Annotated in this window: 88 protein-coding genes, 1 other RNA gene and 5 pseudogenes (2 of these 94 cut by a window edge); 39 read left to right on the top strand and 55 right to left on the bottom strand. The window is 42.1% G+C overall.

The features are described from left to right. The 4 genes from V7K84_RS16160 to V7K84_RS16145 all read left to right on the top strand — a co-directional run. A protein-coding gene (locus V7K84_RS16160; RefSeq protein ID WP_334839449.1) for a Gfo/Idh/MocA family protein crosses the window boundary here: on the top strand, nucleotides 1–931 show its 3' portion. It extends 86 nt beyond the left edge of the window; only the last 931 of its 1,017 coding nucleotides appear in the window; the start codon falls outside the window, past its left edge; it ends in the stop codon at nucleotides 929–931. After that, nucleotides 931–1,731: a type I methionyl aminopeptidase gene (gene map, locus V7K84_RS16155; RefSeq protein ID WP_334839448.1), complete on the top strand. Its 801-nt coding sequence runs from the start codon at nucleotides 931–933 to the stop codon at nucleotides 1,729–1,731. Before V7K84_RS16160 ends, map begins: the two co-directional genes overlap by 1 nt. Nucleotides 1,732–1,892: 161 nt before the next feature. Continuing rightward, nucleotides 1,893–2,069, top strand: coding sequence for a hypothetical protein (locus tag V7K84_RS16150; protein ID WP_334839447.1), 177 nt, complete (start codon nucleotides 1,893–1,895; stop codon nucleotides 2,067–2,069). A gap of 4 nt (nucleotides 2,070–2,073) precedes the next feature. Next, nucleotides 2,074–2,688 carry a Uma2 family endonuclease gene (locus V7K84_RS16145; RefSeq protein ID WP_334839445.1) on the top strand — a complete coding sequence of 205 codons (615 nt, stop codon included), beginning with the start codon at nucleotides 2,074–2,076 and terminating at the stop codon, nucleotides 2,686–2,688. A gap of 20 nt (nucleotides 2,689–2,708) precedes the next feature. Here V7K84_RS16145 and V7K84_RS16140 read toward each other — a convergent pair whose 3' ends face one another. The 3 genes from V7K84_RS16140 to chlP all read right to left on the bottom strand — a co-directional run bounded on the left by V7K84_RS16140 (nucleotide 2,709) and on the right by chlP (nucleotide 7,802). After that, complete coding sequence (locus V7K84_RS16140; protein ID WP_334839444.1) at nucleotides 2,709–4,061, bottom strand: pentapeptide repeat-containing protein; 1,353 nt, start codon at nucleotides 4,059–4,061, stop codon at nucleotides 2,709–2,711. An 811-nt stretch (nucleotides 4,062–4,872) separates the two neighbouring features. After that, nucleotides 4,873–6,234: a DUF3370 domain-containing protein gene (locus V7K84_RS16135; protein ID WP_334839443.1), complete on the bottom strand. Its 1,362-nt coding sequence runs from the start codon at nucleotides 6,232–6,234 to the stop codon at nucleotides 4,873–4,875. A gap of 347 nt (nucleotides 6,235–6,581) precedes the next feature. Beyond that, nucleotides 6,582–7,802, bottom strand: a complete 1,221-nt coding sequence (gene chlP / locus V7K84_RS16130) for a geranylgeranyl reductase (protein ID WP_099102845.1) — start codon at nucleotides 7,800–7,802, stop codon at nucleotides 6,582–6,584. Nucleotides 7,803–7,995: 193 nt separating this feature from the next. On the opposite strand from chlP, the gene yidD reads away from it, so the two are divergent. Continuing rightward, nucleotides 7,996–8,502, top strand: coding sequence for a membrane protein insertion efficiency factor YidD (gene yidD, locus V7K84_RS16125; protein WP_334839442.1), 507 nt, complete (start codon nucleotides 7,996–7,998; stop codon nucleotides 8,500–8,502). 94 nt (nucleotides 8,503–8,596) lie between these two features. Then, on the top strand, nucleotides 8,597–9,613 hold the full coding sequence (locus V7K84_RS16120; RefSeq protein ID WP_334839441.1) for a sulfate/molybdate ABC transporter ATP-binding protein: 1,017 nt from the start codon (nucleotides 8,597–8,599) through the stop codon (nucleotides 9,611–9,613). A 196-nt stretch (nucleotides 9,614–9,809) separates the two neighbouring features. Here the strand turns inward: V7K84_RS16120 and V7K84_RS16115 are convergent, their stop codons facing one another. Continuing rightward, nucleotides 9,810–12,617 (bottom strand): M16 family metallopeptidase, encoded by a 2,808-nt coding sequence (locus tag V7K84_RS16115; protein WP_334839440.1) that lies wholly within the window; start codon nucleotides 12,615–12,617, stop codon nucleotides 9,810–9,812. A 384-nt stretch (nucleotides 12,618–13,001) separates the two neighbouring features. Here V7K84_RS16115 and V7K84_RS16110 point away from each other — a divergent pair, with 384 nt between their 5' ends. Then, nucleotides 13,002–13,469, top strand: coding sequence for a hypothetical protein (locus V7K84_RS16110; RefSeq protein WP_334839439.1), 468 nt, complete (start codon nucleotides 13,002–13,004; stop codon nucleotides 13,467–13,469). Nucleotides 13,470–13,861: 392 nt separating this feature from the next. Here the strand turns inward: V7K84_RS16110 and V7K84_RS16105 are convergent, their stop codons facing one another. Then, nucleotides 13,862–14,338: a Uma2 family endonuclease gene (locus tag V7K84_RS16105; protein WP_334839438.1), complete on the bottom strand. Its 477-nt coding sequence runs from the start codon at nucleotides 14,336–14,338 to the stop codon at nucleotides 13,862–13,864. A 161-nt stretch (nucleotides 14,339–14,499) separates the two neighbouring features. Here V7K84_RS16105 and V7K84_RS16100 point away from each other — a divergent pair, with 161 nt between their 5' ends. After that, nucleotides 14,500–17,868 (top strand): YlcI/YnfO family protein, encoded by a 3,369-nt coding sequence (locus tag V7K84_RS16100; RefSeq protein ID WP_334839437.1) that lies wholly within the window; start codon nucleotides 14,500–14,502, stop codon nucleotides 17,866–17,868. 28 nt (nucleotides 17,869–17,896) lie between these two features. Here the strand turns inward: V7K84_RS16100 and V7K84_RS16095 are convergent, their stop codons facing one another. The 6 genes from V7K84_RS16095 to V7K84_RS16070 form a co-directional block, all read right to left on the bottom strand. Beyond that, nucleotides 17,897–19,966 (bottom strand): prolyl oligopeptidase family serine peptidase, encoded by a 2,070-nt coding sequence (locus V7K84_RS16095; RefSeq protein ID WP_334839435.1) that lies wholly within the window; start codon nucleotides 19,964–19,966, stop codon nucleotides 17,897–17,899. Between the two features lie 217 nt (nucleotides 19,967–20,183). Further along, entirely contained in the window at nucleotides 20,184–26,105 is a 5,922-nt protein-coding gene (locus V7K84_RS16090) for a hybrid sensor histidine kinase/response regulator (protein ID WP_334839434.1), read from the bottom strand. 110 nt (nucleotides 26,106–26,215) lie between these two features. Continuing rightward, nucleotides 26,216–29,155 (bottom strand): methyl-accepting chemotaxis protein, encoded by a 2,940-nt coding sequence (locus V7K84_RS16085; RefSeq protein ID WP_334839670.1) that lies wholly within the window; start codon nucleotides 29,153–29,155, stop codon nucleotides 26,216–26,218. Between the two features lie 14 nt (nucleotides 29,156–29,169). Continuing rightward, nucleotides 29,170–29,700: a chemotaxis protein CheW gene (locus tag V7K84_RS16080; RefSeq protein WP_334839433.1), complete on the bottom strand. Its 531-nt coding sequence runs from the start codon at nucleotides 29,698–29,700 to the stop codon at nucleotides 29,170–29,172. A gap of 13 nt (nucleotides 29,701–29,713) precedes the next feature. After that, a complete protein-coding gene (locus tag V7K84_RS16075; protein WP_069073698.1) occupies nucleotides 29,714–30,079 on the bottom strand; it encodes a response regulator transcription factor in 366 nt (121 codons plus the stop codon). 252 nt (nucleotides 30,080–30,331) lie between these two features. Then, nucleotides 30,332–31,510, bottom strand: a complete 1,179-nt coding sequence (locus tag V7K84_RS16070; RefSeq protein ID WP_334839431.1) for a response regulator — start codon at nucleotides 31,508–31,510, stop codon at nucleotides 30,332–30,334. Between the two features lie 384 nt (nucleotides 31,511–31,894). On the opposite strand from V7K84_RS16070, the gene hmpF reads away from it, so the two are divergent. Beyond that, the gene (gene hmpF, locus V7K84_RS16065; RefSeq protein WP_334839430.1) at nucleotides 31,895–33,658 is read left to right on the top strand and encodes a pilus motility taxis protein HmpF; all 1,764 of its coding nucleotides are present in this window, start codon (nucleotides 31,895–31,897) and stop codon (nucleotides 33,656–33,658) included. 193 nt (nucleotides 33,659–33,851) lie between these two features. Here hmpF and tilS read toward each other — a convergent pair whose 3' ends face one another. Both tilS and V7K84_RS16055 read right to left on the bottom strand, forming a co-directional pair. After that, complete coding sequence (tilS, locus tag V7K84_RS16060) at nucleotides 33,852–34,847, bottom strand: tRNA lysidine(34) synthetase TilS (RefSeq protein ID WP_334839428.1); 996 nt, start codon at nucleotides 34,845–34,847, stop codon at nucleotides 33,852–33,854. Nucleotides 34,848–34,908: 61 nt separating this feature from the next. Further along, nucleotides 34,909–35,250 (bottom strand): KGK domain-containing protein, encoded by a 342-nt coding sequence (locus tag V7K84_RS16055; RefSeq protein WP_334839426.1) that lies wholly within the window; start codon nucleotides 35,248–35,250, stop codon nucleotides 34,909–34,911. A gap of 398 nt (nucleotides 35,251–35,648) precedes the next feature. Here V7K84_RS16055 and V7K84_RS16050 point away from each other — a divergent pair. Beyond that, nucleotides 35,649–36,047: pseudogene (locus V7K84_RS16050) on the top strand (ribonucleoside-triphosphate reductase, adenosylcobalamin-dependent); the annotation flags it as partial. Between the two features lie 124 nt (nucleotides 36,048–36,171). After that, nucleotides 36,172–36,396, top strand: coding sequence for a hypothetical protein (locus V7K84_RS16045; protein ID WP_334839425.1), 225 nt, complete (start codon nucleotides 36,172–36,174; stop codon nucleotides 36,394–36,396). A gap of 145 nt (nucleotides 36,397–36,541) precedes the next feature. Here V7K84_RS16045 and V7K84_RS16040 read toward each other — a convergent pair whose 3' ends face one another. Continuing rightward, nucleotides 36,542–36,679, bottom strand: coding sequence for a hypothetical protein (locus V7K84_RS16040; protein WP_334839423.1), 138 nt, complete (start codon nucleotides 36,677–36,679; stop codon nucleotides 36,542–36,544). Between the two features lie 40 nt (nucleotides 36,680–36,719). Here V7K84_RS16040 and nrdJ (V7K84_RS16035) point away from each other — a divergent pair. From nrdJ (V7K84_RS16035) to V7K84_RS16025, 3 genes and pseudogenes are all read left to right on the top strand, one after another. After that, nucleotides 36,720–37,949, top strand: a pseudogene (nrdJ, locus tag V7K84_RS16035) (ribonucleoside-triphosphate reductase, adenosylcobalamin-dependent); the annotation flags it as partial. 285 nt (nucleotides 37,950–38,234) lie between these two features. Further along, nucleotides 38,235–39,308: pseudogene (gene nrdJ / locus V7K84_RS16030) on the top strand (ribonucleoside-triphosphate reductase, adenosylcobalamin-dependent); the annotation flags it as partial. 183 nt (nucleotides 39,309–39,491) lie between these two features. Continuing rightward, nucleotides 39,492–39,710: a hypothetical protein gene (locus V7K84_RS16025; RefSeq protein ID WP_334839421.1), complete on the top strand. Its 219-nt coding sequence runs from the start codon at nucleotides 39,492–39,494 to the stop codon at nucleotides 39,708–39,710. Nucleotides 39,711–39,849: 139 nt separating this feature from the next. Here V7K84_RS16025 and V7K84_RS16020 read toward each other — a convergent pair whose 3' ends face one another. The 9 genes from V7K84_RS16020 to V7K84_RS15980 all read right to left on the bottom strand — a co-directional run bounded on the left by V7K84_RS16020 (nucleotide 39,850) and on the right by V7K84_RS15980 (nucleotide 54,741). Beyond that, on the bottom strand, nucleotides 39,850–45,273 hold the full coding sequence (locus tag V7K84_RS16020) for an NHLP family bacteriocin export ABC transporter peptidase/permease/ATPase subunit (RefSeq protein WP_334839419.1): 5,424 nt from the start codon (nucleotides 45,271–45,273) through the stop codon (nucleotides 39,850–39,852). A gap of 554 nt (nucleotides 45,274–45,827) precedes the next feature. Continuing rightward, a complete protein-coding gene (locus V7K84_RS16015) occupies nucleotides 45,828–47,267 on the bottom strand; it encodes an NHLP bacteriocin system secretion protein (RefSeq protein ID WP_334839417.1) in 1,440 nt (479 codons plus the stop codon). 666 nt (nucleotides 47,268–47,933) lie between these two features. Next, complete coding sequence (locus V7K84_RS16010) at nucleotides 47,934–48,191, bottom strand: hypothetical protein (RefSeq protein ID WP_334839416.1); 258 nt, start codon at nucleotides 48,189–48,191, stop codon at nucleotides 47,934–47,936. Between the two features lie 98 nt (nucleotides 48,192–48,289). After that, nucleotides 48,290–48,547, bottom strand: a complete 258-nt coding sequence (locus tag V7K84_RS16005; protein ID WP_334839414.1) for a hypothetical protein — start codon at nucleotides 48,545–48,547, stop codon at nucleotides 48,290–48,292. A gap of 98 nt (nucleotides 48,548–48,645) precedes the next feature. Continuing rightward, nucleotides 48,646–48,903 carry a hypothetical protein gene (locus V7K84_RS16000; protein WP_334839412.1) on the bottom strand — a complete coding sequence of 86 codons (258 nt, stop codon included), beginning with the start codon at nucleotides 48,901–48,903 and terminating at the stop codon, nucleotides 48,646–48,648. A 713-nt stretch (nucleotides 48,904–49,616) separates the two neighbouring features. After that, complete coding sequence (locus V7K84_RS15995; RefSeq protein ID WP_334839411.1) at nucleotides 49,617–49,904, bottom strand: hypothetical protein; 288 nt, start codon at nucleotides 49,902–49,904, stop codon at nucleotides 49,617–49,619. Between the two features lie 799 nt (nucleotides 49,905–50,703). Next, nucleotides 50,704–50,865 (bottom strand): class IIb bacteriocin, lactobin A/cerein 7B family, encoded by a 162-nt coding sequence (locus tag V7K84_RS15990; RefSeq protein WP_334839410.1) that lies wholly within the window; start codon nucleotides 50,863–50,865, stop codon nucleotides 50,704–50,706. A 1,305-nt stretch (nucleotides 50,866–52,170) separates the two neighbouring features. Next, nucleotides 52,171–53,940: a WD40 repeat domain-containing protein gene (locus tag V7K84_RS15985; RefSeq protein ID WP_334839408.1), complete on the bottom strand. Its 1,770-nt coding sequence runs from the start codon at nucleotides 53,938–53,940 to the stop codon at nucleotides 52,171–52,173. 405 nt (nucleotides 53,941–54,345) lie between these two features. Next, nucleotides 54,346–54,741: a hypothetical protein gene (locus tag V7K84_RS15980; protein WP_334839406.1), complete on the bottom strand. Its 396-nt coding sequence runs from the start codon at nucleotides 54,739–54,741 to the stop codon at nucleotides 54,346–54,348. Nucleotides 54,742–55,228: 487 nt separating this feature from the next. Between V7K84_RS15980 and V7K84_RS15975 the strand changes: the two genes are divergently transcribed. After that, nucleotides 55,229–55,906, top strand: coding sequence for an SDR family oxidoreductase (locus tag V7K84_RS15975; protein WP_334839404.1), 678 nt, complete (start codon nucleotides 55,229–55,231; stop codon nucleotides 55,904–55,906). Nucleotide 55,907: 1 nt separating this feature from the next. Here the strand turns inward: V7K84_RS15975 and V7K84_RS15970 are convergent, their stop codons facing one another. The 3 genes from V7K84_RS15970 to V7K84_RS15960 all read right to left on the bottom strand — a co-directional run bounded on the left by V7K84_RS15970 (nucleotide 55,908) and on the right by V7K84_RS15960 (nucleotide 58,837). Next, nucleotides 55,908–56,960, bottom strand: a complete 1,053-nt coding sequence (locus V7K84_RS15970; RefSeq protein ID WP_334839402.1) for an aromatic ring-hydroxylating dioxygenase subunit alpha — start codon at nucleotides 56,958–56,960, stop codon at nucleotides 55,908–55,910. Between the two features lie 183 nt (nucleotides 56,961–57,143). Continuing rightward, on the bottom strand, nucleotides 57,144–57,581 hold the full coding sequence (locus V7K84_RS15965) for a secondary thiamine-phosphate synthase enzyme YjbQ (RefSeq protein ID WP_334839400.1): 438 nt from the start codon (nucleotides 57,579–57,581) through the stop codon (nucleotides 57,144–57,146). Between the two features lie 86 nt (nucleotides 57,582–57,667). Further along, nucleotides 57,668–58,837, bottom strand: a complete 1,170-nt coding sequence (locus V7K84_RS15960) for a pyridoxal phosphate-dependent aminotransferase (protein ID WP_334839398.1) — start codon at nucleotides 58,835–58,837, stop codon at nucleotides 57,668–57,670. 820 nt (nucleotides 58,838–59,657) lie between these two features. On the opposite strand from V7K84_RS15960, the gene V7K84_RS15955 reads away from it, so the two are divergent. From V7K84_RS15955 to V7K84_RS15945, 3 genes are all read left to right on the top strand, one after another. Beyond that, a complete protein-coding gene (locus V7K84_RS15955; protein WP_334839396.1) occupies nucleotides 59,658–60,650 on the top strand; it encodes a hypothetical protein in 993 nt (330 codons plus the stop codon). A 284-nt stretch (nucleotides 60,651–60,934) separates the two neighbouring features. Beyond that, nucleotides 60,935–61,126, top strand: coding sequence for a hypothetical protein (locus V7K84_RS15950; RefSeq protein WP_289800122.1), 192 nt, complete (start codon nucleotides 60,935–60,937; stop codon nucleotides 61,124–61,126). Between the two features lie 90 nt (nucleotides 61,127–61,216). After that, entirely contained in the window at nucleotides 61,217–62,362 is a 1,146-nt protein-coding gene (locus V7K84_RS15945) for an AI-2E family transporter (protein WP_334839394.1), read from the top strand. 480 nt (nucleotides 62,363–62,842) lie between these two features. Here the strand turns inward: V7K84_RS15945 and V7K84_RS15940 are convergent, their stop codons facing one another. Next, nucleotides 62,843–63,733, bottom strand: coding sequence for a DUF4231 domain-containing protein (locus V7K84_RS15940; protein ID WP_334839392.1), 891 nt, complete (start codon nucleotides 63,731–63,733; stop codon nucleotides 62,843–62,845). A gap of 611 nt (nucleotides 63,734–64,344) precedes the next feature. Here V7K84_RS15940 and V7K84_RS15935 point away from each other — a divergent pair. Then, a complete protein-coding gene (locus V7K84_RS15935) occupies nucleotides 64,345–65,514 on the top strand; it encodes a homocysteine biosynthesis protein (protein WP_334839390.1) in 1,170 nt (389 codons plus the stop codon). Nucleotides 65,515–65,693: 179 nt separating this feature from the next. Here V7K84_RS15935 and V7K84_RS15930 read toward each other — a convergent pair whose 3' ends face one another. Continuing rightward, nucleotides 65,694–66,719, bottom strand: coding sequence for a hypothetical protein (locus V7K84_RS15930; protein WP_334839389.1), 1,026 nt, complete (start codon nucleotides 66,717–66,719; stop codon nucleotides 65,694–65,696). Nucleotides 66,720–67,097: 378 nt separating this feature from the next. Here V7K84_RS15930 and V7K84_RS15925 point away from each other — a divergent pair, with 378 nt between their 5' ends. Further along, complete coding sequence (locus V7K84_RS15925) at nucleotides 67,098–67,991, top strand: tetratricopeptide repeat protein (RefSeq protein WP_334839387.1); 894 nt, start codon at nucleotides 67,098–67,100, stop codon at nucleotides 67,989–67,991. Nucleotides 67,992–68,061: 70 nt separating this feature from the next. Here V7K84_RS15925 and V7K84_RS15920 read toward each other — a convergent pair whose 3' ends face one another. Together V7K84_RS15920 and V7K84_RS15915 are read right to left on the bottom strand one after the other, a co-directional pair. Then, nucleotides 68,062–68,682 (bottom strand): TMEM165/GDT1 family protein, encoded by a 621-nt coding sequence (locus V7K84_RS15920; protein WP_334839385.1) that lies wholly within the window; start codon nucleotides 68,680–68,682, stop codon nucleotides 68,062–68,064. A gap of 620 nt (nucleotides 68,683–69,302) precedes the next feature. Beyond that, nucleotides 69,303–70,262 (bottom strand): protochlorophyllide reductase, encoded by a 960-nt coding sequence (locus tag V7K84_RS15915; RefSeq protein ID WP_334839384.1) that lies wholly within the window; start codon nucleotides 70,260–70,262, stop codon nucleotides 69,303–69,305. Nucleotides 70,263–71,122: 860 nt separating this feature from the next. Here V7K84_RS15915 and V7K84_RS15910 point away from each other — a divergent pair. From V7K84_RS15910 to V7K84_RS15885, 6 genes are all read left to right on the top strand, one after another. After that, nucleotides 71,123–72,487 (top strand): AAA-like domain-containing protein, encoded by a 1,365-nt coding sequence (locus V7K84_RS15910; protein WP_334839382.1) that lies wholly within the window; start codon nucleotides 71,123–71,125, stop codon nucleotides 72,485–72,487. Nucleotides 72,488–72,651: 164 nt separating this feature from the next. After that, nucleotides 72,652–74,235 (top strand): AAA-like domain-containing protein, encoded by a 1,584-nt coding sequence (locus V7K84_RS15905; RefSeq protein ID WP_334839381.1) that lies wholly within the window; start codon nucleotides 72,652–72,654, stop codon nucleotides 74,233–74,235. A 325-nt stretch (nucleotides 74,236–74,560) separates the two neighbouring features. After that, nucleotides 74,561–74,797 (top strand): hypothetical protein, encoded by a 237-nt coding sequence (locus V7K84_RS15900; protein WP_194047619.1) that lies wholly within the window; start codon nucleotides 74,561–74,563, stop codon nucleotides 74,795–74,797. After that, nucleotides 74,790–75,074, top strand: a complete 285-nt coding sequence (locus tag V7K84_RS15895; RefSeq protein WP_334839377.1) for a type II toxin-antitoxin system RelE/ParE family toxin — start codon at nucleotides 74,790–74,792, stop codon at nucleotides 75,072–75,074. The genes V7K84_RS15900 and V7K84_RS15895 overlap by 8 nt, the downstream gene beginning before the upstream one ends. 235 nt (nucleotides 75,075–75,309) lie before the next feature. Next, nucleotides 75,310–77,469, top strand: coding sequence for a DNA helicase RecQ (gene recQ, locus V7K84_RS15890; protein WP_334839669.1), 2,160 nt, complete (start codon nucleotides 75,310–75,312; stop codon nucleotides 77,467–77,469). Nucleotides 77,470–77,515: 46 nt separating this feature from the next. After that, complete coding sequence (locus V7K84_RS15885) at nucleotides 77,516–78,088, top strand: Uma2 family endonuclease (RefSeq protein ID WP_334839375.1); 573 nt, start codon at nucleotides 77,516–77,518, stop codon at nucleotides 78,086–78,088. A 138-nt stretch (nucleotides 78,089–78,226) separates the two neighbouring features. Here the strand turns inward: V7K84_RS15885 and V7K84_RS15880 are convergent, their stop codons facing one another. After that, nucleotides 78,227–78,394, bottom strand: a complete 168-nt coding sequence (locus V7K84_RS15880) for a hypothetical protein (RefSeq protein ID WP_334839374.1) — start codon at nucleotides 78,392–78,394, stop codon at nucleotides 78,227–78,229. A gap of 656 nt (nucleotides 78,395–79,050) precedes the next feature. Between V7K84_RS15880 and V7K84_RS15875 the strand changes: the two are divergent. Beyond that, nucleotides 79,051–80,286: pseudogene (locus V7K84_RS15875) on the top strand (glycosyltransferase family 4 protein); the annotation flags it as partial. 470 nt (nucleotides 80,287–80,756) lie between these two features. Next, the gene (locus V7K84_RS15870; RefSeq protein ID WP_334839370.1) at nucleotides 80,757–82,484 is read left to right on the top strand and encodes an Rqc2 family fibronectin-binding protein; all 1,728 of its coding nucleotides are present in this window, start codon (nucleotides 80,757–80,759) and stop codon (nucleotides 82,482–82,484) included. A gap of 100 nt (nucleotides 82,485–82,584) precedes the next feature. Here the strand turns inward: V7K84_RS15870 and V7K84_RS15865 are convergent, their stop codons facing one another. The 3 genes from V7K84_RS15865 to V7K84_RS15855 form a co-directional block, all read right to left on the bottom strand. Beyond that, nucleotides 82,585–82,911, bottom strand: a complete 327-nt coding sequence (locus tag V7K84_RS15865; protein ID WP_334839368.1) for a helix-turn-helix domain-containing protein — start codon at nucleotides 82,909–82,911, stop codon at nucleotides 82,585–82,587. Beyond that, nucleotides 82,908–83,282 (bottom strand): type II toxin-antitoxin system RelE/ParE family toxin, encoded by a 375-nt coding sequence (locus tag V7K84_RS15860; RefSeq protein ID WP_334839366.1) that lies wholly within the window; start codon nucleotides 83,280–83,282, stop codon nucleotides 82,908–82,910. The genes V7K84_RS15865 and V7K84_RS15860 overlap by 4 nt, the downstream gene beginning before the upstream one ends. A gap of 63 nt (nucleotides 83,283–83,345) precedes the next feature. After that, a complete protein-coding gene (locus V7K84_RS15855) occupies nucleotides 83,346–85,976 on the bottom strand; it encodes a DNA polymerase III subunit alpha (protein WP_334839364.1) in 2,631 nt (876 codons plus the stop codon). A gap of 193 nt (nucleotides 85,977–86,169) precedes the next feature. Between V7K84_RS15855 and V7K84_RS15850 the strand changes: the two genes are divergently transcribed. After that, nucleotides 86,170–87,462, top strand: a complete 1,293-nt coding sequence (locus tag V7K84_RS15850; protein ID WP_334839363.1) for a dicarboxylate/amino acid:cation symporter — start codon at nucleotides 86,170–86,172, stop codon at nucleotides 87,460–87,462. 20 nt (nucleotides 87,463–87,482) lie between these two features. Here the strand turns inward: V7K84_RS15850 and V7K84_RS15845 are convergent, their stop codons facing one another. Together V7K84_RS15845 and V7K84_RS15840 are read right to left on the bottom strand one after the other, a co-directional pair. Further along, on the bottom strand, nucleotides 87,483–87,662 hold the full coding sequence (locus V7K84_RS15845) for a hypothetical protein (protein ID WP_334839362.1): 180 nt from the start codon (nucleotides 87,660–87,662) through the stop codon (nucleotides 87,483–87,485). 253 nt (nucleotides 87,663–87,915) lie between these two features. After that, nucleotides 87,916–88,044, bottom strand: a complete 129-nt coding sequence (locus V7K84_RS15840) for a hypothetical protein (protein WP_334839360.1) — start codon at nucleotides 88,042–88,044, stop codon at nucleotides 87,916–87,918. Between the two features lie 654 nt (nucleotides 88,045–88,698). On the opposite strand from V7K84_RS15840, the gene V7K84_RS15835 reads away from it, so the two are divergent. Further along, nucleotides 88,699–89,535, top strand: coding sequence for a M10 family metallopeptidase C-terminal domain-containing protein (locus V7K84_RS15835; RefSeq protein ID WP_334839358.1), 837 nt, complete (start codon nucleotides 88,699–88,701; stop codon nucleotides 89,533–89,535). A 144-nt stretch (nucleotides 89,536–89,679) separates the two neighbouring features. On the opposite strand, the gene V7K84_RS15830 is transcribed toward V7K84_RS15835, so the two are convergent. Beyond that, nucleotides 89,680–91,392, bottom strand: a complete 1,713-nt coding sequence (locus V7K84_RS15830) for a diflavin flavoprotein (RefSeq protein WP_334839356.1) — start codon at nucleotides 91,390–91,392, stop codon at nucleotides 89,680–89,682. A 119-nt stretch (nucleotides 91,393–91,511) separates the two neighbouring features. Further along, complete coding sequence (locus V7K84_RS15825) at nucleotides 91,512–93,251, bottom strand: diflavin flavoprotein (RefSeq protein WP_334839354.1); 1,740 nt, start codon at nucleotides 93,249–93,251, stop codon at nucleotides 91,512–91,514. A 1,138-nt stretch (nucleotides 93,252–94,389) separates the two neighbouring features. On the opposite strand from V7K84_RS15825, the gene V7K84_RS15820 reads away from it, so the two are divergent. Further along, on the top strand, nucleotides 94,390–94,845 hold the full coding sequence (locus V7K84_RS15820; RefSeq protein ID WP_334839353.1) for a helix-turn-helix domain-containing protein: 456 nt from the start codon (nucleotides 94,390–94,392) through the stop codon (nucleotides 94,843–94,845). Nucleotides 94,846–95,274: 429 nt separating this feature from the next. Here V7K84_RS15820 and ssrA read toward each other — a convergent pair. The 10 genes from ssrA to petL form a co-directional block, all read right to left on the bottom strand. Beyond that, nucleotides 95,275–95,665: a transfer-messenger RNA gene (gene ssrA, locus V7K84_RS15810) on the bottom strand. 157 nt (nucleotides 95,666–95,822) lie between these two features. Continuing rightward, nucleotides 95,823–96,770, bottom strand: a complete 948-nt coding sequence (locus V7K84_RS15805; RefSeq protein WP_334839352.1) for a F0F1 ATP synthase subunit gamma — start codon at nucleotides 96,768–96,770, stop codon at nucleotides 95,823–95,825. Between the two features lie 95 nt (nucleotides 96,771–96,865). Continuing rightward, nucleotides 96,866–98,386, bottom strand: a complete 1,521-nt coding sequence (atpA, locus tag V7K84_RS15800) for a F0F1 ATP synthase subunit alpha (protein ID WP_334839350.1) — start codon at nucleotides 98,384–98,386, stop codon at nucleotides 96,866–96,868. A gap of 197 nt (nucleotides 98,387–98,583) precedes the next feature. Beyond that, nucleotides 98,584–99,138 (bottom strand): ATP synthase F1 subunit delta, encoded by a 555-nt coding sequence (gene atpH / locus V7K84_RS15795; protein ID WP_334839349.1) that lies wholly within the window; start codon nucleotides 99,136–99,138, stop codon nucleotides 98,584–98,586. After that, nucleotides 99,135–99,707 carry a F0F1 ATP synthase subunit B gene (locus V7K84_RS15790; RefSeq protein WP_334839348.1) on the bottom strand — a complete coding sequence of 191 codons (573 nt, stop codon included), beginning with the start codon at nucleotides 99,705–99,707 and terminating at the stop codon, nucleotides 99,135–99,137. Before V7K84_RS15790 ends, atpH begins: the two co-directional genes overlap by 4 nt. A 188-nt stretch (nucleotides 99,708–99,895) precedes the next feature. Beyond that, nucleotides 99,896–100,327 (bottom strand): F0F1 ATP synthase subunit B', encoded by a 432-nt coding sequence (locus V7K84_RS15785; RefSeq protein ID WP_094351161.1) that lies wholly within the window; start codon nucleotides 100,325–100,327, stop codon nucleotides 99,896–99,898. Between the two features lie 182 nt (nucleotides 100,328–100,509). Next, the gene (gene atpE / locus V7K84_RS15780) at nucleotides 100,510–100,755 is read right to left on the bottom strand and encodes an ATP synthase F0 subunit C (RefSeq protein WP_013192016.1); all 246 of its coding nucleotides are present in this window, start codon (nucleotides 100,753–100,755) and stop codon (nucleotides 100,510–100,512) included. A 148-nt stretch (nucleotides 100,756–100,903) separates the two neighbouring features. After that, entirely contained in the window at nucleotides 100,904–101,665 is a 762-nt protein-coding gene (gene atpB / locus V7K84_RS15775; RefSeq protein WP_322674305.1) for a F0F1 ATP synthase subunit A, read from the bottom strand. Between the two features lie 60 nt (nucleotides 101,666–101,725). Next, entirely contained in the window at nucleotides 101,726–102,166 is a 441-nt protein-coding gene (locus V7K84_RS15770) for an ATP synthase subunit I (RefSeq protein ID WP_334839346.1), read from the bottom strand. 269 nt (nucleotides 102,167–102,435) lie between these two features. Then, the gene (petL, locus tag V7K84_RS15765) at nucleotides 102,436–102,531 is read right to left on the bottom strand and encodes a cytochrome b6-f complex subunit PetL (protein WP_084227316.1); all 96 of its coding nucleotides are present in this window, start codon (nucleotides 102,529–102,531) and stop codon (nucleotides 102,436–102,438) included. A gap of 212 nt (nucleotides 102,532–102,743) precedes the next feature. Between petL and aroB the strand changes: the two genes are divergently transcribed. From aroB to V7K84_RS15750, 3 genes and pseudogenes are all read left to right on the top strand, one after another. Next, nucleotides 102,744–103,844, top strand: a complete 1,101-nt coding sequence (gene aroB / locus V7K84_RS15760) for a 3-dehydroquinate synthase (RefSeq protein WP_334839667.1) — start codon at nucleotides 102,744–102,746, stop codon at nucleotides 103,842–103,844. 78 nt (nucleotides 103,845–103,922) lie between these two features. Next, nucleotides 103,923–104,588: pseudogene (locus tag V7K84_RS15755) on the top strand (Uma2 family endonuclease). A gap of 252 nt (nucleotides 104,589–104,840) precedes the next feature. Next, nucleotides 104,841–105,161: a hypothetical protein gene (locus tag V7K84_RS15750; protein WP_334839345.1), complete on the top strand. Its 321-nt coding sequence runs from the start codon at nucleotides 104,841–104,843 to the stop codon at nucleotides 105,159–105,161. Between the two features lie 169 nt (nucleotides 105,162–105,330). Here the strand turns inward: V7K84_RS15750 and V7K84_RS15745 are convergent, their stop codons facing one another. Continuing rightward, nucleotides 105,331–105,546 (bottom strand): hypothetical protein, encoded by a 216-nt coding sequence (locus V7K84_RS15745; RefSeq protein ID WP_334839344.1) that lies wholly within the window; start codon nucleotides 105,544–105,546, stop codon nucleotides 105,331–105,333. 207 nt (nucleotides 105,547–105,753) lie between these two features. Between V7K84_RS15745 and V7K84_RS15740 the strand changes: the two genes are divergently transcribed. Next, complete coding sequence (locus V7K84_RS15740; RefSeq protein WP_334839666.1) at nucleotides 105,754–106,065, top strand: hypothetical protein; 312 nt, start codon at nucleotides 105,754–105,756, stop codon at nucleotides 106,063–106,065. A gap of 224 nt (nucleotides 106,066–106,289) precedes the next feature. Then, entirely contained in the window at nucleotides 106,290–106,628 is a 339-nt protein-coding gene (gene trxA, locus V7K84_RS15735) for a thioredoxin (protein WP_289795041.1), read from the top strand. A 93-nt stretch (nucleotides 106,629–106,721) separates the two neighbouring features. Here trxA and V7K84_RS15730 read toward each other — a convergent pair whose 3' ends face one another. The 4 genes from V7K84_RS15730 to V7K84_RS15715 form a co-directional block, all read right to left on the bottom strand. Beyond that, nucleotides 106,722–107,267 carry a dihydrofolate reductase family protein gene (locus V7K84_RS15730; RefSeq protein ID WP_334839343.1) on the bottom strand — a complete coding sequence of 182 codons (546 nt, stop codon included), beginning with the start codon at nucleotides 107,265–107,267 and terminating at the stop codon, nucleotides 106,722–106,724. Nucleotides 107,268–107,412: 145 nt separating this feature from the next. Further along, nucleotides 107,413–107,667, bottom strand: a complete 255-nt coding sequence (locus V7K84_RS15725; protein ID WP_334839342.1) for a TIGR03643 family protein — start codon at nucleotides 107,665–107,667, stop codon at nucleotides 107,413–107,415. A gap of 46 nt (nucleotides 107,668–107,713) precedes the next feature. Continuing rightward, nucleotides 107,714–109,513, bottom strand: coding sequence for an ABC transporter ATP-binding protein (locus tag V7K84_RS15720; RefSeq protein WP_334839340.1), 1,800 nt, complete (start codon nucleotides 109,511–109,513; stop codon nucleotides 107,714–107,716). 79 nt (nucleotides 109,514–109,592) lie between these two features. After that, nucleotides 109,593–111,371 (bottom strand): ABC transporter ATP-binding protein, encoded by a 1,779-nt coding sequence (locus V7K84_RS15715; protein WP_334839339.1) that lies wholly within the window; start codon nucleotides 111,369–111,371, stop codon nucleotides 109,593–109,595. A gap of 214 nt (nucleotides 111,372–111,585) precedes the next feature. Here V7K84_RS15715 and V7K84_RS15710 point away from each other — a divergent pair, with 214 nt between their 5' ends. Then, entirely contained in the window at nucleotides 111,586–112,647 is a 1,062-nt protein-coding gene (locus V7K84_RS15710; protein ID WP_334839337.1) for an L-histidine N(alpha)-methyltransferase, read from the top strand. Between the two features lie 440 nt (nucleotides 112,648–113,087). Here the strand turns inward: V7K84_RS15710 and V7K84_RS15705 are convergent, their stop codons facing one another. Both V7K84_RS15705 and V7K84_RS15700 read right to left on the bottom strand, forming a co-directional pair. Beyond that, the gene (locus V7K84_RS15705) at nucleotides 113,088–113,300 is read right to left on the bottom strand and encodes a type II toxin-antitoxin system HicB family antitoxin (protein WP_099103575.1); all 213 of its coding nucleotides are present in this window, start codon (nucleotides 113,298–113,300) and stop codon (nucleotides 113,088–113,090) included. Beyond that, nucleotides 113,284–113,550: a toxin HicA gene (locus tag V7K84_RS15700; protein WP_099103576.1), complete on the bottom strand. Its 267-nt coding sequence runs from the start codon at nucleotides 113,548–113,550 to the stop codon at nucleotides 113,284–113,286. Before V7K84_RS15700 ends, V7K84_RS15705 begins: the two co-directional genes overlap by 17 nt. Before the next feature lie 530 nt (nucleotides 113,551–114,080). Between V7K84_RS15700 and V7K84_RS15695 the strand changes: the two genes are divergently transcribed. After that, entirely contained in the window at nucleotides 114,081–114,851 is a 771-nt protein-coding gene (locus tag V7K84_RS15695) for a pentapeptide repeat-containing protein (RefSeq protein ID WP_334839335.1), read from the top strand. 92 nt (nucleotides 114,852–114,943) lie between these two features. Continuing rightward, nucleotides 114,944–115,343, top strand: partial view of a TenA family protein gene (locus V7K84_RS15690; protein WP_334839333.1) — the 5' portion only. 224 nt of this gene lie beyond the right edge of the window; the window shows 400 of its 624 coding nt (coding positions 1–400); it begins with the start codon at nucleotides 114,944–114,946; its stop codon lies beyond the right edge, outside the window.

The following is a 115,343-nucleotide window of genomic DNA, read 5'->3' as shown; positions in this document are numbered from 1 at the left end:
AGCATTGCTCCACGATGAGCGATCGCATATAGTCGCAGTTGTTGGTCATACAAGAGAAAAAACCGAAACCTTTGCCAGAGAGTACCAGATTGAAGTCTTGAATACTTGGCAAGAGCTAGTAGAGCGTGAAGATATAGACCTAGTAGCGATCTCCACTATTAATCGAGATCATGGTGCGATCGCTCGTGCAGCACTTACCAACGGCAAACATGTGATTGTAGAGTATCCTCTTTCGTTGGATGTATTTGAAGCTGAGGAACTGATTGCCTTAGCCAAAGCACAACAAAAACTCCTACACGTCGAACATCTGGAACTTTTGGGTGGTTTGCATCAAGCTTTGAAGCAAAACTTAGACAAAATTGGTGAGGTGTTTTATGTTCGCTACAGCACCATCAATCCTCAAAATCCTGCACCCCGTAAATGGACTTATAACCACGAGTTTTTTGGCTTTCCCTTAATTGGGGCCCTGTCTCGCCTACATCGCCTCATCGATTTATTTGGTACAGTATTTACTGTTAACTGTCACCAGCGATATTGGGAAATAGAACCGGAATACTACCGAACTTGTTTCTGCACTAGTGAACTGTCCTTTAACAGTGGACTTTTAGCCCAAGTAGTGTACGGCAAAGGCGAAAGTATTTGGCAATCAGAACGCAAGTTTGAAGTTCACGGTGAAAAAGGTGGTTTAATTTTTGATGGTGACACCGGAATATTCGTCCAGCCAGGGGAAACAACACCTATAGAGGTTGGGCCTCGCCGGGGTTTGTTCGCCAAAGATACGAGTATGGTGTTAGACCATCTTTTTGACGGGACTCCTTTGTACGTTACCCCAGAGGAAAGCTTGTATACCCTCAAGGTTGCTGATACTGCACAAAGAGCTGCACAGACAGGGTTAACTATGTTTATGAAAGATACTTTAGATAAAAGTTAATGAAAACTGAACTAATTGTTATTTTATCCCAACGAGAAATAGAGAAAATGCGTCAAGCTGGGCGTTTAGCTGCTAAACTCCTTCAGCATCTAGAACCCTTTGTGAAACCAGGGGTTAGCACTCTCGAACTAAATGATGAAGCCGAACGCTGGACGCAAGCGCATGGCGCAAAAAGCGCACCCCTTGGCTATAAGGGTTATCCTAAATCGATTTGCACTAGTGTAAATGAGGTAATTTGTCACGGCATTCCCAACGCCAAGCAAATCCTGAAAGAAGGTGACATCATTAATATTGATGTAACGCCCATTGTTGAAGGTTATCACGGCGATACATCCAAGACATTTTTTGTTGGTACTCCTTCTCCAAAAACGAGAAAGCTGGTAGAGGTGACAGAAGAGTGTCTCCGTCTAGGTATTGCTGAAGTTAAACCTGGGGCACGCATTGGCGACATTGGTGCAGCCATTCAAGAGTATGCTGAAGGACAAGGCTTTTCTGTGGTGCGAGATTTCGTTGGCCACGGCATCAGTAATATTTTCCATACTGCGCCAGATGTTCCCCACTATGGCACTCGTGGTAAGGGCAAGCGCCTCAGATCGGGGATGGTTTTTACCATTGAACCAATGATTAATGAAGGTACTTACGAAGTCGAAGTTCTCAGCGATAAATGGACTGCGGTAACGCGCGATCGCAAGCTTTCTGCTCAATGCGAGCATACCTTAGCTGTAACTGAAGACGGCGTTGAAATCCTTACCCTTCCTGAAGGTGTGAATTACTGGAACCTAGATAAAACAGCTAGTTAGAATAATTAAGAGCAAGTATTGCTGCTCTAGTTCTGAACCTGGAAGGACAAATCTTGATGGTTTCAGCCACTATTAATATAAGCAATCTTAGCTCTGAGGCATTCGTTGCTGGCTATCTGGATGATGTACGCTACGAGTTAATTGATGGATAACTAATCGACTTGGAACCCACTGGACTTCATGAACAGGTAGCTGGGTTAATTAATCGTAAGCTCAACATCGCAATTTATCTGCTCAACTTGCTTTGGTTTATTCCCATGAAATGCCTGATTAAACCATTAGGTGAAAATTCAGCCTTTAGACCTGATTTTGTGATTCTCGATCGGATATGGAGGTAAGATTATGACTCAAGCGTTGCCCAAATTACTCGCCTTCAATGAATTTATCGAATGGTATCCCAACGATGGAAAACGCTATGAGTTGCACAAAGGAGTAATTGTTGAAATGCCGCCTCCAACCGGTTCGCATGAAAAAGTTGTAGGATTTATAGCCCGTAAGCTAACTGTCGAGTTTGATCGCCTGAATCTTCCCTACACTATACCCAAAACTGTATTGGTCAAAACTCCTTCTGCCGAATCCACTTACTCGCCTGATGTGTTGCTGCTAAATCTTGATAATCTCGACAATGAACCGCTTTTTAAAAAACAGTCAACAGTAAGCCAAGCAGCATCGGTTCCAATAGTTATTGAAGTTGTTTCAACCAACTGGCGAGATGATTACTACAATAAACTTAGGGATTATGAAGAAATGGGCATTCCCGAATATTGGATTGCTGATTATGCTGCATTGGGTGCAAGAAAGTTCATCGGCAATCCCAAACAACCCACTATTTTTGTATGTGAATTAGTTGATGGTGAATATCAAATGACCGCGTTTCAAGGTAACACCGCGATTTCATCACCTATTTTTCCCCAATTAAATTTAACTGCACAGCAGATTTTTAATGCGGCTAACTAATTTTTTATCTAGTCTTATAATTATCTTCCCAACTTATTGGGAATGCCTTCACAACCACCAGGAATAGTACCTCTGGTTTTTTCGCTACCCCAAGCGCAACAGTAGCAACGCGCAGACTCAGACATCCGCTGCACATTCGTAAAATCTGCATTTTCCACTACAGCGCCAGTGTGTTCGCCGATTTCATAATCTGGTCGTTCAGTCCGACTGCGGGGTGATGCTTTTTCCAGTAAACCGTAGAATAGGCGAATCCCGTTCAGGTCAGCACCACTGAGATTAGCATTATATAAAATTGTACGAGAAAGGTTAGCTTTTACTAAGTCACAACCGACCAGATTAGCGCGGACAAGATTAGCTTCGCTCAAATCAGTCCAACGCAAATCAGTGCCAGAAAGGTCTGCGGCGGCTAGCATTACGCCTAAATCGATGACGCGCACACCTTCAAGGCGGTCTTCTGCATATCCGCCACTCCCATCAAGAATGGCTCGACCTAATCGGCCATCGCGTTGTAGGGGTGAGAGCAACTTGGAACGTGACAAAAAACGGAGAATTTTCGCTTTCCCACTACCATCGACACTACTTAAAATTGCCGCAGTGCGTCCTTCTGCGATCGCTCTTTCTTGGGGCCAATCTTCTAATAATCCTTCTTCATCTAATACTAAGTCGGAAACGCCTTGGAAATAGGAATCAATCGTCTGTTGCTGGGTGATAATATTTTGCTGAACTGTTAGCAGGTTTTGCTGAATTGTCAAGTCTTTGGAAATGACATATTGTCGCCATGCTACGTAAACGGCAATGATAGCGATGAGAATTTGCCCCAAAGCGCCAAACCAATCTGCTAGGGTTCCAGCAATGTCCCAGTTAATTTGGCGTCCCAAAACAAGCAAGCGATCGCCTACACCTGTGAACCTGATTGTGCCGATGATGGCTACTAATAATCCCAAAAAGGCTACAAATAGCGTGCGTTCTTGGGGTGAAAACCACTCGTCTAAAACTTCTTGGAACCAAGGCAATAATATCGCCAGGGATAACAGCAAGCTTATCAGTGTTCCGATAATACCAACGATCCAGTTATTGAGGATAATTCCAATAAAGGTGATGGCGATCGCGATTAAAATAATCAGCAATGCCCTCGGCTTAACTGTGAATTGGTTGGTAATAGGTTGCTTGACTTCAGAACGAGCTTGTTGTAATGCAGTTGTATATTGGGGAGATTTTAAAGACGCGATCGCCGCTAGTGCTTGTTGTGACGCTAGTACTTCTGAATTCAGGTTCTTCTCAGTTGCATTACCGTCAAAGTCATTTGGTTGCGAATCGTTTTCGGGGTCTGGTTCTGGGGTTGGTAGATTAGAGGAATTGGATTCAATCGTCATGTTTTCTATTTTGCCCCACCAGATTCAGTTCAACATCTGTTTTATCAGAAATTGCACTAAACCAAAAACCTATATTCCATAAGACTGAGAACGCAAAGCTTTACTAAGTACAGCATTTCATTAATTCGTAGCAAATTAAATTTGGTAATACCCGACAACAATGTTAATGCGTCGGCTTAGATTGTTAATGCGTCGGCTTGGATTGTTAATGCGTCGGCTTGGATTGTTAATGCGTTGGCTTGGATTGCTAATGCGTTGGCTTGGATTGCTAATGCGTTGGCTTGGATTGTTAATGCGTTGGCTTGGATTAAAAACGCTTTTACGCAAAGCTTTACTAAGTTAAGAATAGACCTCTTGCATAAATCAAAAATAAGAAAGAACCCCACCCCGCCAAAGCTACGCTTTGTCTCCCCTCCCCGCAGGCGGGGAGGGGCTGGGGGTGGGGTATTAAGGGACTTTTGCAAGAGGTCTAATATAGCTCTTGCCCTAACTGGTTTCCAAAAGGCTGCCGCCTCCGCTGAGTTTCAGTCGGGGTTTAAATCCCCTTATGTAATGTCTTTTGTTAGCGCAACGCTAGCCCCGGATTTCTCACCACACCTCGAATGGAGGAGTAATGAGTAGTGAGTAAGGAGTAATGAGTAAGAATCTACAAGTTCTTGCACTGGTATTGCACCTGTTGCAATATGCTTATTACTCATTATTCATTACTCATTACTCATCATCAAACGCCTGAAACTTGTGAGAAATGCAGGTAGCGAGTCCGCGTAATACTAGGGAGAAGCAAGCTACGCACAGCGTCTCGTAGAGAGCGTCATTTTGAATTTTGAATTGTCAACATTTGCGGGGGCGTAGCATCAGGTGGGTAGAGAAAATCCACTTCTACCAGTCGGCGTTGGCCAGGAGATATTTTTAATTGAGCCAGCGGTTCTCCCATCTGTCCCCGTTGTTGAACTAAATGCCAATATTGGGTTCTGGGTAAGCCATTATCGTCATTGTATCGAATACGAACTGTGCCTCGGAAAAAGACAGATGGTGCGGGTGGTGAAAAAAAGCGTAGCCCTGGTTTACTTAACTCATCTTCTTTGATAGGCGTTTGGAAAAGTACATTTATAGTTTGCGGCTTATCCGTATTGTTGAATAATGGTAGAGAGATGTTGTATTCAATGCCGTAGTTGCCGTGAGCTTCGTAAGCAGTACCAGGATAACGCGCTACGAGTTTAGCAGTTTGGTTTTGTCCAGTACCCATTTTGCCAGCCAAAAGGGTACTTAAACCGTAGGAAAAAGCTTGTCCTGATTCGGGAATTGTCAGGTATAAACTATTAGAGTCGGTAACTTGTGCTTGCCAACGAGAGCCAACAGCTATCCCCGCTACTCGTCCGTAAATTTCTGTTGCTCCTGCAAGTTTATCTGGAGGACTGGGGGCAGGTTCGCGGGGCCCTGCAAAATCACCATTTTCTAATAAATTCTCCCATTCTTCTAAAGTAGGCGCTCGTTCGCTACCATCGGGATTGGGTTTGGCAAACATGGCCAGGTTCGCCATATAAACAGGACGATCGCTATACAAACGTAACAAAGTAGAACGTCCATTCAATGGCGGCGTTAAAGTCCGCACTGGAATTGGATGATTCATTAACATCCGGCTTTGTTTTGGTGGAATTACCAATTGGGCTGGCCATCCTTGTCGTCTGACTCGCAGCACATCATTCATGACGCGATCGCCCGGGCCGGCATAAATGTTTCCCCAATTATTTGACAGCATGGGGGGAAGCTTAACAAAAGGTGCGTCAGGTTGACTTACATAACTAGCTGCTTGCAAGATATTGACAGTTGCAGAGCGATCGCTGGGATTGTAAACAATCACTCCCAAATAAAGACTCCGCAAATCATTTGGCGTCTCAATCGCTCTAGCAATATGGTGAGAAAATAAATCAAACCTTCCCTGAAATGGAAAGTTTAGGTGGGCGCTGGGCACTTTTTTGCCTTGAGGAGGAAATGTAGATAGGAGAATTCCTTCACTCTTAACTACTTCTGGATTATTACTGTTAAATACTGGTACTTCGTCAAGATGTCCTGTTAAAGGTCTTGTTTGTTGGGGAACGAAGATTTCTTGCGGTGCAGGTGGAGGAGAAGGCGATGCTTGAGCTAAAAACAAATAGGAAATAAAATTAAGCATTTATTTAAAAAGCAATTTATCGCTGAAGTTCACAATACAGCATCCTAATATATACCTCCTGCGACCCGTAACAAGTTAGAGGAGGTTGCCTAGTTGAGAAGTGGCTAGGGTGAAATTAAAATCCCCGTGTCTTTAGACCGGGGAGCAATACGGTTTGGTTAAGGTTTTTTGATGAAAATTTTAGATCGCTAAATATGCGATAAATCATCAGAAAGACGCGAGAAATCGCCGTCTCTACAAAAGAGTAATTATTGTAGAGACGGCGATTCATCGCGTCTCTTGCATTAACCGAACAGTATCGAACCAGGGAGTGTCAATTGTTGCAATTTACAGGATTCCACACTCAATTAAGGTGCAAGGGCATTACCGCGAATTAAGCTACCAATCGTTTTGGCAGTAATTTTCAGTTGGGTGATGGGATTAGCTGGGACAACCGTTTTATACAGATAGCTATCGAATGTTAGCCGTTGTACATCGAGGTCATCACACATTTCCACAAAAGCTTCGCGGGTGGCGTCGGAACGATAGAACACGGTTTGCAGAATGTCCAACACCTTGTAAGTGAGTCCGTATCTTTTATCCCAACGCTTCAGGTAAACCTTGAGGTCGCCTTCTGTAGGAATCCGGCTACCACTGTTAGATGTTTCGACAATGGTTTCGGCACACATCCGCCCAGACTTAGCGGCAAAATAAATACCTTCACCAGAGGACTTGGTAACATAACCAGCAGCATCTCCCACCAAGGCGATGCGACCGACAACACGACGGGGACGGGGATGTTCGGGAATTGGGTGGGCTTCGACTTTGATGATTTTACCGCCTGCTAGCTTCTCGGAAGCACGGGCGCGGATACCAGCTTGCAACTGTTTGATGCTGGCTTTATTGATGTGCATCGTGCCAGTACCGACAGCTACGTGGTCATATTTGGGGAAAACCCAAGCGTAGAAGTCAGTAGAAACGTCATCACCGACATACATTTCGGCGAGATCGTTATAGTAGGCCATTTTGTCTTCGGGTAAGCGAATTCGCTCTTGGAAAGCGATCGCATAATTGTAATCCCCAGCGTCCATTTCTTTGGCAACGCGGGAATTAGCGCCATCTGCCCCAATAATCAGATCCACCTTCAGAGTTTTGGCAATACCCTGTGATATCCCATCTGTGTGGTCAATGTAATGAATCGTATAGGGATCGGTATTGTTTCCTGGTATATCGAGTTTATGAACAGTGGCATTAATTAAATTTGCGCCGACTTTTGCCGCGCGATCGCGCAAAAAGCCATCTAACACTTCCCGGCGGCACATTCCTATATATTCATCTTCATTTACCAAATTGATATCAACCTCGCGATTGGAAGGCGAAATCATTTTCATCTTCCGTACCCGGCGATCGATAATCTCTGGTGGTAAGTCAAATTCACTCACCATACACAGGGGAATTGCGCCCCCACAAGGCTTTGCATTGTCTAGCTTCCGCTCAAACAGGTAGGTTTCAATCCCAGAGGCTGCCAGTGTTTCAGCGGCAGATGAACCAGCAGGGCCTGACCCAATAACAGCAACCCGTAGTGTCAAAGGTCTTTCTCCCAATCTTCACATTTACCGAGAGCATACTACCACGGTCTTTCTAGTGATTTGGCGCTTTTCCTCTAGGTTTCTGCACAAATGCAATATTCCTTAATGTTTCGATACGAATTAGAGTTGGGTATTGGGCATTGGGTATTGGGAAGAATGAAGAATATTGCCTACCTAGTCCCCAGTCCTCAATATGCAGATTTCCTTATTCGATTCTTTTACTAGACAAGTTAGTACTGCCGCAATTAATGGATATCAAAAACATATTTCTCCGCACAAAGGTTTTGCTTGTGCCCACAGAAGACTATATGGCGGCGAATCTTGCTCTCAATACATTAAGCAAGTAGTTGTCAAGGAAGGGTTAAAAGCAGCTTTTGTTAATTCCCGCGAACGATTTCAAGCTTGCAAGCAAGCCAACCAAATTTTGCGAATGCAGAGCGAGAACTCAGAAGAATCCACACAGGATGAAGCGGACACGCAGCAACGACAAGCACGTGGTAAAGTTGCTCAAAAATCCTCGTTTATTAGTAGCGACAATACCAACTGTTTTGATTGTGCCGATTTGGGCTGTAATTGTGTCGAGATCGTTAGCATAACTCCCGATTGTGGTTCCCTAGATTGTGGTGCTGCTGATTGTAGTTCCCTAGATTGCAGTGGTGCTGATTGTAGCTTCCTCGATTGCGGCAGTTGCGGTAGCTAAATCTTGTTCATCCATAAATAACGATATATGGTATATGTAGGACACAGTAATCCTACCAAGGATCTGTAGATTTAGTTGCAGAGGTACAGCGGCAGTGGGCATAGTAGTTGAGAACGTCTCCAAACAATTCGGGAGTTTCAAGGCAGTTGATGAGGTCAGCCTAGAAATTAAGAGTGGTTCGCTAGTTGCATTACTCGGGCCATCGGGATCGGGTAAATCTACGCTATTACGGTTGATTTCCGGTTTAGAAATGCCAGATAGCGGCAAAATCCTGCTGACCGGTAAGGACGCTACATACCAAAGCGTGCAACAGCGAAATATTGGGTTTGTATTTCAGCACTACGCCCTATTTAAGCATCTGACTGTTAAGCAAAATATTGCCTTTGGCTTAGAAATTCGTAAGGCACAACCAAAGAAAATTAAGGGGCGGGTGGAACAGTTACTCGAATTGGTGCAATTGACTGGATTAGGCGATCGCTATCCATCACAACTTTCTGGCGGTCAAAGACAACGGGTAGCTTTAGCCAGGGCACTGGCAGTAGAACCTGACGTATTACTTCTAGATGAACCCTTTGGCGCACTTGATGCGAAAGTTCGTAAAGACTTACGGGCATGGTTACGCCGCCTCCATGATGAGGTTCATGTTACCACAGTTTTCGTTACCCACGACCAAGAGGAAGCAATGGAAGTTTCCGATGAGGTTGTGGTGATGAATAAAGGACGTGTGGAACAGGTGGGGACACCATCTGAAATTTACGATAATCCTGCCACCGCATTTGTAATGAGCTTCATTGGCCCGGTGAATGTGTTACCCAGCAACTCGAAGATTTTTCAAAGTAGCGGCTTTGATACGCCACACCCACAAGTATTTTTGCGTCCGCAAGATGTGATTTTAGAAAAGGCTTCTAACGGTACCACTACACCTGCAACAGTAAGCCGATTAATACATTTGGGTTGGGAAATTCAGGTGGAATTAACTTTCGATGACGGGCAAGTAGTGATGGCGCATTTAACACGCGATCGCTTTAATGACTTAGAGTTAGAACCCCTACAGCGAGTGTATGTCAAGCCAAAGGATGCAAAGTCTTTTCCAGTGTCTTATTCAATTTGAAGGAGGCAGGAGTCAAGAGGCAGGGGAGCAGGGGAGCAGGGGGGCAGAGTTAGAGACAAATCATTTGTATCAAGCATTTCGTAAAATGGTATAAATCATTCGTGAACAAAAAAGATCCCCGACTTCTTAGAGAAGTCGGGGATCTTTTTATTGCGAGTTTTAGCAATCAGATAGGATTACTATCTATCTAAAATAATTAGCTACCCTTGGTTACACTATCTCCAGGCCCGGCGGTGACAATCACCATATTTTCTGGTTTAATTAAATCTTCAATTGCCTGTTGCATATTAGCCATAGTGACTGCTTGAATCCGCTGGGGAAACTCTCGGATTTCTGACCGTGAAAGCCCCAAGACAGAATTATCCAAAATGATGCTTGATACATCACTAGGATTAGCTAAATCCACAGGATAGCTATTAGTAATTGAGCGTTTTGCTGCGTTGAATTCAGCCTCAGTCACTCCTTGTTCGCGTAACTGTTTTAGTAAAGCGAGAGTACTGGCGATCGCTTTTTGGGCATCTCCAGGAGCAGTCTGCATTTGAATCAAGAACGGCCCGGGATTAATCCCGGCGGCAAAACCACTATATATACCGTAGGTTAAACCTTGGCGATCGCGCACTTCTGTACCCAGGCGGCTCGATAAGGTATCACCACCCAAAATTTGATTTAGCACTAGTGCCGCATAATAACGTGGATCTTTCCGAGAGATGCCGTTATAGCCGATGTAGGTGACAGCCTCAGCTTTACCGGGAATTACTTTATTTAGTTGTGTCAAAGTTTGCGGTAATGGTACGGTTTGGATTTTGAGAACAGGTGGCTTACCTGTGGCTTGCCATTTACCAAATACATCATTTAGCAAAGCTTTTACCTTAACTGAATCAAAGTCTCCCACTAAAGCGATCGTCGTAGTATCCGGTCGGTAGTGTGTCTGGTAGAAACCAAGCAAATCATCACGAGTAATAGTCTTTAAACTCTCGGCTGTGGGAAAGCTGTGGAATGGATGATTTTCAGGGTAAATTGCCTGTTGGAACACTTGCCTTCCCAAACCTCTAGGGTCATCCAGTTGGACTTTCAGACTTGTCAATGCCCTTTGGCGACTCAGTTCTAACTGATCGGCGGGGAAAGTGGCGTTTTCTAACACATCTGCCAGAGTTTGAATCAATATAGGCAGATTTGCTGAAAGTCCCTCACCGCTGACGTTAACTCCCTCACGGCTAGCACTGAAGCTCAAACCGGCTCCCAGGTCTTCTAAGGTTTTTGCTAGAGTCAGAGCATTTTTAGTCTGCGTCCCATTCATTAAGTTGCTTGCAGTTAGATTCGCTAATCCAGCTTTTTGATTGCCATCAAATTCAGCACCAGCGTCAACTTGTCCGCTTAAATTAATAGTGGGAAGATTGCGATCGCTCAACAGCAGAACCTTCACACCATTCTTTAAGGTAAACTCTTCTGGTAGTGATTGTTTAGCTGAATCTGTTTCTGATGTAGCAGGTGGTAGATATTTCGCCAGTTCTGCTGGATCTACAGGCTTACCAGGGCTGAAATTTTCCACCGTGCGTCCAGAACCAGCGCTAGAAGTCCCTGGTTTACCATCTGGTTGAGTCGGCTCAAAGAAGCCGATGGTTTGTTGAGCCGGATTGAGGTAAGTTTTCGCTGCTTTCTGGACTTGAGCAGGAGTCACTTTTGCGATCGCAGCCAGATACCTTTCAATAAAATGATAATCCCCTGCGATCGTTTGGTTATAACCCAGTTGATTAGCCTGACTAGTGATATCTTGGTTTCCCAAAATATACGAAGCTTGCAGTTGCGTCTTCGCCCGCTTCAACTCTTCTGAGGTGACTGGCTGCTCTTGCAATTTTACTAAAGATTCCTGGAGTACCTGGGCAATTTTCCCCAACTCTTGACCGGGAGCCGCCGTAGCATCAATTTCATACCAACCCGGTTCGATGAGTTCGGCAGCACCACCACTCACTGAACTAGCGAGTCCAGATTCCACTAAAGCCTGATACAGTCGAGAACTACGTCCACCTGTAAGAATAGCATCCATCAAATCAATAGCTGGGACATCAGGATGTTTGATATCTGGCAGAGGATACACCACTTGCAATAGTGCTGTACTTCCAGGTTGCTTGAGGACAATCGGTGCTTTTTTCGCAACAGGGGTAGACGGGGAAGCGTCAGCAATGGAAGAGGAACTATCAATTGCTCTCCTGGAATTAGGGAGTGCCGTATCCTTTTTTGCTCGTTGCGATAATTTACCAAAAGTTTCTTGAACAACTTTGAGTGCGGGTTTTGTGGCAAAATCTCCAGTAATCACCAACGTGGCATTTTCTGGGCTGTAGTAGGTTTGGTAATAATTCCGTACCTGCTCCACCGTGAATTTCTCGACATCGGCTTTTGTGCCTCCCACCGATAAACCATAAGCTCGATTGGGGAAAGCAGCTCGCATCACTGCCCGACTCAGACGATAACCTGGTGAATTTTCGTATCCCTGTAACTCGGAGATCACCACCCGCTTTTCACTTGTGAGTTGTTCAGGCCCAACTAAGGAATTTTCCATGCGATCGGCTTCTAGTGTCAGCAGTGCTTCTAATTTGTCTCGCTGCACTGTGCCAAAGTAAGCTGTTTCGTCATAACTAGTAAAAGCATTGAACTGGCTACCCAAAGCACTAAACAACCGTCCAAACTGTACTGGACGGTCATTTGTACCTTTGAACATCAAATGTTCTAGCTGGTGAGAAATACCATTCTCTCCCTTTACCTCGTTGCGCGAACCAACTTTATACCAAACTTGCACACTCACCACTGGAGCAGTATGAACTTCTTTGGTTAACACCGTTAAGCCGTTGTCTAATACCGTTTTTTGCACTCCTTGGGTGAATGAGAGAGCTGAGACAGGTGTTACTGCTGTTGGTGTTGCAGCATTAGTGAAATTGCCAGGCATTGGCACGATAGTTAAAATAAGACTGAGGAAAAATCCTAGAAGCATGTACGATCGCCGTTTCATAAGCAATACAAAATTTCCAATTTTAAAATAAAACCCCAAAGGGTATTTCAAAATTTAAATCTAACTCAAGTTGCTAGTTATTGAGGGAATAAGACAAAAATGAAATCAAATCCCCTCAAAGGAGAGAATATATAAATTTATTGCTGCACTACTTTTTGCCCATAGCATATCTGGGTGCATTTGTTAAAACTACCCAAGGGTTATCAGGTTCGCAGATCGAACTTTTACAGAATATTAGAAATTATTGCAAATATATTAACAAGCATTGCAATGTGTTCCATTTTACACGACTGTAGTAATATTTACTTTTAAAATTAGTTTGATACTTATTGTCATCCCATTCGGGTAAGTATCTCTGTCAAACTAGCAAAAACTTTTTTAGATATGCAAACAAGAAACTTAATTGGATCGTTTACATTAGGTATGCTGTTAACAGCAATACCTGTATTATCAGCTAATGCCTCAGAAGTAGTACCAAACTTATACCAGTTTCAAGGTAAGAATGTCAGCATTAGTTACTCAACAACAAGCTTTATTGGCAAGCCCCTTTTTACCTATAAAGATAAGCAACAGACATTAAACTTTCAAGGTACTGAGCAGATCCGTAGTGTAGAAACAGAAATTGGTACACTAGTAACTGTGACTATCCGTAAGACAGTAGATACTGGCAATACCGTGTTTACTTTGATCTTACCCCGTGTAAACCTTGGAAAAAGCAACTCAGCCGCAGTAGAAACTAAGGGAATCACAACAACAAAACTCTTTTCTGTGATTCCTAAATTCAACCAGGGGCAAAGACAAACTTATACGACAATCCATTTGACTGGTACAGCCCAAGCTGTCGCGTTTTAACTACACAAGAAGGATAAAAATATTAAACTTCTTGCTCGCATCGGGAAAAGCGGTAATACTGTTCGATTAAGACAAGACGCGATGAATCGCCGTCTCTACAATAATCATTCCTTTGTAGAGAGGGTGATTTATCGCATCTTTAATAATCTAGAATTTTCATCAAAAAATCTTAACCGAAGCGTATTGAGAGTGAAGGTAAATAATTGTTTGTCTTCATTATTATTGCTTAACCATTTGTTAAGGTTGATATCGCATAATTTATGAAATAGATGATAATTTAAATGAAGCAAAGGTTAGTTTTATCCAGGTTTTAATTAAAGATTATCAAGACTTTTAAGATACATTTTAAAAATAATTAATTTAGGCGATCGCCTCTCCTATATTCTCTAATATTACCGTTTAATTTGCTTAGGAAAGTTAGGAAATAACAAAGATTGCTCTAACTCCACTTGCTCATTATAGAATGTCATTTTACCTTGTTCATTACATAACCATACTTCCACAGCTTCAGCTTCTAAATATAAATTTCTTTTAAATTCCATTTCTTCCAAAGTGTTACCACTAGATTTTACTTCTACACAAATTTCTGGTGCAATAGATGCTGATACTTCATCTTCAATTTGAGAAAATCTTTCTTCCGAACACCAGACAACATCAGCAACTTTCACACTGTCTGATGTGTTGATAGCACATTCTGGCATTACTTCTCCGGCATTCAATAAAGATTCTAATAAACGTTGAATTCTTCCTTGATAAAAAGAATGTTTAATTTTGACTGGACTCATGACGATTTGACCCCATTTATTTAATTCAATTTTGAAGGGTAAATCTTGTAATTGTTTGTGTTCGCAAACTTCTTCCCATTTCATAATTAATATTTGCCTAGAGTGATTGATTGAATTTTAACTCATCTATCAATATTAAGACTCACCCTCTAATTGCAGATAAGGAGAGTGAAACCAAATTCAGTCGTACTATTCTATGGGCACAATACAATAAATGGTATCAATATCTGGTTACACTCATTGCTATGGAACGCGAAGCCTTAACAATCTGTTTTCCGCCTGACTTGCTTGCAAAAGCCAGGAAACTCAAGGAAGGTAGCGAATCATTTAATGATTTAATAGTTAAGGCTTTAGAACGGGAAATGCGACACCGCCAGAGATCGGCAGCCGATCGCAAGGCAAGGGCAGAAAACTCCCTGCCTCAAGTTACCCAAGCCGATGCGTTTCGAGTCAAGCTCACCAATGCGCTACGCCCGCTGACTGATGCTAATGAGATTCAGACGATCGCTGCCCGTATTCTAGGCGAGTCTCTAGGTGCAAGCCGCGTCATTTACATCGAAGTGTTACCCGGCGGTAAAAAGGTCATCGTTCATAAAAACTACACGAACGGTGTTGCCGAACTGAGCGGGCTGTACCATCTAGAAGACTTCGGACGCAACCTGACAGATGACCATCGAGCGGGGCGAACGGCGATCGTTCCCGATGTGGCCAACTACCCTAAATACACAGCTAGCGAAAAGGCAAGGTATCGATCGATCGATATTGCCGCGCATATTGATGTGCCGCTGATCGAGAACGATCGATTTGTCGCTTTGCTGGCAGTGCATCAGGCAAACCCTCACCAGTGGACGGAAGATGAAGTGAAACAAGTCGAGGAAACAGCAGAGCAGACGTGGGCAGCCGTTGAGCGTGCCCGTGCTGAAGCAGCATTACGTGAGAGCCGCACCGAACTCGAAGGGCAACTGCGGAAGTTCAACGCGATCGTCGCGGCAATTCCCGATTTTATTTACACCTTTGATTTGGCGGGACGATTCACCTATATCAGCCCAGCGTTGCTCAATCTTTGGCAAAAAACTTCGGATGAAGCTTTGGGAAAAAACTTTTTTGAGCTGGATTATCCAACCGATTTAGCAACCCGACTTCAGCAACAGATTCAACAGGCGATCGCCACGCGCCAGCCAATAAAGGATGAAACACCCTACACTAGCGCAATCGGCACGCGCGCCTATGAATATATTTTCGTGCCACTTTTGGGTATAAACGGCGCAGTAGAAGCAGTGGCAGGTGTAACGCGAGATATCACCGAGCGCAAACAGGTAGAGCAAGCCTTGCGCCAAAGCGAGGAGCAGACTCGGAATATTCTGGAGAGCATCGCTGAAGCCTTCTTTGCACTGGATGAGAACTGGCACTTTACCTATCTGAATCCATCTGCGGAAACACTACTCGATCGCACTCCAGGCGATTTAGTTGGCAAGAATTTGTGGTCAGAGTATCTAGGACTGATTGGCAATGAGTTGGCGCAGGTCTACTTGAGCACCATGCGCGATCGTGTGGCTGCGTCAATGACTGCGTTTTATCCAGATCACGATCGCTGGTACGAAGTTCGCACCTACCCCGCCCCAAATGGCATCACCGTTTATTTCAGGAATGTTACCGAGCAAATTCAAGCCGAAGCCGCCCTGCGTCAATCAGAAGAACGCTACCGGACGCTGTTTGAGTCGATTGATGAAGGCTTCTGCATTGTTGAAGTGCTACTTGACGAAAATGATACGCCGATCGACTACCGCTTCTTAGAGATCAATCCCACCTTTGAGCAACAAACGGGAATTCAACAAGCTGTTGGTAAAACAGCGCGTCAGTTAAATTTAGAAGATCACTGGATTGAAATTTACGGTCAAGTCGCTCTGACGGGTGAATCCATTAGGTTTGAAAATAGCTCCAAAACCCTGAACCGTTGGTTTGATGTCTATGCCTGTCGCACGGATGAGCCGCAAGCGCGAAAAGTTGCCATTGTTTTTAAAGATATTAGCGGTCGCAAACAGGCAGAACAAGACCTGCGGGAAGCGCAAGTGCAATTAGAGTCTGCTTTAGCAGCAGGAGCCATTTACACATGGCGGTGGCAGATTCCTGAGGATCGCGTGATTGTGAATAAAGCCTTTGCCCTTCTGTTTGGTGTTGACCCAGAGACGGCGGCGACTGGCTTGCCGATCGAACTGTTTGTACAAGCAATGCACGAAGAAGACTGTCCACGAGTGGTTGCAGCTATTAACCAGGCGATCGAAACTGGTGAAGAATATACCGCTGAGTACCGCGTTTATACAGCGGCAGGTGAGGAACGCTGGCTGGCAGCACGTGGTCGCGTTGAATATGCGGCTGATGGCAGACCGCTGGCTTTTCCTGGGGCACTGGCAGATATCACTGACCGCAAGCAAGCTGAAACTGAACGGGAACGACTGCTGACACAAGAGCAGGTTGCTAGAGAAGCAGCCGATCGCGCCAACCGGATCAAAGATGAGTTTTTGGCGGTGCTGTCCCATGAATTGCGATCGCCTCTCAACCCGATCTTGGGTTGGGCGCGCTTACTACAAAACGGCAAACTGAGCAAAGCTCGTACAGCCGAAGCCTTGAAAACGATCGAGCGAAATGCCAATCTACAGACGCAACTAATCGAAGACTTGCTCGACATCTCCCGCATCATGCAGGGTAAACTCAGCTTAACAACGGCTCCGGTAAGTTTGACCTTTGTGATTTCTGCCGCCATTGAAACGGTGCGTTTGGCAGCAGAAGCAAAAAATATTGCGATCGCTCTCGATCTTGACCCTGAGATCGCTCTGATTTCTGGCGATGTAGCCCGATTGCAGCAGGTGGTGTGGAATTTGCTTACCAATGCGGTTAAGTTCACACCCAACGGCGGACAAGTGACGATTGAACTGCGGCAATTCCATCAATTAGCTCAGATTCGAGTAATCGATACTGGCAAGGGCATCAATCCACAGTTTTTGCCCCATGTATTTGAGTATTTTCGGCAAGAAGACGGCTCAACGACACGCAAATTTGGCGGGTTGGGATTGGGTCTAGCGATCGTGCGGCAGATTGTAGAAATGCACGGGGGCAGGGTTACAGCAGAAAGTCAGGGTGAAAATCAAGGCGCAACCTTCATCATCCAATTGCCTGTGATGCAGCAGGCAATATCAATCGCATCCGAGCCAATCCACACACAGACAGAACCAGAAGTGCCTTTAGACGGCGTTCAAATTTTGCTGGTGGATGATGAGCCAGATACTCGTGAGTTTCAGACATTTGTCCTGGAACTAAGCGGGGCAAATGTGACAGCCGTCGCTTCTGGCTTAGAAGCTTTGCAAGCTCTAGAGCAGTTCACTTTTGACGTGCTAGTGAGTGACATAGGCATGGCTGAGATGGACGGCTATATGCTGATGCAGCAGATTCGATCTCGCCCACCAAATCAAGGAGGAACCATTCGGGCGATCGCACTAACCGCTTATGCCGCAGAAATTGACCAAAAAAGAGCACTTCAGGTAGGATTTCAAACTCATATTACAAAACCTGTAGAGCCAGAGAAGTTAGTGAAGGCGATAGTTAGTTTAGTTTCGTAGGGTAGGCATTACCCACCCGACAAAGTTACTAAAATTTCACATCTAAAGCACGTACCAAAAAAGCCCATTTGTCTGCGGCTTCTTCGATAATTTTAGCCGTGGGTTTACCCGCGCCATGTCCTGCTTTAGTCTCAATTCTAATTAGGGTTGGCGCATCACCTGTGTGAGCTTCTTGCAAAGCAGCGGCAAATTTGAAACTATGAGCAGGGACAACGCGATCGTCATGATCGGCTGTGGTAATTAAGGTTGCTGGGTAAGCTGTATTTGGTTTGATGTTATGTAATGGCGAATAAGCATATAGCGCCGGAAACTCTTCTGGATTATCCGCTGAACCATATTCAGAAGTCCAAGCCCAACCGATGGTAAATTTGTGGAACCGCAACATATCCATGACGCCGACGGCGGGTATTGCTGCACCAAATAAATCGGGACGTTGCGTTATACAAGCACCCACTAATAAACCGCCGTTACTACCACCTGCGATCGCTAGCTTCTCAGTCTTAGTATACTTGTTAGCAATCAACCACTCAGCAGCCCCAATAAAGTCATCAAAGACATTCTGCTTTTGATCTTTTATTCCTGCTTGATGCCATTCTTCGCCGTATTCTCCACCGCCACGGATATTAGGCATAGCATAGACACCACCCATCTCCATCCACACCAACAGACTCACAGAAAAGCCAGGTGTCATTGAAGCATTAAAACCACCATAAGCATAGAGATAAGTAGGGTTATTTCCATCTAATTTAATACCCTTTTTGTGCGTAATAAACATTGGTACTCTAGTACCATCTTTGCTGTGATAAAAGACTTGTTTTGTCTCGTACTCATCAGGATTAAAATCCACCTGTGGTTGACGGAAAACCTCACTTTTTCCTGTCACCATGTTGTAGCGATAAATAGTACCTGGTATGGTAAAGCTGGTAAAGCTATAAAAAGTTTCAGTATCATAACGCTTACCCCCAAAGCCACCTGCTGAACCGAGTCCGGGTAATTCTATCTCTCGAATAAACGCACCTTTGAGGTCAAAAATTTTGATTTGACTGTGAGCATCTTTGAGGTAATCAGCAACGAATTGATTGTTAAGTATACCGACACTTTCCAAAGTTTCTGGTGATTGGGGGATGATTTCTCGCCAATTTTCTGGCGCAGGGTTTTTCGTGTCAATTGCAATAACTCTTCCCCTTGGTGCATTTAAATCTGTGCGAAAATAAAAGACGCTATCATCATTGTCGATAAAGCTATAATCTGCCTCAAATTGGTTAATTAGTTCTACAACTTCCGCATTAGGGTTAGTTAAATCTTTGGAAAAAACTAAATTTTTAGAGTCAGTCCCTAGCCAAATTGAAATTATTAGATAGCGTCCATCTTCAGTAACACCACCACTAAAACCCCATTCCTTTTGGTCGGGACGATGATAAATTAGTACGTCTTCTGATTGGGGTTTACCTAGTTGATGATAGTAGAGTTTTTGATAATAGTTGACATCTTCTAATCGAGTTTTTTCATTTGGTTCATCGTAGCGACTGTAGAAAAAACCTTGATTATCGTGTGTCCAAGATGCGCCAGAAAATTTAATCCACTTCAGATGGTCTTGGAGGTCTTCACCAGTTTCAACATTGCGTACTTTCCACTCTTGCCAATCAGAACCAGAAGACGATAGACCATAAGCTAAAAGTTTACCATCCTCGCTAATCGACAATCCCGAAAGAGCAACAGTGCCATCTTCTGAGAGTTTATTGGGATCGAGTAAAACTTTGGGTTGGTCGTCGAGAGTTTTCAAGGTGTAAAAGACACTTTGATTTTGCAGTCCGTCATTTTTGAAATAAAAGTAGCGATCATCTTCTTTAAAAGGAATACCGTATTTTTCATAATCCCAAAGTTTGGTGAGGCGCTGTTTAATTTTTTCCCTAGCAGGAATTTCACTCAGGTAGCCAAAAGTAACTTGATTTTGTGCCTCAATCCAAGTTCTTGTTTCTTCGGAGTCAGGATCTTCTAACCAACGGTAAGGATCTGCGACTAAAGTACCGTGGTAATTATCAGCTTGATTGCTTTTATCACTGGTTGGATAAGTGAGAGATTTTTCAGAAGAAGGCATAGTCTTAGGTCAAAGTGCTTCTTTACATACTACAAAGATAGACCCAAGACTTGGGGTATACACTCTAATTGTTCTCAAAAAGAAAGCCCCGGCTTCTGACGGGGCAATACGTGCTATTTTTGCTTATAGAACAATTGTACTATTAAAAAATAGTATTAGCTTTAATCGAAGTAGAAGCCTGTAGAGTTTTCCCTAAAATCGAAGTATTTTGGTTGATTTAGTTAACGAGTTTCTCTCCTTTCAGCATCCGCGCTGCGGCTTCAAGTAGAGCTTCTTCGAGATAGGGCTTGGTAAAGTAACCACTAGCACCGAGTTGAGCGGCAATTTGTCTGTGCTTGTCTGCACCGCGCGAGGTGAGCATTGCGATCGGTAAGTGGTTAAGGTTAGAGTCTTTCTGGATGCGAGAGAGCAATTCCAGTCCATCGCAACGGGGCATTTCGATGTCGCAAAATACGATATCGCAAGGCAGACCAGAGCGGAGTTTATCCCAAGCTTCCTGACCGTCACGTGCCTGTTCTACGCGATAACCTGCTTTGTTAAATGTCAGGGATAGCAATTCTCGGACTGTAATTGAGTCATCGACAATCAGCACTGTCGGGTCAATCTTCGCGGGAGAGGTATCTGGAGGAGTGAGTTTTTGTTGCCAAGAACTGCCACCAGCTTGAGTAGAAATCCGTCCCTGAAAGATGTCAATTATTTCTAGCACGTCAGCAATGGGCATAATCCGACCATCACCCAAGACTGTAGCACCAGCAACACCAATCGGTTTAGGTGCTGGTCCTTCAAATTGCTTAATTACAATTTCTTGTTCGCTTAACACCAGGTCAATCTGTAGAGCAATCAGGGTATTTGCCGATCGCACCACAACCACAGAAACCATATCATCATCTCTGGTGCCGCCATAGACATTACCGCGACTGATTTGGCGATTGAAGGTTAAAAGTTCCTTCAAGGGTCGGAATGGTAGCACCGTATCGCGCCAGGAAATAAATGATTGCCCATTGGCATCATGCTGAATATTTTTGACGGGAATATCTAGCGTATCTTCTACACCATCCATTGGGAAAGCGATCCTGGAGCGATCGGAGACGCAGCAGAGAGCTTTACAAATACTCAGAGTCAGTGGTAAACGAATCGTGAAGGTAGTCCCCTTGCCGATCGCAGAATCGGTGTTAACTGTTCCCCGAATTTCACTAATTTCGGAGCGCACCACGTCCATACCCACGCCACGGCCAGAAATTTCATCGGCTTGGTCTTTAATCGTAAAACCAGACTGGAACAGTAGATCGTAGACTTCCAGACGAGACATCGCTTTTGCCTGCGCTTCTGTAATCATGCCAATCTTCACAGCCTTAGCCTTAACCCTTGCCGAATCGATACCTGCGCCATCATCGCCTACAGATATGATCGTTTGGTTCCCTTGGTGGAAGGCACGGATAGTAATGATTCCTACAGGTGGTTTACCAGCAGCTTGTCTCTCTTCTGGCGTTTCAATACCGTGAGCGATCGCATTATTCAACATGTGAGTCAGCGGATCGGTAAGATGATCCAAAATCATCTTGTCAATTAAAGTATCGCCACCTTCGATCAGCAACTCTACTTGTTTGCCACACTTAATGGCGTTGTCGCGCACTCCTCGCCGCCAGCGATCGATAGTTTGAGCAAAAGGCACCATTCGCGCTCTAGTTAATCCCTCTTGTAGCTGGGTGGTTACTTGACGGAACTGCCTAGCGACTCGTTCGGTTTCTTCGGTAACAAAATCAATGTCACTAGCTGACTCACGCACTCGGACAATGCGCTCAATCATCTGCTGTGAGAGTGTGTGGAAGGGAGTAAAACGATCCATTTCTAGCTCGCTAAAACCCCGATCTGCATTAAAATCAGGGGCTTGTAAGCCGCCGGGGTCTTTCTTTTTGCGTCCAGCTAATAGAGACGCTTCCAGTAGCGATCGCTCATACAACTCCTGCATCCTTGCACCTACATCTGAGAGTTGTTGTACCTGAATCAACAAGTTATCTAATGACTGTCGCAGTCGTTCATGATCTTGCTCTAAGGTATTGCGATTTACCACCAACTCCCCAACTAAATTACTCATATCGTCCAGTTGCTTAACTGGAACCTTCATCGTTTCTTCAAATCTCGCAGCCCGACGAGTAGAGGGACGGTTAGCTTGGCTGGTGTTCGATTTTACTACAGTAGAATGGGATATTGTTTGATTTGCTTCTGCCAGCAACTTTTCTAAGTCACCAAATTCATCTTTTATAACTGGTGATGGAATAGCATTTTTAGCTGAGACTGGTTGAGTGTTGAAAGGCTGGCGTTGGCGTAGCCCGTCATAGACATCGCTGTTGTTATCTGTACTTAGTAAGTCTTCCAGGGCAGCAAAATCTACTTCTGGTATCTTCTTAGCTTTGGGGATGGGTGCTACTTCCTCTCCTAATAATGCTGCCAAGTCTGCAAATTCATCTTCTTGAGCAACTATTTCAGTGGTTTCTGTAAACAATAAATTATTTTCAACAACTGTGTTTTCTGTTAATTCAAAGGTAGTTTCTAAATTATTATTTTCCTCTGTCTGTAAAACTTCTGGGCTTGTCTGGGCTGAATCTGAACTTTCCCCAAAACTGATAGTTTCTGATAGTTCATCCACAGTATTCTCTGTGGTTTCCATCTGAATATAGGTCAATTCATTTATAGCGACATCCTCAGAGTCGAACAAATCACCTAGCTGTGCTTGGAATGATGCTGAATCTGAATTTTCCTCAAAATTGATAGTTTCTGATAGTTCATCCACAGTATTCTCTGTGGTTTCCATCTGAATATAGGTCAATTCATTTGTAGCGACATCTTCAAACAGCAGTTGTGGATTTTCATCGAAAGAACCGAACAATTCACTTGACTGTGCTTCGGGTGATGCTGAATCTGAACTTTCCCCAAAATTGATAGTTTCTGATAGTTCATCCACAGTATTCTCTGTGGTTTCCATCTGAATATAGGTCAATTCATTTGTAACTACATCCTCGGAGTCGAACAAATCACCTAGCTGTGCTTGGAATGATGCTGAATCTGAATTTTCCTCAAAATTGATAGTTTCTGATAGTTCATCCACAGTATTCTCTGTGGTTTCCATCTGAATATAGGTCAATTCATTTGTAGCGACATCTTCAAACAGCAGTTGTGGATTTTCATCGAAAGAACCGAACAATTCACTTGACTGTGCTTCGGGTGATGCTGAATCTGAATTTTCCTCAAAATTGATAGTTTTTGATAGTTCATCCACAATATTCTCTGTGGTGTCCATCTGAATATAGGTCAATTCATTTGTAGCGACATCTTCAGAGTCGAACAAATCATCTAGCTGTGCTTGGAATGATGCTGAATCTGAATTTTCCTCAAAACTGACGGTTTCTGATAGTTCATCCACAATATTCTCTGTGGTTTCCATCTGAATATAGGTTAATTCATTTGTACCGACATCTTCAAACAGCAGTTGTGGATTTTCATCGAAAGAGCCGAACAATTCACTTGGCTGTGCTTCGGGTGGCGCTGAATCTGAATTTTCCTCAAAACTGATAGTTTCTGATAGTTCATCCACAATATTCTCTGTGGTGTCCATCTGAATATAGGTCAATTCATTTGTAGCGACATCTTCAAACAGCAGTTGTGGATTTTCATCGAAAGAGCCTAATGAATTAACTTCCAGATCAACAGCAGATATTTCTGGGGTCTGATTAGCAAATTCTGGAACAAAATCTAAAGATTCTGGTTGTTGGGGTCTGAGAATTTCTTCCCCAGAATGCTGCGCGAACAAAAGCGTCTCACTCGTGGAGGTATCGTTGATTATAGGAGAAATAGTTAAGTTACTTGATGTTAATTCATCAAATAAATTATCTCCAGAGTCTGCTGATAATATCAAATCTAGCTGTTCTTGATGCTGGAAATTGATATCAAAATCTTCTTCTATATCAAAATTGGCTATAGGAGAAGGTATGGACTGCTGATTATCAGCAAAAATGTCATCAGCCGCCGCAGTAAACAAACTTTCATCTAAAGCCCTTTCCACATTCTGATCAATTAAGGAATCGAATTCGTCCTTTTCCTCTGTGGTTTCCTGGTTCCAGAAGTTGCTCAGATCGTTTTCTGATTGAGAAAACTCAGGTTCTGTTACTGGAGGCGTATCGAATAAATCACTGATTTCTGGTTCACTTGTCGATAGTTGTGGCTGTTCTTTCATTTCAGCAAACAAGTTGTCCAAAGACAAGTCTGTTGGCTGGGGTAATTCTATGTAGTCACTAGGGGTAATTTTTTCTATCCAATTTGCATTTTTAGTTTCTAATAATAAGTTATCAAAATTGTTTTGTTGGTTGGTAGATAGTTCCACACTAGCGAACGGCTCAGTTTCTGGTTGAGTGACTTCGCCTGTTGGCAATAGTTCATCATCATCTAACTCCAGTGTCAAGAAATCTTCAACTACACTATTTTGGATAATCTCGCTATTAGTCTGGTTTGTATCACTATAAATATCAATAAATTCTTGTAAAACTTCGGAAGAAGATGAGTCTAAATTTATATCAAATTCGTTAATATCGCTCAACTCTAAAGGCGTAGCAGATATTTGTTGATTTTGCGGTTCTGAATTATCTTTTTCTAGGAAATGGTCGCCAAATAACAGGGATAAATCTTCTGTTGTAGCTGTGGTTGTTGGGTGTAGTGCGTTGCTTATATCTTCATTAAAGCAGAGCAAGTCAGATAAATCGTTATGAGCGTCTTCAGCCTCAGTGCTGCTCAAATCAATTCCAAAGTCATCGGTAGTAACAATATCTAAGCTTTCTTCTTGATGCCAGCTTTCATCTAGTTCAGGAGTCTCACCATCAAATAAATCGGCAAGGGTATTTAACTCAGCTATTCCTACCTCTGGCCCATTGGGATCGAGATTGTTACTGATTGGATGTGCTTCGTCATGTGTAGTGAAAGTAAGACTAGTGTTTCTACTTTCATTTAGTGGTGTTCCTTGTAACTGAAGGGAGGGGCGTTCGTCAGAGACGTTGGCGTAGCTATGTTCTTCAGTTGTCTGGGCTAACGCCTTGGTGTCACCAGATAGAATTGACTCTGATTCTGTCAAAACCGGAGATTGTTCATCAAATAGATCGGGGGTAATTTCTAATAACTCAATTTCTGCAAAGCTTAAAAGTGCCTCTAGTTGCTGACTAATTGCAATTTCGGCTTCTCTACCTTGCAGAACTAATTCTTGAGCTTGTTTGATTTCGGTAATGACAATTTTAGCTAAAGTCAGATAAGTATTTTCGGGATTGCCGATCGCACTGGCTGCTGCTTGACACAAACCACACCAATTGGGCAAATTCCAAGTTTCACCAAGTTTGACTAACTGGTGACAGCATTGCTGGAGGTTTTGTCGAGTTGAAAGTGTTGTAGTTTGCTTAAATAATTGCAACATTTCCCGCAGTGTTTGCAGCACTTGGGCTTGAAACTCACTCCAGTTATTATTTTCTTGAGCGGTGACTGGCGATAGCGCAGCGTTAGCGAGTCCGCGAGCGTCTAGGACCTCGTGGGGTGCTACCGAGTCTGGAGATTCCTGATGGGTGTATTCTGCCAGATCGGGAATATCTCGCCGCATGAAAAATTCTGTAAGTGTGGGGATATTCTCTATAGAGGTTGTAAGTTCTGTTGCGTCAGAACTGCTGGCTACTCCACTCTTTGCTTGTTCTACAAGTAGTTCCAGATGCTGATACAGCCATTGAAAGACTGGCTCAGTTTCTGACATCAAAGTATTAGCTGCATCTTCAGAAAGACCATAAGGGCCACTCAAATGCTCTAACAGCGATTTTAGGGTATCAGAGACACCAAGAAATAAAGACTCTAACTTTTGGTCAATCTGAACCGGATTATCTTTGAGAATTTTGAAACAATCTTCCAGACGGTGGGAGGTATGCTGGATGCTAGTCAATCCAAGCATCGCCGCTCCTCCTTTGATGGAGTGAGCCGCCCGGAAGACCTCACTGATCATTTCCGGGTCGTTTAGAGTACCCTCTAAATTCAGCAAGCCCTGCTCAATGGTATTCAGGTGATCCCTGGCTTCTTCGATAAAGTAACCCAAAATCCGCTGTTGTTGTTCCGGCAGCATAGCAAAAGTTATGAGTTATGAGTTATGAGTTATGAATTATGAGTTATGAGTTATGAGATGTGAGTTGTGATTTTTATTTCTAACTCCTTACTACCTAACTCCTAACTTTGTTACCTAGTTTCCATAGTTTCCACTCGGAAACGTTCAACGGAGGCGATCAAGTCACGGGATACACCTACTAAGTGTTGTAGGGCACCTGAAACTCGCTGTGCTTCTTGGGAAGTTTCTTGGGCGGTCAGTTCTACTGATTGCATTACATGAGCAACGGCGCGGGAGGTTTCCGTTTGTTCCACAGTGTCGCTAGTAATAGATCGCACAAGAATATCGATGCGATTCGCCACTTGAATAATGTTTTCGAGCGATCGCTTGGCATCTTCTGCCAATTTTGTCCCTTTAATTACTTGTTGTGTGCCTTCTTCCATCGCGGTCATTACAGAACCTGTTTCGCTTTGGATTTGCATCACGATTTGTTCAATTTCCTTCAGGGATTTAGCAGATTTATCTGCTAGCTGGCGTACTTCATCTGCAACGATCGCAAACCCGCGTCCCGCTTCTCCGGCTCTTGCCGCCTCAATACTAGCATTGAGTGCTAACAAGTTTGTTCTCGAAGCAATTTGAGAAATCAACGCCACAATTTTAGAAATTTCTTGGGAAGATTCCGCCAACCGCTTCACTTTGCGAGTGGTTTCGGCAACGGTTTCTCGAATTTCTAAAATCCCTGCTACGGTATTTTCTACTGCTTCGCCACCTTTCAAGGCGATCGTACTAGCATCACGAGCAACGGTTTCAGCTTCCCGTGCCGCCTCTGCTACCCGCTGAATCGAGTCGGTCATCACCTGTACAGAATTCAACGTTACTGCCAACTCTTCTGCTTGCCGCAAAGCATCACTAGATAAGGCTCTGGCAAAGGTTTCGGAGTTGGTTGCACCTTTTGTTACATCCTTCGCCGCTACTTTTACCTGTTGAACGATATCCCGCAGGTTTTGAATTGTTAGGTTAAAGGCGTCAGCTACAGCTCCCAGTACGTCAGCTGTCACTTCCGCTTGGACTGTTAAATCGCCTCTAGCAGCTCCTTCCACATCATCCAAGAGGCGGATCACCTGACGTTGCAGGTTTTCTTTGGCTTCCTCTTGTTCATCGGCTTTGCGTTGGGCTTCACTTGTGGTTGTGAAAATTACCCGCGCCATTTCATTAAAGCCAGTGGATAAATGCCCCAATTCATCTTCGGAATATACTGTAGCTTGAGCATTCAGATTTCCTTGACGTACAGCCTCAAACTGAGCTTGGAGGTCATCAGTTGTGCGCCGAATTTGTTTAAGCGCCAGATTCCCCATGAAGCCTGCGGTAGCAAAACCTGCAATCCCAGCAGCTAGTGACATTGCCCAACCTGTGTTTCGTACTGATTCTCGTTGTTGGGGTGGCGAAAATGTGGTGGCGACAAAGCTAACTGTGGCTACAACCAGCGCTGAGACAATGCCCACACTTCCAGCAATTAACCATTGTTTTCGTTCAATGGAAGCATTTTCTAATGGTGCTAACCATCCCTGCTCAATGCTGACGTTGGGTTCTAGTTTGGAGATATCTGTTTGGCTAAAGACTGGAACGGCTTCATGGGAACCAGTCATTGAGAAAAGTTCTTCTTCGCGATCGGCTGAATTACTTGCAAAAGCCTCTGCTACTTTAGGGCGTCCAGTGTCACTAGTTTCTGATGGAGCAGAATGCATTGCGACATTACCGAAGTTAGAATCTCCTTCGATCAGGTCAAACCCTGGAATATTGCCTAAATCGTCAAATTCCTCAAAGTCATCTAAAAACTCAATATTGCTCTTAGAATTTTCTCCATTCAGTATATTGCTTGAGTCTTCATAAGAGTTTAAACCCTCTGAGCCAAAGGCAGACTCAAATGCTTCCATATCAAAATTTTCATCGTCATCGAAGCTATTTTTACCGATGAATTCGCCTGATTTAAACTGCTTTTCCTGCCGAGGTAAATTACTATTAAAAGCTGATTCATTATCGGGTAAATTCGGCTGAAAATCTGATTCTACCTCCGCTTTTTTTGGTGTTAACCAACTATGTGATTCGGTTTCAGATAAGTTATTTTGACTGCCGTATTCCAAGTTATTTGTTGTTGGCGAATCATTTTTCGGTTCTTCTGAAACAATCAGTAAAGTTTCGTCTCCAAAACTAGATTTTTTATATTCTAAATTCCCCACACTCTGAGATGGAGACTTTGCTTCACTCAACAAATCAGGGAAATTATTCTCGTTATTATCAGTTTGTGAATTAGCAGATGAAGAGTTATTATTGTCAATATTTGAATTTCCGTAAGGAGAATTTATCCCATTATCTGAGAATTGACTATTTGCTAATGATTCTTCGGAAATCTCTTCTGAGATACTTTCCTGCCAAAAAGCAGGCAACTCTAATTCTGTGTTCTCCTCCCAGTTTTTATTTGACTCTTGTTCCTGTGATTCTTCATTCATGGCAAAAGGGTCATCACCAAAAGCTATAGAAGAATCTGATATTTTTTCTGTTCCAATACTATCTTCTGTGGGCAGATCGAATGGACTTTTTGAAGATGTATCTTCAACGCCATTCATACTTTCTTGATGCTCTCCAAAAAAGTTCAAATCAAGGTTGTCGCTGTCAAACTCCTGATTAGCGCTTAAATCTTCTAATTCTGATTCCCTATATGCCAGTGGATCGGATATCTCTGAAGAGTTTATTTCTTCTTGACTTTCTGATGGATCGATCTGCCCACTAAATGACTCTAAATATTGATTGATATTGTCAATTCCATTCTTGGCAAAACCAAGAATTTCTCGATCGTTAGTCAAGCCTAACACCTGTTGATATTCTTCTTTTGCTACATCATAGTGCTGTAAAACATAGTAGATGTGACCCCTCAACAAATGGGTATTGGGGTCATCTGGTAAATTTTGCACCACTTGGTCAACTAAAGTGGCCGCAACCTCATAATTTCTTTGAACATAGGCGGTCATCGCCTGTTGATATGTTGGCTCGTAATTATCAATACTTGCTGCCATTTCCTCCTCCAATTTCATCCTGCCCACCTAGCACTTCGTACAATTGCCATTTGATCGAGCAGTCGTAGACACTGATTGCTTTTAGCACCTAATGACCACTCTCCACGTAAAAAGGGAGCCATCGTATCTGGAACACTAGTTGGTGGCATCAGATTCTGGACATCCAACCAGTCCATACCACCGATTTCCTCTACTGCTAAACCCACTATTGTGTCTTGCTCTTCAATGGCAATCACCGAAATTTCAGCTCTATCCGTGTTTAATGCACCTGCTTCCCCCAGAAATTGACCCAAGTCGGCCACCCAAATAACTCGACCTCGTAAATTTAGAGTACCCAAAAGTAAAGGAGAAGCATTAGGAATCGGGGTGATTCTATCAGGACTTAGTTCAATTACCTCTCGGATGCCAGTTGCTTGTAGTGCAAACTCCTGATGCGAGGGAATGTAAAACCTCAAATGTAACTCACCTTCAGGACTTTCTACTTGTAATTCTGGTCGAAAGTGGTCTTGACCGCTGCCACTTAAAAAGTCCGGTTTGCTGACCATGTTGTTTTTATCCTTATCCTCGCAGCAGTTGTTTGACTGTTCCTACCAACTCGGTTGGTTGAAACGGTTTGGCTATGTAGGCATCTGCACCCTGCTTCATGCCCCAATAGCGATCGAATTCTTCGCCTTTAGAAGAACACATAACCACTGGGACATTTTGGGTTTTTGGATCGGATTTTAACCGCCGACAAACTTCGTAGCCGTTCATTCGGGGCATGACAATATCTAATACCACTAAATCTGGAGGTGCTATTTGAATTGCCTCTAACGCTTCTAATCCATCACTAGCATGGGTAACTGTTAGGCCAGTTGCTTTCAGGAGGTCTGTAATCATCTCCCTTTGCGCTATACTGTCTTCCACAATCAGAACTGTGCTCATAATTGTCTATTTACCTCCTGATTTAGACGTTCCTAATTGGAACATTCCCTGATTCCTCCGCAAGTATTAACTGTATAAATTAATTTTATGCCTTCACTATTTTCCCGGAGATTGACGTTTCACTCAGTTAACTGACTCTGTGATAACATCTTTTAACTCATCTTTTAGTAGATCAACAAATCTTTGATCTCTTTATATGCCCCATAGGTGAGAGAGATGAGGGAAAAATAATTAATGCCCCATGCCCAATTTTCATTGGTTGTTGATATATTTTTCTACGAGCATAAGTAACTCAGTATCTGTAAACGGCTTTGTCAAATAATCTGTTGCCCCGACCATCCTAGCTTTGACTCGATCCATAAACCCATCTTTCCCAGTAAGCATGATAATCGGCGTGAGCCGAAATGCTGTTGAATGTCGCAGCATGGCGCAAACCTCGTACCCTTCTAATTCCGACATGGCAATGTCGCATAAAATTAAATCCGGTTTGAGTTGAAAAACCAGACTCAGTGCTTCTAAGGGATTGGTGAGAGCGATCGCTTCATAGCCTTGTGGTTGTAAGATGGAATTTATAGTCTCACCGATGGCGATCGCATCGTCAATACATACTATCCGCCCCATCGGTTTTTCTTTCAATTCCCAGCTATCCGTGTGTGTATCTGGGTGATTAGTCTCTGAATATACTAGTTGTAGCCAACTTTGTTGCACATAAGGATATATTGCCTTAGCGACTGTCAAAATATCTCGGTTGAGATGGCGAGCTAGTTGTCGCAAGGATGTTTTACCATCAGCCCAATGTTGTAGCTTATTCACAGTTGCTTCTGGTAAAGAAGATTGTAGCTGAACTTTGTCAGATAGCACTGGCAATTGCTCTGGAGACTGAATGTGTGGATAGAGTTGCTTCCACTCTTGCAGCTGCTTGGTAATTTTTGTCACCAATGGAGCAATCTCATAAGTGTTTAATTGCGGGGCAAGTGCTGCACCCTGATGGAAAATGAAGTTACCTTGGCGTAAACTCAGCAAATCAAAGAGGGTTTCATGCACCAAACCGTAAATGATACTAGCAGCTATCTTTGGGTTGATGATATTCCGCTCCAATAGTGACCAAAGATAGGCATACTCTGGGGCGTCGGTTGGTGGTAGAGTAGCAATTTGTTTGTCGGTGAGTCGCATCTCAACTCGATAATGACGCAAATAATCGCTAATTCTGGATAAACTACTCTCGCCTTCTTGGCAATAGATAATTTGACCATTCAGGAAAAAGACGAACCAAGACTGTTGTTTAGGGCGATAAATGTTTGCTCCATCTCCACCCAGTTTGTTGTTATGGTGAGAGCTATAAGCTTCTACCCATAGTTGCCCTGTTCGCTGTCCCAATTCAATCAATTGCAGGATACTGCAAATATCAATTTCATTTAAATTTCCCTGCATTTAGCTAAAAAGTACTCCTTAAGTATTGCTGAATTCTGAATCGTGAATTATGACTTATTGTTTAAGTATTGATTATGGAGTATTGAAAAGATTTTTACTCTATTCTGATTGTCATTAGGGAATATATTAAGCTATAAACCTTCATCTTTCGTAATACACTTTGACAAAGCTAGTGTTAACACGGAAGTCATCACCACTGTCATCAGTACAAAATATAAAGGCGCGACCAGATCGCTTCTATAAGTATCAAGACGTAACATCTTGCGTCTATAGTTTTGTCTGTCTTGTTCTCCTCAACCTCGGTTCAGTGAGACAAGTTAACAGAATTATTTAAGGTATATCTCAAAACACGAACTTTAAGTGCATCAATAAAGGACTAACGGTGTGCTGTATTTAGCAGAAGTACAAAAACAGAAAGGTGGTTTACTCAGTGGCGGTGGCAAAACCGAACTGAAACTGCTAGCTTGTCAGCGAACTGACCAGAATTGGAGTACTGTGTCGGAAGAGGTGATTGCCGCTGAGGACGCAAGCAAATTAAATGATGGTGCTTTGGTACTGGCTGAACTGAATCCGAATCGTCAAGTGCAGCGGATTCAAGAAGCAGGGCGTCCACTTGTCAACATTTTGCAGAATTTTTCCCGCCAGTTGGAGAAATTTAAGCTCAAGGAAGATGAGATCGATCAGTGGAAACAGTCACTAACATTTCAGGCGCAAGAGTTGAATCGCCGTGAAATGGACATGGAGGTACGAGCAGAACAGTTGCAGCAATTGGAGGATGAGGTACAACATCTAGAGGAGCAAAAACAAGAAGTTGACACCTCCCGCCAGGAAATTGAACGATTACAAGGAGAAATTGAGCGCAACCGCCAAGAGTTGGAAGGCGCTTGGGAGCATTTACGGGGTGAGCAGCGTCGCCTGGAAGAACGCCAAGCGGATTTTCAACAAGGGACGGTTTTGGATGAGGAGCAAAGTCGAGTAATGAGTGAGTTACTCGATCGCTTGTCTAATCGTGTTAATCCTACGGAAACAGTTAGAGAACACCTGCATCTAGCCTTTGAATTGGTCGAAAACCAGCAAGCGACTCTTACCCCACACTGGCAAAAACTAGAGGAGCATAAAAGTGCGATCGCACAACAGCAAGAAGAAGTTGAGCGTTTATCACAAACTTTTAGCGATCGCCAAAATGCATTGCAAGAAGCACAAAATTCTCTAGTTCAGCAAACAGCCCAATTACAAATAAATACAGCAGACCTTACCAATAAGCAAGAGTATGCTCGGATCGTCAAAGAGCAGTTACGAAACGCCGAAGAGTTATATCAACAGATTCACTCTTTAGCGGCAACATCTGGTGACGTAGTTCTCGGCAAGCAAGCTGATGTGGAGGCTTTGGATAAAATGCCTTTAGAAGAACTACAAAAGATAGTGCAAGACTTGCAGCATAAGTTAGAAATAGACGCTAGCTTTGTTCACGATCAAGAACAAGAACTGAAATATAAACAAGAAGCTATAGAAGAACTCCAAACTAAATTAAATCAAGCATCTGACAATGACCATATCAATTTGGAACTAGAACTAACTGATGAAAAAGACCTTTATCAGATGCTAAATTCCAGTTTGGTGGGACAGCGCCGCAATATGCTACAGCACCAGAAGTTTCTCAAGCAACACAAAGCTGTAATGCTGCGACGCCAAGGACATACTGTTACTGAAGAAGAAGAAAGTAACAACAAAATTAATTTAGAACCGATTCTTTTACAAATTGAAACCCAGCGACAACAATATTCACAGGAAATCCAAAAGCTGGAACGTGAGATTGAGCAAATTCGTTCTGGTGTTGAGCTAAATCAGGGAATGATTGACAATCAAACTCACGATCTAGATGAAAAGCGCCAAGAACTGAAAGCGATCGAGGAAAACTTGCTATCCCTACGAAGAACAACTGCTGAATTCTCTGGTCGAGTGAATCTTTATCAAGAAGCGCTACAACCAATTCAGCATTCTCTAGATGGATTACGGCAAAAGCTGCAAGGAATTGGAGAATCTTTGGATCAATTCCAGGAAACTGGTGATTATCAAGTCCAAGCGATCGCTCAGTTGCGTCAGACTCTCCAGAGTTTAATGCCTCAGCCAGAATTACTAGCGTCTTAACAATTTTTGGGGCTTTAGCTAGGCTAAAGCCCAAGTATGAACTACAAGTTTAGTTATTACTCTATTCAGGATTATCCACTTCATGGACGCGATGTAGGGCTACCTTATCTTGTAGAATGATAATCTTTAATTTAGGTATTCTATATTCTATTAGCAATTAAATTATTGGAAACTCAGGAACTAATATTCCTAACTATTTCAAACAGATCCAGTCACCTTCTACTTGAGCGATCGCACCACCAGGAAATGGATCGGTTTGCGATCGGTTGGGCGCTATAATTAAAGCCGTTAATTTTTCGATGTGTTCAAAACTGGGCGCATCAGTCAGTATTTGCTGCAATACCTGACGCATCACGCGACGTTGCAACGCCAGTGGTGCTTTTTGTAATACCCGACGATTTAACCGTAAGGGAAGAAGAGGGGTAAGAGAATCTTCTTCATGTCTCATGCTCAATGCCCGATCTCGCAATTCCTGGGCTGCTTTTTCTAAATATTCCACTTCCGCTTGTAAAAGTTCTGCTGTTTGGCCTAAGGCTGATTCTACTTGGGGGTTGAAATTATCTCGCAAATATGGTATTAATTCTTGGCGAATGCGGTTGCGGGCATATTGCAAATCTTGATTGGTGGAATCTTCCCAAATTGCTAATTTAAATTCTTGACAAAATTTCTCTGTTTGTAAACGAGTGATTTCTAAAAGTGGACGCACTAGCATAATGCCTGTAGTTAGAGGGCGTTGCCAAGTCAGAGCTTGTAACCCATCAGCACCAGTACCGCGAATTAAATTGTAGAGGAGAGTTTCGGCGCGATCGCTGGCGGTGTGTCCTGTCACTATATATTGATAATTATTGGACTGAGCGATCGCACTTAAAGCTTGATAGCGCCAATCGCGTGCAGCAGCTTCACTATTTATCGGTTTGTTCGCTGTTTCTAAATAAAAGGATATACCCCAAGTTTTAGCTAAATTTTCGACGTGATGAGCATTAGCTTCGGAGTCAGAACGCCAGCGATGATCGCAGTGAGCAATACCTAAATCCCATCCCCATTTGGATTGTAAATCTAAAAGTAATTTTATTAAACACAAAGAATCTTGTCCGCCGGAGACAGCGACTAATAGCCGCTGGTTGCGCTCAAATAAGTGGCGCGATCTGATTGTGCGATGGATTTTTGCATGTAGGGGAGTCCATACCATTTATTTTTTCAGCGCACACAGAGATAATTTTCTATTATATCTGTGTATATCAACTTGGGTATTAGTTTTTACCTTCATTCAGTTGCTGCCGAAGATCGTCAAGGGGAGAGTTTTCGTGTTTGATGTCTAATCGATTATCTTCGATTTCAGTTTCATCAGGGCAGAATTCTAGGCGTACTCTAATTTTACCTGTCCGCCATTGTTGACCGGGTATTAAAACACAACATTCAAATCCTTCTCCAAATACTCTCGATCCTGACGATGTACATTGTTCTGCCCAAATTTTTTTGATTTCCTTGAATAACTGAAACACTATTTGAGTGCGGGGTAAATTTTCAAATGCTTCTTGATGAAAATGCACAACATCATCATCAGGATTTAAAGGTTCCCATTCATCATTCATAATCAATTTCCTGTAACTAAATTTATAGTTCCCAAGAGATTGAAATTAATTGTTTGGATTTGACTGACAGCCGCAACTTATTTAACTATCACTGCTAGTTAGGGGAAACTAATGAAGAGTCTTGAGTACAGTTAGCGGTAGCGAAGCGTTGAGTAGCGATCATCAGCCTGAAGATGGGGTGATAGAGATAATTTACTTAAAAGTAATAGTGCTAATTAAAACTTAGTATCTATCTCTCACCCAAGGGTAGAGGACATTATACATCATAAATTTCTGTTGTAATTAGTGCCGGGTAGAGCTAGCGTAAAGTGGACAATTTGACAATCTTTAATACTCAAACTACTTGGCGTATAGTCATAATCTGTCCGCACGCAAGAAGAACGCAAGACACTTAATATATGGTTCAGAATCTCGAAAGAACACGCCAGAGTGCAAGGTTTCCAGAAACTGCACCGGCTGCTAATCCCGTATTTTTTAGAACTTATAGCCGCCGATCAAAGGCGGGATTAAGGGAAACATGGGATGAGGTATGCGATCGCACTCTACAAGGCTTAGTCGAATTGGGAAAGCTAACTCAAGAAGAAGCTGCCACGCTGGATAAAATGCAGCGCAACTTGAAAGCTATGCCCAGTGGACGCTGGCTTTGGGTTGGTGGTACAGACTGGATAACCAAGCCAAAGAATTTTTCCGGCGCTTATAATTGCACCTCTACCAATCTCGAAGACTGGAGTGCCTTCGGATTAATGATGGATCTGGCAATGATTGGCTGTGGTACTAGAGCAGGCTACATAAATAAGCAGAGTCGGTCTGGTGTTTCTCAGGCTCCCAGACTGACTCCTAAGTTCAAAAACATAGAAAGGACTGAAAATGATGAAACCTCAAATTCCATCTACTATCCAACCCCATTTAAAGGTTAAACCAATGGAGACAGAAAGAAAAGCCCCAGAGGAACCCTTCTGGAAGAAACTTCCAAAACCCATTATTAATGCTACCGTTATTGGTTCAGTGACTGCTTTGTTAATACCACTCTCAGCTTTGGGAGTGTTGGCAGGAGCCGACTGCGGAAGCCTACACGTTCAACTTAGCCCTTTTGAGTTGCAACTCATAAAAGGAAGTTGTACACTATCTGGTCAACAAATGAAATAACCTACCTTTGCTAGGGCAGGTTTATGATGCCTGCCCTTATCTGGGCGATCGCTCCTCACTTCTAGGGGGTAAATTTTCAAATGCTTCTTGATGAAAATGCACAAATTATCATCAGGATTTAGAGGTTCCCATTCATTATTTATAATCAATCTCCTATAGCTAGATTTATTTCCCCGTTCACGACCGTTGTAATTGGTGCAGTATCTAAAACGCTCAAAGTTAATCTCCGTAAAGGTTTGGGCATATTGCGCTTGTGAGAAATGCGGGCTTGGCGTATAGTCATAATCTGTCCGCACGCAACAACAACGCAAGACACTTTATATATGGTTCAGAATCTCGAAAGAACACGCCAGAGTGCAAGGTTTCCAGAAACTGCACCGGCTGCTAATCCCGTATTTTTTAGAACCTATAGCCGCCGTACAAAGGCCGGACTAAGGGAAACATGGGATGAGGTATGCGATCGCACTATACTCGGCTTAGTCGAATTGGGAAAGCTAACTCAAGAAGAAGCTGCCACGCTGGATAAAATGCAGCGCAACTTGAAAGCTATGCCCAGTGGACGCTGGCTATGGGTTGGTGGCACAGATTGGATAACCAAGCCAAAGAATTTTTCCGGGGCTTATAATTGCACTTCTACCAATCTCGAAGACTGGAGTGCCTTCGGATTAATGATGGATTTGGCAATGATGGGCTGTGGTACTGGAGCCGTCTTAGAACCAGAATTTATTAACCAGTTGCCTCCAATTCGTAATCAACTGAATGTCACTGTCAAAGGTGAAATTGGCAGCACCCCTGTCAAACAGCGACGTGAATATACTGAAACTCATATAGAAGGCAATAACGTCACTATTCACGTTGGAGATAGCCGTGAAGGTTGGGTTGAATCATATCAAGCCTTATTAGAACTCTCTACTGATGAGCAATTTTCAGCAGAAGTGGAAGTATTAGTTGATATCAGCGATGTCCGCAAAGCAGGAGAAACTCTCAATGGCTTTGGAGGAGTTGCTAATCCTGTAAAATTGCCCGGACTTTATCAGCGTTGTGCATCTATTCTGAATAAAGCTGTAGGACGACAATTAAATTCAGTTGAATGCTGTCTGTTAATCGATCAAGCTGCTGTCACAATTGTTGCCGGTAACATCCGAAGAAGCGCAGGGATGCGTCAGTTTATTGCTGACGATGAACAAGGAGCCACCGCCAAAGATAACTTATGGCAGCAAGATGAAAATGGCAACTGGCGAATCGATCCAGAGCGTGATGCACTCAGGATGGCAAATCATACCAGAGTTTTTCACCGCAAGCCGACCTTAGAAGAATGTGTTGGTGCTGTCCGCAAACAATATTATAGTGGCGAGGGAGCGATTCAATGGGCTGGTGAAGCTGTAGCGCGATCGAACATTGATTTGCTACCAACACAAGCTCTGAAAATTGAGTTTTTACAAGCTTACGAACAAGGAACAGCAAAACAGTGGTTAGAAGAACGTTATTCAAATCTTGATGCTAATGAGCTAAAACATCGTTTAGCTCGTTACGCTTTAAATCCGTGTGGTAAGTGATTTTGCCTCACGTTAAAAACCTCGCAAAAACGGGGAAAGCTGAGATGCTAATCCCGTGGTAATCAAAGGAAGTAAAAAGCCTTTGACACCGTACAGCGTAGAGAGTGAAACTAGATTACCCTAAAAATTGGTGTCTAGAATATAATCTCTCCAAGAGTGCGGGGGCGGATGTGAAAAACACTTTTATTATCTGATATCGCATCTGCAAAAGGTACGCGGAGCTACTGCAAATAATTAAGCAGTAGAACTAGAGGATAAAAAGCCTCTAGGGTAACAAATCTGGAAATCATCGGTAGTAACTTCCACTGTAATTTGTCAGAGGTTCATCTTAATCAAATTGACCCACATAACTACAAAGAACAAGAGGAAGCTTTCACTGCTGGAGCGCTATCTGTAGCAGCACTTTTAAATCATAAATTCCTGGAACCACGCTATCAATACAGCCGTGAATTAGACCCAATTGTGGGAGTTTCTTTTACAGGTTTATTTGATTTCTTTGTCCATGCTTTTGGTGTTGATTGGTTGCGCTGGTGGGAAGCAGGAAGGCCTGCAACTCCACAAGGATTAGCTTTCAAGCGTGAGGAAGAAAAATATCTAAGTTCTTGGAGAGATATTGTACATCGGGTGGTTTGGGATTATTGCGATCGCCACAATCTCAAGCGTCCAAATCGCTGCACCACAGTGCAGCCCAGTGGTACTAAGGCTTTATTAACTAATGCTAGTTCAGGATGGCATCCTCCCAAAGCTCAAAGATTCATTCGTCGGATCACCTTCGGTAAAAATGATCCAGTAGCCTTAGCTTGTATTGACTATGGTTACAATGTCATTCCCTCTCAATCAGATAAAGATGAACAGGGCAATTTGCTTAACGATCCCTTTGATTCACGGGTGAGTGAATGGCTAGTGGAAATCCCTGTTTCTGTAACTTGGGCTGATTTACCAGGAGCTGATGAAATTGATGTTTCTAAGTTTTCAGTCTTAGCCCAATTTGATTTTGTCCTCCAGGTTCAACGCTGGTACGTGACTCACAACACATCAGCTACTTTGGAACTTCGATCTGATGAAATCGAGCCTTTGGGACAGCGCATTTACGAGACCATTCAGAATGATGAGGGATATATTTCAGCGGCTCTTTTAGCCCGTTTTGACGATTTGCAATCATTCCCACGTTTGCCATTTGAACCAATAGATAAATCAACCTACGATCGCTTAACTCAAGAAGTGAAAGCGCGGCGCAAAACAGATGATTTCTGTGCAGTACTAAGCCGCTACGATTTAGGCGAAATGACAGAGGCTGGCCCTAGTGGTTGTGATTCTGATAAGTGTATGTTTCCCGATCAGCAACCAAGCTCATAAGGGGACATGAGTGGGGAGTTGAGGGAGATTAGGGGGATGAGGGAGATATTTACTCCCCCCTCTCCCTTGTCTTTCCTCTTTTCCTTGTCTCTTCTCCATGCCCATGCCCAATCCACAATGCTGTAACACGTTACGATCAATTAAGAAGTAATAATTTTTTACGGCAGTGCCAGGAGTCTTTTTATGTTCATTAATGAATTGTCACCTATATTCAGACAATTTACACAGCATCCAGTCTCATTTGTGGGTGGGTTCTTCTCTGGTGTGCTTCGGCTCAATCTTGCAGACGATCCCGTTAAAAGCTGGCTGGATAAACAGATCCGCTCAAATAGTTACACCAGCAATACAACGGATGCACATAACGGCAAAGCCACTGGCCCTCAGCAGATTTCCATTGACTAAAAACTCCAACCATACATAGTTAAATTTACTACAAATTAGGAGTCAGTGCTGCGTCGGCAGCACTGACTCCTAATTTCTACAATAATTATTTTATTTTGTTGGAAGTCATTTACTACTTGATTGCGCCACTATAAAGTCCCTAAAGCATCTGTCTTAACATGAGTTGGGCAAACAACCCTGGTTGATTTGCCAAATCAGTAAAACTACCTTGCTGTACTACCTTGCCAGCTTGGAGTACGTAAATTCGGTCAGCATTTTGGATGGTACTAAGGCGATGAGCGATCGCAATTCTCGTCACTTTTAACTGCTCTAAGCTTTGACTAACAATTGCCTGGGTTCTATTATCCAAAGCACTAGTCGCTTCATCAAATAGCAAAATCCGGGGTTTGAACGCCAACGCCCTCGCAATCAACAGCCGTTGTCGTTGTCCGCCAGAGAGATTACTACCTCCTTCACTCACTACTGTATGCATTTGCATTGGCATTGCGGCAACATCATCCGCGAAACCTGCCATCTGGGCTGCTTGCCAAGCTTCATCCATCGTCAGCACTGCGCCACTGGCAATGTTCTCAAAAATTGAGGCTGACATCAAGCGACTATTTTGTATGACAACACCTAATTGGCGGCGTACAGCATGGACATCCACAGAAGCTAAGTCTTGCCCATCGTAGTAAATGCTGCCAGATTTCGGGAATTCAAACCCTAAAAGTAATCTCAATAAAGTTGATTTACCGCTACCAGAAGGCCCAACAATGGCAATAAATTCTCCGGGTTGGGCGTGGATGCTGACATCATCCAACGTTAAAGGCCCATCATCGCGGTAGCGGAAACTTAGGCGATCTACAACTAATTTACCTGATAGCCTTCCCGGATCTGCCTGACTGGAATTGATTTCTAGTTCCCCTTGAAGAATTGGCTGGGCCCTTTGCCACAAGGGCAAGACTTGCAAAACTTCCACTACTGTACTGCTCAAGCTCGTAACCCCGTGGATAAATGTCCCAAAAGCCACGTTAAATGCTAAGAAAGTACCCGTGGATAAACTAGTCGCTCCTGGGGTTTGAGACTGTCCAATTAAGGTAGTAGCAAACCAGAAGATCGCCGCAGTAGTTAACACAGGTAACACTTGATTAATGACTGCAAGGCTATCTTCAATGCCTTGGGTACTCAACATTAGTTTCAGCTGATGGGTATATTTTTTTCCCCAGTAAGCAAAGGCGCGGGCTTCAGCTTTGGCAACTCGAAGTTTGGCTACTCCATTAATCAACTGCACCATCACGCCAAAGATTTGTCCTTCTTGTTCTAGGAGGGGGCGAACTTTACGGACAATGAGCATACCGGAAATGATGGTGACGGCAATGTTTATCAGTGCGACTACACAAGCTATCAGAGCTAAATAAATACTGTAGTAAAACAACAGTCCCAGATTCAGCAGGGAGAACATACTGGAAAAGATGGTTTTGAATACCGTATTACCCAATCTTTGGCGAATTTGACTAATAGCTGTGACTCTCGAATTTAAGTCCCCAACCGAGAAGGAGCGAAAAAAAGTAGCCTTTAAGTTCAATAATCGATCCCAGACTGCGGCTTCAGTGGCAGAATCGGCAAAAGTTTCCAGCCGGATGGTAGCAAACCCAAGGGCTAATTGAAACAGCATTCCGCCAAAGGCAGCAGCTAGCAAACCGACAACAAGTTGGCTCAACAACCCCCGATTAGCATCTGGGATAGCTTTGTCGATGAGGATAGCTGTAGCTTGAGGCGTTAGCATTCCTAAAAGGCTGATGGTAATTCCCATCACTACAATTACAATTAGTTCTTTGGAATGTCCTTGTACGGCAAACTGAAGCAAATCAAAAGTTTTTAGCTGTTTATTCGGTAAAGGTCGATAGAATACATAGCCAGTGGGAGCGAGGGCTGCGGCAATTCGGGCATCTACAGAGACGCGCTTCTGTTGCCAAGGAGCGTAGAGTTGATAACAAGTATCAGATATTGGTAACAGTGCCACTGGTAGGTTTTCCTGAAGCGTAAATGCCAACATTGGCCCGCAATCCTTTTGCCACCAGTTATCCCGCAACTGAATCCGCCGCACTCGAATATGCGAAGCGCGGGCGATCGCTTCTACAGGATCTTGCACTCGTTTCACGTCTTCTGACGCTGCTGGGGGACGAATCTCAACTCCTAAGGCTCGTCCGACTGCACCAGCAGCAACTAGCAAGGCTCGATCTGGGTGATTTGGATCAATGCTAGTACTGAATTCTGGGCTACTACTTAATCTGTTTAACTTTGGCTGTGGCAATACAGATGCTAGTTCTGCCAAAGTTTCTTGCATCACTTGCCTTTCAAGACTTTCCCTAGCTTCAAATCTGAGTAATTCTGCATCCATCTCTTGACGTTGTAGCAGTTCAATGCAGTTCAGGAAATAAGTTTGTAGTTGAGACAAACCGCCTAACAAGGAATTCACATCTGAAATTTCTAAAGTGCTAACAGTTTTCAACTCAACTGTGTCACTTGCCTCTAGCCACATATTTGGATGTAGAGGTAATATTCCAGAGACAGGAGTTAACAGCAGATCCCCAAACCCCATCCATTTAGTACACCCTTGGAGAATTTGCACCCATGATACATGACTAAGCGGTTGGAAGATTTGGTTTTTAGGTAAGGAATAGTATTGAATTCCTTGGGGTAATAATGGTGTTGTTGGCGTCGTGATACCTGCAATTACTGAACCTAATTGATAAATCCAGCCCTCGATGAAAGCTACTGCTTCTCTATTGGCATCAGCAAACAACTGATTAAACTCCCTTCTCGATACTTTCAGGAGTTCTGTTTCCTCAAGGAACACCGCTAAAATCTGGTGCTGCTTACCATCTAAACTTGGGGCAGTGCCAAACATCGCCTGTCCTGGGGTGCTGCTAAATAAGTAGCGACGAGTTCCTTCAGCAATGCCATCATTGAGAGCGATCGCAAATAGTGCCAAGTACCCAGATTTTACTACCCAAATTGTCTGCGGATCGTTTAATAGTAGCGATTGATTACCCTGAAAACGATAGCATTCTCCTAACAGAGGCAAAAAGGCGGCATTTCGGCTACGCAGTTCGACTGCGCTCACCGTAAACTCAGTTACCGAGGCGAAAGACTTACTACTACTTCTCCCCTGCTCCCCTTCTCCCCTGCTCCCCTGCTCCCCTTCTCCCCTGCTCCCCTTCTCCCCTGCTCCCCTGCTCCCCTGCTCCCCTGCCTCTTCATTTCCCTCGCTGCGAATCAACTGTAAATAAAGCCCCTCAATCTGTTGTAATTCCTCATGGGTTCCCCGTTGAACTATCTGGCCGCGATCGAGGACAATAATTTCATCGCAATCTCGGATGGTCGAAAGTCGATGCGCCACGATGATGCAAGTGCAACCGCGCAAACGCAAATTACGATTCACATTCTTTTCGGTTTCAGCATCCAAGGCACTAGTAGCTTCATCCATCACCAGGATACTGGGATTATTCACCAAAGCACGGGCAATTTCCAACCGTTGCCGTTGACCACCGCTCAAATTGGTAGCACCTTCTAACAGGTCGGCACTATAGCCTCCTGGCAACGAAAGAATGACATCATGGACTGCTGCATCTTGACAAGCTCGCATTAAATGACTTTCAGGTATGGTGGTATCCCAAAGCGTTAAGTTGTCTCTGACACTGCCAGCAAACAATAAAATCTCTTGCTCTACCGCAGATATAGAATTAGCTGATACTTGGCGAGAAATTTGCTCTCTGGGTTTACCGTCAAACAAAATTTCTCCCTGCCACGGTTGGTATAGCCCACATAAAAGTTTGGCAATAGTAGACTTACCAGAACCACTCCCACCCACCAAAGCAACTCGCTGCCCTGGCTGGAGTGAGAGACTAAAATTTTCAATCAACGGTGGAGCAATTTTGCTATAGCCAAATGTCACATTGTCTAATTCAACATATCCCCGGAGTTTGGAAAGAGGGTTGAGGGATGAGGGAGATGAGGAGGACAAGGGGGACAAGGAGGACAAGGAAGAATTTACTCCCATGTCTCCCCCTGCCTCCTCTGCCCCTCTGCCCCTCTGCCCCTCTTCCCCCCTGCCTCTTCTCTGCAACTGCGAATCAATGGGGTTACGCAAGACATCATCAAGGCGAGTCAAATTACCTTCCATCTCTTGCAGGTCACTTCCCAGATTGACAAGATTATTTATCGGCTGGAAAAAATTTTGCATCATGCCGAGAAAGGCTATTAACATCCCGATGCTCATGGTTCCATCCATAACTCGCAAACCACCTACAGCCAAAAGCAGCATGGAAGCGATCGCTGACAAGAAATCTGGTAAAACTCCTAATGTCTGGTTTGTTGTCTCTAATTCTTGCTGGGTATTAATGGCTTTGGCATAGTAACCGGCCCATCGAGAGAAGAAATCTGACTCTAACCCAGAGGCTTTAAGTGTTTCCATGCTCTGAAGACCAGAAATTGCAACGCCGCTAACTTTGCCATGTTCTTGGAGCAGTTTGATGTTGGCATCGACGCGCCGCCCTCTTACCCACTGTAAGGCAGCGAGGTTAACAGCGACAAAGCCGATCGCAATTAAGGTTAGCACTACATCATATTGCAGCATCACTACTACATACAGAAATATTGACGCTGTGGCGATCGCTGTAGTAGCTAATTTACCCGAAAGCATATTAGCTATACTGTCATTGAGTTGTACCCGGCTACTAATTTCTCCAGCAAACCGCTGATCGTAAAAACTCATGGGTAGGCGTAAAATATGCCAGAGAAATTTACTCTCCATACCCACCGACAACTTAATTTTCAGCTGACGCAAAAACTGCAACTGTAGCAGCGTTAAAAATCCATTCAGTCCGGCTGTGAAAATCATTCCTAAAATAAGCGGACGCAACCACTCATTCCGATGCCCAATTAATACGTTATCTATAAATACTTGAGAAAATGCAGGTATGGCCAGTCCCGGAATCACTAGCAAAAATCCTGCCACCACACAGTAAATCAATGCCCCAATCGAGCCTCGCAACCGCGACCATAAAGCGAGGATAGTGCTAGGTTTCCGTCCTCCTTGCTGAAACTCGGAACTCGGCTCTAAAGCTAGCACCACACCTGTGTAAGCACCGCTAAATTCTTCTAGAGAGACAGTGCGCCGCCCAGTAGCGGGGTCATTGAGATAAACTCGCTGTTTGCCAAATCCCTCTACTACTAGGAAATGATTAAATTGCCAAAATACAATGAAGGGAAATTTTAACTGAGACAGGGCAGCTAAATTTGTTTTAAAGCTCTTAGCGGTTAATCGATAATTTCTGGCAGCCTTCAAAATATTTAACGCACTAACTCCATCGCGGGATACACCACACGCTTGTCGGAGTTCTGTCAGGGGCACAATGCGACCGTAGTAACTCAGAATAATTCCTAAAGCAGCAGCACCACACTCTACTACCTCCATTTGCAGCAGAGTTGGAGTGCGACACCGTTTACTTTTAGACTTCAATAGATTTTGCAGATTTCGCCACAATATCATAGGAGCAACGCGAAGAAGTGAAATCATCATTTATAGGAAACCTCTTGCAAAAGTCGCTAACACCCCACCCCCAACCCCTCCCCGCTCTTCGGGCTACAGTGTACACACAAGTCTGAAATAGCTGATTAACCAGGGTTTTACCCCACCCTAACCCTGCCCTTATAAAGGGGAGGGAACTGGATTTCTTGTTTCCCCCCTTTATAAGGAGGGATTAAGGGGGGTAATTTAACTTGTGTGTACACCGTAGGCTCTTCGGGAGGGGAGACAAAGCGTAGCTTTGGCGGGGTGGGGTTCTTTCTTATTTTTGATTTATGCAAGAGGTCTAGGAAATTAGGCATTGGGCATTGGGAATAGTGAATGAGTCTTTGAACTCCATTAATGAGTCTTTGAACTCCATTAATGAGTCTTTGAACTCCATTAATGAGCCTTTGATCTCCATTAATGAGCCTTTGATCTCCATTAATGAGTCTTTGAACTCCATTAATGAGTCTTTGATACTCGTGAATAAGTTTTTTAACTCCACTCTTGCGCCCCTCCGCTCCCCTGCTCCCCTACTCCCCTGCTCCTCTGCCCTTATTGCCTACTCAATAAACCCCACTCCACGATCGCAAAATTGGCAGCACAAATGTAATCGGGGCACGTTCTTCGACGGTGACTTGTACAGAGGTAGTAGTTCCAGAAGTTACTTTCATCTCTGGCCCTTTGGAAGAAGACCATTTGTAGTGGCTGACTGTGGAAGTGTCTGGTTGCAGTCGGGCGGTAATTAAAATCTGTGGCCCTTGTGACATCAAACCTTCTACGAATTCGGAACTGCCTACTACACTTAATGCACCTTCTTTAGTCACGGGAAAGGCTGAGACATCTGTAACAGCACCAATGATGCCGCCAAAGCGTTCCCGTTGCACTGTACTAGGTGTGACTTGTAACTTCATCCCTGGTTGAATTTGCTTACCATCACCAACGGGAAAAAATGCCACACTCTCCAGTTGCACCGATCGCTTTTGTGCGGCGATCGCTCCTATGGGTGTACCCTGTAAGACAACCTGCCCCGGTGTTGCTGAGATTTCTAAAACTCGTCCTGAGTAAGTGCTTTTGATTAAGCTGTTGCTAGATAATTGCAGCGCCAATTGGGTAATATTCCGCCGCACTTCCTGAATTTCTTTCTGGCGAGTTGTTACGGCTTCTAAATCTTGTTGTGCCAATGTCGCTTGTTTACTATCTAGTTGCTTTAACTGACTTTCTAAATCTTTGATTGAGTTGATATTTTCTAGATATTGGCGTTGGGCATCTGCCTCTTTGACATCCAATTGCTTGAGTTGGGATTCGGCTTCGTTAATTTGTCTGACACCATTTAAGTAATCTTGCTGTGACTGTAAGACTGTATCCCCAGAAATCGCTCCCTCTCCTAATAGCTGCTTCCGGTTGTCTAATCTTTGTTTGAAAGTCGGCAGCAGTTCCCGTAGAGATTGTAGGCTTTGTATTTGGCTAGTGCGATCGCGTTGGATCGAGTTCAGCCCTTTTTCTCTTAAAATTGGCGTGAGTTTTTGGACTGTTTGGAGATTTTGCTGCAAACTTTGGCGTTGCTGTATAAGTGCCTGTTTATCTGCATTTTGCCGCAGTAGTTGCACTGTGTTAGCATCGCGATTCTCTTGCTGTAGTTGCTCTAATTTTGAGCGTACTAACTGTAGCTGTTTCATCAGTTCGTTTTGGTCTAGAGTCGCCAGCACATCTCCTCTGTTGACAAAATCGCCAACCCGAACGTTGACTGTTCGCAATCTACCTGCGATCGGTGACTGAAACGAAGTAATTGTACTGGGATAAACTATGATGCCAGTACCCGTCACCGTAATTGGAATTCGACCTAAAAAACTCCAAGTCAGCCCAGATGCCACCAAGGAACCAACAGCAACTAGAGGTAGCCACTTTTTGGGGCTGACTACCTGCATAATTTGATCTAGTTCTTCAGGTGAAGAAATACGCTCTAAAGCTTCTTTACGGAATAGTTTGTTTTTTTGATTAATCATCACAGACCATCCCAATTTGCATTGCAGTCAGAAGGAAATTGGGTATTAGGCTGAAAATTGATGAATAAAAAATTACCTTCCGCTTTCAGAGGAAGGCAGATATGTTTTGTTTGCTTTGGGATACTAATATTCATATACAAAATTCAACCTACCATCTGATGAAAGGTCGAAAGCTGAGAAAATCAATTTTTGATTTTTGCGTAGACGAGGAGTAATTTCTGTTAAAGTAACGATTTTGTAATCTTTATATGAAAACATTGACGGGTAGGTAAGAAGTAAGGGATAATAATGAGTGGTCGCTTACTATTTGACCTTTCGTTTTATCCGGCTTACACCCGCCAATGTTCGTGTAACGTTGTAGAAGGTTGTGATGCCAGAAATAGTCAGACCACTATGTTATAAGATGTCTGTAGCTTATTCGTAAGGGTCGTTTGTAGTCCTTTGTCAGTTGTTCGTAGCAATTGGCAAAGGATTACTGTTTAATAACTCTCTTAACGAAGTAATGCATAACTTACATGCTTGCTAGCTTAGTGTTGTTTTGATTTCTAATGATGATACAAATCATCATAGATAAATTTTTGGCAATACAAACCGTTAAAGTGACTTTTGGTTGAGGTATTAACTCAACATCAGCGTGCTATGGAGATAACCTAGCATCTATTGGTACTAGAAGCGCACACGGTCTCTGCTATTATCAATCCCTTGATTTGATTTTTGAATAACCTTAGCATCTCCTCCACCAATTGCTATTGCAATACCAAGTTGCTGGTTTATTTGTACGTCCTTACCTTTGGCATTAACGTCAAGTTTAGACTTGGTATCGATCTGTACACCTCCGCGTCCTCCGACAATTCCACTGATTTCTTCATCAGCTAATTCGGTCATGACTGCGAGTGTTTCTTGTTCAAGTGTTACAACTGACATCAAAATTCCTTCCTTGTACAAAATCGTTAAAGTAATTTTTGGTTGAGGTGGTAACTCAACATAAGCGTACTATGGAGATAACCTAGTACCTATTAGTACTAGAAGTACACACGGTCTCTGCTATTATCAATCTCTTGATTTGAATTTTGATAAACCTTAGCATCTCCTCCACCAATTGCTGTTCCGTTACCAATTTGCTGGTTTATTTGTACGTTCTTACCTTGGGCATTAACGCCAGCTTTAGGCTTGCTATAGACATCTACACCTCCGCGTCCTCCGACAATTCCACTGATTTCTTCATCAGCTAATTCGGTCATGACTGCGAGTGTTTCTTGTTCAAGTGTTACAACTGACATCAAAATTCCTTCCTTGTACAAAATCGTTAAAGTAATTTTTGGTTGAGGTGGTAACTCAACATAAGCGTACTATGGAGATAACCTAGTACCTATTAGTACTAGAAGTACACACGGTCTCTGCTATTATCAATCTCTTGATTTGAATTTTGATAAACCTTAGCATCTCCTCCACCAATTGCTGTTCCGTTACCAATTTGCTGGTTTATTTGTACGTTCTTACCTTGGGCATTAACGCTAGCTTTAGGCTTGCTATAGACATTTACACCTCCGCGTCCTCCGACAATTCCACTGATTTCTTCATCAGCTAACTCGGTCATGACTACGAGTGTTTCTTGTTCAAATGTTACAACTGACATAAAAATTCTTTCCTTGTACAAAATGGTTTTGGAATAGTGAAATTTTCCTTTTACTTAACCAAATAATAAAAATTCTTAGACGCTTGAAATCATAAGTATCTGACAACTTTTATTATCAAATTCTTTGTTAAAACACACTAAGTGTAATGCGTATAACTAAATTTGGTTTTGGTTTGTTTTGCAATTTCACTATCTTTAAACAATACATTTTTTTGAAAGAATTTTATATAAAGAAATGATGAAGTTAGGAAAGAGTTTTTTAAAGATTAATATTTTAAGAAATATCAAATATTGGGATTAGTTCAAGTTAATAAAGGTAGGATAAGCCGATGCTATATCTACAAATAATTTTTTCAAAAGTTACTATAGGTATTACAAAACATTGCCTAATAAGTAACGGCTAACATATTAAATTGCTCATAAAAATAATATCCCCAACTTCTAAAGAAGTTGGGGATACGCACCTTCAATTGGGTACATAAACCGTGAGTTGAATTTGAGTTATACCAATTCTGTATTAAGATGCGCCAAACTATATAAGAAACGAACTACATGGACGCATTCGCGGAGCATCTCGTAGAGAAGCGGCTTCCCACAGGGTAGGGCGCATACTCCTAAGAAGCAAGTTACACGCAGCATCTCGTCAGAAAAGCACACAAAGGAAGAAAGAAAAGTTGGCGCAACCTCACAAATAAATGGTATTACCGTGAATGCTAAATAGATGAAGTGACTGTTGAATCTATTGTTTGTACTACTCCATTTATAAGCGAAAATCTTCTTCTTGTGCGTGTTCTTTGCTTAGTTTTCGTATTCACAATGTCCTGATTGGAGTCTTGAACAGTAGCATCAGCACCATCAGTTGAAATCGCAGTTATCTGTGATGAAAAATCCAAAACAATATTTCCCCCCACTATTCCTTTTAATTCACTATCTATCAGTTCCTCGACAAGAAATTTTCGATTACAGGTAGATTTGAAACTCATTTGATTGATATTAGTCATAAATTCCTCCAGAAGTATACAGACAATTTTTGTCTGAGATGTATTTACCAATAACAGTTTATTTAATAATTTGTCAACAGATTATAAAAAATATCCTACTTTTCCTAACTAACTTACTTTTCTCATTTTTTAGTTTTTAATTCTCTAAAATTTCCCTACTTGTATTATTAATATGTCTGCGATATATAAGTTTAAAACTACGATTTTTCATGAAAAAAGATTGTCGGCTAGTCTTTGCCATCCAACAAAAGTGAACTATCAATAAAAGCTGTGGTGAAAATATTCATTCGATACTTGCCAAACTACTGTTAATGTTGGCAGCATCACGCATCTTTATTACGGCACTGAACCGCTCAAATCTCAAATCTTCAATCTCAATTCAAACTTCTGGCACAAATAGGTTCTTTATGAAAATAGAAGTGACATGAGAAAATTCAGAAGTCAGAAAATTCTGACTTCTGGCTATAGTACTCAACAATAAAGAGTGTATAATTGGGATTATACTAAATATTTGTTGAGCAACAACGAAGGTAAATTTGTTGTATTTTTTTAGGTCAACAAACTTTTATAAAAGTCACAACCTTTATAGGCTAATATTTTTATAATAGCTGCTTACCTGCCTTTGTTTACTTCTCAAAAATTACCTTGAGTTGTTTTATGATGCTGATTTGCTCAAATTCAACTCATGTATTAGAAATGAGATTTCCTAAACTTTGCTTTCGTCGAATTTGGCAGATCGACTACCTTAGAGAGGCCCTGAAAGCTGTCCAGACAATATATCGACAGATTTGCCCACGTTTCAGAGTGCACCGCCCACTGATATTAATAAACCGCCCAGTGCTGCGACTACACCGCCCAATGGTCCGAATCCTCCCGTTACTCCTTCCAATTCTTCCTCACTAATTTCTTCCAAAATGATTTCTTGATTGTTGGGTTGTGTCAATCCATTAACGTTAGTCATAATTTTCTCCAGAAAGTGCGTAGGCATTTGTGCCTTGGATGTACTTACAAATAGCAATTTATCTAAAAGCTTGTCAATAGTTTATACAAAACATCCTACTTTTCCCACTTAACCTACTTTTCCTACTTTTCCACTTAACCTACTTTTCCCACTTAACCTACTTTTCCTACTTTTTTAACTTTTCTTCCTACATTTACACGATGTCCAACATTTATAAAACCGCAAAAATATCATACCAAAGTAGGATGTTTTATATAGAATTTTGATCCTTTAATTAATATATTTTAAGTTATTGTGTAAGACCATAAATCTACAGACAAAGTTCTGTATCAAGTTACTTACACTTCAAATTGGACTTCACAGACAGTAAAAGAGGTTTTGCACACATAGGCATAGTCTAGAAGGGCTTCGGGAACTACCTGGTCGAGGAAGAAAGACCAAGTGGAAAGATGAGGATATAGTGTTAGTGTTTTTGAAAGAATGCCTTAAGAGGATGTTTGAAAATTCCTCTTGTCGGTAATAAAACGTTCTAGATCCCCCTAAATCCCCCTTAAAAAAGGGGGACTTTGATTCCGGTTCCCCCCTTAAAAAGGCTACGGTGTACACACAAGTTATCGAATCACTACCAGTCCTCAAATTACCCCACCCTAACCCTCCCCGTATGTATTGGGGAGGGAACGAGATTCTCTTGTTTCCCCCCTTTACAAGGGGGGATTAAGGGGGGTAATTCGACTTGTGTGTGTGTACACCGTAGCCTTAAAAAAGGTGGCTAGGGGGGATCGGTTAGTGCCTAAAATCACAGCCAACCACTTTTCAAACAACCTCTAAGAAAGAGGCACGCACATACAACAGTCCTCAATTAGCTAAAAAATTAGAAAGCGAAGCTCCGAAGGGAGCCGTTTCGCTAACGCAACGCGAAACTAAGTCCCGACAGATTAAGACGGGTACTCAAAAATTTTGCTCCTTAATTGTTTTTTCCAGGTCTAATACCAAATTGAAAAATGATTGCGACAGATGGAAACCTGAAACACTTATCCAATGGATGTTTCTCAATCCAAAATCGTTCGACTGAGCGACTTGTGCCGAGCATCTCGACTTACTTCGACTACGCTCAGTACAAGTCGCTTGATGGAACCGGAGCCGAGGTAAGCCGAAGTCTAAAATCTAAAATGGTATAATACGGCTTGAGCAAGAGAGTTTTTAAAGTTTGTTGTTCACAAGTCTCAAAGACTCGACAATTACGAGTAACGTTAGCGAGTCATTGTACTCCTGCAAAGCAGCAACCTACGTAGAGAATGTCATGATTTAACTGCGTTGCCAAATTTTAATTGTCTTATCCAAACTGCCGCTGACTAACATTTCACCGGAAGCCGTGAAGGCTAATGCTGTGACTATATTCCCATGACCTGTAAACGTACCCAGCAATTCCCCGGTTTGTAAATGCCACAACTTGATAGTTTGATCGGCACTACCGCTGGCGATAATTTGTCCATCGGGACTTAAAGCGATCGCATATACCCTATCTCTATGTCCTTTAAGGGTATGAAGTAATTCCCCAGTCTCCAATTGCCAAACTTTAATCGTTTGATCCCAGCTACCACTCACGAGCAGTTTACCATCTGCACTGATTGCTAAGGAACAAACGATGTGAGAATGACCCATGAGGGTATGCAGTGGTTGTGCATCTTTTAAACTTTTGATTCCCGTTTGAGGTGAGGTGCGCCAAACTTTGATTTTGCGATAGCTACCTGTAACTAGAGTTTCGCCGTCTCGACTCAAAACTAGGGAATGAGCTGCTGTATCATCTAAAGAAAGTGCGATCGCTACCTGACGTTGCATCAAATCCCAAAACAGAATTTTTCTGTCATCTCCGCCTGTCGCTAACATTCTGCCATCTGGGGTGAAAGCAGCACACCGCACTACCCCATTATGTTTGTGCAAAATGTCTATCAAGTCTAAAGCGCCTACGTGCCAAAGCTTAATTGTCGAATCTGCACCGCAACTGACTAAAGTCTGTCCATCTGAACTAAAAGCTAGGGAATTCACTTCATCCACCAGCCCAGATATTACCCAAGGATACTCTGATAAGGTCTCTATTAATTCACCCTTGCTTAAATCCCAGAGTTTCGTTTCTCCACGACTACCACTTGCCAATATGGGTAAGGCTTTGCCATTGTTGCACCCAGAACTGAAAGCTAGGCAATTAATGCCTCTGGTGTGTCCTTGCAAAGTCTGCCAGCATTCCCAGTCACCGACTATACCCTTGAGACAATGTTCTGATGGTAGAGTCTGTATTGTATCTGCGATCGCTCTCTCATTAATTACTGGGGACGTGTCTTTTTTACCCATAAGTGATTCTAAATACCAACTCAACCCCCCTGCATATAACAAATTACTTGGAGTTACATAAAGTTTTGGTTCGCTAAATTCAAGTTGATTTGTGGGTAAAAAGCCTGTTATTATGCTTTGCTTCTCGTAACCTAAATTACCTGTAGATGGATAAAACAAACACAGAAAAATTAATACTTGGTGATTTTTTAAATCTTCTTGAGTAACAGACCACCTAATTTTGTCTTTCTTAATACCATTAAAACTTTCTCCATCAGCAACATAAACTTGAACACTTAGCTGAGGATGATTTTTGATCGTATAAGGAAATTTACTTTCGCCACCCAAATTTCCCTCATCATCTAAAATCATGTTTTGCAAAGTATCTTGCGACACCTTTTTTACTAACTTGCCCAAGCGTTCAGTTATTATCCTGTCAACAATATGCTCTCGTAAAAGATAATCTTGGGCTTGTTGTTGGAAGTATTTGGGAAAAGGTATCGTCCAGTCAGGAGGCTCAGGATATTCTGGCGGCGTCGGCGGCGGATTTTTGGCGAGAACTTCTGCTTGTTGGCGAGAAAGTTCTTGGAGTCTAGCCAAAGGCTCGCCCCAAAAGGCCATAACTTCAGTGTGACAACCTTTGACTTGACTTTCCAGCAAAGATAAGTCATAAGTTTTAGGTTTTTTCACACGTTGAAGGAAGTCAGCTTGTTGAGCTTTGAGTAAGCTAATCCAATCCATCTGCATTCCTGCGGCAAACTATTGCATACCTACGGTAAGCTATACAAATACAATTACTCAAGTTTATAACCTTGGTTAATTAAAAATTCAGTAATATTAACAGTCTAATAAAACACAGCCATTGACAAATGTTTCCGGGAAAGAGATAGATGGATAGCACTTAGACATTTGATGAACTGATGCAGTTGAAGTATATAGAATTAGATGATATCAGTCAATTCTAACGGAGATGGATAACGAGATACTGTTTCCCTAGAAACACTTCTAACTGTAAAAGAAAGTTGAATTTGAGACGGATCTAAAGATTACAGTAACGTTAAGTCAGCAAATAGCTATATAAAATTAACCTAGTAACGATAATTCTCGGAAATATCATCTAAAATCGAAATAAATGGTGAAGGTTGGCTTATTTTAACCTTTGCGTTTTGGTTGTCTGGGTGTAGTACTTACATCAGAAGAGTCACCAAAAGTATCCCTTGCTTCGATCTGTTTAATTTTCATTTGCAAGTTCAAGTCATCGCTGCTAACAATTGTTTCTAAATTCGCTAATCTCTGCTCTAGCAGTTCTATTTGCTGCTGTTGCAAATAGTTAGTTTTAGATTTTTGCTCATCAGAACGCCAAACTGCAACTGTACCAACAGCTGCGCCACCAATAGCAACTAAAGGAAGAATAGCACCGCTTCTAGTAACGGCTGACAGTGGCACGCAAACTCCAAGAATGGCTACTGTAATTACCCAAATTCTTGTGGTAGCGGATAATCTGACATCTTGGTATGGTTCTAGATTGTGTTGAGGTTTTTTAGCCATAAGTTTATCAACAGAAAAGTTATTTGCTACATTTGCACAAATGTTTACTAAATTACTTCCTACCATTGGGTTAGGTATAATTGCTATTTTATATATTTTTGTAATTATAGTTACTCAGTTATTTGCGATCGCTAGATAGGGATTTTACCAGACTCGCTACCACTTCTACTGATGGGAGGAACCTGCAATGGAGTTATTGCGAACAACAGCGCGCTATGGTGTAAGAGGATGTTTGAAAAGTCCTCTTGTCGGTATCAAAAATTTTAGATCCCCCTAAATCCCCCTTTTTAAGGGGGACTTTGATTCCGGTTCCCCCCTTTTTAAGGGGGGTTAGGGGGGATCTAAAAGTGCCTAAAGTCACAGCGAAACATCTTTTCAAACAACCTCTAAGTTTATTGACACTTATGTTCGCCACCAACCAGAAGCATCTCAATCGCTTGAGCAATTGTCTGATAAAATCCTTTGAGCGTAAATAGTTAAGTTTATTATGACAAGTGCATCTTATATTTTTCTAGCTGGAGCAAGTCGCGGTGTTGGTCGAGAAATTGCTCAATATCTCACAGCGCAACAGCTAAAGGTTAAAGCACTCCTGAGAACAGCAGCAGTTGCTACTGAACTAGAAGCAATGGGTATTGAAGTAGTTGAGGGAGATGCCTTGAATCTTGGCGATGTAGAACGCGCAATGGTAACAGATGCACCTATTCACACCGTTATCAGTACAATTGGCGGTTTACCATCAGATGTAGAAAGACCGGATTACCCTGGTAATAGAAATCTGATCGATGCAGCAGTTAAAGCTGGAGTGCAAAAGTTTATTCTTGTATCTTCCATTGGTGCTGGCAATAGTGTTGTTGCTGCCTCACCCCAAGTTTTAGAGGTACTGGGAAAAGTTTTAGCTGAGAAAAACAAAGCCGAACAACACTTAATTGCCAGTGGACTCACCTATACAATCATCCGTCCTGGTGGACTAAAGTCAGAACCAGCAACGGGTAATGGTATTTTAACCGAAGATCCGCACATTATTGGTAGCATCAATCGTGCAGATGTGGCGCAGTTAGTTGGTCGCAGTTTAAATAGCGATCGCGCCAATAATAAAATATTGTCAGCCGTAGACCGAAATATGCTATTTGGACAAAGAGAATTTGCGGAATTTACTTTGGAGTAATTTAAGCACGCCAGCGGAGTATTTGACCTTTGACAGGATTGACAAATTCTCGTCCTTCAGCGACAGATCGAGCATACTCCCGCTTTAACTGGTAATACCACTGCGCTTGCATATCTGAGTCTTTAATCAGCCGCAGCACAGGGTTATATTTCAAACCTATTTGCTGTTTTTCCACAACCGTTCGGTCTTGGCCAATGAAAGTCCGCGCCAGCACGTGTAACAGTGGCTTGAAAAATCCTACCCAAGGAAGTGTCCAGTAAAGAGCAAAAGTTACTTCCGTTTCTGTGTCTGAAATCGGTGTAACTGCCGTCAAATTAACGACTCGATTATTACCAATGGTGGTTTCTTCGATTCTGACTCCAGGTAAACGAAAAGAAATCTCCGTTTCCGGGACACCACCGCCAATCAGCCAGTATAATCGACCCCCATTCGCTGGTAATCGGTGTCGTCGCATCGTGAAGCCATAGGGCGAAGCATCAAATTGCTTTACTTCTTCATGCAATTGCTCATTTCGCCACCACCAAGCGCGATGAACATAAGGTGAATGAGCCGGGTCCATCAGACCTACCACTGCATGATCTATAAAACAAGGAAATTTTACCACCTCTACAAACTGGTGAGAGCGATCGCCAAACCCAGGTATTACCGGAATTTCCATCTCAGATGCCGGTTGAGGGTTATCGGGATCGGGCATATATATCCAAATGTTCCCTTGGGCTTCGCGGATTGGATAAGACTGCACGTCAAAGCGACTCAAATCCATTTGCTGATCCTCTACAAGAGAAGGTATCGCAGTACAGCGCCCAGCGGAGTTAAAGCGCCAACCGTGGTAACAGCATTCAACTTCCTGCCCATTGAATCTCCCACAACTTAAAGGCACACCACGATGGGGACAAATGTCGGTCATTGCAGACACTTTGCCATCCTGGGTGCGAAGTAACAGCACTGGTTCTCCTAAGAAAATGCGGCCGATCGTCATACCTGGCTTGATTTGATCGCTAGGCAGAGCATAGTACCAAGTATTACGTAATACAAAATTATCGTTATTTTTCATAACTAATGGCCTCTGCCTTTGACACAACGAAAGTCCTGGTTTGTGGAAAGGAAGGTGATACTTGAAAACATTCTTTCAGGTTTTTAATTGCTGTAGGTAAGTTCAACTGATGTACTTATTAGTCGTGTTCGTAATTCTCTCAGATTTAGGTTGTTCTGAGAAGATTGCAAATTTGAAATTGGATTATTCGCCAGAAATTTGTACAAATACTGTTCTTTTCCGCGGGCCATCTAACTCAAAAAACAACACAGATTGCCAGGTTCCCAAAGCTAATTTACCATCCACAATGGGAATTATCTCACTAGTGTTCAGCATCATTGCCATTAAATGAGAGTGAGCATTAATCGGCTCATCTTCTGGGACATCTCTTAAATGCAAGTCATTATGCAAATAGCTGTCTGATTCCGGTGCTATTTTTTGCAAGAATACTTTTATATCTTCTAATAATCTGATTTCATTTTCGTTGATAGCTAACGCTGTTGTAGTGTGTCGAGAAAATACTAAAACTTGTCCATTTTTAATTGATGTTGAGGCAATAAAATCTTGAATTTGTGGGGTGATATGATGAATATTAATTTTTGGCTCAGTTTCAATTTCAATTAACTTATTAATAATTGGCATCTGTTGAATTTTCTATTTGGAATTGCGGACTAGGTAGGTTAACACAGCTTAACGCCTTTTTGAAGGAGGCAGGAATTGAATGACTTCTAACTCCTAACTATAGTTTCCAAACCTTGTACTAGTCTTTCTATACCTTCTTTTGCCGTCTCTTTTTGCAGCGCCCCATAGGCGACGCGTAGATAGCATCCGTCATCTATGCCAAAGGTTGTACCTGGAATAACTGCTACTTTATGTTCTTGGATCAGTTGTTTGACTAACTCAAAAGCATCCATCTGGGTATGAACTTTGAGGAAAAAATAGAAAGCGCCATTGGCAGGGATAATGCTACATAAGCCTTGTAGACGATTAAGAGAGTCTAATACTAGTTTGCGTACCTGAGCAATGGCTTCTATATGACTCTTCAAATAATCCTCTTTTGCCTGCAACGCCCCTAAAGCTGCATATTGAGAAATGACTGGCGGACAAATCAAAATTGTATCCTGGACTTTTTTAACGGCGACAAGTAAGTGTTTGGGAATCACCATATAGCCAATGCGCCAACTCGCAAAACCGTATGCTTTAGAAAAGCTATACAGAGAAATGGTGTACTCGCTGCTATGACTAAATGAGCCAGGTGAAACGTGTTTTACACCGTTATAGGTAAAATACTCATAAGCTTCATCGCTGATGTGGTAAATACTGTGAGTGGCACAAATTTGATTTACTTGGCGCAACGCTGCTTCAGAATAGACAACTCCAGTGGGATTATTTGGTGAAATCGTCACCACAGCCCGTGTTTTAGGAGTAATTGCTTGAGCGATCGCTTCTTTTCGCAGTTGGTAATTTTCATCCGTCGCCACTAATACCGCACGACAACCAGCCATTGCGATCGCCATTTCGTGGTTGAAATAGTAAGGTGTATTCAGAATAATTTCGTCGCCTGGATTAGTGATAGCAAGAATGGCATTCATAAATCCCATATTGCTCCCTGCTGTCACAACGATGCAGTTTTCCCCGTTGATTTCAATCCCGTTGAAGGCTTGCAATTTTCCCGCAAGTGCTGTCAGTAAAGGGGGAATTCCCTCAACTGATTTGTATAAATTATTGGCGGGTTCGGCTAAGAATTTGGCTAAAAATTCTATTGCTTCATGTGGTGGGTTGTAAGAAACAACACCTTGTCCTAGAGAGATGGTTCCAGGAGAGTTTTTAATCAGTTCCCCAACCACAGGAATAATTGGCGATTGTACCGCCTGCATACGAGAGGTTAGGGATTCCATATTTTCTTGCCTATGTATCTGCTTTTAGTATCTCTTAATAGGTGAACAATCAACTAGTACAGGGTGGTGGAAATAAACCACCCCTTCCAAATGAATGAAATGTTTACTCGCTACCATCTCAATCCCGAAGTCAAGATCGAATTTATACCAATACTCCAATCTGTGGAAAGTTTAGCGTTATATAGCGATCGTCAAAGAACGTACTCTGGTTCTTGATGTTTAAATTTAGGGCTATTTCACGATGATTTTGACCCTCTGATGCCATGATAATTATTTTGGTAGCGCTAAGAGTTGCGGCGTGTTGTGTCTATTGATCGATTGTTGGAGTTGATCTCGCTCGCCATCGCTTAAATTTAATATTTTAGGAGTTAATCTAGCCACATCCTGATTCCTCGATCGCGCCCCAAAATGGATGGGTTTTAACCTGATTATGTATTCTCTCACCAATCTGGTCTGTTTATTTCCACCGACCTATACTGCGTTCTGGCACTGATTTCAATATCTATCAAGTTAATAGATGTATAACAATCCATTTTCTACATTTAATTTTAGGGTTGGCTGAATATAAAATCCGATATCTGTGTTGTTTTTTGCTGCATGCATATCTTTTTTTTAATCTATCTATACCTTTAAAATATTATTTTAAAGGCAATCAATCAGGTATACTTTTACAGGTCTAAATTTTATTTTGACTATACTTTACGGACACTTTACACAGATTTTAAGCTGAATTGATATTAGTAGATATCTATCTTTTGGCGTGTAAGGTAGAATGCAATTAGAAAACGAAAGGCTTACATACTCTTAATTAATAAAAATAATGTTGATTTCACAACGTGGCATTATCACCTATGCTTACGGAGCATCTTATTATCTAGAAATGGCAAAGTCATTAGCACGTTCTCTACGTCTTCATTCACCAAATATTCCGCGTGCTATTGTTACCGATCGTGAAAATGATAAAGATTTACTAGAGCTTTATGATTGTGTTATAAACATTAGAGATGAATACGGTTCTAACGTAAAACAAAAGCTTCATGTCTATGATTATTCTCCATTTAAATATACACTTTGTATTGATAGCGATTGCATAGCAGTGAGGGATATTAACTTTATTTTTGATGATTTTAAAGGTAAAAGTTTTAGTGTGGCAGGTAATGTATATCTTCAAGCAGGTGATAAAGATACATTTATTGATGTAGATGATACACTCAAACGATTTAATCTGACAAAATTACCTAGATTTAATGGAGGTCTCTATTATTTTGAAAAAAATGATACTGCTAAGGTCTTTTTTGAAACGGCACTAGAATTGGCAAAGGATTGGCAAAAGCTAGGTATTAGCGAATTTCGTGGTGATGGCCCTAATGATGAACGTATTTTTGGTCTAGCTATGATGCTACACAATCAAAGTATGTTTGAAGATAATGGTCAGATGATGCGAACACCTATCGGTCTTCGTGGTTCTTTTAATATAGATGCTATTAAAGGTCAATCGACTTTTAAAAAATACAATCAGGTGGTGTCTCCCGCTCTTGTACACTTTGCCTGCGTTTGGGGAGAGCATCCTGTATATCATCGTGAAGTAGCAAAGTTAAAAAACCTAGAAAAAGGTTCAGTTAAGCAGATCAATTCCAATATATTTTCCGCAATTCAATATAAGTTTGGCTATCAGATTGCTTTATTAAGATATATAGCTAAACGTGTACCTAAAAATCCTAAATATATTCAAGCTAGAGTGAAAAAACTTTTGATACAATTGCCTGAGTTAGTTAAAACTAAATATAAAGTTGAGCCAGTTCATAGCAAATAAAGCTTGCTAAAACTCTGCATTCCTTTGTGCTTAATTTAAATTACTCAAAGGCTGCTGTGGTTATTTTCTATAAAGCTTTAATAGTGTATAATGTGCTGTCTGAAGTTCAGGCAGCACTAACAAAGTGTAATAGCGATCGCGCCTCACATCCTTCGCTCCTGACAGGTAATATAAATTATATTTTTGTGAAAGCTACAAGGATTGTATCTGTGGGTTTATTCTAGAAACTACACGGTACAGCACAAATTTGTATGTACCACAAAAATCTGTATTGCCGTACTTTTATGGAAAATCAATTAGGATTAATTCTAAAACTGCTTTTACTCTCGGCTTTGTTATCGGTATTGATTAAGTATGCAGGGCCAAGTCTACCAATTCCGGCGACAGCAACCAACGCGCTGATTATAGTATTTTTACCGATTGCGATCGTAGCGATCGCTCTACTGTGGCGATTTCAAGCACAAAAACAAAATTAACTCAAAGCATTTACGCACAAGTTCCTAAAATCAGCTAACCTAGCTTAATTACAAGAAAATTCCATCTCGCCAACCGTTGGGAGTTAGCCTGTGAACCTGGGTCAATGGATCGGCTTAATCGCCATACTTCTTTGTTTATACATCCTGTGGCAAATTCGGGAAGTGCTTTTGTTGATGTTTGCCGCAGTTGTGTTAGCCACCACCTTAAATCGCCTAGCGAAACGCTTCCAAAGATTTGGGATGAAGCGCGGATTCGCCGTACTCCTAGCAGTAGCTATCTTTTTCGCAGGTGTCGTGGGTTTTTTCTGGCTAATTGTGCCGCCATTTGCCCAGCAGTTTCAAGAACTAACATATCAAGTTCCTAAAGGGTTTGGACGCTTTAATAGTTGGCTTGATGCCCTGAGAACTCGTATTCCTGACCAGTTAGTTCCTTATATCCCAGATATCAATAGCCTCATTCAACAAGTACAACCCTTCGCCAATCGGTTACTGGGAAACTCCTTTGCTTTTGTATCTGGCTCTTTGGAAGTTGTCCTCAAGATTTTGTTAGTGTTAGTTTTAACAGGAATGATGTTAGCCGACCCCGTGGCTTACCGCAAAGTATTTGTCCGGCTTTTCCCCTCATTTTATCGGCGGCGGGTAGATGGGATTTTAGATAAATGTGAAGTCTCTTTGGAGGGATGGATTACAGGCGCTTTCATTGCCATCTTTGTAGTGGGGGTGATGAGTCTGATTGGCTTATCAATTTTGCATGTCAAGGCAGCACTAGCTTTAGCGGTTTTAGCGGGATTTTTTAACTTGATTCCCAATCTGGGGCCAACAATGAGTGTAATCCCAGCAATGGCGATCGCTTTCTTGGATGAACCTTGGAAAGCGATCGCTGTCTTGATTCTTTACTTTATTATTCAACAGATTGAGAGTAATTTCATCACACCTGTTGTCATGGCGCATCAAGTCTCATTACTGCCAGCTATAACCTTAATTGCCCAGCTATTTTTCGTCACTTTCTTTGGCTTTTTAGGATTATTTCTAGCCCTACCTTTAACTGTTGTCGCTAAGATTTGGTTACAAGAGGTATTAATTAAAGATGTTTTAGATGAATGGGGAAATAATCATAAAAAAGAGACTGAGTTTGTGATAGTTTCTGAATCTCCTAGAACAGATGATAATTGGACGGCAGAAAATCCAGATATAAATGAGAATCCCTCGATTGATGATGATATCTTGAAAAAATAAGATTAGTCACTCGATTTTGAATGCGGCAATAGGGTTCGGTTAAGGTTTTTTGATGAAAATTTTAGATCGAAAAGATGCTATAAATCGCCGTCAAGACGAAAGACTAATTATTGTAGAGACGGCGATTCATCGCGTCTCTTGCCTTAACTCAACGACACGAGTTATATCATGTCCGCTTGATTGCTTATTAAACCCGAAGAACCCCACCCCGCCAAAGCTATGCTTTGTCTCCCCTCCCCGCTTGCGGGGAGGGGTTGGGGGTGGGGTGTAATGACTGTGGTTAGCATAACTAATTATGCGGGCATGATATTATATGAAGTCTTGCAAATTTTGAAGCTATTGGGATAATGAGTGTTGGAGTGAAAAAACAATAAGATTCCCAACTTTTTTAATAAGTCGGGAATCTCATACTTTTGAGTCAGTCTGAATAAATCCTATTTGAAAGAATAACCATCAGGATGGACACAATTAGCTAATCAGCTATTGTTTGTTCTGGTTTGTTACCTCTGCTTCTGCTTTGTTTGACTCATTAGATGAAGCTGATTCTGTCTTCTCTGATTGCGTCTCGCTAGTTTGTTGCAATTGGTTGAGATGAATATTGTTGACTTGAACAATAAAATATTCTAATGCCTGACTTGCCTTTTGTTGCTGTTGGGTTTCGTCAGATACATCATAACAACGATAAGGCGGAGTCACGCCCAATATAAATTTCTCTTGTTCCGCTTCTAACAATTCAACGGCTGTATTAGCAGCAAGGGAATTCTTCTGAAAAGGAAAAGAGGTAACTATACTCGCAACTATAGAAGCAACAGCTGGACAAAGCACAGGTAGCCACTTCAGCCAAGCTTGTCCTGCTTCTAATTTGTCTACCAGAACTAAAATCGGTGTGACTCCTGATAAAATCACTGTCGCAATTTGCAAACTATAGTAAAGGTTTCTTGATAAACCCCTAATTCTTTTATAATCGTCAATCAAGTCTTGGCTGTATTGTAAAGCCTTCCCTCTTGTCAGAGTCAGTGTATCTTTATCCCAGGAATTAGGATTGGTCAATAAATAACTATAGAGTTCAGCTTTTTTGGTGAGTTCAGATTTATAAGCGGCCTGCTTATAGTTCTGATATACTTGTCTATTGATGAGCAACAAAAAAAACAAAAAAGTTAGAGATACTGCTCCAGAAATTACAACTTTTTTATCATCTGAAAGAAAAATAATAAAGAGTCCAGCAGAGACAAAAGCTGCAAGTAATAAATACTCTATTACTTTCAGGTTAAATAACTTTTTTTCATCTGATGAAGAGGATAAATTTTCAATCCTATCGGAAATCTTACTTTGGTTTCTTTGCTCAAGATTAGCTAATTCTGAAGTAGTCATTGCCTCTTACTCAATTCATTATCGGGTCAAATGTAGCAATAAAATCAATAGCAACAAGTAGAATTGCTTTGAGGAAGTAGAAGTCAGAATAAGTCCGCCAGAAAGCAACTTATTTTTGCTTATACCTCGCTTCTATTAACGCTCTTAAATAATTTCTACCTTCTCAAAACTTTCTAGTATCTGCTATTAACTCGCACTTTGCGATTGACTAGTTGGCTTATAATGCTTTACAAAAACCAGAAATGTTTGTTTCGGTTGACGTAAAATTATTTAAGTCCAGTAAGTCCACTTAATCCTAACGATACATACATTTGATTAATAATGCAAGGCTTCGTTTATGGTAATTTTACGTAGAATCAAAACTATTTTGGATACAGGCAGTTTGTTTGCCCTAAAAAATCTATCATTTTAATTTTGCAATACTTGAATTATTTTTTGGAATTTATCTTTATTCGGGGTAAGCTGTCGCGCAGAGATTGGCAATAACTATTTCGAGATGAAGTTTATCCAAAAGCCTCGATAATCTGCGCTCACAAGGAGCAATGAAAATTTCTTTTCTCTACTCCCTAATCCCCATTTCCCACTCACCAGGAAGCGTAAGCACTGATAAGATGCGAACAATTGCAGAAATTAACGAGAAAATTAAGCGCCAACGTGCGGTGGTGTTGACAACTGAAGAATTAAAAGCACGAGTTGTAGAAATCGGTGTTAGTAAAGCTGCTAAAGAAGTCGATGTAATTACCACTGGTACTTTTGAACCGATGGAATCAAGTGGTGCAATTATCAATCTGGGACATACCGATCCCCCAATAAAAATTCGTCGTTGTTGGTTAGATGGCGTGCCAGCATACTCTGGTTTTGGGGCAGTAGATTTATATTTAGGTGCGAGTTGCGCTGTGGAGACGACGGACGGAGAAGAAGTACGAGAACGTGGTGGCGGTCATGTAATCGAAGATTTGATCGCTGGTAAATCTATACACGTGAAAGCACAAGGACAAGTAACAGATTGTTACCCCAGAGCAAATTTTGAAACTACAATTACCAGTGACACAATTAATCAGTTTTATTTATTCAATCCGCGCAATCTTTATCAAAATTTTATTGTTGGTGTAAATGGTGGCGATCGCCCCCTCTTCACCTATCTCGGTCCTTTACAACCGCGTCTGGGGAATGCTGTTTATTCTAACCCCGGTGCGATTTCCCCCTTACTCAACGATCCCGATTTGCAACTCGTTGGTATAGGTACTCGAATTTTTTTAGGCGGTGGTATTGGCTATGTCGCTTGGGAAGGCACTCAGCACTTCCCTTTACAAAAGCGTTTAGCTAATCGTACACCGATTGGGCCTTCCGCCACTTTAGCTTTAATTGGTGATGCCAAGCAAATGGATGCTCATTGGGTGCGGGGGTGTTACTTCAAAAGTTATGGCCCCTCATTAATGTTAGGGGTTGGTGTACCACTACCTGTATTAAATGAACAAGTAATTGAACACTGCGCCGTCCAAGATCGAGACTTAGTAGCCCCAATAGTAGATTTTTCCATTCCCCGGCGCGTCCGTCCCACCTTTGGTTTGGTGAGTTACGCCCAACTCAAATCTGGGCGGATTGCCATAGAGGGCAAAGCAGTACGCTCTGCCCCCTTAGCGAGTTTGTTTTTTTCTAGGCAAGTCGCCCTAGAGTTGAAAAAGTGGATCGAAGCAGGTACGTTTACCCTTACAGAACCAGTTTCTCCAATTCCGATGGAGCGATCTTTTCTACCCCAAGACCGTCGGACGGATTTTTGATTGGAGCAGGGGAGCAGGGGAGCAGGGGAGCAGGGGAGCAGGGGAGCAGGGGAGCAGGGGAGCAGGGGAGCAGGGGAGCAGGGGAGCAGGGGAGCAGGGGAAGAAGTAGGAGTAAGTTTTTCCCCTCTGCCCCTCTGCCCCTCTGCCCCTCTGCCCCTCTGCCTCTTATGCCCCATTCCCTAATCTTGAGTCGGTTTCGGTCGCTTGATGGGTTTAGGAGCGGGTGTTCTTGGTATAGGTTTTGACACCACTGAAGGGTCGCCGCCTGTACTTGTTTTCTTAATGGGACGAGGAGTTTCGCCAGTGCGTCTGGGGGGGAATGGTTTTCTACCACCAGCACCACCAATGCCAGCACGAGGTCCACCTTTAAATGGTGGTTTGCGTTTTTTGGGCAAATCAGCGATCGCCTCAGCTTTTTCTACTATCAAAACGTCAGCTTCTCGCTTGGCTTGGAAGTCCCAGAATTTGCCCACTGCTTTGGTAGTTAGCACACCCCTTAATTTCAACTTAAAATATTTGGGTTTGTCAGTTGATTTGCGTGGAGCCTGCCTAATTTTGACTACCAAGCTTTTAGCATCAAAGGATTGGTAAACTACTTCACCACGAACAGAAAAACCGCCATCTGCAACTTCTGATGAAGGTCTGGGGGCAGTTGTATTTAGTTCAGAGTTCTCGGATAAGCCATCATCGAGTGTCTGTAACTCTTGCAACTCAAAATCTGATTCGTCCTCATCTGTTGAGTTTTTAGCCAGATTTTCTGGCTCCCAAACTCCGACGATTTGGATGTGCAAGGTATCATTTTCTTGTCTGGTACGTGGATATACTACCCATAAGTGTTCTTTTTCTAAGTCTAGATGATTCTTGACTAAGCTCATAATCCGGCCTAGGAGGACGGCATTGAGTTCTACACCATCTGGAGTCAGCAGCGTACCTTGAGTAAATTGTTCGCTGCTAGCATGATAGCGACCCCGGACTAAGCCGATCGCTCGATACTGCATCGGTTCACTGGGAGGCGGAATCGGTTGCTGGCGATTAATCAAGTTCCCATTTGAATCAGTCTCGCTGGTGTTGACAGGCAAATTGTCAACTTGTTTAGAGGACTGGGCTGCTATATGAACATTAGCGGCTGCCTCTACGTTAATTGGGCCCTGGTTAGAGGCAGAAGAATTGGAAGATTCAGGCAACGGCATCAGGTCGGAATTCATAAAAACTCCTTGCGGCGGAGACACATCCCATTGTGGGATTTTACAAAGGCAGCTGGAAAGAGCATTTGTGCGACTGATGAAAGTATATTGGCTTTTCACAAAATCACACTAGGGTACTCTATACAATCCTAAAGGCGCTAAATTTAATGTATAAACACTAAATGTCTAATTTAGCGGCTTTACACTAGTTTCGGAAGCATATCATAGCTACAATTCTGACGGCTCCTCCTAAAGTCATCACTTACTTTAGCAGTGTGGATAGTTAATTGTTATAAAATTCACAGGCAATTGGCGGTATTCCGCAAAGTTTTGGAAATTTTTAACTTTACGATTTGTGTAAATGATAATGTCATTAAAATTTAGGAGAAAGACAAAACCGTGTCTCAGCCGCGCAATCGTTGGATAGTTCAAGTCGTCTTAGCGGTGGCAATTCTTGCTTTTGTGGGTGTTTCGGTGATTCCCATAATTGGAGCATTTAATAATACGCCACCCTCAAGTCAAAATACCGCTAGCACCAGAGGTAGTTTGTCCTCTGCTGACCAAAAATCAAAACTGGAAGACGAAGCACGGGGTTATGAACAGGTTTTGCAACGGGAACCAGAAAATCAGACTGCGCTTAAGGGTCTGTTACAGGCGCGGCTGCAATTACTGAGTCAAAAAGATAAAAGTGAGGTTAAACCAGCTGATATCCAAGTTGTCATTGAACCCCTAGAAAAGCTAGCAAAGCTGAATCCCGAACAGTCAGAATATTCAGTGTTACTAGCTCAAGCCAAACAGCAAATTGGCGATCGCGAAGGAGCCGCTCAAGCTTATCGCTCGATTTTGTCCACGAAACCAGGTGATTTGAAGGCTTTGCAAGGAATGGTGGCTTTATTGATCAGTCAGCAACGCCCGGAAGCAGCCATTGGTTTGTTGCAAGAAACCCTATCTAATGCAGCCCAAGCAAATACAATTCAGCCTGGAAGTGTAGATATAGTAGCCGTGCAGGTGCTGTTAGGTTCTGTTCATGCTTCCCAGAAACGCTATGCTCAAGCTAGCTCTGTTTATGACCAGGCAATTAAGAAAGATCCCAAGGATTTTCGCCCCGTCGTGGCAAAAGCGATGCTCCTAAAACAACAGGGCAAAGACGCAGATGCAAAACCTTTATTTGATAGTGCCGCAGCTTTAGCACCTGCTAAGTACAGAGACGAAATTAAGAAGGCAGGAACGGTTTCCCCCATTCCTAAATCTGCTTCATCTCCCGCATCTTCATTGGGAAATACTCCCAAGTAATGGGCATAGGGTATGGGGCATTGGGCATTGGTTATTAATTTTTCTCCCCCTGCTCCCCTGCTCCTTCCCCTTACGCTCCTTCAATGGCAGCAACAATACCAAAGACTAAAAACAGGCATCCGCCAATCAGGGTGAGTTGACGCTCAGAAATGCGTCCGGCAATCATTTTGCCGCCGATAACTGCGATCGCAGCACAAATAGAATGTCCTAAAATTGCACCTATTGTCACTCCAATGGGGTTATTGCCTGCTGCTAGGGCAATGGTGGCAATTTGAGTGCGATCGCCCCACTCTGCCATAAATGTCAATACAAAGGCTTCTATAACAATTGCCAAACCAGTCTTTTGCTTTGGTAACTGTAAATCTGCTTGTTTCACCGCAGCTTCAGCTTCTTCCACAACTTCTGTATCACAAGCAGCATTGGACATCTTACTAGCGTCATACAACAACTTGATACCGAAGGCAATAAATAAAGCGATTTCGGCGTAATGAATATAAACTTTTGGCAACAAAGATACTGCTTGTCCAAATATCACCGAAAGGATTGTCATCGCGGCTAAAGCAGCTGTCACACCTATAAATACCAGCCGCCGCGGGTGGTGCATTGCCAAAATTACAGCAATAAAAAATGTTTTATCGCCTAGTTCTGAAACTGTAATTAGTAATAAACCTGCGGTAAAAGCTGTTAACACTCTCTCAAGCTCCTGAAGAATCGTTTACCGATGTGAAGCTTGATGAGAACCAAAAGACCTCACCAAGTTTACACTTTTCGGTGTGAACTTAGTGAAGGTCTCGCTTTCAAATATTGATTACTTGCCATCTGAACCAGGCTCATCGCCAGTATGTTGATTCAGATGTACTGGCTTTCAAGTTTTTTTGCCAGCAGCTACTCCCCTTCTATGCGTTCGCCATTATACATATTTTCCATGTATTAAGTCAAGAGAGTAACCAATATAGAGGTATAACTGTAGAGTGAAGCGGTACATACAGACTGATTCAGGGCTTACTGAGGTAAAAACTCATCATCTTCAATGCAATAAGGAAGAAATACTGCTCTGAAATCGTTAAGCACCATATCATTTCCTTTATCTAAAACTTTACAATTTTTATGATTTATTATCGCTCGCACTAAGTACTAGCTTTTTTCACAACTGTATTGGCTCTGTAGCGCTATTTAAAATAAAGCTATCAATAAAGTCAGAGGTGACGTAATAATCACCTCAACCATTTTTACCTCTGCATGATGCCAATTCAAAAAAGTGGATTGATGAATCGACGAATCATGCACAAGGTAACACCAAGTCCTGTGTCATCACCCAAGCCCAACCAATTTTGCGCTTAGTTCCCACATGCGATCGCCTTTGTCGTCATCGCGAGCTTGAGGAGAGACTTTTTGCACAAAAGACTTGCCATCTTTCTTCTGGCGATTTCCCCAACTCCAATAAATACCGGATTGATTATACTCAGGATCGGCAACCACAGCAGCAACCCGTTCTCCCGCCAACTCCTGAGACACATATCCCCCAGTAATATACTTCTGGAATAATGGAAAGATTTTCTGAAACAGGGGATAGTGGTTTCTAAATAGCGGTGTTTCTGCAACACATCCCGGATAAAGAGAATTGAAGACGATACCGGTTGACTGGTGATAGCGCTCGTGCAATTCCCGCATAGTCAGTACGTTGCAAACCTTGCTGTCTTTGTAAGCTTTAACTGGTTCAAATTTCTTGCCATCAATCATCGATATTGGCTCTTTAAACCCTTCTGCAAAGCCTTGCAAATCGCCCAAGTCGGGACGTGGTGGAATCTTTCCACCCAGTTCGTCTGGATTGTGCGTGACTGTTCCTAAAATTACCAGCCTTGGCTCTAAAGATGATTTCTTCAGATCCTCTATCATCAGGTTGCACAATAGGAAATGCCCTAGATGATTAGTAGTGACAGTTAACTCGTAACCTTCTGGACTGCGTAACGGCTCTTTGATTAAGGGCATATAAATTGCAGCGTTGCACACCAAAGCGTCTAAAGACTTGCCAGTGGCTCGGAAGTTCTTCACAAATTGTCGAACACTTTCCAAGGAGCCAAGGTCAATATGTATGCTGGTATAACTGTTGTAGGGGATTTCCACATCTTGGGCTGCTTTTTGTGCCTTCGCTAAATCCCGACAGGCTAGTACGACATACCATCCTTTTTCAGCAAGAGCTTTTGCAGCATACAAACCCACCCCCGAAGAGGCACCCGTAATTACAACCGTTGGCTTCTGATGTTGTTCCATTCTGTTCAGCTTCCATTGACTGTCTCTAGGATCTCATACCAGTGAGCCATCATTATCACCAGGTTTTTCAGGGCTGTATTTAGGCTGAACTAACGCCCTTCCATCACTCTCAGAAAACAATAATCGAAGCATAAAACTGAAACTATGACTAAATCAAGGTTTAAGGCTTTATTTTCTAATATAAATTCAAAAATGTAGCCAAAACCTGGAAAGTGATGTCTCGTAAGCCTTGCAGCGATTGCTTTCTCCAAGAGTGATGGAAGAGGGCTAACCCTCTTTCAAGAAACAAGACAGGAGACACGAGGCAGAAGGCAAAAGGGAAGAGGATTTTACTTGTTTCTTCCATCCATAACGGAAGCGATCGCGTCCGTAAACAGCTTTTGTCACTTTGGGAGAATCCAATCGCTCAAACGGTTACGGGGCTTTAATTTCTACTTTTTGTCTATAAATTTTAGTTTCTGTTGGAAAATAAAGCCTCAAACCTAGACTAAATCCAAGTCTCAGAATTTGGCTGAGATTACTGTTTTCCGAAAGTGATAAAAGAGGGCTAAGTAAGTGGGCGAGAAAATCCTCAAGTATTTTACGAAATGTAAATACAGCACATACTTTACAAATTCGTTATTTCACCGTTTTTACAAAACTAAATATATATTGGTTTTATCGTGCTTACCGACTTAACCTCTATACAAAAAACCTTCAAAAAAGTAATTATAATAACATTTTTGGTATACTGAAGAATCCAATCATAATTTATTTTTTCTGTTTTCAAATATTTTTTTTTCAGATATATTTCAGATGTATATTACTACTAGGCTGAAAAGTATAAGTAAATTGCCTAGCTGTTTAACAATTTATTGTCTGTGGATAAGCTTCTACAATCTGTAAAAAAAATTCTCCAAGACAAGCCTCTCGATTCAATTCAGTGGTTTGTGCTCTATCAATCGTGGTTGGGTAAAACTTATGGTGAGATGGCAGAGGTATCAGGCTACGGCAACAATTACATCAAGGAAATTGGTTCTGAGTTGTGGCAAGACCTTTCTATAGCACTTGGAAAAAGAATAACGAAAAAAAATCTGCATTTAGCCTTGAATAAACACTTGCAAGACGAGATAGGTAATCAAGAAAATCAAATCCAAGAAAAGTTTGGTGAAGAATCTAGCTTAAAAATTGTTTCTCCAGACTTTTTTTCAGCAAGCAAGATAGAATTTCCTAGCGGCCCTGTAGCACTAGGTTCTCATCTTTACATCAATCGCCCTTCCCTGGAAGAACTTGTTTGTAATGAGATTTTATACCCTGGTTGCTTAATCAGGCTCAAAGCGCCTAGAAAGATGGGAAAAAGTTCTCTGCTCAATCGGATGATTGCTTATGCTAAGGAGCAAGCTTATCAAATTGTCTATTTGGACTTTCAAGAAGCTGACCAAGACGTTTTTGCTTCCCTGGATAAATTTTTGCGTTGGTTTTGTGTAAATGTTAGTAGGCAGTTAAATCTCTTTCCTTGTATAGATGATTTTTGGGATATGGAAATGGGCAGCAAGGTCAGCTGCAAAATCTATTTTGAAGCTTATTTGTTGCAATACATTGATGATAGTCCTGTAGTTTTGGCTTTGAATGAAGTCCATCGGATTTTTGAACATCCCAATATTGCCCAAGACTTTCTACCAATGCTGCGATTTTGGCATGAACAAGCCAAGCAAGATCGGACTTGGCAAAAACTGCGGATGGTAGTAGTTCACACCACAGAAATTTATATTCCGCTTAAGCTCAACCAATCGCCTTTCAATGTAGGGATAACAATTACACTGCCACCATTTACCCTTAAGGAGGTACAGAATTTAGCATTACGTTACGGACTAGATTGGGCAGGAAACTCGGAAGGGATAAAATGCCTTGCACCCCTACAAGCAATGGTAGGAGGACATCCCTATTTGGTGAGCCTTGCATTTTATCATCTATGTCAGGGAGAAATGACGCTGGAGGTGTTATTAGAAACTGCATCTACACCAGTAGGAATTTACGGTCAGCATTTACGAGAACTGTTGACATTACTGCAAGCAGAACCAGAATTAATGTCAGCTATGGAACAGGTAATTGCAACAAATGAAAAAGTGGAGTTAAACGCGATCGCTGCTTACAAGCTAGAAAGCATGGGTTTGGTTCAACTAAACGGCAATCAAGCTAGCGCCATGTGTGAGTTATATCGTCTTTATTTTAGCCAACAGTTTTAAAAGCAAAATAGTGCTAATGCTTCTACTAAATTTACCATCTATTTTTGAGTGTTCATAGTAAGCACTAAAGTTCTAACTATGAACCTAGTTACTCATAGATTTTTTATGATTTTTATCAACTGTCCCAAAATAAACTTTTTTGAAATTAAAAATTAATTAATTAAATGAAAAATTATCGATACCAAGTTGGTGGTACTCTCACTAATGATGCTCCTAGCTATGTTGAGCGCAGAGCGGATGTGGAACTTTACGAAGCTTTGAAACAGGGGGACTTTTGTTACATCCTAAGCTGTAGGCAAATGGGTAAATCCTCACTGATGGTAAAAACAAAGAACCGCTTGCAAAAAGAGGGCTTTAGATGTGCCACTGTTGATATGACTAATATTGGATGTGAAAATATAACTCCAGAGCAGTGGTATAAAGGAATTGTTGGTGACTTATGGTTGAGTTTTAAACTATTAGGAAAAGTAAATTTAAAAGCCTGGTGGCAAGAACAAAACGATCTTTCTTTGATTCATAAAATCAGTCGGTTTATTTCGGAAGTTTTGTTAACTCAGTTTCCTGACGAAAAGCTATTTATTTTTATTGATGAAGTTGATAGTATACTCAGCCTCAATTTTTCTGTTGATGACTTTTTTAGCTTGATTCGGTTTTGTTATAACCAACGAGCAATTAATCCAGAGTATAATCGGATTACATTTGCAATTTTCGGGGTTGCTACACCTTCAGACTTAATTATATATCAAAATCATACTACCCCGTTTAATCTGGGTAAAACCATCCAAGTAAATGGTTTCACCTTTGAAGAAGCTCAACCACTATCTTTAGGACTAGATATTAAAGACAATCATCCCCAGAAAGTTTTGAAAGAAGTATTAGGTTGGACAGAAGGGCAACCATTTCTTACTCAAAAGCTGTGTCGGCTGCTTGTAAATTTATCTCAAGATGATATGGGTAGAAATCTCAAAATTCCCCCTGGCACAGAAAAATTTTGGATAGAAAATGTGGTGCGATCGCACGTCATCGAGAAATGGGAATCACAAGACGAACCGGAGCATTTACGAACTATTCGCGATCGCATCCTCCGAAACGAAAAATTTGCCGCCAGATTGTTAGGAATTTATCAACAAATCCTCCAAGGAATGAAAGTAACAGCCGATGATAGTCGAGAACAGGTAGAACTGTTGCTGTCGGGTTTGGTAATCAAAAAACAAGGTTTTCTCCAAGTAAAAAACCGAATTTATCAAGAAGTTTTCAATTTAGAATGGGTTGGAAAAAAACTAGCTGACTTGCGCCCCTACTACGAAAACTTCAATGTATGGGTAGCCTCAGAAGAAAAAGATAAATCTCGCCTATTGCGCGGACAAGCCTTGATCGATGCTCAAACTTGGGCAAATGGTAAAAGCTTGAGCAACTTAGATTATCGCTTTTTAGCTGCTAGTGAAGAATTAGATCGGCGAGAAGTACAGCAAGCATTAGAAGCTGAACGTGCCCAAGAAGTCGAAGCACGACTTCTTGAGCAACAAAAAAGGCTGGCTCAACAAAAGAAAAATGCCACAATAGTGACACTTTTGCTCGTGGGTATGACTATCAAGTTGGTGATTTCTATAGTGTGGGGAGTATCACTTTTACGAAAGATTGATGTTTTAGAATCACAGCTAAAATGTGCCGAGCCGACTACACCCCTTGAATTTGCTCACTGTCCAAAGTCAAGAGCTGCTAGGGAAACCTCGAATAACGATCGTTAAAAAAACTCTCAATAACCCAAGTGCAGGCGATGTATAGGTTAGTTATCACGAGCAAATTTAAAACAGCTTTCCGAAAATTTACTCGTCGTAATGCTGACTTACTCATGACGATGTTTATTAGCTCAATACAAGTGCGATCGCTAATATCGCTAATATTGTAGCGGCAGTCTTTAAAGTAAAGCCATCTCTCATGTATAAAGGTTGATTTAGTGCGATAAGTTAATATGAGTTTGACGAAGCTCAAAAAGCGATAAGGATAAGACTTACAAGTTTTTTATATCTTACGAGTTCTGTATCAACCCAAATAATTAAGAGGATCGAGCAATTGAGTAACCTAGATAGAGTTTTAGATGCCGCAATGGAGCTTACTTTAGAGCAGCAAGAAATGCTGGTACAAATTCTCAAAAACCGAATTATTGAAAGTCGGCGAGATGAAATTGCGTCAGATGCAGCAGCTTCCATTGCTGAATTTCAAGCAGGTAGGCTCAAAGTCCAGACTGCTGCCGAAGCAATTCAAGAATTACGGGAATATCTCAATAACCCAAGTGCAGCCGATGTATAAGTTAGTTATCACGAGTAAATTTAAAAGAGCTTTCCGAAAATTTACTCGCCGTAATACTGACTTACAGGCCAGAATAGAAGAAACTATTGCTGGTATGGAAAATGACATATTTGCAGCCACCTTGGGCACTCACAAGCTAGAGGGGAAGCTATCAGGATTGCTTTCATGCTCTTGTGGATATGATTGGCGCGTTGTTTTCTCACTGAAAACCGATGGAGAGAGTGGGGAACAAGTTGTTCTTTTGTTAGACATTGGTACTCATGACAATGTTTATTAGCTCAACACAAGTGCGATCGCTAATATTGTAGCGACAGTCTTTAAAGTCAAGCGTAGGCGTAGCCCGTCGTAGACATCGCATCATGTATGATGGTTGATCGGCGTGCGATCGTCAACACAAATGCAGGTCTGGCCAAAGCTACCAATGATGTGAGTTAAAATCCTGATATCTTCAATCACTACTAACGCAGACAGCCCCCGAAAAAGCGTTGGCAAAGCCCACCGTAGGTATCGCTATGCTTCAGTATCCCCATCTCGAACAATCGCTAAAATATCACTTCGGTTACGACCAATTCCGCCCCGGACAACGGCAAATTATCGAAGATGCGCTGCAAAATCGAGATTTAATGGTTGTGATGCCGACTGGGGGGGGGAAATCTCTATGTTTTCAGCTACCAGCATTGTTGAAAAATGGACTAACTGTGGTGGTGTCGCCGTTAATTGCTTTGATGCAAGACCAAGTAGAAGCACTGCGAAATAATAATATTAACGCGACATTTCTCAATAGCAGTTTGAACGCTTACAAAGTGCGATCGCGGGAAGAAGCCATCCTCAGCGGTAAAGTAAAATTACTCTACGTCGCCCCGGAACGTCTGCTGAGTGAAAGGTTTCTACCGTTTCTCGATTTAGTTAAAGAAAAAATCGGTATTTCTAGCTTTGCTATTGATGAAGCGCACTGTGTTTCGGAATGGGGACATGATTTTCGTCCAGAATATCGCCAGTTGAAATCTCTGCGGAAACGCTATCCTGATGTTCCTACTGTCGCCCTCACCGCCACAGCAACCGATCGCGTCCGTAGTGATATTATTCAACAACTAGGTCTGAAGCAACCAAGCATCCATCTTGCCAGTTTTAATCGTGAAAATCTTTATTACGAAGTTCGTCCTAAAACTAAATATGCTTACGCTGAATTATTAGAACTAATTCGAGAAACTGAAGGTTCGACAATTATTTATTCTTTAACTCGTAAAAAAGTTGATGAACTTACTTTTAAACTGCAAAATGATAAGATTGGTGTTCTGCCTTATCACGCCGGATTAACTGATGAGGAACGTAGTAGTAATCAAACGCGATTTATTCGAGATGATGTCCGGGTGATGGTGGCAACAGTCGCCTTTGGGATGGGAATTAATAAACCCGATGTGCGGCTGGTAGTTCACTTTGATATGCCCAGAAATATAGAAAGTTATTATCAAGAATCTGGTAGAGCCGGGAGAGATGGAGAACCATCTCGGTGTACGATATTTTTCAGCTTTGGTGATGTTAAAACAATTGAATGGAGTATCGATCAAAAAACTGACCCTCAAGAACAGTTGATTGCTAAACAACAATTACGTCAGATGATCGATTACGCTGAAGGTACTGATTGTCGGCGAACAATTCAACTGGGTTATTTTGGCGAAAGGTTTCCTGGGAATTGCGGTAACTGTGACAATTGTCGTCATCCCAAACCGATGCAAGATTGGACAATTGAAGCCATGAAATTTTTATCTTGTGTGGCCCGTTGCAAAGAAAGGTTTGGAATGCTGCACATAATTGATGTGTTGCGGGGGGCAAAAAAAGACAAAATTATCCAGTACGAACACGATAAACTTTCTACTTACGGTATTGGTAAAGATAGAACTGTAGATGAATGGCGAATGTTGGGGCGATCGCTTTTACATCAAGGGTTAATAGAACAAACTAGCGATGGTTACTCAGTTTTAAAACTAAATGCCCACAGTTGGGAAGTAATGCGAAAACAACGCACAGTTTCGCTAGCTATAACCACAGTCCAAAAGATTACCTGGGAACAGGAGAGTGAAAAAGCAGAAGTTGCAGAAATATTATTACAGAAGTTGCGATCGCTACGTAAACAATTAGCTGATGAGCAATCTGTACCACCTTACGTGATCTTTCACGATTCCACTTTAAAATTGATGGTACAGGTGCAACCCCAAAACTTAACTGAATTTGCCAAACTTTCTGGTGTAGGTAGTCACAAACTCGCTCAATATGGCGAAAAATTCATTACAGAAATTCGCGCCTACCGCCAAGAAAAAGGTTTGCAAAATAAATCTGCTACTTCCGTATCTTCTGCCAAATCATCTTCTTCTTACACAGAATTGCAGACATTACAATTACATCAACAGGGTTTAAATATCGCTCAAATTGCCGAAAAACGCAATCTTAGTCCAGCAACAGTTAGCAGTCATCTAGAAAAACTAATTGAAAAAAATCAGCCAGTTGATTTAAATCAATTAGTACCTTTAGAACATCAACAAAAAATTTGGCAAGTTTTAGAAGTACTCGGTGATATTTCCCTCACTCCTATCAAAGAACAACTAGGTGAAAGCTACACTTTTGATGAAATTCGCTTAGTGCGGTGTAAGTGGCGGCGCGAAAATCGCAAGTGATGATTTGCTTAGGACAAGTAATAAACAAGATTAAAGGAGTTAGCCGATGAGTGAGATGCTTAATACAGGAGTACGCTGGACAATTCACGATGTGGAACTATTTGCAGAAAATGAAGGGACGCGCTACGAAATAGTTGATGGAGAATTATTTATGACCAGGGCACCTCACTTTAAACATCAGCAAACTTGTGGCAAGATTTTTCGACAACTTGATGTTTGGTCAGAGTCTACTGGTTTAGGAGAAGCTGTAATCAACCCTGGCGTTTTGTTTTCAGAATCAGATAATGTGATTCCTGATGTAGTTTGGGCTACTAAAGAAACCTTGGCGCTAACATTGGATGAAGCGGGACATTTAACTGGCGCACCAGATTTAGTAGTCGAAGTTTTGTCTGCTAGCAACGAAGACCTAAGACGAGATAAAGAAGCTAAACTTAAACTTTATTCTTCCAGAGGAGTAAAAGAATATTGGATTGCTGATTGGCGATCGCGTAAACTAGAGGTCTATCGGCGCGAACAAAGTCAACTTAACTTGGTAGCAACCTTATTTAGTAGCGATAATCTCATTTCTCCGTTATTGCCTGGTTTTAGCTGTACTGTAAACCAGTTTTTTCCTGTATAAATTTTAGGTTGAATGGAAAAACAGCTCTCATTCTTTTCCCAAAACACAATTTGTATCATTTATTATTCAGAAATCGCCTTGCACCAATAACTAAGTTTTCTCCTCATCAAGGCGATATCTATAGATAGTCAGTTGATATTAAGAAAAACTGGGAATTTCAGAGTTAGAATCTTGTGATGTCATAGCAGACTTTGAAGACTCAGTGTTTTGGTTTTTGACAGTCAAAATTACAGATAGCAGCTTAGGCAGTCCTAGACAGGCAACAGTATTTAATATCGTCAGAAATATACCATCTATCAAACTCATATATTAATCTTCTCCGTTTGAAAATTGGTGGTGACTATATTTATTAGTTTGAAGCAAAATCAGTAGAATTGCGTAAAAACAGAATTTAGATTTCTTTTAGAGAATATAAGCTAAATAAATATATTTTTATCAAAACAGAATAAAGGCGTCAGTTGCCACAATGGGCTAAACGCCCCGCTACCGCTAACAGTTGGGTATTTTGAACGAAAAAGCAGATAGCGTCGCGTCTTGATTCTGAATTCTGAATTCTGACTTCTTCTTCAAGTCTTCTGACTTCCTGCTCTGAGATGTCTTAGGGGGTCAAACCCCCTATTCACCAGATATATCCTTGCAAAAGTCAGAGAACTGAGTCTCTAGGTAGAGAGCAAATTAAACTTGCCATATTTATTTATGAAATTAGAGCTAGACATGAATGAAAATATCCGATCTTTATCTATCAAAAGGATGAGATATAGGTATAACAATTTCCTATATCTAAAGAAACTAAATGTTTATTTTTAACTTAGAAGTATACTTCTGACAGAAGATGTTAAAAAAAATTAGACATAGTAAATTAAAATCAATAATAATCAAAGTTCCTAAACAATTCAGGCAAGTGTGCTATATACGTGCTTGGAACAGCCGAAAACTTTGTTAAAATCAGCAACACACAAACTATGAACTCTACCACCGAAAAACGTATCGCCTTGATTTCCGTCCACGGAGACCCAGCGATTGAAATAGGGAAAGAAGAAGCTGGGGGACAAAATGTTTATGTGCGTAATGTGGGTGAAGCACTAGCGCAGCTGGGATGGCAAGTTGATATGTTTACCCGCAAAGTGAGTCTGGAGCAAGACTCGATAGTTGAACATAGCAACAATTGTCGAACTATCCGTTTAAAAGCTGGCCCCCTTGAGTTTGTGCCGCGAGATGAAATTTTTGAATATCTGCCAGAATTTGTAGATAATTTCCTCAAATTTCAAGCAAAAAATGATTTTACATACGAGTTAGTTCATACTAACTACTGGCTCTCTAGTTGGGTGGGGATGGAGTTAAAGAAAATCCAACAGATCAAACAGGTTCATACCTACCACTCATTAGGAGCGGTGAAGTATAACACCATAGAAGATATTCCTCTGATTGCTAGTCAGCGATTAGCAGTAGAAAAAGAGGTGTTAGAAAAAGCAGAGCGAATTGTAGCGACCAGTCCGCAAGAACAGGAACACATGCGATCGCTAGTTTCCACAAAAGGCAATATCGATATCATTCCCTGCGGTACAGATATTCAGCGCTTTGGCTCCATTGCACGAGAAGCAGCCAGGGCTGAATTGGGGATTGATAAAGAAACCAAAGTTGTACTATACGTGGGGCGCTTTGACCAACGCAAAGGTATAGAAACTTTGGTACGGGCGGTAAACGAGTCTCAACTACGCGACTCCAAAAATATCCAGCTAATTATTGGTGGTGGTAGCACTCCAGGTAACAGCGACGGCATTGAACGCGATCGCATTGGGCAGATCGTCAACGAATTGGGAATGAGCGACTTTACCACCTTTGCGGGTCGTTTGAGTCAAGATATTTTACCAACTTATTACGCCGCGGCCGATGTTTGCGTTGTTCCCAGTCACTACGAACCCTTTGGATTAGTGGCGATTGAAGCGATGGCAAGCGGTACACCGGTAATAGCAAGTGATGTCGGCGGACTTCAGTTTACTGTAGTTAATGAAGAAACTGGTTTATTAGCTCCACCGCAAGATGTAAATGCTTTTGCGTCTGCTATTGACCGAATTCTCTTAAATCCAGAATGGCGAGATGAATTGGGTAAAGCTGGTAGAAAGCGCGTCGAAACTAAGTTTAGCTGGGATGGTGTTGCACATCAACTGAGTGAACTTTACACCCAACTGTTGCAGCCACAACCAGTAGCGGCAACAGCAAAAGAACTAGTACAATCAACTGCCGAACTAGTGCAATCAAAGGCAAAAGAACTAGTACAATCAACTGCCGAACTAGTGCAATCAACAGCAAAAAAGCCAGTTTTAGCTGCTAAATAATGCTTTTGCGTAACAGATAATGGTGAGTGAGTAACTCGGATAATATTTTGGGTTTAAATTTGGGAGCGTAGGCGTTGGCGTAGCCTCTCCAAGAGTTGCCCAACCTAGGCATCGCCTGAGCTTGGAAAACTCAACACCAAAAACAAACTGTATAAAAAACGAACTTATCACTTAAACGCAGAAGCTTATCTTATGATAATTTCTGCGTTTTTTGATTCGCAGCTATCACCAAAGCAAGTAACCGCTATGATAGGTGAGGTCTGTTATGCTTTAACTAAACAAAAATAAAAGCATAGCGATCGCTACCATTTGAATGTTAAAAACTAATCGCTTTGCAACCAGTTGACTTTACCACTCTCACAGCTGCTTGTAGCGAAATCCGCGCTAACTGGCTACCATCACGCTTAGAACAGGTTTACCAGCGCGATCGCTACACGATTGCGATGGCATTACGCACCCTAGAACAGCGAGATTGGCTACAGATTTCTTGGCATCCCCAAGCTGCACATATTTGTATTGGCGATCCGCCACCGCGATCGCCTGATACCTTTACCTTTAGCCAACAATTAATACACCAATTGGGTGGTTTAGCATTGGTGGCGATTGAAGCGATCGCCCCTTGGGAGCGTGTGATTGATTTGCAATTTGCCCGTCGTCCTGGAGAAAGCGCGCTATATCATGTCTATGCAGAAATCATGGGCAAGTATAGCAACGTCATTCTCACCGACGCTAACAATATAATTATCACCGCTGCTCATCAAGTCAGTCAGCAACAATCTAGCGTCCGTCCGATCCAAACCGGACAACCTTATGAAACACCACCGAAACTAACTGGAACTGTCCCCAGTTTGAGCGAATCTCAAGAACGTTGGCAAGAACGGGTAAGTTTAGTACCAGGGGCAATCAAGCGGCAATTGCTAAAAAGTTATAGTGGCTTGAGTGCAGCGCTGTTGGAGTTAATGCTGCTAGAAGCAAATATCGCACCAGAAACATCCACCGATACTCTCAACCCCGACGACTGGCGACGGTTGTTTGAACGTTGGCAAGAATGGCTGCAAGCCCTAGATTCCAAAGAATTTCAACCCGCTTGGACAAAAGATGGTTACACCGTCATGGGTTGGGGTGCGGTTGAAAAGGTCAAAAATATCCAAGAGTTGCTCAACCGCTATTACAGTAACCAAATTGACCAACAGTTATTTTCCCAATTGCGCCATCAGTTGAGTCAGAAATTAAATAATATTCTGGCGAAATTACGGAATAAAGCTCAAACCTTTCAGACGCGCTTGCAGCAATCAGATCGAGCCGATGAGTATCGACAGAAAGCTGATTTATTGATGGCTCACCTGCAAAACTGGGAACCGGGGATGAAAGAAATTATCCTGGCTGATTTTGAGACAAATTTGCCAGTTGCGATCGCTCTCCAGCCAGATAAAAATGCCGTCCAAAATGCCCAAAGTCTTTACAAACAGCACCAAAAGCTGAAACGCGCTCGTGCTGCCGTGGAACCACTACTATTGGAAGTGCAGACAGAAATTGAGTATTTAGAACAAGTAGAAGCTGCGATCGCTCAGATAGACACCTACCAAACAGCAGAAGATTTACGAGCTTTAGAAGAAATCCGCGAAGAGTTGATTGGACAAAAGTATCTAGAAGATCCCGAATACCGTAGTCGCAGTGCCAATGAACCTCCCAGCACGAACTTTCATCGTTACCTTACCCCCGGCGGCTTTGAAGTATTAATCGGTCGCAACAATCGCCAGAATGACCAATTAACCTTTCGTGTAGCAGGGGATTATGACCTATGGTTCCACGCTCAAGAAATTCCAGGAAGCCATGTGTTACTACGTCTAGAACCGGGTGCTGTAGCAGAAGAAGCTGATTTGCAATTTGTAGCTAATCTTGCTGCATACTACAGTCGCGCCCGTCAGAGTGAGCAAGTGCCAGTAGTTTACACTCAGCCAAAACACGTTTACAAACCCAAAGGAGCAAAACCGGGAATTGCGATTTACAAGCAGGAAACCATACTTTGGGGAAAACCACAATTAAAAATTAAAAATTAAAAGCATTGGGCATTTCCCCCTGCTCCTCTGCTCCCTCATGCTCCTCATCTGCCCATTCCCCACTACTAATGTCAAGACCCAACATAACTTCCATCCTGCCCTATAGCGATATCACAGTTTCAGCAGATTGTTCCGGCGCATGACGAGGGCGAAGATGCAAACTGATTTCCATATCGAGCCGCTTGAGGAAAATCAGGAGTTTGCCCTCGCTGAACCTTTGAAACTCTCCTTTCATCAAATGAGATACTTCTGGCTGGGGAATGCCAAGAAGTTCGCTGATTTCGCGCTGTTTCAGGTTGCGTTGAGAGAGAAGGCGCAATACCTGAATCCCTATCTTGCCTCGCGTAAAAAGTTCCGAAGCATTCGACAAACCGAGGTCAGCAAATACGTTGCCACTGCTTTCTTCAAAAACGGGTTCCTGTGTCATTGTTGTTTCTCCCTTGCCACTGCGTCCTTATAGCGTTGTTTAATCAGGTCAACATCAGCTTGTGGGGTTTTAATCCCCTGCTTTGATTTCTTCTGAAAAGCGTGCAGGACATAGATTTTCTCTGCAATCTTTACTGCATAGACTGCCCTGTAACTATCGGTATCGTAGCGTTTGACAATTTCATACACGCCGCTTCCAACCCCTTTAAAAGGCTTGGCATCTATTGGTGTTTCCCCTGCTTGCACCAATTGCAGCGAATAGCCTACTGATGCACGCACCTCTTCAGGAAATGAGCGAATATTTTTGAGAGAGTCTCCCATCCAAACCAGAGGTCGTAAAGGAATTTCTGTGATATCCTCATCATCGTCCATTTTATATGAAAATTCCTATAAAAAGTCAGGCGATAGCATGAAATGGGTGGGGTTCTAGGCACTTCAATTCGGTAAACCCTCTACCCGCATCAAATCTAATTCGCGTTCAAATATTTCATCAATTGGCAACATTTGACCATCAGCAGTCATAAATTTATGGTCTTTTGTTGCCCGAATCAATGAACCATCTTCTAAGCAATACTCAAACACCTCTTGTTGTCCGCGATCGTGCCACTGTGCCACAGGTTGCGTGTAAATATTTCCATTATTATCAACACTATACACACTGCATTCGATGCGTTTTTCGACAATTTCTCCAATTGGCATTAATCCATATTCTACAGTCAATATTTCCGTGTCATAGCTTAAACAATATTCCGCAAACTTCAGCATTTGCTCGAATAATTCATCCGCAACTTTTTTCTGTACGCCATTTTTCGCTGCGCCATCCACGAATTTTTCTCGCTGCTTTTGCATCTCAGAAACTTTCTTTTTCCCCATCGCCCGACGCAGCAAGTCAGCTTGTCCTAATGAATATCCAGCCATATCTTGAGCAATTTTCATGATTTGCTCTTGATAGACCATAATTCCATAAGTTTCGTCTAATATTGGTTCCAGAATTTGGTGTTGATAATCAATCTTTTCTCGACCATGTTTGCGGTTAATAAATTTAGGGATTAGTCCTGCATCTAATGGCCCCGGTCGATAAAGTGCCAAAATAGAAGAAATATCTTCTATATTAGAAGGCTTCAAATCTCGCACGATCTGACGCATTCCAGAAGATTCTAATTGAAATATTCCTTCTAACTCACCTGCTTCTAATAACTCATAAGTTTTTTGGACATCTTTTGGTAAACTGCTATGTTCACCTTTAGCTAATATCCTTTGGGCTTTTCTTTCATCGCGGGGAATTTCATCGGGATCGACCCGATATCCTCTCGTTTCTTGAATCAAATCCACAGTTTTTTGAATCAGTGTCAGGTTCCGTAAACCCAGAAAATCCATTTTCAACAAACCCATTGATTCCAGGTCTTCCATGAAATATTGGGTAATTACAGAACCGTCATTATTCTTCTGTAGTGGCACAATTTCATCAAGTGGATCGGCAGAAATTACCACACCTGCTGCATGAACACCAAAAGTTTTGTTAGTTCCTTCAATTCGCATCGCCATATCAAGCCAATGGCGAACATGGGGTTCTTTATCATACTTCTCTTTAAATTCTGGTTCTGGAGTTTTATCAGAAACCATTACCTTGAGTTTCGTTGGTTTCCCCCGCACCACAGGAATCATTTTCGCCATTTTGTCAGCTTCCCCATAGGGAATATTCAACACTCTGGCGACATCTTTCAAAACTGCTTTAGAAGTTAGGCGGTTAAAAGTAATAATTTGGGCAACTCTATCTGCACCATATTTTTCAGTGACATATTCAATCACTTTATCCCGTTGTTCAATACAGAAATCTGTATCAATATCAGGCATGGATTTCCGTTCTGGGTTCAAAAAACGCTCGAATAGTAACCCATGATGTACAGGGTCAATATTAGTAATTCGCATTGCATAAGCGACTAATGAACCAGCCGCCGAACCCCGACCTGGCCCCACAGGAATGTTATTATCTCTAGCAAATTTGATGTAGTCCCAGACAACTAAAAAGTATTTGGAAAAACCCATCTGCTGAATCATTTTCAACTCGTATTCCAATCTTTCTTTATAGACGGAATCGACTTCTTGGCGAGATTTGCGATTTAAGCGTTCTAACAGTCCACTCCATGCAACATCTTCGGCGTAAGTGTCAGCAGTATGGCCAGAGGGAATGGGCGGTGTAGGAATCTGAGGCTCACCCATAATATGGTAAGGCTCGACTTTATCGGCGACTTCTTCAGTGGTAGCGATCGCTTCGGCAATCACATCATCCGTTAAATGGTCGCGAAATAGCTGCTGCATCTCTTCACCAGATTTGAGATACTCTGTGCCGCTATAACGCATCCGCTTATCTTCAATAATTAACTTGCCAGTTTGAATACATAGCAAAGCATCATGGGCTTCAACGTCAAAGCAAGAAATAAAATGTGAATCATTAGTCGCAACAATTTTAATGCCTAGCTCCCGCGCAATTTTGACTATTTCTACATTCACAATTCGGTCTTCTTGGGAACCGTGGTCTTGAATTTCTAAATAATAATCATCACCAAATACATCTTTATACCACTGAGCAACTTTCCGGGCGGCATCTGGTCTATTACTGAGAATCGCTTGGGGAACCTCTCCACCCAAACAAGCGCTGGTGACAATCAAGCCTTCATGATATTCTTTTAATAAATCTTTATTAATACAAGGACGAGAAAAAATTCCTTTACCTTGAACACCTTTAAGGTGAGAAATTGTAGTTAATTTGACTAAATTTTTGTAACCTTTGGTATTTTTAGCTAAAACTACTTGATGATATTTGGGACGGCGTTCTTGTTTCTCAATATCGCCATTAATTACATACATTTCATTGCCGATAATCGGCTTAATATTTTGACTACGGCAGATTTTGATCAGTTCAACGGCTCCATACATGACACCATGATCGGTAAGGGCGATCGCTTTCATTCCCAGTGCGATCGCTCGATCCACCAACTCTGGTAGCTGACTTGCCCCATCAAGTAGACTGTAGTCACTGTGAATATGTAAAGGCACAAAGGACATAAGCATCTCCAACCACAAGCCAAGATATCTCTAGGGGCCTACCTTGTGGTATACCCTTTTGAGCTAGATTTTGCAAAGCAACGGAATCTTAGATTAACAGTTTTTAACCAAAATTAAAGCTGTTCTTTTTCGGGAATTATCACTATCATTAGTGTTGTTTTAATAGTTACAGCAGTTAACCAGTACCTAGCCAATGAGTCAAACAGAGAGAACTACTTCGCCTGAAACCAAAGCTAGCCCTTGGTGGCAGCGTATCCCTCTCACGTTGCAAATTCTCATCGCCTTAATAGCGGCAGTCAGTGTCGGAATTGCCCTTGGTGCGGGAAATCCCAATCCCAGCAACGCCGCTTTAATCAACAATTTAGCAATTCCGGCTGAATTGGTACTAAAGGCTCTCCGCGCCTTGGCTACACCCCTAATTCTGGTAGCGGTGCTGCATACTTTGATGACTACCAATATCCCTGGTACAGCCGGACGGCGGTTGGCAGTGTTACTTTTAACTAACACTACCGTAGCTATTTTGGTGGGACTGTTCGTAGCCAATGTACTGCGTCCGGGAACTTGGGGCAATGTAAACACCTCAACAAGTACAGAAATAGCTCCTCAGAGTCTCGATCCTTGGGGAATAGTCAAAGATGCTGTACCAGAAGCTGTCCTCAAGCCATTGGTGGATAATAATGTCATTCAACTGATTGTGATTGCCCTGAGTTTTGGCATCGTCCTGCGGGGATTAAAATCTGAACAAATCGCCCAAGGGAAGAATGGATTCCAGCCGATAGAGGATGTCATCGGAATTTTATTTGAAGCGGTAGTCCGCATTCTCAATTGGGTAATTGCTTTAGTACCGTTCGCAGTCTTTGGGATTGTAGCCAAAACTATTGCGATGCAGGGCTTTGCACCATTTAAATCTTTAGGTGCATTCATCGTCGCCGTATTGTTAGCACTGGTATTGCAAGCGTGCTACTACCTCATCAGAGTCAAATTTGGTTCTTGGGTACACCCGCTAAAATTCCTCGCTGGTGGTTCTGATGCCTTTTTGACAGCTTTCTCAACTTCTTCCTCAGCGGCAGCAATGCCCATAACCTTTGAGGTTTTGCAAACAAAAGTCGGTTTAAGGGAATCTTCTGCTGCTTTAGGGGCGTTAGTCGGGGCAAATTTCAATAATGATGGTACTGCCCTCTATGAAGCAATGTCTGCGTTGTATATTTCTCAACTAATTGGACAACATCTAAGTCTGACACAGCAGTTAGTTGTCATCCTCACCTCAATTTTTGCATCTGTGGGTGCGGCCAATATTCCCAATGCTGGACTAGTAACGATGACACTGGTGTTCACTTCTGTCGGCTTACCTACCCAGTACATTGCTTTACTAGTTACTGTAGACTGGTTTTTGGATCGCTGCCGCACCGCGATTAATGTTATGGGAGATATGACTGTTAGCGCTCTACTTGACGGCAAAAAGCCTCGTTCTGTGGACGAGGCTTAGTTTGCCAGCTTTTTAGATATCTAATGCTGTTGAGGCCCTTTGGCGTCACATTCTTTAGTCCAGCAACGTTCTAAAAGTTGCAGACGCCAGATCAATACAAACCGTTGGGGATTCAATACTAATTTAGTATCCCGACTAAATAAGGGCTGGTTCAGATACTGCCAAATAGGAAATTTAATTTTGGTGTGTTTTGGAGTCATAAGAACGAGAAAAATAATATAAAAGTTTTGTCTAGCAATTGCCTGATACTGTTTTTCTAGTTAAAGGCTACCCTGCGTTTTTGCGATTGTCCTGGTGGCAATTGCGGAATTTTAGCAAGTGAATTTATGTTGTTTCCGCTTTAATACTGAGAATTGCACGCGCCATTTTTCTGATTCCATATCCAGTGAAAAATTGCTGAATTAGACATAAATTTTGAATTGCTTCTTATCCCACTGTTATCACCCACCGAATTTAGTTGCTGCGAAATCCGATCGCCATTGGACGACGTACCCCCAAAAGTGCTACCACGTCGTACAATTCCAGTACCACCCCTTCTATGCGTAAGGAATGGACAATATCAACGCTTTTCAGGTTTATCACTAGTAATCCACAGCGAGGCTGAACGTTTTTCTGATGCAATTATCTCGTCTAAAGCCAAGCCGCTGAATGTCTTGTTATGCCTGTATTGCCAACCCATTCAGGTGACATCTATCTTCCGCCGCCAGTTTGCTAATAAAGGTTGTCCATAATCTGAGCAATGCACAAATAACAGCTGCTCTGTCAGGCCAAACAAAGCACATATCAAAATCATACCAATTTGAAAAAAGAATGCGACAGATACATACTCCCAAACCTTTGTTCTGTCTGGCTTTCTTAATGCGTGAATTTTGTTAGCGCAGCGTAAAGCCTTCTCTTTCAGAGACGCTAACGCGAACGGCATGGCTTGTCTGGGACACGTTATGCGAACGCTTAGAGCGAGTCCGCGATAGCGAAGCGGGAGCGTCGCCTCATTTTGAATTTTGAATTGGTATCAGCAATAGTATTTTAGAAATCTGCAATTCTCAAGATTGTGCGAGATTATCTTTTATTACACAAGTCTTGAAGTCTATTTGTAACTTAGACTACGATTTTTCCTTTTTTAGGGACGACTATTTACGTTTATATGTAAATTTATGTAACTTATGTTTTTATGCCGTGAGATATAAAACACAATCTTCCATGTAGTCTAATGTAGTACTTTGAAGGAAGAAAAACATGACTAATGCAGTTTTTACCGACATTTTTGATGGCAATTTAACCGACAATAACACCACAACAGGTACTAATTTAGACGATGTAATCCTTGGTGACAATGGAAGTGATTTTTTAAGAGGTTTAGCTGGTAACGATCTTCTGTTCGGTAATAACGGCAACGATAGGATCGAGGGTGGAGATGGCAACGATGAAATCAACGGTGGATTGGGCAACGATACAATCGACGGTGGATCTGGCCTTGATACCTTAGATGGTGGTGCTGGTATTGATACTCTGGATGTCACTTTTTTTAGTGGGGCTTATGTACTCAACTTGACAACCGGAGTCACCAACTTTGTGGGTGAAACGGCAATTAATTTTGAAAATGTCAACACTGGTTCTGGCAACGACAGTATTACTGGCAGTGCGGCTAATAACGTCATTAACACTGGTAGTGGCAACGACACGATCAATGGTGGAAATGGCGACGATATTCTTATCGGTGGAGCAGGTACTGATAGAATAACTGACGGCGGTGGCGATGACATCTATAAGTACTTCAGTACTTCTGAAAGTCAGGTAGGTGTGACACGGGATATCCTCACAGATTTCACATCAGGGTTTGACAAGATCGACTTGTCGGCAATAGATTCTGAACTATCAGTTTTAGGCAATCAAGCCTTTAAATTTATCGGTACTGCTGCCTTCACTGGAAGTGCTGGCGAAGTACGCTACTTTACAAGTGGTAGCAACCTATTCGTTCAGGCAGAGATCAATGGTGACGGTAACATACTCGCGGATTTAGAAATTCAACTGAATGGATTGTCAACGATCGCCGCGACTAATTTCATCCTTTAAGTTTGGGACATATTAAAATGACTCTTTAATAAGCATAAAAAACTGGGATGGCTATCTTGCCCATCCCAGAAAAAAGAGAATTTTCTCATCAAACGCCTTAGCTCTATAGCGAAGGCGATTTTGTTAACTTATACTTCTCACTATCTAATAATGAGTACCTGTTTTACGATGGTTGATGGCAGTCACAGCATCAGGCTTGAGTAATTTCCCTTCGTCCACAGTTGCATACACAACCCAGTGATCGCCACATTCCAGACGTTGGTTGACTGAACATTCCAAATATGCTAGAGCGTCGGTGAGGACAGTACAGCCGTTATCTGCAACTGCTGTACTAAAGTTGGCAAATCGATCTTCCCCAGGGGCGAAAGATTTACGGAAATGCTTCATGTATTCTTGATGATTGCCTTCAGGTAGAATATTTAAGGCAAACTTACCGCCTGGATACATCAAAGATTCTATCGCTCGCTCTTTAGCGATCGCCACTGTTATTCCAGGTGGGTTAAAGGTGGCTTGAGAAACCCAAGCGCCTAACATTGCGGTAGACACTTCTCCTTGTTTCGCTGTCACCACGCAAACGGAACCAACGATCCGGCCAACAGCCTGTTCCACTGGAGTCGCGGCTTGTTGGGGTACGCGTACCTTTTTAGCCTTTTTCAGTGCTTGGGCAAAGTCTGTACCTAATTCTTCACAGAATTTGAGAGTGACATCATCAGGTTTAAACTTCACCTTTAGGGTGTCAAAACCAAAGCGATATCCAGCATCGCGGAGTTTACCTTCGATTAAGTCAAATGCTTCGCCACTCCAGCCATAAGAACCAAATACCCCAGCGAGTTTACTGTTGTCACCACTCGATAGCACAATCCCTAAAGCAGTATGAATGGGAGTTGGTGCATGACCACCAATGGTAGGAGAACCGATGATAAAACCCTCTGACTGTGCGAGGTTGATACGAATTTCATCAGGGGTAGCAAATTCGCAGTTAATCGATTTAACTGCAACTCCACCTTTAGTTAGTCCCAGAGCGATCGCTTGTGCTAAAGTCGCTGTATTTCCGTAAGCTGAAGCGTAAAGTAGGGCAACGGAAATTTCGCGATCGTTGTGAGAACGGCTCCACTCTCCATAAGCTTTGGTGAGTTCGATTAAGCTGCTGCGTACTAAAGGCCCGTGACCCACAGCATACATTCTCACCTGCAAATCTGATATTTTCTCTAAAGCTGCTTGCACATGAGGAGTTTGGGGAGCCATCAGGCAGTTAAAGTAGTAACGCTGGTCTTCTTTGAGCGCTTCCCAGTTATCATCAAACACTTCATCACCACAGAGATGAGTTGCAAATAACTTATCTGTGTAGAGAATTTGAGTTTGCCGATCGTAGGTACAAAGTCCTTCCGGCCAACGCGGACTGGGAGTGGGCAAGAATTTCAAAACATGACCCTTACCTAAATCTAGAGTTTCTTTCCCCCGCATCACCAAGACATTTAAATCTTGCTCTAAGAAAGCAGCACGCAAATTGTTCGCACCAGGAAGAGAACAGACAAAAGTTACCTGTGGTGCTAGTTCTAAAATTGCTTTGAGGGTTGCAACTCGATTGGGACTAAAATGACCCAGGATTATATAATCCAAACTTTGTAAATCTAAAGTCTGCCGCAATGCCTCTAAATAAATTTCGGTAAAGCTTTCTGGCGGTGGATCGATAAGTGCGGTTTTATCAGCTTCAATTAAATAGCAATTGGAGGTAGTACCTCTTTCAAGTGCGTATTCAATTTCAAACCGCAGACGTGACCAACTACGCGCTCTGATCGCTTTAGTATTTGTAGCAATTGGTAGAACTTGTACGTCGCGTGGCTTGGAATTGGTCATAGCTGTTGGATAAAGTTAGGGAACAGGGAATAGGGAATAGGTTATAGGGTATAGATCGTAGGAAACAGGGGATAGTTTTCTTTGCTTTCCCCTGTCACCTGTTACCTTTTGTCTCTTTCTTAGTAGTAATTACCTACTTTCCGATGGCGAACGGCTGTCAATCCATCGTTTTTGGAGACACGACCTTCTTGGACGGTGCAGTATACAATCCAGTGGTCGCTGCATTCCATGCTGGTCTGTATTTCACATTCCATGTATGCCAAAGCATCTGTCAGAATCGGGGAACCGTTTTTTGCGGTTTGAGTTTTGACTCCTGCAAAGCGGTCAGCACCAGGATGCAAGCGCTTGAGGAAGTGTTTCTTGAGTTCTTGAAAATTACCTTCTTCCAAAACGTTGAGGACGAAGCGATCGCCTACTTGCATTAAGGAATCAATGGCGCGGTCTTTCGCAACGGCAATTGTGAATCCTAATGGTTGCAAACTCGCTTGCGTTACCCACGATGCCAGCATTGCACTTGAGACGTTATCTTTTTTGGTGGTGACTATATACAGCCCACTACTAATGCGACCCAGCGCCTTTTCCATGTTGACATCAAGGGACTTAATTTGCTTGATGTTGCGATCGCGCACTAGCAATTGTCCGATGTCTTTACCCGCTTCTTCACACAACTGGAATGTTGATGCTGTGGGAGCCTCTTTAATCCGAATGGGTGGGAAAGCTTCTTTGATGCCAGAGTCCAGAAATTGTCTGCGGAGTGTATCAATGGGTTCATCATCCCCACCGTAACATTCAAATAGCCCAAGAAATTGCTTGTTCTTGGCAACAGCTAGCACCGAACTGATACTAGCTTGGGCGGCAGCGGCGGTAGTCGAGGGCATACCGATAATGATCCCAGCTGCTCTCCCGGCTAGTTCTTGAATTTCTTGGCTCCCAGCAGTACTTAGATCCAGTACTTCTACGCCAACGCCAGTTTTCAGGATACCTTCGGCAATTGCGTGACCAAGGCGCTCGCCATATCCATATTCTGAGACAAAAAACAAGCCGACTGTGGTTTCTGCTTTAGCTTGTTTTTGGCTCCAATTTTCGTAACACCCAGTCAGAACATCTAAATGGTGGTATAATAAAGGCCCGTGACCATTGGCGATAATATTAATCTTTCCGAGATCGCCCATCCGCTTCATCGCATTCAGCAACGAACGAGCATTAGGGCCCATCAAGCAGTCGTAGTAAAATCTAAAGTCAGCTTCGATCGCTTCTAAATCTTCGTCAAAGGTGCGATCGTCACAAAAATGCATCCCAAAAGCATCACAGGTGTAAAGAATTTGGGTTTTGCGGTCAAAGCTAAAGATTGTATCCGGCCAGTGTAGGTTAGGCGCACTCACGAATTCCATTTCGTGGCCTTTGCCGATATCGATGCGATCGCCAGTTTTCACAACCCGCTTGGAAAAAGGATCGTGTACTAATCCCTCAAGGAATTGCAGCGCAACTTTTGAGGCTAAAACTGTAGCTCTAGGAGCTAACTGGAGGACATCTTCTACTAAGCCGCTATGGTCTGGCTCTGTGTGACTAACAATTATGTAATCAATTGTTTTGGGGTTAACAAGACTTTTAAGGGTCTCTAAATACAGATCGCGAAACTTCTGGTGAGAAGTATCAATCAAAACTGTTTGTTCGCCCCTAATTAGATATGAATTGTAGGTTGTACCGTTTTGCAGTCCGAATTCGATATCAAAGCGATCGCGATCCCAATCAAGAGAGCGAATCGCCGTTGTGTTAGGGGCAATTTCTACAGTTTGTATAGTTAGCCGATGTTGAACGTTCTCTGTGTTGGCCTTGCCGGTCGTAGACATCGCTACCATTATTCGTCTCCGAGCGCAAATTAACAGGTTTTTCTTCTGCCCCCATTGTCTCTATTATTTTTATTTGAAGTTGTAATGAATATTAGTTTTTTAAAAATTTAACTTGTATCAAATATTGCTGTTTTTCAGCAAAAAATATGACTCAAAAAATATACTAAATATTAATTTATTACTAAGTTTTACTGAGTACTTGTTTTTGCTATTTATCTGGTTTGATCTTAATTCAAAAATATCATAGCAATTATATTTTTTAACTAGAACAGCATAATTTAAACAATATTAGATTGCTGTTCTATGTACCAACTCTAAATTACTTGTGATACTTAATATTGTCAGAGAATATATTTTTCAACTAGAAAAATATATTTCTTCGGATACTCCCTTAATTAGAAAAAGTAGGAAAGGTGGGAAAGGTAGGAAAGGTAGGAAAGGTAGGAAAGGTAGGAAAGGTAGGAAAGGTGGGAAAGGTGGGAAAGGTGGGACAAACCTTATTAGACTTCCAAAAAGCATCGAGTAGGCTGTTAACATTAGTTTATTCAATAGATATTCAATCTATTGTTGTCTTAATCAAAAATATGGTACATAGAATATAAACTTTATGTAAAGTCGGCAAAACAGATATTTTTTTGGAGATAATCAAGTCAAATTTCCAGAGACTAGTTGAATAAAAAGGAACTAGGCTTGTATATCTTTTTCTGCTCATCCAAATGGAAACTAGGGTAAAAAAGAATTTTAAAGTTTCGATAAACCTGCGTAAGCATAGGAATAATCTTAGGAATTTAATGATACAGTCCTTTATTATCGACTTTAAACATTAATCAAGATAACGCCAACAAATTTTTCTTGTCATAGCTATAAGCTACAGCTTCAGGCTATCGGATAAGTTTGCCTATATAGGTTAATGTGTAATCTCGATGTGCCGAACTTTTTATAAAAATCCATTGTTGATGAAAAATTGCAAACTTTGATAGTGTTCTCAAGCCAATACCGATTGTGTAGCAGCCTTATAGACGCTGACATCCTTAATACTTGTAGTTCAGTTTTGTCGAATGTATGATGAAATACCTAAGTAATTCATCATACAGACGTAAATAGATACAAAAATGACAAAAATTGATTTTGTAAAAGGTTATTTTTTATGGGATGCCGATTAAAAGTGTTTCTCACAGAAGAGGAAAAGCTAACTTTAGAAGAGTTGAGAAAAGCCAAAGATGTTCCTCAACGTACTAAGGATCGCGCTCAAGTTTTACTGCTGAATACTCGTGGCTTAAAAAATGAGCAAATTGCAAAAGGCTTGAACTGGGCGATTTCAACAGTGCGTCAAACCCTTCATCGCTGGGAAAAAATGGGTTTAGCAGGTTTATGGGATGCTCCTGGTCGAGGAGGAAAACCCCGATATTCGGAATCGGATTTGGTTTATCTCGAAAATTGTTTAGCTCAAGAGTCAGAGACTTATAATTCTAAACAATTAGCAAAAAAACTGGCGTCTGAACGTCAAGTAAACTTGAGTGCAGATCGACTACGACGGGTACTGAAAAAAAGGGGAAGGAGGTTTGGAAGCGCACGCACACAAACCCAGAAACAGCACAATTAGTTAATTAAACCATCTTGAACTCGAATCACTCGTTTCGTTTGAGATGCGATCGCTAAATCGTGAGTGACAATCACGATTACCTTCTTGACAAGTTCCTGCTTTTTGCAGAGATAGTGCGTGTTGTTGCTTTACTTCTACACCGGCTTAATCGATATCTTGTTGACGGGTTCCCAATACGGTTTGGTTAAGGCAAGAGACGCGATCTAGAATTTTCTAACCTTAACCGAAGCGTATTGGACGGGTTCCTGCTTGTTGCAGAGATAGTGCTTCTTGCGCTTCTTTCTATTACTTTGGCTTAACTAAACGGTATTGCTATATTAGCCGTTGAACTCAAGTTAGCTGTGCATTATAGAAAATTCTCATGGGAGTTTCCCATAAAACAAAGTCCACTTACACATCACAGTGTCAAGTGGACTTGTTAACTATTTTGAGTGGATCCGAGCAGAGTCGAACTGCTGTCCAAATTGGGTATTGACTCCCCGCTCATTCACAGGTTTAGCCTTTTTAATCCTCAAGGCGGGAATCGTTCATTATCCCGAACGTAGGATGCTCTGATTTAATCTTAGCTAGCAAGCCAACCAGAGAACGCTTACTAGAGCATCCGTTGGGGTTTGGTCTTCAGTCCTTAACGGAGTCAAACCGAAGACGCTCGAACCTATAAGAGGTGTTTTAGGCTGCTACTAGAGCATCCTTACGAGCAAAGCTAACGATGTTATTCGCATTTACTTTTTGTTTGAGCCTTTGATTTGCGAGAGGAGACTCACTCTCGACCTGAATCACAGAGCAGCGTTCGCCAACCTGTCGAAACCGTGACGGACCCATGCGCTTCATATTTCAATTATAATACGCAATTCTTGAAATGTGTTAATAGACATAATTAAAAGTCCCCAATACTAAAATAGCCAATTGCTAATCTTAAGATAATTAGCAATTGGCTATATATTACAACGCACTACAAATAAATAATTAGCTATACCTTAAGTTAGTGCTTCAGCACCGCCCACAACCTCAAGGAGTTCTTGGGTAATTGCAGCTTGTCGAGCTTTGTTGTAAGACAGGGTGAGGGTGTTAATCAGTTCACCAGCATTTTCACTGGCATTACTCATAGCTGTCATCCGCGCTGCTAGTTCACTAGCCGCCGATTCTTGTAGCGCCCGTAATAACTGGTTACTCAGATACAGTGGCAACAGAGAATCGAGAATTTGCACTGGATCTTGCTCGAAGATCATGTCAGGAGCCAACGTGCGGGCTTGGCTAGTCACTTTCTCCCGTTCGACTTCAAATTTACCGCCACGGGTTGTCAAGCGGAAGACTTCATCATCGGCTGCTTCTAGACCTTGTGGATCGAGGGGCAGTAGGGTTTGGATCACAGGACGGGAGCTAACTAATGAAAGGAATCTGGTATAAATTAATTCGATACGGTCAACTTCTTCCGAAAGGAACAAGGAAAGTAGTTGATCGGCAATCTGATTAGCTTCCGCTGCGGTGGGAATTTGTTCTAAGCCGCTGTAGGTGGCATCAATTGGCTGATCGCGGCGTTGAAAGTACTGTGTAGCTTTGCGTCCGACGAGCACAAATTGATAGTTTAAACCTTCTGCCTTAATTTCTTTGGCGCGGTTTTCTGCACGACGGATAACGTTATTATTGTACCCGCCGCATAGACCGCGATCGCCTGAAATAACCAACAACCCGACTGACTTAACTTGGCGTTTTTTCAGTAGTGGTAGGTTTGCTTCTTCAAAGCGCAGACGGCTTTGCAAACCATACAACACTTGTGCCAAGCGATCGGCAAAGGGGCGAGTTGCTAGCACTTGTTCTTGCGCCCGACGCACTCTAGCCGCAGCTACGAGACGCATGGCTTCTGTGATTTTTTTGGTGTTTTTGACCGACTGAATGCGATCGCGTATTGCTTTTAGATTGGCCATATTTTTTTCCTTAGTAGTTAGTCATTTGTCCTTTGTCCTTAGTCACTAGTCATTAGTTCTGTACCAATGACCAATGACCAATGACTAATGACTAATTACGCTGTAGCTTTGAAGGTCTTCTTGTATTCGGTAAGCGCTTCCTTCAAAGCAGCTTCTTCTGCATCACCTAGTGCTTTAGATGCTTGTACTCCTTGAGCATACTGGGTCTTGCCAGTCTTTAAGTACTCACGTAGACCCGCAGTGAAAGTGGTTACTTGATTTACAGGTACATCATCTAAGTACCCATTGATACCCGCATACAAAATTGCCACTTGTTCGTATACCGAAAGTGGGGAATTTTGTGGCTGCTTGAGAAGTTCGCGCAACCGTTGACCCCGTGCCAACTGGTCTTGAGTGGCTTTATCTAAATCAGAAGCAAATTGTGCGAAGGCTTGCAGGTCGTCAAATTGGGCTAGTTCCAATTTAATCTTACCGGCAACTTTTTTCATTGCCTTGGTTTGAGCCGCAGATCCCACGCGGGATACGGAAATACCGGGGTTTACAGCGGGACGGATACCAGCGTTAAACAAGTCAGAAGATAGGAATATCTGACCATCGGTAATCGAAATTACGTTGGTGGGGATGTATGCTGAAACGTCACCAGCTTGGGTTTCGATAATTGGTAGGGCGGTCATACTGCCTTTACCTAATTCGTCACTCAGCTTTGCGGCTCTTTCTAACAAGCGGGAGTGAATGTAGAATACATCTCCGGGGTAAGCTTCGCGTCCTGGTGGACGACGCAGCAGTAGGGACATTTGCCGATAAGCTTGAGCTTGCTTGGAAAGGTCATCATAAATTACCAGGGTAGCTTTGCCTTTGTACATGAAGTACTCAGCAATAGTTGCCCCTGTATAGGGAGCTAGGTATTGTAGGGTTGCAGGTTCACTGGCGCTAGCGGCGACGACGACGGTGTAATCCATCGCGCCTTTTTCTTGCAATGTTTGCACCACGTTAGCAACTGTGGAAGCCTTTTGACCGATCGCCACGTAGACACAAATTACATCTTCTTCTTTTTGGTTGATGATGGTGTCGATCGCGATCGCAGTTTTACCGGTTTGGCGATCGCCAATAATCAATTCCCGTTGACCGCGACCAATGGGAATCATTGAGTCAATAGCTGTGATACCCGTTTGCATGGGTTCATGTACAGACCGACGGGCAATGATACCGGGTGCTGGAGATTCAATCAAACGGCTTTCTGGGGACTTGATATCTCCCTTACCATCGATAGGACGACCCAATGCATCTACAACTCTTCCAATTAAGGCTTCCCCTACTGGAATCTGGGCAATTCTACCAGTGGCAGTTACAGAACTACCTTCTTGAATTTCTAGCCCTTCACCCATCAACACCGCGCCCACGTTGTCTTCTTCTAAGTTTTGGGCGATGCCAATTGTGCCATCTTCAAATTCCAAAAGTTCCCCAGACATAGCCTTTTCCAGACCATAAATCCGGGCAATACCGTCACCAACTTGGAGAACAGTACCAACGTTAGCAACTTTGACCTCTTGATCGTATTGCTCGATTTGTTGTTGGATAATGCTGCTAATTTCGTCAGGTCTAATTGATATGCTCATGTGTCTATCTTGTTTGCTTTCGAGACGGAAAAATTCAAGAGTTAGGAGTTAACAGTTAGGAGTGATGAGTTAAGAGTGATGAGTTAAAAATGCAAAAATTACAAGTTAAAAGTCAAAATAAATTACTATTTACTTAACTCCTAACTCCTAACTTCTAACTTCTAACTCCTAACTTCTAACTCCTAACTCCTAACTTTCTAACCACTGGTTAAGCGCAATGAAAGGCGGCGCAACTGACCCCGGATACTAGCGTCAATTACCTGTGAACCTACTTTAATGATCACACCACCAATTAACTCGCTGTCTACCCTGGTTTCTAGTTCTACCTGGCGAGCATTGGAGATGGCGATGACCTTTTGGATGATTGCCTGCTGTTGAGCTTCTGTGAGGGGAACGGCTGAAATTACTTCCGCTAATACGGTTTGATTCAGCTGCCGCAACAGCGCCAGATACTGTTGAAAAATATCTTCCAAGAATGCAATGCGCCGCTTATCTACCAGTATCAGCAAAAAATTGCGTAAGTAGGGATTAGCGCCTTCACCGAGTATTTGTTTGATGAGAGATTTTTTGTTCTCAGACTGAATAAACGGGTTGCTGAAGAAGTTGTGTAGCTGTTTGTCTGCCCTGAGCAGTCCCAGGAAAGTCCGCGCATCTTCCCCGAACTCTTCGGTCAAATTTTTCGATTGCGCTATTGACAAAAGTGCCTGTGCATAAGGTTGGGCTACTTCGGCTGACGCTACTTGACTTGTCATACGTTGCCTCCCAGTTGTGCGATGCTGCGATCAATTAAACTTTGTTGAGCATCGTCGGCAATTCCGCCTTTGAGTTGCGATTCGACTTTTTGCAATGCTAGTGTAGCAACCCGTTGCCGCAGTTGAGCGATCGCTCGATCGGTTTCGGAGTTTAAATCTGCTGCTGCTGTTTGTTTCAAGCGTTCTACGTCTTGCACTGCCTTCGCTAACAAGGCTTCTTTCGCTTTTTGAGCGTTTTCTATGGCAGATTGGCGGATGCGTTCTGCCTCTGCCTGAGATTGCTTCAATTGCTCTTGCGCTTTTGAAAGGGCAGTCTTTGCCTCTTTTAAGCGCCCTTCTGCTTCCTGAATTGCAGTGGCAATATTGGATTGTCGCTCGTTCAGGATATTGCTTAAAACCTTACGTCCGAAGTAGAATAGTATGCCAATCAGAATCGCTAGATTAATCAGATTGGTTTCAAAAATGTCTAGGTTTAGACCGAAACCACCTTCTGCTGCGCCTTCTGCCAACTCAGAGTGAACAGCGTTCGCTTCTGCGGCAAGTAATAAGAATGTCCCCATGATACCCATTTACAAGTGCGCTGCTCGCTGCTAATACGTTGTATTTTCCCTGAAGGAAATTTAAGTATCTTTTCCCCGTAAGGAAATTAAGTATCTTTCCCCAGAAGGGGAAAAAGTGCCTTTTTTTGACACTTAATTAAGCGCTCTGGACTAGGGGCCAGTTGCGCGTATGCTTTCACAGAACCAGTCTAGTTAGCTTATCTAACTGGAGTTGGCCCCAATAGTTTTTCTAGAATCTGCCGGCTTAAAGCATCAACTTGTTGCTCTAAGGTGCGAAAAGCTTCCTGCTTTTGTTGTTCTATTTCAACAGCAGCTTGTTCACGTTGAGTCTGAGCTTCCTTTTGGGCCTCAGCGATTTTCTCAGCAGTAATTTTCTTAGCTTCGAGTTGAGCTGCTTCTACAGTTGCTTGCGATTGTCTGCGAGCGTCTGCGAGTTGCTGTTCATACTCGGTAGCCAAGCGCTCGGCTTTAGCCAAGCTCTCCCGCGCTTCCAGGGTATTCGTTCGGATATAATTATCGCGATCGTCTAGTACCTTGGTCAGTGGCTTATAGAAAATTGCATTCAACAAAGCTGCTAGTAGCAGGAATTGCAATGCCATGAAGGGCAAGGTAGCATCGAAATCAAACATTTGTCTCCTCTTTGGCTGGAGTAGCAGTTTTCGTGGCTAGCAACATCATCCAACCTTTCATATTTTAGAGACCCATAGCCAATAAGGGTCAACTGAACATTATAACTATTAAAATACCTAAAACATTTCGATTGTAGAGGCGTGATGGTTCACGTCTCCACACTCAGAAAAACTTTCAGGTATTAGGCGAAGGGGTTAGCAAACAGCAATACCAGGGCAATCACTAGACCATAGATAGTCAAGGATTCCATGAAAGCCAAGGTTAATAGCAGAGTACCGCGAATTTTTCCTTCTGCTTCAGGTTGACGAGCAATACCTTCTACTGCTTGTCCAGCAGCGTTTCCTTGACCGATACCAGGGCCAATTGCAGCTAAACCAATCGCTAAAGCAGCAGCGAGAACTGAAGCAGCCTGAACTAATGGATCCATGTTGATTTTCCTTGCTTTGATTACAAAACTAACAAAAGTACGTTAACGATTAGAAACGTGGTTTTCACGCTGCACCGGGTTCTTTAAATCGCGCTTTGCGATGTTTTGAGCGAACATGCTCTGGGAACTGTGCTATCAACTGAGAAGTTTAATGCTCCTCATGTTCTTCTCCGCCATGCCCCTCCATTGCCTCATGAATGTATGCTCCGGCGAGGGTGGCGAAAACCAGGGCTTGAATGGCACTGGTAAATAAACCCAAGGCCATTACAGGCAGAGGTACAAATAGAGGAACTAGCAGCACCAGCACCGCTACTACCAATTCATCCGCCAAAATATTACCAAATAGCCGGAAGCTTAGGGAGAGGGGTTTGGTGAAATCTTCTAGAATTGCGATCGGCAATAAAACAGGTGTTGGCTCTATATATTTCTTAAAGTAGCCTAAACCCCGTTTGCTAAAACCTGCGTAAAAGTACGCTAAAGAGGTCAGCAATGCCAATGCGACAGTCGTATTGATGTCATTGGTGGGAGCTGCCAATTCGCCCGAAGGTAGTCTGATGAGCTTCCAGGGAATTAGCGCACCTGACCAGTTCGATACGAAAATAAACAAGAACAATGTGCCAATAAATGGCACCCAAGGGCGGTACTCTTTCTCACCAAGTTGGTTTTTGGCCAGATCGCGAATAAATTCTAGGGCATATTCCATCAAATTCTGGATACCCTTGGGAATTCTTTGTGCATTTCGAGTAGCAGCTATTGAAGCCACTACTAGAATACTAATCACAAACCATGAGGTGAGAAAAACTTGCCCATGAATTTTAAGATTGCCCAACTGCCAGTAGAAATGATGTCCTACTTCTAATTCGGCGAGGGGAAAAGAATTAAAGGCGTTTAAGACACTAAGCATTTGCATTCTTCAAGCATTTTCCCCAACGAGCGAGGATGGGATTACTATCTTTGTGAGCCTGACTATTTAAGAATCAGGAATGAACGCAATTTGCACCATATAGACGAAGAGCGTGGCTTTGTAAGTTAGAAATCCCAAAAAAATGGGCAAAATCTGTAGCTCACGCCATTGAGTTGCCACGATCATCACTCCCATAAATAGAGCAAAACGAGTTTTGCTCAAACTGGTTTTTTCACTACCGAGCTGCTCAACGTCTCTAGCCAACATTTTTAAGTAAACCACACCTGTACACGCCCCAATTAAATAATTTAGGGCAATGTTTAAGGAATAAAAAATCCACACAGAGATAAAAATAACCCCCGTCAAGACAAGCGTGATTACCAACAATCGCTGGAAGAGTTGATGGAACTCTTGCATGGAGTTACCTGATTCTGTGTCTCCAGAACCAGTTTTAGCATCTTGTTGCGTTGTCGGAGTGGGCGCAATTGATTCGTCAGACAAGCTCACGGGACTTGAAACCAGTACAGTTAAATATGATGACTGCACATTCAGTCAGCTGAATCATATCACGATGCGGTAACAATACTTTAGGAAAAAACAATTAACTTCTTGTCAACATCAGGCAGTAAGTACCGACGGACTAAAGCCTACAACAATTTTACCCAGTCCACATTGCCGGACTTTGTGAAAAAGTAAAGGTTTTATAGAGTATTTGTAAACTGAGGGCAAGCAAAATGCCTGCCCCACAAGAGTCTTGGGTTGAATCTACCTCTCGATTAAATTATCTTGGCAGTCCGCAGCCCGAACAGCAAACCTACAGATAAGCCAAAGAATAAACCCAAGAAGACGACATAAGATACAATTGCAAACATTTATTGCTCTCCAGAATACTTCCTAAATCTATTGAATCATTAGTTGTTGGGTATTGGGCATGGGGCATAGGGCATAGGGCGTGAGGGTAGAGGAGAAATACTTACTAGAACTTCTTTGCTGCTTGCCTGCTTCTTAGCAATCCCCTATGCCCTATGCCCATTTTCTAGATTGCGATACAATACAGCCCACAGGCGCTGTTTGGGGTTGGGCAATGACTTCTGTAATTAATGTAAATCTACCAGAGCAGTCTTATGAAATTGCGATCGCACCTTCAAGTTTAGATCAACTGGGTCAACAGATGGCCAGTCTCAATCTAGGTAAGAAGGTATTGCTAGTTTCTAATCCGACGATTTTTAAGCATTTTGGCGAAAGAGCAATTACATCCCTAAAATCTGCTGGTTTTGAAGTTGCTAGCTGCACTCTACCACCAGGTGAACGCTACAAAACCCTCAATTCCATTCAAAAACTCTACGATGTAGCCTTGGAAAACCGCCTAGAACGTTCTTCTACGATGGTGGCTTTAGGCGGAGGTGTAGTTGGCGATATGACTGGCTTTGCGGCTGCAACTTGGCTGCGCGGTATTAATGTTGTCCAAGTGCCTACCTCTTTGTTGGCGATGGTAGATTCGGCAATTGGTGGCAAAACTGGTGTGAATCATCCCCACGGTAAAAATTTAATTGGGGCATTCCATCAACCGCGTTTGGTTTTGATTGACCCAGATGTGTTAAAAACTCTACCTATGCGAGAGTTTCGGGCAGGGATGGCAGAAGTTATTAAGTACGGTGTGATTTGGGATGCCGAATTGTTTGCTCAGTTGGAAGCAAGTAAACGCCTCGACCAACTCCGCTATGTCAAACCTGACTTAATAACAAGCATATTGACTCGATCTTGTCAAGCTAAAGCTGATGTTGTTAGCAAAGATGAGAAAGAAGGTGGATTACGGGCAATTCTCAACTATGGACACACCATCGGTCATACAGTGGAAAGTTTGACTGGTTATCGTCTAGTAAATCATGGTGAAGCGGTGGCTATTGGTATGGTAGCAGCCGGTCAAATTGCTGTGGATTTAGGACTGTGGCAAAAGGAAGACACAGAACGTCAAAATGCTTTAATTCAAAAAGCGGGTTTACCGACTCAGTTACCAGATGGGTTAGATATTGAAGCAATTATTGAAGCGTTGCAGTTAGATAAGAAAGTCCAAGCCGGGAAAGTTCGGTTTGTTTTACCAACAGAGATTGGTGTAGTAACAATTACCGATGAAGTGCCATCGGATATTATTCGGCAAGTTTTGCGAGGAATGCGAACAATTTGAAGAAGAATTCAGGAGTCAGAATTTAGGAGTCAGAATAAAAGTTAGTTGCTCTGTCCTTCAATTACGAATTAATGAGCCATGATACTCCAAGCCAAAAATCAATTAACTTTGCAAGAGTTCCTGAATCTTCCTCCAGGGGAGGGAGATATCACCTACGAATTTGTTGATGGTCAAGCAATTCCTAAAATGTCACCAAAAAATTCCACTCAAAACTTACCCGCGCCCTTCTCAATTTAATTGAGCAATGCTGTGAAGGGAAAGGAGAAGTTTGCCCAGAATTAGCTATTGCATTAACTCGTAGAGGACGAGATTGGATGCCAATACCTGATATTTTATATATTTCTAATGAACGTTTACCCCTTGATTGGGATAAAGAAAGAGCATGTTCTATTCCTCCTGATTTGGTGATTGAGATTATTTCGCCCTTCGGGTTCGAGAGTGACGCTCGAAGACTCGCTAACGCTACGCTATCGCAATCGACGGAAACCGCCAAGACTGCGACTCTCTCACCAGAACAAACCTTTGGACAAATGGCGGCTAAAGCCAAAGACTATTTGGATGCTAAGGTGCTGCGAGTGTGGATATTTAGATAGTAAAGCCAGAAGCATTACTGTTTTTTATCCAGATGCGGCACCACAAACTTATATGGGAGAAGAACTACTCACGGATTCTTTGTTTGAGGAGCTGCAATTTACTGTTGAGCAGGTGTTTCAAAAAGCGAAAATACCATTAGATGCTGAATAGTACAATTTTCTTGCTCTCAACATTCATCGAAATTTTAAGTGGCGCAAGTTTGCCTAGTTTTAACAAGTTGCTTGAGTAACTTGGCTAGTTAATTGAGATGGTAGCTAGATTGACGCGCACTGTAATAAGAGTTTAGCTAATTAATTCATCCATTTGTAGGAGGTAATTAGTAACCCAAGAAGTGTATTTTGCTTATAGTCAGACCAATACAAGATGGTTTGAAGCAAGATTCACGCAACAGATGCATCAATTATGTTAAACCTAATATTCACCGGATGTATAAAAATAAAACCTTTGCTGCTTTCAACAGCTTTTTTGCTAGCTATACAGACTTCTGTCAATGCTCAACAAGCTGTTCCTAGTTTGACGCCAAGACAAGCTCAACATTTATCCCGTGACTTGGTTCCATATAATTCTCAAGAATTTTTTAGACAAGGAAAAGATTCAATTGAGAGAGAAATTCAAATTCTTAGGCAAGGACAACAGCGCTCAATTAAACCTGTTCTCAAGATTGATTCAGTACCGCAGATCAAAAAACCGAATCCCCAGCAAAAACCTCAAGGTCTTATCTAAATAAGAATCATAATCCTTTTTTGAATCCTTAGATTGCTACTTATTCTAATGTTAATTCTTGAGACATAATACATCAACTACAGTCTCAGGCATCAGAATCGCTATGCTCTGCTTTTGGTTTACAGAGGTTTGGTGTTTTTAATAAACTTTGCAACACAAATTTACAATTTTAATCGTCTAGTAAACCCATCAACGCTTGAATTTCAACGTCTTGATCTTGCGGCTCTGATAATTGAGACTGTAGCTTTAATAATTGACTCTGTAATTCTTCTGCTACATGGATCATGTCGGATTCTTGTGCAATTTTTAGCTGATTTTCTTTAATTTTGATTTGTTTAAGCAAATTATTGTCAATATGAGTTGAGTTGTAATGTTGAGCAATCATAAGTTTATTTTTATTATGAATGTATGGAGTGCAATGAAATTTTTCACCTATGTATTATTCCACACTTTTGTCATTTTTTAAATATAGCTGTTCTTGGTGAGTTAAAAGAACCCCACACCCAATTGCCTCCTTGCTGGTTTCGTGGAGGGGACTATGATGTACCTTGTATTATTAGGAAACGCTATAAACATTATTTTTGTGAACAGTATGGACTTAAAGTTTATCAAGAGAAAGATTTATACCTTTGTAAAAATTATATCTACAGTGCTGATAACAAGTGCGATTGGATTAGAATCATGGAATATTTATGCAGCAATTACTAATACTAATGTACCAAGCAGCCTTAATCCAATTTTTTGGATTGAGCGTTTTGCGATGATGAGCCATTTTATCGAAAGTATTATAGCAGCTTTTTATGCACCTTCAAGACAAAAAATACCAATAAAATATGCTACTTATACTTTTTTTGTTGGCACAATTGGGTTGTTAGAACTGTTTGAGCGACAGGATGATTATTGACGCTTCTATGCCTTGAAGGCATGGGTTTTAGACTAGGTTGCTAGGGTGCGATCGCACCCTACGTAAAAAAAATAAGTTGTTAAATATACTTTAGAAATTAAAAATCATCTGTGGTAGTTTTCCAATGAATGTAGGTAACTAATAAATCTGGCACTCAGAAAGGAGTATAGTTTGTATAGTTAGCTTTTTGCTGAAATTTTAGTTTGACACTAAGGAATTAAAAAATGTCTACTGATACTGACATAGTTACTTACGTTGAAGAAAGTGAATTTGATGTTGTTTTAAACGGAAGTGAAGAGAAAGTTGTTGTTGTTGATTTTACTGCTACTTGGTGTGGACCCTGTCGCTTAGTCAGTCCGTTAATGGATCAACTTGCCGAAGAATACAAAGGTCGTGCTAAAGTCGTTAAGGTAGACGTTGACAGTAATAAGCCCATTTTCAAAAAATTCGGTCTTCGCAGTATTCCAGCAGTTTTAATTTTCAAAGATGGTATTTTAGCAGAAACCATTGTGGGAGTTTCTCCTTACGAAGACTTTAGCAATGCTGTTCAGAAGCTTCTTTAGATAATTCGTAATACTTCTCTACGAGAGGCTGCGCCAACGACTACGCTCAGTACAAGTTCGTAATTCGTAATTCGTAGATAGCATCATTAAGAATTACGAATTATTTTCAGTATTTGTTTTTCGCCTATAATGTGCTTGGAGTAAACCATTAGGATATTGTTTTGAGTTAATTAGTTCCAATTTTTCTTCAGGGGTAGGTGGTGGAAAAAGGTGTATACCGCCACCTAAGATAGTTGGAATAGTTGAAATGATATATTCGTCAATCAAGCTGTGCTGAAGAAACGAATTGATTAATTTTCCGCCACCAACTAGCCAGATATTTTTAAAACCTTGAGCCTCTATATTAGCTAACGCCTGTTTTACTGGGTCAGAAACAAACACAACGTCCTCACGATCGGATTGGAGATGACGCTGGGTGAATACGAAGGATTTTTTTTCTGGGTAAGGCCATCGATCAAAACCCAGCCCTACTTCATACGTCTTGCTACCTAAGACGATCGCATCAATCGATTCGTAAAAATCAGTGTAACCGTAGTCTTCATCTTCTGTATCAAGGAGTGATAGCCAATCAATTCCACCATCGCTGCGAGCAATGTAGCCATCCAAACTAGCTGCAATGTAGAGTGTAACTTTCGTCATTGTGCTTGTGAATTTGGTAGTTTTCACTCAATGAGTGCAAGCGATGCCTGTGGCAACGCAAAGCGCGATCGCAGGCTTATTTTTTCTACAGCATTTTAGCCCTTGATGGTTTATATCACAAAAGAGCAATCGCTTACCCAATTACTTACGTTTTTTGATTATGCGATTTAAATCGACCTGCAATAAATTCTCGCTGATATAAATGCTTTGTATTGCGTTTGGTGACTCGCTCTCGCCACATCTTGAAACTAGATTCTTTCATTTCACGCCTCATTAGGGCGATTACCTGTTTCTCCAGTAGCCCAAACTGAGCCTCAATAGCATCAAAAGATGTTCTATCTTCCCACGCCATTTCAATAATGCGATCGATGGTTTGTGAATCGAGGTTAGGTAGCTTCATTTTTTTTGCGGGCAATTGGTAAATTCGAGCTATATATCTATATATTTTACTTTTCGTTTTGAAGAACCATTGTGTCTGCTGCACCCAGTTGGAGAGCATAAAGGTTGGCATAAACACCCCGCTGATTGACGAGTTCGGCGTGAGTACCTTGTTCTACAATTTCTCCTTGCTGAATTACTAAAACCCGATCTGCTTGAGTAACTGTACTGAGACGGTGGGCAATTACGAAACTAGTACGACCTTGGAGTAATCGGGCGATCGCACTTTGCACTAGCGCTTCTGTACGCGTGTCAATGCTACTGGTGGCTTCATCCAGAATCAGAATTCGGGGATTAATTAATATCGCACGAGCAATACTGATTAGTTGTCGCTGTCCTTGACTCAGGGGTGCGCCGCGTTCGCCTAATTGAGTTGTATAACCCTGTGGTAGTGAGGTAATGAACTCATGCACATTTGCTAGTTGTGCAGCCGCTTCGATATCAGCTTGGGTGGTGTAAGGAGCGCCAAAAGCAATGTTTTCGGCGACGGTGCCGCTAAACAAAATATTGTCTTGCAGGACGATGCCTATTTGACGGCGCAGACTTGCTTGAGTCACGCTACGCACATCAATATCATCAATTTTCACTGCACCGCCAGATACATCATAGAAGCGCAAAATCAAGTTAATAATTGTACTTTTTCCCGAACCGGTCGGCCCTACTAACGCAACCATCTGCCCTGGATAGGCGTGCAAATTCACTCCTTTGAGAACTAGTCGATCTGGGTTGTAGCCAAATTTGACATTCTCGAATGTCACCTCACCCTGAATAGGCGGCATTTCTGTCGCATCGGGTGCATCTTTGAGTTCTGACGGTTCATCTAATAATAGAAAGATTCGCTCTAATCCGGCGAAGGCAGATTGAGCTTGAGTATAAAACTGGCTAAGAATTTGGATCGGGCGGAAGAATTGCTGGACGTAAAGTAAAAAGGATGTCACCACACCCACTGTTGCAGCTCCTGTTACGGCCAGATAGCCGCCGTATGCCAGCACGCCTGCGGTTGCTAGTGTGTTGAGAAAATCGATGGAGGGCAAAAAGGCTGAAGTAATTGCCACAGCTTCAACGTTGGCATCTCTATTGGCGGCGTTAAGAACGTCGAATTCTGCGATATTCATCTGTACGCGATTAAATGCCTGCGCTTCTCGCACGCTGCCAATATCTTCTTCTAACTTGGCGGAAAGTTCCCCAATCGTTTGTCGGGTGACGCGAAATCTGACTCTTGCCCAACGTGCAAATAAGCTTGTGGTAAAAATCATCAGTGGTACAACCAGATTGCTCAACAAACCAAGTTGCAGGTTGATTGAGAGCATCGCAATCACGATGCCAATTAAACTGAAAGTGTTGCCCAGCATTTGGGCGACCGTCAGTCCAAATGCTTGATTCACGGTATTGACATCATTCAGTAAGCGACTCATTAAATCGCCTGCTTCGCTGCGATCGAAAAAGCTGAGTGGTAAACTTTGGATTTTAATGAAAATGTCTTGCCTTAATTGAGCCAGCAATCGCTGCATAATCCAGCCGACTCGAATAATTTGACCTCGAATTGCTAAGACACCAAGTCCATAGTTCAGCCCTAGTAGCCCTAACAACATCAGCAGTCCTTGCAAATTCCCTTGTGCAATCAGACGATCGATTGACCAGCCGAGAAAGAATGGCCCAACTGCCTGAGTTATGGCACCAATTAATACTAATGTCAGGGCGATGGGAATTTCTTTGCGATAGAGTAGCACGTATTGCAAAAAGCGCCGCAGGGTGGAAGGTTGCTGACTCGTTTGCTCAGATGCAACAACGGGAATAGTGCCTCTCATAAAAATTTGGGATTTTAGATTTGGGATTAAAAGTCTTTATTACAAGGCTGTGAGCAAAATTAATTATGCTAATTGGAGATCATTTTTTCTCTTTTGGTTTTACCTGAGATTCCAAAATCACACCGTAGAGGGGGCTGTTTTGCATCAATTCCTCGTGAGTCCCTTGTGCTACCAATCGTCCTTTATCCATGAGAAAAATGCGATCGGCATTTTGGACGGTGCTAATGCGTTGAGCTACTACAAAGGTTGTACATGCTTTCTGGCGCATTAAGCCATCTAGTTCGGCTTGAATTTGGGCAGCAGTTTTGGCATCCACAGCCGAGGTACTATCGTCCAAAATCAGAATGCTGTAATCGGTTAGTAAAGTACGAGCGATCGCAATTCGTTGTTTTTGTCCACCAGATAAGCCCACGCCTCGTTCACCCACAATCGTCTCGTAACCATCGGGTAGACTGATAATAAAATCGTGCATTTGGGCAGTTTTTGCAACCTCAATCACCTGCTCTAAGGTGGCATCGGGTTTGGCGTAGGCAATATTTTCGCGGATTGTGCCAGAGAAGAGGGTGGTTTCTTGAAATACAATCCCAATACGCGATCTGAGGCTTTTGAGTGTGAAACTGGTGACATCTCGTCCGTCAATCCGAACTGCTCCATTTGTGGCATCGTAAAAGCGGGGAATCAGGTTCATAATTGTGCTTTTTCCCGAACCAGTCATGCCGAGAACGGCGATTAGCTCGTTGGGCTTGGTTTCAAAGGAAACTTCTTTGAGAGTTTCGGTTGTCGCTCCTGGATAGCGAAAGGAAACATTTTCAAAGGTAATTCTACCTCCACAGGTGTCAAAGGGGACAGCACCGGGGCGATCGCGAATTTCTACTTCTGCATCTACAACTTCATAGACTCGTTCGGCGGAAGCCGCAGCTTGAGAGATGGCGGGTGCGGCAAATCCAATTAACAAAATCGGTTGGAGAATCAACGCTAGGTAGGAGTTAAACGCCACCAGTTCGCCAATGGAAAATCTGCGCCCAATCACCTGCGCTCCCCCATAGGCGAAAACTGCCAGTGTTACCAAATTACTCACCAAAAAAATGAATGGGAAGGTATTGCGGATGGCGCTAATGGTCTTCATGTTTGCCCTGACTAGACCATCATTTAGAGTCGTGTAACGCGACCTTTCGGTTGACTCCCGCACAAACGCTTTCACCACCCGTATTCCTAGCAAATTCTCTTGTAATACAGCATTGAGGTCGCTTAGTTGCTCTTGTACTTGCCGAAAAAGTTTGTTATTGCGAGTAACGAATTGTGCCATCAACCATGCGGCTATGGGCACTGCCGTTAGCGTAATCAATGCTAGTTGCCAGTTCATCACTAGCAAAACTACCGAAATACTCACCAATGTCACAAGTGAACCAACAACTTGAATTAAGCTAGTGCCAACAAAGGTACGAATCTGCTCAATGTCGCTGGTGACACGGGTTAGTAATTGGGAAGTCTGCGCCTGGTCATGAAAGCTGAAACTGAGATTTTGAATCTTGCTGAAAATTTTGTTTCGCAGGTCATAAGCAACACCCTGAGACGCTGCTTCTGCTAGATAGCTTTGTCCAAAATTAAATACACCACGAGCGATCGCTGCAACTACCATCCAGGCGGCGCTATATAGCACAACTTGGAGGTTTTTTTGCATGATGCCTCGATCAATTCCCCACCGAAATAGTTGTGGGGTTACAGCGTTAGCGATCGTCAACAGCAACAGGCTGACCAATGCTCCAAGCGAAGTCCATCGGTAAGTACTTAAACTCTTAAGCACACGCTGGGTTGACTTGATCGACGAAGTTTCCTGGAGTTCTGGTTGCTGAACCACTGCAATTCATCCCTGTATCATTGGAAAATTATCTCGTATTTTGATTGTAAAAAACCAATTTATTCTTTGAGAGTGGGGAATGTGATATAGAAAACAGGCCTGTTCTTTGTGATGAAGATTCCAGGTTTTGGGACAGTGGCATGGGAGAATACATTTCTAGCAAGCATTGCGGCTAATCAATTTCAATACCGAAGAAAACCAAAGAACAAGAATAATGGCTCACAATTTTCATAGCAATTCCCAACTTCCCTTAGATATTTCATCTGCTATCAGTCGCACAGCAAAGCCAAGTTCTGAGTTCTACTCTCTTTTTTCTGAAGAAGAAGTTTTAGGGATAATTCATGCATTAGAAGTCAGACGAGAAATTCCTCTCAAGTATTCTTATAAAGGAAGAGGTGCAAAAATTTGGAACGATTTTTATTTGAAATATGCTATTCCTAGATGGTATGGAAGAGCAAATGTAGAAATTGACCTTTTAAAAGATAATTTCCAATACCTGAACGATCGTATAAAAATTGGTGAAGGAGTAAATATTATAGACGTTGGTGCTGGTAATTCCTATCCAGTTAAAAACTTTATTCGCAGACTAAACAAATTAGAAAAAATTAACAAATATATTGCTTTAGACATTAGTGAAGAATTGCTTCATGTCTCCAAAAGCAATTTTAAAAAATGGTTTCCACTAGTCGAGTTTATCAGTTCCACAATTGACATAGAAAGTAGTTGTGTACCCAAAATTTTATTCCAAAATCAAGCTAGTCTTGAAATTGACGACACAGCAAAAATATTTTTACACTTAGGAGTTACCATTGGAAATCATCAAAATAGAGATGATGTGTTGAAAAACTTTAGAGATAGTATGGGAAAACACGATCTTTTAGTATTTACTAACGAAACTGGTTCTAACTCTACATGGGATGGAATAGTTAGAGGTGGCTGCAAGTATCATGTAGAAGAAGTATATGGATGGATTAAAAAGAAGATTGGGATTAAATCTGAAGATTGCGAACTAGTGAGAAAATACGATTTAAAAACAGATAGTATCGTTGCTAATCTGAAACTACGTCATGATTACACTATAAATTTTAGTCGGATGGGTATAGATAAAAATATTGAATTCTCTAAAGGTGAAGAGATTACTATTTGGCGGCATCACAAGTATGAAATCCCTAAACTATTGCAAGAACTAGAACGTTCTGGACTACAACTTATTCACTATACTACTAACAAATACAAATCACATATTATGGTGATTTGTAAGCTTACTACTAACTAAGTTCTTCACTTAGAGGATGTTTGAAAAGTTATGATTAATGTATCAAATATTCTTTTACCCCACCCGAACCCTCCCCGATATATTGATTGGGGAGGGAACCGGATTTTCTTGTTTTCCCCCAATATATCGGGGGGATTAAGGGGGGTAATTCGACTTGTGGGTACACCGTAGCTTGGCAAGGGGAGGGAACTGCATTTCTTTCTCCCACCTTTCTAAGGGGGGTAATTCGACTTGTGGTACAAGCGTTTGAGCTTAAGTTGACAATAATGGGCAATACCGTGTATCCATTCAAATGAGAATCGCTATAACTTAGATACTATAATGGCAGCCAGTAGAATTTTTTAGGTCTTTTAGCGAAAATTTTTCCGATCCGTATCTAAGATGGTATTAAATATTTCTGATTATGCTAAAAAATCAGTTTAACTTGGTTTATGTATCAATTAAATGTACATCAAACGCGGTCTAGGTTCAGGAACTGGACGCCCCAAATCCTTAGCAGTTTCTATCCATTCCTGCACAACTAATTCTACATTATGCAGGGCTTCTTGATAAGTATCACCGTCAGCAGCACAGCCTGATAACTCTGGAACTTCAGCAATAAAGGCTCGATCTAATTCACTCCAGTAGAGAATAATTTCATACCGAAACATCATTTTTACTTCCTAGCTTATATTTGAGAATCACCGCCCGAACTTGTTTAATTTGATAGCTTTTGGCTTTTCCTCTTTTATGTTGCAGGTTCAATATCTCCTCAACATCGGCTTTGACAAAAATGCGATGATCGCCACGAATCCGTTCTTCAAAGCCTAGTGTATATAAAAGTTGCCACAGTTGGGCGAAAGGGATATCTGTATCAGAAGTCCCAGAGAGAATTTTGTCTAAGAGTTTGTCTTGCTGACTCACGTTTTTCTGACTGCTTTAATGCTTCTATAGTCTCATATTTATTTAAAATCAGGGTATACAAAAGCAAATCTATCATTTTGCTCCTGAGTTAGAGCATCCCTCATGATAATGACTAGCCCAGTTATAGGGCAAACTTTAGGCTTGGTTACTGCCCTACTAATTGACTTGATTTTAAAAAATACTAATTATTTGGATGTTACAGATGCTTTCTTTGAAGTGAAGCGATATTTTGCAATGAGTTTAATTTTTTGACACCAGTTTCGCCTTTAGTAGAGTGTATCATTTATCTTGACGAATGATGCTCATTTACCCTTGTTACTGGGGTTAGGAGTCTTAATATCGGCTCAATTTATACTTTCACGACTTTTCTAGAATCTTTTAGCATAGCCTTCCATAGGAAAGGTATCGCCAATTTATCAGTGATGTAGGCAACTACAGAGGACAAATTATTGAGATTGCTCATATCATAATGCTGAGGTATAAATCCATCTCAGTCAATATTGATATTTAGTAAAAAATATTACACAGACATGAAAAAACAAATTCTGAGTGTAGTTGCATTTTTAACCACAATTAGTTTGACAACAACCGTACAAGCAGCAAATTCTGAACATGTTAAACAGTTATTAGCCACCAAACAATGTCAAAACTGTGATTTGACGAGTGCAGGTTTAGTAATGGCTGACTTATCTGGAGCCAATTTAAGCGGTGCTAATCTCACAGGTGCTAACCTCAGTCGTGCAAACTTGAGCGGTGCAGATTTGCGGGGTGCAAACTTAAGTGGCGCGAGTTTATTTGGCGTTAACCTGAGCGAAGCTAAATTTAATGGGGCAAATTTGACGGGTGCTGATTTGAGAAATACTTATTTAGCAAATGCAGAACTAACTGGCGCTTACTTGAATGGGACTAACTTTCAAGGTGCAGTTGCGATACCATCACAAATTGCTTCACCAGCAGAATTTTATGCTTTGGGTGTAGCGGAAGGGCAAAAAGGCAACCAACAGCAAGCAATCAGTTATTTTAATCAAGCGATCGCAATTAAACCAGAATATGCGGATGCTTATCTCGCTCGTGGTGTCGCCCGTTACCAAATACTAGATAGACAAGGTGCATTCCAAGATGCTCAAGTTGCGGAAAAATTGTTTACATCCCAAAACAACAGCACTGGAACCCTAACAGCCCAAACTTTTATAAAAGAACTACAAACACCCGTCAATGAGAAGGTAAGTACTGGTAAGCCCAGCTTCGTTGACTTTTTAGGAAGTATTGGCTCAGTCTTGCTCCAGTTCTTCCCTTTTTAAAGGGGATAATAACAAATGACAAATGACAAATGACAAATGACAAATGACAAGTGACAAATGACAAGTGACAAATGACAAATGACAAATGACAAATGACTTTATCTAACGAATTATGGGCAGCAAATCAAGACTTAGCCCAAGCTTGCCTAGAGCATCCTTTCGTTCAAGGTATTGGCGATGGTACTCTTGAGCGAGCTAAATTTGCTTACTACGTAGGGCAAGATGCTTTTTTCTTAGAAGCTTTTGCTCGTGCCTACAGTATCGCCGCAGCTAAAGCACCAGACTGGTTAGGTTTCACCACATTTCATAATTTAGCTAGTGGAGTTTTAGAAGAACTACGGCTGCATAGTAGTTATGCTTCTGAGTGGGGAGTCAATTTGTATTCTGTAGAACCCGCATCTGCCACCCGCCGCTATACTGATTTTTTGTTAGCAACTGCTTGGAGCAAAGATGTGGGTTTAACTGCGGCGGCGATGTCTCCTTGTATGCGTT

The sequence above is a fragment of the Nostoc sp. genome, from assembly GCF_036917315.1.
Classification (GTDB): domain Bacteria; phylum Cyanobacteriota; class Cyanobacteriia; order Cyanobacteriales; family Nostocaceae; genus Nostoc.
Note: the sequence above shows the minus strand (reverse complement) of the source record. Positions and strands in the feature narration are given on the sequence as shown.

Bases quoted from the DNA above. Each gene is read 5' to 3' on its own strand.
- V7K84_RS15985 (WP_334839408.1), bottom strand. From the start codon at position 53,940: ATGCAGATGGATTGGATTAGCTTACTCAAAGCTCAACAAGCTGACTTC.
- V7K84_RS15825 (WP_334839354.1), bottom strand. From the start codon at position 93,251: ATGGTAGCGATGTCTACGACCGGCAAGGCCAACACAGAGAACGTTCAA.
- aroB (WP_334839667.1), top strand. From the start codon at position 102,744: ATGACTTCTGTAATTAATGTAAATCTACCAGAGCAGTCTTATGAAATT.
- V7K84_RS15720 (WP_334839340.1), bottom strand. From the start codon at position 109,513: ATGAGAGGCACTATTCCCGTTGTTGCATCTGAGCAAACGAGTCAGCAA.
- V7K84_RS16105 (WP_334839438.1), bottom strand. From the start codon at position 14,338: ATGAAATGGGAAGAAGTTTGCGAACACAAACAATTACAAGATTTACCC.
- V7K84_RS16090 (WP_334839434.1), bottom strand. From the start codon at position 26,105: ATGCTGCCGGAACAACAACAGCGGATTTTGGGTTACTTTATCGAAGAA.
- tilS (WP_334839428.1), bottom strand. From the start codon at position 34,847: ATGGTATGGACTCCCCTACATGCAAAAATCCATCGCACAATCAGATCG.
- atpB (WP_322674305.1), bottom strand. From the start codon at position 101,665: ATGCAAATGCTTAGTGTCTTAAACGCCTTTAATTCTTTTCCCCTCGCC.
- V7K84_RS15850 (WP_334839363.1), top strand. From the start codon at position 86,170: ATGAGTCAAACAGAGAGAACTACTTCGCCTGAAACCAAAGCTAGCCCT.
- V7K84_RS15950 (WP_289800122.1), top strand. From the start codon at position 60,935: ATGGAAAATCAATTAGGATTAATTCTAAAACTGCTTTTACTCTCGGCT.
- V7K84_RS16075 (WP_069073698.1), bottom strand. From the start codon at position 30,079: ATGAGCACAGTTCTGATTGTGGAAGACAGTATAGCGCAAAGGGAGATG.
- V7K84_RS15965 (WP_334839400.1), bottom strand. From the start codon at position 57,581: ATGCCAATTATTAATAAGTTAATTGAAATTGAAACTGAGCCAAAAATT.
- atpE (WP_013192016.1), bottom strand. From the start codon at position 100,755: ATGGATCCATTAGTTCAGGCTGCTTCAGTTCTCGCTGCTGCTTTAGCG.
- map (WP_334839448.1), top strand. From the start codon at position 931: ATGAAAACTGAACTAATTGTTATTTTATCCCAACGAGAAATAGAGAAA.
- V7K84_RS16045 (WP_334839425.1), top strand. From the start codon at position 36,172: ATGGAGACAGAAAGAAAAGCCCCAGAGGAACCCTTCTGGAAGAAACTT.
- trxA (WP_289795041.1), top strand. From the start codon at position 106,290: ATGTCTACTGATACTGACATAGTTACTTACGTTGAAGAAAGTGAATTT.
- V7K84_RS15855 (WP_334839364.1), bottom strand. From the start codon at position 85,976: ATGTCCTTTGTGCCTTTACATATTCACAGTGACTACAGTCTACTTGAT.
- V7K84_RS15915 (WP_334839384.1), bottom strand. From the start codon at position 70,262: ATGGAACAACATCAGAAGCCAACGGTTGTAATTACGGGTGCCTCTTCG.
- V7K84_RS16040 (WP_334839423.1), bottom strand. From the start codon at position 36,679: ATGACTATACGCCAAGCCCGCATTTCTCACAAGCGCAATATGCCCAAA.
- recQ (WP_334839669.1), top strand. From the start codon at position 75,310: ATGCTTCAGTATCCCCATCTCGAACAATCGCTAAAATATCACTTCGGT.
- V7K84_RS15820 (WP_334839353.1), top strand. From the start codon at position 94,390: ATGGGATGCCGATTAAAAGTGTTTCTCACAGAAGAGGAAAAGCTAACT.
- V7K84_RS15705 (WP_099103575.1), bottom strand. From the start codon at position 113,300: ATGATGTTTCGGTATGAAATTATTCTCTACTGGAGTGAATTAGATCGA.
- V7K84_RS15895 (WP_334839377.1), top strand. From the start codon at position 74,790: ATGTATAAGTTAGTTATCACGAGTAAATTTAAAAGAGCTTTCCGAAAA.
- V7K84_RS15725 (WP_334839342.1), bottom strand. From the start codon at position 107,667: ATGAAGCTACCTAACCTCGATTCACAAACCATCGATCGCATTATTGAA.
- V7K84_RS16080 (WP_334839433.1), bottom strand. From the start codon at position 29,700: ATGGTCAGCAAACCGGACTTTTTAAGTGGCAGCGGTCAAGACCACTTT.
- V7K84_RS16100 (WP_334839437.1), top strand. From the start codon at position 14,500: ATGGAACGCGAAGCCTTAACAATCTGTTTTCCGCCTGACTTGCTTGCA.
- V7K84_RS15980 (WP_334839406.1), bottom strand. From the start codon at position 54,741: ATGGCTAAAAAACCTCAACACAATCTAGAACCATACCAAGATGTCAGA.
- V7K84_RS15740 (WP_334839666.1), top strand. From the start codon at position 105,754: ATGGACTTAAAGTTTATCAAGAGAAAGATTTATACCTTTGTAAAAATT.
- V7K84_RS15865 (WP_334839368.1), bottom strand. From the start codon at position 82,911: ATGACACAGGAACCCGTTTTTGAAGAAAGCAGTGGCAACGTATTTGCT.
- V7K84_RS15990 (WP_334839410.1), bottom strand. From the start codon at position 50,865: ATGACTAACGTTAATGGATTGACACAACCCAACAATCAAGAAATCATT.
- V7K84_RS16145 (WP_334839445.1), top strand. From the start codon at position 2,074: ATGACTCAAGCGTTGCCCAAATTACTCGCCTTCAATGAATTTATCGAA.
- petL (WP_084227316.1), bottom strand. From the start codon at position 102,531: ATGTTTGCAATTGTATCTTATGTCGTCTTCTTGGGTTTATTCTTTGGC.
- V7K84_RS15935 (WP_334839390.1), top strand. From the start codon at position 64,345: ATGCGAACAATTGCAGAAATTAACGAGAAAATTAAGCGCCAACGTGCG.
- V7K84_RS16015 (WP_334839417.1), bottom strand. From the start codon at position 47,267: ATGATTAATCAAAAAAACAAACTATTCCGTAAAGAAGCTTTAGAGCGT.
- V7K84_RS15805 (WP_334839352.1), bottom strand. From the start codon at position 96,770: ATGGCCAATCTAAAAGCAATACGCGATCGCATTCAGTCGGTCAAAAAC.
- V7K84_RS16135 (WP_334839443.1), bottom strand. From the start codon at position 6,234: ATGCTTAATTTTATTTCCTATTTGTTTTTAGCTCAAGCATCGCCTTCT.
- V7K84_RS16115 (WP_334839440.1), bottom strand. From the start codon at position 12,617: ATGAAACGGCGATCGTACATGCTTCTAGGATTTTTCCTCAGTCTTATT.
- V7K84_RS16055 (WP_334839426.1), bottom strand. From the start codon at position 35,250: ATGAATGATGAATGGGAACCTTTAAATCCTGATGATGATGTTGTGCAT.
- atpH (WP_334839349.1), bottom strand. From the start codon at position 99,138: ATGACAAGTCAAGTAGCGTCAGCCGAAGTAGCCCAACCTTATGCACAG.
- V7K84_RS15975 (WP_334839404.1), top strand. From the start codon at position 55,229: ATGACAAGTGCATCTTATATTTTTCTAGCTGGAGCAAGTCGCGGTGTT.
- V7K84_RS15930 (WP_334839389.1), bottom strand. From the start codon at position 66,719: ATGAATTCCGACCTGATGCCGTTGCCTGAATCTTCCAATTCTTCTGCC.
- V7K84_RS16000 (WP_334839412.1), bottom strand. From the start codon at position 48,903: ATGTCAGTTGTAACATTTGAACAAGAAACACTCGTAGTCATGACCGAG.
- V7K84_RS15995 (WP_334839411.1), bottom strand. From the start codon at position 49,904: ATGACTAATATCAATCAAATGAGTTTCAAATCTACCTGTAATCGAAAA.
- V7K84_RS15785 (WP_094351161.1), bottom strand. From the start codon at position 100,327: ATGTTTGATTTCGATGCTACCTTGCCCTTCATGGCATTGCAATTCCTG.
- V7K84_RS15710 (WP_334839337.1), top strand. From the start codon at position 111,586: ATGGCTCACAATTTTCATAGCAATTCCCAACTTCCCTTAGATATTTCA.
- V7K84_RS16020 (WP_334839419.1), bottom strand. From the start codon at position 45,273: ATGATGATTTCACTTCTTCGCGTTGCTCCTATGATATTGTGGCGAAAT.
- V7K84_RS15695 (WP_334839335.1), top strand. From the start codon at position 114,081: ATGAAAAAACAAATTCTGAGTGTAGTTGCATTTTTAACCACAATTAGT.
- V7K84_RS15745 (WP_334839344.1), bottom strand. From the start codon at position 105,546: ATGATTGCTCAACATTACAACTCAACTCATATTGACAATAATTTGCTT.
- V7K84_RS16010 (WP_334839416.1), bottom strand. From the start codon at position 48,191: ATGTCAGTTGTAACACTTGAACAAGAAACACTCGCAGTCATGACCGAA.
- V7K84_RS16070 (WP_334839431.1), bottom strand. From the start codon at position 31,510: ATGCAGGGAAATTTAAATGAAATTGATATTTGCAGTATCCTGCAATTG.
- V7K84_RS15880 (WP_334839374.1), bottom strand. From the start codon at position 78,394: ATGAGTTTGATAGATGGTATATTTCTGACGATATTAAATACTGTTGCC.
- V7K84_RS16025 (WP_334839421.1), top strand. From the start codon at position 39,492: ATGTTCATTAATGAATTGTCACCTATATTCAGACAATTTACACAGCAT.
- V7K84_RS15955 (WP_334839396.1), top strand. From the start codon at position 59,658: ATGTTGATTTCACAACGTGGCATTATCACCTATGCTTACGGAGCATCT.
- atpA (WP_334839350.1), bottom strand. From the start codon at position 98,386: ATGAGCATATCAATTAGACCTGACGAAATTAGCAGCATTATCCAACAA.
- V7K84_RS15960 (WP_334839398.1), bottom strand. From the start codon at position 58,837: ATGGAATCCCTAACCTCTCGTATGCAGGCGGTACAATCGCCAATTATT.
- V7K84_RS15845 (WP_334839362.1), bottom strand. From the start codon at position 87,662: ATGACTCCAAAACACACCAAAATTAAATTTCCTATTTGGCAGTATCTG.
- yidD (WP_334839442.1), top strand. From the start codon at position 7,996: ATGCAGATTTCCTTATTCGATTCTTTTACTAGACAAGTTAGTACTGCC.
- V7K84_RS15940 (WP_334839392.1), bottom strand. From the start codon at position 63,733: ATGACTACTTCAGAATTAGCTAATCTTGAGCAAAGAAACCAAAGTAAG.
- V7K84_RS16140 (WP_334839444.1), bottom strand. From the start codon at position 4,061: ATGACGATTGAATCCAATTCCTCTAATCTACCAACCCCAGAACCAGAC.
- V7K84_RS16085 (WP_334839670.1), bottom strand. From the start codon at position 29,155: ATGGCAGCAAGTATTGATAATTACGAGCCAACATATCAACAGGCGATG.
- V7K84_RS15835 (WP_334839358.1), top strand. From the start codon at position 88,699: ATGACTAATGCAGTTTTTACCGACATTTTTGATGGCAATTTAACCGAC.
- V7K84_RS16005 (WP_334839414.1), bottom strand. From the start codon at position 48,547: ATGTCAGTTGTAACACTTGAACAAGAAACACTCGCAGTCATGACCGAA.
- V7K84_RS15730 (WP_334839343.1), bottom strand. From the start codon at position 107,267: ATGACGAAAGTTACACTCTACATTGCAGCTAGTTTGGATGGCTACATT.
- V7K84_RS15750 (WP_334839345.1), top strand. From the start codon at position 104,841: ATGTTAAACCTAATATTCACCGGATGTATAAAAATAAAACCTTTGCTG.
- V7K84_RS15905 (WP_334839381.1), top strand. From the start codon at position 72,652: ATGAAAAATTATCGATACCAAGTTGGTGGTACTCTCACTAATGATGCT.
- V7K84_RS15885 (WP_334839375.1), top strand. From the start codon at position 77,516: ATGAGTGAGATGCTTAATACAGGAGTACGCTGGACAATTCACGATGTG.
- V7K84_RS15970 (WP_334839402.1), bottom strand. From the start codon at position 56,960: ATGAAAAATAACGATAATTTTGTATTACGTAATACTTGGTACTATGCT.
- V7K84_RS15860 (WP_334839366.1), bottom strand. From the start codon at position 83,282: ATGGACGATGATGAGGATATCACAGAAATTCCTTTACGACCTCTGGTT.
- V7K84_RS16095 (WP_334839435.1), bottom strand. From the start codon at position 19,966: ATGCCTTCTTCTGAAAAATCTCTCACTTATCCAACCAGTGATAAAAGC.
- V7K84_RS15830 (WP_334839356.1), bottom strand. From the start codon at position 91,392: ATGACCAATTCCAAGCCACGCGACGTACAAGTTCTACCAATTGCTACA.
- V7K84_RS16110 (WP_334839439.1), top strand. From the start codon at position 13,002: ATGCAAACAAGAAACTTAATTGGATCGTTTACATTAGGTATGCTGTTA.
- V7K84_RS15790 (WP_334839348.1), bottom strand. From the start codon at position 99,707: ATGGGTATCATGGGGACATTCTTATTACTTGCCGCAGAAGCGAACGCT.